Origin of the sequence: Kitasatospora saccharophila (genome assembly GCF_039529925.1) — a bacterium.
Classification (GTDB): domain Bacteria; phylum Actinomycetota; class Actinomycetes; order Streptomycetales; family Streptomycetaceae; genus Kitasatospora; species Kitasatospora saccharophila.
In genome coordinates, this window is record NZ_BAAANS010000021.1 from 1 (window position 1) to 115,343 (window position 115,343).

The 115,343-nt window shown below is 73.4% G+C and carries 83 protein-coding genes, 2 pseudogenes and 2 riboswitches (1 of these 87 running past the window's edge); of the genes and pseudogenes, 32 read left to right on the forward strand and 53 right to left on the reverse strand.

Translation table 11 applies throughout. From position 1 onward, the window contains the following. A pseudogene (locus ABD345_RS16850) lies at nucleotides 1-97 on the forward strand (ATP-binding protein); the annotation flags it as partial. 90 nt (nucleotides 98-187) lie between these two features. Here the strand turns inward: ABD345_RS16850 and cimA are convergent. From cimA to ABD345_RS16915, 13 genes are all read right to left on the reverse strand, one after another. Beyond that, nucleotides 188-1,792, reverse strand: a complete 1,605-nt coding sequence (cimA, locus tag ABD345_RS16855; RefSeq protein ID WP_344552974.1) for a citramalate synthase — start codon at nucleotides 1,790-1,792, stop codon at nucleotides 188-190. A gap of 333 nt (nucleotides 1,793-2,125) precedes the next feature. Further along, the gene (locus tag ABD345_RS16860; protein WP_344552976.1) at nucleotides 2,126-2,692 is read right to left on the reverse strand and encodes a Uma2 family endonuclease; all 567 of its coding nucleotides are present in this window, start codon (nucleotides 2,690-2,692) and stop codon (nucleotides 2,126-2,128) included. Between the two features lie 99 nt (nucleotides 2,693-2,791). Then, nucleotides 2,792-3,904, reverse strand: coding sequence for a branched-chain amino acid aminotransferase (locus ABD345_RS16865; RefSeq protein WP_344552977.1), 1,113 nt, complete (start codon nucleotides 3,902-3,904; stop codon nucleotides 2,792-2,794). Between the two features lie 172 nt (nucleotides 3,905-4,076). Beyond that, complete coding sequence (locus ABD345_RS16870) at nucleotides 4,077-5,114, reverse strand: 3-isopropylmalate dehydrogenase (RefSeq protein ID WP_344552978.1); 1,038 nt, start codon at nucleotides 5,112-5,114, stop codon at nucleotides 4,077-4,079. Between the two features lie 62 nt (nucleotides 5,115-5,176). Next, the gene (locus ABD345_RS16875; protein ID WP_344552979.1) at nucleotides 5,177-5,746 is read right to left on the reverse strand and encodes a Uma2 family endonuclease; all 570 of its coding nucleotides are present in this window, start codon (nucleotides 5,744-5,746) and stop codon (nucleotides 5,177-5,179) included. A 40-nt stretch (nucleotides 5,747-5,786) separates the two neighbouring features. Next, nucleotides 5,787-8,909, reverse strand: a complete 3,123-nt coding sequence (locus ABD345_RS16880; protein WP_344552980.1) for a S8 family serine peptidase — start codon at nucleotides 8,907-8,909, stop codon at nucleotides 5,787-5,789. A gap of 95 nt (nucleotides 8,910-9,004) precedes the next feature. Further along, complete coding sequence (locus ABD345_RS16885; RefSeq protein ID WP_344552981.1) at nucleotides 9,005-9,175, reverse strand: hypothetical protein; 171 nt, start codon at nucleotides 9,173-9,175, stop codon at nucleotides 9,005-9,007. A 278-nt stretch (nucleotides 9,176-9,453) separates the two neighbouring features. After that, nucleotides 9,454-11,040, reverse strand: coding sequence for a phosphoglycerate dehydrogenase (gene serA, locus ABD345_RS16890; protein ID WP_344553078.1), 1,587 nt, complete (start codon nucleotides 11,038-11,040; stop codon nucleotides 9,454-9,456). A gap of 221 nt (nucleotides 11,041-11,261) precedes the next feature. Beyond that, complete coding sequence (gene ilvC, locus ABD345_RS16895; protein ID WP_014138197.1) at nucleotides 11,262-12,260, reverse strand: ketol-acid reductoisomerase; 999 nt, start codon at nucleotides 12,258-12,260, stop codon at nucleotides 11,262-11,264. Nucleotides 12,261-12,413: 153 nt separating this feature from the next. Then, entirely contained in the window at nucleotides 12,414-12,938 is a 525-nt protein-coding gene (gene ilvN, locus ABD345_RS16900; RefSeq protein WP_344553079.1) for an acetolactate synthase small subunit, read from the reverse strand. A gap of 31 nt (nucleotides 12,939-12,969) precedes the next feature. Beyond that, nucleotides 12,970-14,820, reverse strand: a complete 1,851-nt coding sequence (locus ABD345_RS16905; RefSeq protein WP_344552983.1) for an acetolactate synthase large subunit — start codon at nucleotides 14,818-14,820, stop codon at nucleotides 12,970-12,972. 274 nt (nucleotides 14,821-15,094) lie between these two features. Then, entirely contained in the window at nucleotides 15,095-18,112 is a 3,018-nt protein-coding gene (locus ABD345_RS16910; RefSeq protein ID WP_344552984.1) for a putative bifunctional diguanylate cyclase/phosphodiesterase, read from the reverse strand. Nucleotides 18,113-18,332: 220 nt separating this feature from the next. Beyond that, on the reverse strand, nucleotides 18,333-18,974 hold the full coding sequence (locus ABD345_RS16915; protein WP_344552985.1) for a TetR/AcrR family transcriptional regulator C-terminal domain-containing protein: 642 nt from the start codon (nucleotides 18,972-18,974) through the stop codon (nucleotides 18,333-18,335). A gap of 148 nt (nucleotides 18,975-19,122) precedes the next feature. Between ABD345_RS16915 and ABD345_RS16920 the strand changes: the two genes are divergently transcribed. Further along, nucleotides 19,123-20,613: a DHA2 family efflux MFS transporter permease subunit gene (locus tag ABD345_RS16920; protein ID WP_344552986.1), complete on the forward strand. Its 1,491-nt coding sequence runs from the start codon at nucleotides 19,123-19,125 to the stop codon at nucleotides 20,611-20,613. A 120-nt stretch (nucleotides 20,614-20,733) separates the two neighbouring features. Here ABD345_RS16920 and ABD345_RS16925 read toward each other — a convergent pair whose 3' ends face one another. From ABD345_RS16925 to ABD345_RS16995, 15 genes and pseudogenes are all read right to left on the reverse strand, one after another. Further along, on the reverse strand, nucleotides 20,734-23,757 hold the full coding sequence (locus ABD345_RS16925; protein ID WP_344552987.1) for a helix-turn-helix transcriptional regulator: 3,024 nt from the start codon (nucleotides 23,755-23,757) through the stop codon (nucleotides 20,734-20,736). Between the two features lie 74 nt (nucleotides 23,758-23,831). Next, nucleotides 23,832-24,035 (reverse strand): hypothetical protein, encoded by a 204-nt coding sequence (locus tag ABD345_RS16930; protein WP_344552988.1) that lies wholly within the window; start codon nucleotides 24,033-24,035, stop codon nucleotides 23,832-23,834. Nucleotides 24,036-24,260: 225 nt separating this feature from the next. Beyond that, nucleotides 24,261-25,763, reverse strand: coding sequence for an Asp-tRNA(Asn)/Glu-tRNA(Gln) amidotransferase subunit GatB (gene gatB / locus ABD345_RS16935; RefSeq protein WP_344552989.1), 1,503 nt, complete (start codon nucleotides 25,761-25,763; stop codon nucleotides 24,261-24,263). A 26-nt stretch (nucleotides 25,764-25,789) separates the two neighbouring features. Continuing rightward, nucleotides 25,790-26,029, reverse strand: coding sequence for a hypothetical protein (locus ABD345_RS16940; RefSeq protein ID WP_176190080.1), 240 nt, complete (start codon nucleotides 26,027-26,029; stop codon nucleotides 25,790-25,792). Next, nucleotides 26,026-27,519 (reverse strand): Asp-tRNA(Asn)/Glu-tRNA(Gln) amidotransferase subunit GatA, encoded by a 1,494-nt coding sequence (gatA, locus tag ABD345_RS16945; RefSeq protein ID WP_344552990.1) that lies wholly within the window; start codon nucleotides 27,517-27,519, stop codon nucleotides 26,026-26,028. Before gatA ends, ABD345_RS16940 begins: the two co-directional genes overlap by 4 nt. A 5-nt stretch (nucleotides 27,520-27,524) precedes the next feature. After that, the gene (gene gatC, locus ABD345_RS16950; protein ID WP_344552991.1) at nucleotides 27,525-27,821 is read right to left on the reverse strand and encodes an Asp-tRNA(Asn)/Glu-tRNA(Gln) amidotransferase subunit GatC; all 297 of its coding nucleotides are present in this window, start codon (nucleotides 27,819-27,821) and stop codon (nucleotides 27,525-27,527) included. A 144-nt stretch (nucleotides 27,822-27,965) separates the two neighbouring features. Next, nucleotides 27,966-29,510, reverse strand: a pseudogene (locus ABD345_RS16955) (putative bifunctional diguanylate cyclase/phosphodiesterase); the annotation flags it as partial. A 364-nt stretch (nucleotides 29,511-29,874) separates the two neighbouring features. Beyond that, the gene (ligA, locus tag ABD345_RS16960) at nucleotides 29,875-32,268 is read right to left on the reverse strand and encodes an NAD-dependent DNA ligase LigA (RefSeq protein WP_344553081.1); all 2,394 of its coding nucleotides are present in this window, start codon (nucleotides 32,266-32,268) and stop codon (nucleotides 29,875-29,877) included. A 30-nt stretch (nucleotides 32,269-32,298) separates the two neighbouring features. Further along, a complete protein-coding gene (locus ABD345_RS16965; RefSeq protein WP_344553082.1) occupies nucleotides 32,299-33,300 on the reverse strand; it encodes a methionine synthase in 1,002 nt (333 codons plus the stop codon). A gap of 70 nt (nucleotides 33,301-33,370) precedes the next feature. Further along, on the reverse strand, nucleotides 33,371-34,060 hold the full coding sequence (locus tag ABD345_RS16970) for an SDR family oxidoreductase (RefSeq protein ID WP_344552993.1): 690 nt from the start codon (nucleotides 34,058-34,060) through the stop codon (nucleotides 33,371-33,373). 11 nt (nucleotides 34,061-34,071) lie between these two features. Beyond that, on the reverse strand, nucleotides 34,072-34,608 hold the full coding sequence (locus tag ABD345_RS16975) for an LOG family protein (RefSeq protein WP_344552994.1): 537 nt from the start codon (nucleotides 34,606-34,608) through the stop codon (nucleotides 34,072-34,074). Between the two features lie 37 nt (nucleotides 34,609-34,645). Next, a complete protein-coding gene (gene mnmA, locus ABD345_RS16980) occupies nucleotides 34,646-35,803 on the reverse strand; it encodes a tRNA 2-thiouridine(34) synthase MnmA (RefSeq protein ID WP_344552995.1) in 1,158 nt (385 codons plus the stop codon). Between the two features lie 80 nt (nucleotides 35,804-35,883). Then, nucleotides 35,884-37,233: an MFS transporter gene (locus ABD345_RS16985; RefSeq protein WP_344553084.1), complete on the reverse strand. Its 1,350-nt coding sequence runs from the start codon at nucleotides 37,231-37,233 to the stop codon at nucleotides 35,884-35,886. Between the two features lie 160 nt (nucleotides 37,234-37,393). Next, nucleotides 37,394-37,885, reverse strand: a complete 492-nt coding sequence (locus ABD345_RS16990; protein WP_344552997.1) for a MarR family winged helix-turn-helix transcriptional regulator — start codon at nucleotides 37,883-37,885, stop codon at nucleotides 37,394-37,396. A gap of 47 nt (nucleotides 37,886-37,932) precedes the next feature. Then, nucleotides 37,933-39,114: a cysteine desulfurase family protein gene (locus ABD345_RS16995; protein WP_344552998.1), complete on the reverse strand. Its 1,182-nt coding sequence runs from the start codon at nucleotides 39,112-39,114 to the stop codon at nucleotides 37,933-37,935. A 103-nt stretch (nucleotides 39,115-39,217) separates the two neighbouring features. Between ABD345_RS16995 and ABD345_RS17000 the strand changes: the two genes are divergently transcribed. Next, entirely contained in the window at nucleotides 39,218-40,039 is an 822-nt protein-coding gene (locus tag ABD345_RS17000; protein WP_344552999.1) for an IclR family transcriptional regulator, read from the forward strand. On the opposite strand, the gene ABD345_RS17005 is transcribed toward ABD345_RS17000, so the two are convergent. The 10 genes from ABD345_RS17005 to ABD345_RS17050 all read right to left on the reverse strand — a co-directional run bounded on the left by ABD345_RS17005 (nucleotide 39,975) and on the right by ABD345_RS17050 (nucleotide 51,074). Next, a complete protein-coding gene (locus ABD345_RS17005) occupies nucleotides 39,975-40,634 on the reverse strand; it encodes a trimeric intracellular cation channel family protein (protein ID WP_344553000.1) in 660 nt (219 codons plus the stop codon). The genes ABD345_RS17000 and ABD345_RS17005 overlap by 65 nt on opposite strands. Nucleotides 40,635-40,679: 45 nt before the next feature. Beyond that, a complete protein-coding gene (locus ABD345_RS17010) occupies nucleotides 40,680-41,459 on the reverse strand; it encodes a ferritin-like domain-containing protein (RefSeq protein WP_344553001.1) in 780 nt (259 codons plus the stop codon). A gap of 150 nt (nucleotides 41,460-41,609) precedes the next feature. Beyond that, complete coding sequence (locus ABD345_RS17015; RefSeq protein WP_344553002.1) at nucleotides 41,610-42,524, reverse strand: DUF6891 domain-containing protein; 915 nt, start codon at nucleotides 42,522-42,524, stop codon at nucleotides 41,610-41,612. 78 nt (nucleotides 42,525-42,602) lie between these two features. After that, on the reverse strand, nucleotides 42,603-43,652 hold the full coding sequence (locus ABD345_RS17020; protein WP_344553003.1) for an ABC transporter ATP-binding protein: 1,050 nt from the start codon (nucleotides 43,650-43,652) through the stop codon (nucleotides 42,603-42,605). A 28-nt stretch (nucleotides 43,653-43,680) separates the two neighbouring features. Next, nucleotides 43,681-44,727 carry an ABC transporter ATP-binding protein gene (locus tag ABD345_RS17025; protein ID WP_344553004.1) on the reverse strand — a complete coding sequence of 349 codons (1,047 nt, stop codon included), beginning with the start codon at nucleotides 44,725-44,727 and terminating at the stop codon, nucleotides 43,681-43,683. After that, a complete protein-coding gene (locus tag ABD345_RS17030; protein ID WP_344553005.1) occupies nucleotides 44,724-45,722 on the reverse strand; it encodes an ABC transporter permease in 999 nt (332 codons plus the stop codon). The genes ABD345_RS17025 and ABD345_RS17030 overlap by 4 nt, the downstream gene beginning before the upstream one ends. A gap of 116 nt (nucleotides 45,723-45,838) precedes the next feature. Further along, nucleotides 45,839-47,611: an ABC transporter substrate-binding protein gene (locus ABD345_RS17035; RefSeq protein WP_344553006.1), complete on the reverse strand. Its 1,773-nt coding sequence runs from the start codon at nucleotides 47,609-47,611 to the stop codon at nucleotides 45,839-45,841. A 28-nt stretch (nucleotides 47,612-47,639) separates the two neighbouring features. Further along, nucleotides 47,640-48,638: an ABC transporter permease gene (locus ABD345_RS17040; protein ID WP_344553008.1), complete on the reverse strand. Its 999-nt coding sequence runs from the start codon at nucleotides 48,636-48,638 to the stop codon at nucleotides 47,640-47,642. A 713-nt stretch (nucleotides 48,639-49,351) separates the two neighbouring features. Next, nucleotides 49,352-50,176: an enhanced serine sensitivity protein SseB C-terminal domain-containing protein gene (locus tag ABD345_RS17045; RefSeq protein WP_344553010.1), complete on the reverse strand. Its 825-nt coding sequence runs from the start codon at nucleotides 50,174-50,176 to the stop codon at nucleotides 49,352-49,354. A 130-nt stretch (nucleotides 50,177-50,306) separates the two neighbouring features. Further along, nucleotides 50,307-51,074, reverse strand: a complete 768-nt coding sequence (locus tag ABD345_RS17050; protein ID WP_344553011.1) for an enhanced serine sensitivity protein SseB — start codon at nucleotides 51,072-51,074, stop codon at nucleotides 50,307-50,309. A 178-nt stretch (nucleotides 51,075-51,252) separates the two neighbouring features. Then, nucleotides 51,253-51,355, forward strand: a riboswitch (glycine riboswitch). Next, nucleotides 51,356-51,463, forward strand: a riboswitch (glycine riboswitch). Between ABD345_RS17050 and gcvT the strand changes: the two genes are divergently transcribed. The 4 genes from gcvT (at nucleotide 51,454) to ABD345_RS17070 (ending at nucleotide 55,923) form a co-directional block, all read left to right on the forward strand. Beyond that, entirely contained in the window at nucleotides 51,454-52,623 is a 1,170-nt protein-coding gene (gene gcvT / locus ABD345_RS17055; protein ID WP_344553013.1) for a glycine cleavage system aminomethyltransferase GcvT, read from the forward strand. Its footprint overlaps the riboswitch before it by 10 nt. A 93-nt stretch (nucleotides 52,624-52,716) precedes the next feature. After that, complete coding sequence (gene gcvH / locus ABD345_RS17060; protein ID WP_344553014.1) at nucleotides 52,717-53,091, forward strand: glycine cleavage system protein GcvH; 375 nt, start codon at nucleotides 52,717-52,719, stop codon at nucleotides 53,089-53,091. 15 nt (nucleotides 53,092-53,106) lie between these two features. Beyond that, on the forward strand, nucleotides 53,107-54,375 hold the full coding sequence (locus ABD345_RS17065; RefSeq protein ID WP_344553016.1) for a serine hydroxymethyltransferase: 1,269 nt from the start codon (nucleotides 53,107-53,109) through the stop codon (nucleotides 54,373-54,375). 162 nt (nucleotides 54,376-54,537) lie between these two features. After that, complete coding sequence (locus ABD345_RS17070) at nucleotides 54,538-55,923, forward strand: L-serine ammonia-lyase (protein ID WP_344553018.1); 1,386 nt, start codon at nucleotides 54,538-54,540, stop codon at nucleotides 55,921-55,923. Between the two features lie 280 nt (nucleotides 55,924-56,203). Here the strand turns inward: ABD345_RS17070 and ABD345_RS17075 are convergent, their stop codons facing one another. The 4 genes from ABD345_RS17075 to ABD345_RS17090 all read right to left on the reverse strand — a co-directional run bounded on the left by ABD345_RS17075 (nucleotide 56,204) and on the right by ABD345_RS17090 (nucleotide 60,877). Beyond that, nucleotides 56,204-56,677: an ATP-binding protein gene (locus tag ABD345_RS17075; RefSeq protein WP_344553019.1), complete on the reverse strand. Its 474-nt coding sequence runs from the start codon at nucleotides 56,675-56,677 to the stop codon at nucleotides 56,204-56,206. A gap of 187 nt (nucleotides 56,678-56,864) precedes the next feature. Next, the gene (locus ABD345_RS17080) at nucleotides 56,865-58,082 is read right to left on the reverse strand and encodes a L,D-transpeptidase (protein ID WP_344553021.1); all 1,218 of its coding nucleotides are present in this window, start codon (nucleotides 58,080-58,082) and stop codon (nucleotides 56,865-56,867) included. Nucleotides 58,083-58,248: 166 nt separating this feature from the next. Further along, nucleotides 58,249-59,511 carry a L,D-transpeptidase gene (locus tag ABD345_RS17085; RefSeq protein WP_344553022.1) on the reverse strand — a complete coding sequence of 421 codons (1,263 nt, stop codon included), beginning with the start codon at nucleotides 59,509-59,511 and terminating at the stop codon, nucleotides 58,249-58,251. Nucleotides 59,512-59,677: 166 nt separating this feature from the next. Further along, complete coding sequence (locus tag ABD345_RS17090; protein ID WP_344553023.1) at nucleotides 59,678-60,877, reverse strand: L,D-transpeptidase; 1,200 nt, start codon at nucleotides 60,875-60,877, stop codon at nucleotides 59,678-59,680. A gap of 214 nt (nucleotides 60,878-61,091) precedes the next feature. On the opposite strand from ABD345_RS17090, the gene glgX reads away from it, so the two are divergent. The 12 genes from glgX to ABD345_RS17150 all read left to right on the forward strand — a co-directional run bounded on the left by glgX (nucleotide 61,092) and on the right by ABD345_RS17150 (nucleotide 82,998). After that, a complete protein-coding gene (glgX, locus tag ABD345_RS17095; protein WP_344553025.1) occupies nucleotides 61,092-63,311 on the forward strand; it encodes a glycogen debranching protein GlgX in 2,220 nt (739 codons plus the stop codon). A gap of 165 nt (nucleotides 63,312-63,476) precedes the next feature. Further along, the gene (locus tag ABD345_RS17100; RefSeq protein WP_344553026.1) at nucleotides 63,477-65,321 is read left to right on the forward strand and encodes an ABC transporter ATP-binding protein; all 1,845 of its coding nucleotides are present in this window, start codon (nucleotides 63,477-63,479) and stop codon (nucleotides 65,319-65,321) included. Further along, a complete protein-coding gene (locus ABD345_RS17105; protein WP_344553027.1) occupies nucleotides 65,318-67,162 on the forward strand; it encodes an ABC transporter ATP-binding protein in 1,845 nt (614 codons plus the stop codon). Before ABD345_RS17100 ends, ABD345_RS17105 begins: the two co-directional genes overlap by 4 nt. Nucleotides 67,163-67,460: 298 nt before the next feature. Next, nucleotides 67,461-68,963 (forward strand): amino acid permease, encoded by a 1,503-nt coding sequence (locus ABD345_RS17110; protein ID WP_344553028.1) that lies wholly within the window; start codon nucleotides 67,461-67,463, stop codon nucleotides 68,961-68,963. Between the two features lie 206 nt (nucleotides 68,964-69,169). Further along, nucleotides 69,170-69,985, forward strand: coding sequence for an urea amidolyase associated protein UAAP1 (locus ABD345_RS17115; protein WP_344553029.1), 816 nt, complete (start codon nucleotides 69,170-69,172; stop codon nucleotides 69,983-69,985). After that, nucleotides 69,982-70,614 carry an urea amidolyase associated protein UAAP2 gene (locus ABD345_RS17120; RefSeq protein WP_344553030.1) on the forward strand — a complete coding sequence of 211 codons (633 nt, stop codon included), beginning with the start codon at nucleotides 69,982-69,984 and terminating at the stop codon, nucleotides 70,612-70,614. Before ABD345_RS17115 ends, ABD345_RS17120 begins: the two co-directional genes overlap by 4 nt. Continuing rightward, nucleotides 70,611-74,183 carry an urea carboxylase gene (gene uca / locus ABD345_RS17125; RefSeq protein ID WP_344553031.1) on the forward strand — a complete coding sequence of 1,191 codons (3,573 nt, stop codon included), beginning with the start codon at nucleotides 70,611-70,613 and terminating at the stop codon, nucleotides 74,181-74,183. The genes ABD345_RS17120 and uca overlap by 4 nt, the downstream gene beginning before the upstream one ends. Further along, entirely contained in the window at nucleotides 74,180-75,835 is a 1,656-nt protein-coding gene (locus ABD345_RS17130; protein ID WP_344553032.1) for an allophanate hydrolase, read from the forward strand. The genes uca and ABD345_RS17130 overlap by 4 nt, the downstream gene beginning before the upstream one ends. A gap of 119 nt (nucleotides 75,836-75,954) precedes the next feature. Next, nucleotides 75,955-77,916: a glycoside hydrolase family 99 protein gene (locus ABD345_RS17135; protein ID WP_344553033.1), complete on the forward strand. Its 1,962-nt coding sequence runs from the start codon at nucleotides 75,955-75,957 to the stop codon at nucleotides 77,914-77,916. Between the two features lie 115 nt (nucleotides 77,917-78,031). Then, on the forward strand, nucleotides 78,032-79,363 hold the full coding sequence (locus tag ABD345_RS17140; protein ID WP_344553034.1) for a hypothetical protein: 1,332 nt from the start codon (nucleotides 78,032-78,034) through the stop codon (nucleotides 79,361-79,363). Between the two features lie 109 nt (nucleotides 79,364-79,472). Next, a complete protein-coding gene (locus ABD345_RS17145) occupies nucleotides 79,473-81,203 on the forward strand; it encodes an ABC transporter transmembrane domain-containing protein (RefSeq protein ID WP_344553035.1) in 1,731 nt (576 codons plus the stop codon). A 49-nt stretch (nucleotides 81,204-81,252) separates the two neighbouring features. Continuing rightward, a complete protein-coding gene (locus tag ABD345_RS17150) occupies nucleotides 81,253-82,998 on the forward strand; it encodes an ABC transporter ATP-binding protein (RefSeq protein WP_344553036.1) in 1,746 nt (581 codons plus the stop codon). 63 nt (nucleotides 82,999-83,061) lie between these two features. Here ABD345_RS17150 and glgP read toward each other — a convergent pair whose 3' ends face one another. Then, a complete protein-coding gene (gene glgP / locus ABD345_RS17155; protein WP_344553038.1) occupies nucleotides 83,062-85,746 on the reverse strand; it encodes an alpha-glucan family phosphorylase in 2,685 nt (894 codons plus the stop codon). A gap of 1,028 nt (nucleotides 85,747-86,774) precedes the next feature. On the opposite strand from glgP, the gene ABD345_RS17160 reads away from it, so the two are divergent. The 7 genes from ABD345_RS17160 (at nucleotide 86,775) to pyk (ending at nucleotide 99,788) form a co-directional block, all read left to right on the forward strand. After that, nucleotides 86,775-88,730: an alpha-1,4-glucan--maltose-1-phosphate maltosyltransferase gene (locus ABD345_RS17160; protein WP_344553086.1), complete on the forward strand. Its 1,956-nt coding sequence runs from the start codon at nucleotides 86,775-86,777 to the stop codon at nucleotides 88,728-88,730. Further along, the gene (gene treS, locus ABD345_RS17165; protein ID WP_344553040.1) at nucleotides 88,727-90,445 is read left to right on the forward strand and encodes a maltose alpha-D-glucosyltransferase; all 1,719 of its coding nucleotides are present in this window, start codon (nucleotides 88,727-88,729) and stop codon (nucleotides 90,443-90,445) included. The genes ABD345_RS17160 and treS overlap by 4 nt, the downstream gene beginning before the upstream one ends. A 269-nt stretch (nucleotides 90,446-90,714) precedes the next feature. Continuing rightward, the gene (locus ABD345_RS17170) at nucleotides 90,715-92,205 is read left to right on the forward strand and encodes a maltokinase N-terminal cap-like domain-containing protein (protein ID WP_344553041.1); all 1,491 of its coding nucleotides are present in this window, start codon (nucleotides 90,715-90,717) and stop codon (nucleotides 92,203-92,205) included. A gap of 134 nt (nucleotides 92,206-92,339) precedes the next feature. Continuing rightward, on the forward strand, nucleotides 92,340-94,778 hold the full coding sequence (gene glgB / locus ABD345_RS17175) for a 1,4-alpha-glucan branching protein GlgB (RefSeq protein WP_344553042.1): 2,439 nt from the start codon (nucleotides 92,340-92,342) through the stop codon (nucleotides 94,776-94,778). A 126-nt stretch (nucleotides 94,779-94,904) separates the two neighbouring features. Then, nucleotides 94,905-97,043, forward strand: a complete 2,139-nt coding sequence (pta, locus tag ABD345_RS17180; protein ID WP_344553087.1) for a phosphate acetyltransferase — start codon at nucleotides 94,905-94,907, stop codon at nucleotides 97,041-97,043. Continuing rightward, entirely contained in the window at nucleotides 97,040-98,245 is a 1,206-nt protein-coding gene (locus tag ABD345_RS17185; protein WP_344553043.1) for an acetate kinase, read from the forward strand. Before pta ends, ABD345_RS17185 begins: the two co-directional genes overlap by 4 nt. A gap of 112 nt (nucleotides 98,246-98,357) precedes the next feature. Beyond that, nucleotides 98,358-99,788 (forward strand): pyruvate kinase, encoded by a 1,431-nt coding sequence (gene pyk, locus ABD345_RS17190; RefSeq protein WP_344553044.1) that lies wholly within the window; start codon nucleotides 98,358-98,360, stop codon nucleotides 99,786-99,788. An 83-nt stretch (nucleotides 99,789-99,871) separates the two neighbouring features. Here pyk and ABD345_RS17195 read toward each other — a convergent pair whose 3' ends face one another. The 4 genes from ABD345_RS17195 to ABD345_RS17210 all read right to left on the reverse strand — a co-directional run bounded on the left by ABD345_RS17195 (nucleotide 99,872) and on the right by ABD345_RS17210 (nucleotide 104,009). Then, nucleotides 99,872-101,092, reverse strand: a complete 1,221-nt coding sequence (locus tag ABD345_RS17195; protein ID WP_344553046.1) for a hypothetical protein — start codon at nucleotides 101,090-101,092, stop codon at nucleotides 99,872-99,874. Next, complete coding sequence (locus ABD345_RS17200; protein ID WP_344553047.1) at nucleotides 101,089-101,670, reverse strand: DUF6114 domain-containing protein; 582 nt, start codon at nucleotides 101,668-101,670, stop codon at nucleotides 101,089-101,091. The genes ABD345_RS17195 and ABD345_RS17200 overlap by 4 nt, the downstream gene beginning before the upstream one ends. Nucleotides 101,671-101,813: 143 nt before the next feature. Continuing rightward, a complete protein-coding gene (locus tag ABD345_RS17205; protein WP_344553048.1) occupies nucleotides 101,814-102,467 on the reverse strand; it encodes a DUF6230 family protein in 654 nt (217 codons plus the stop codon). Nucleotides 102,468-103,022: 555 nt separating this feature from the next. Continuing rightward, nucleotides 103,023-104,009: a tetratricopeptide repeat protein gene (locus tag ABD345_RS17210; RefSeq protein ID WP_344553049.1), complete on the reverse strand. Its 987-nt coding sequence runs from the start codon at nucleotides 104,007-104,009 to the stop codon at nucleotides 103,023-103,025. Nucleotides 104,010-104,359: 350 nt separating this feature from the next. Between ABD345_RS17210 and ABD345_RS17215 the strand changes: the two genes are divergently transcribed. Continuing rightward, complete coding sequence (locus ABD345_RS17215) at nucleotides 104,360-105,088, forward strand: TetR/AcrR family transcriptional regulator (RefSeq protein ID WP_344553050.1); 729 nt, start codon at nucleotides 104,360-104,362, stop codon at nucleotides 105,086-105,088. Between the two features lie 7 nt (nucleotides 105,089-105,095). Here ABD345_RS17215 and ABD345_RS17220 read toward each other — a convergent pair whose 3' ends face one another. From ABD345_RS17220 to ABD345_RS17235, 4 genes are all read right to left on the reverse strand, one after another. Beyond that, nucleotides 105,096-105,968, reverse strand: a complete 873-nt coding sequence (locus tag ABD345_RS17220; RefSeq protein WP_344553052.1) for a sigma-70 family RNA polymerase sigma factor — start codon at nucleotides 105,966-105,968, stop codon at nucleotides 105,096-105,098. A gap of 111 nt (nucleotides 105,969-106,079) precedes the next feature. Further along, the gene (icmA, locus tag ABD345_RS17225) at nucleotides 106,080-107,765 is read right to left on the reverse strand and encodes a coenzyme B12-dependent isobutyryl-CoA mutase large subunit (protein WP_344553053.1); all 1,686 of its coding nucleotides are present in this window, start codon (nucleotides 107,763-107,765) and stop codon (nucleotides 106,080-106,082) included. 224 nt (nucleotides 107,766-107,989) lie between these two features. Continuing rightward, on the reverse strand, nucleotides 107,990-108,322 hold the full coding sequence (locus tag ABD345_RS17230) for a DUF3817 domain-containing protein (protein WP_344553054.1): 333 nt from the start codon (nucleotides 108,320-108,322) through the stop codon (nucleotides 107,990-107,992). Nucleotides 108,323-108,342: 20 nt separating this feature from the next. After that, complete coding sequence (locus ABD345_RS17235; protein WP_344553055.1) at nucleotides 108,343-108,882, reverse strand: MarR family winged helix-turn-helix transcriptional regulator; 540 nt, start codon at nucleotides 108,880-108,882, stop codon at nucleotides 108,343-108,345. Nucleotides 108,883-109,343: 461 nt separating this feature from the next. Here ABD345_RS17235 and ABD345_RS17240 point away from each other — a divergent pair, with 461 nt between their 5' ends. Beyond that, nucleotides 109,344-110,978: a M4 family metallopeptidase gene (locus ABD345_RS17240; protein ID WP_344553056.1), complete on the forward strand. Its 1,635-nt coding sequence runs from the start codon at nucleotides 109,344-109,346 to the stop codon at nucleotides 110,976-110,978. Nucleotides 110,979-111,062: 84 nt separating this feature from the next. Here ABD345_RS17240 and ABD345_RS17245 read toward each other — a convergent pair whose 3' ends face one another. After that, nucleotides 111,063-111,389, reverse strand: a complete 327-nt coding sequence (locus tag ABD345_RS17245; RefSeq protein ID WP_344553057.1) for a DUF3817 domain-containing protein — start codon at nucleotides 111,387-111,389, stop codon at nucleotides 111,063-111,065. A 164-nt stretch (nucleotides 111,390-111,553) separates the two neighbouring features. Between ABD345_RS17245 and ABD345_RS17250 the strand changes: the two genes are divergently transcribed. From ABD345_RS17250 to ABD345_RS17265, 4 genes are all read left to right on the forward strand, one after another. After that, nucleotides 111,554-112,327 carry a DUF2127 domain-containing protein gene (locus ABD345_RS17250; protein WP_344553089.1) on the forward strand — a complete coding sequence of 258 codons (774 nt, stop codon included), beginning with the start codon at nucleotides 111,554-111,556 and terminating at the stop codon, nucleotides 112,325-112,327. Between the two features lie 152 nt (nucleotides 112,328-112,479). Then, complete coding sequence (locus ABD345_RS17255; RefSeq protein WP_344553058.1) at nucleotides 112,480-113,118, forward strand: AIM24 family protein; 639 nt, start codon at nucleotides 112,480-112,482, stop codon at nucleotides 113,116-113,118. Beyond that, a complete protein-coding gene (locus tag ABD345_RS17260; RefSeq protein WP_344553059.1) occupies nucleotides 113,118-113,768 on the forward strand; it encodes an AIM24 family protein in 651 nt (216 codons plus the stop codon). Before ABD345_RS17255 ends, ABD345_RS17260 begins: the two co-directional genes overlap by 1 nt. Nucleotides 113,769-113,959: 191 nt before the next feature. Next, nucleotides 113,960-114,751 carry an AIM24 family protein gene (locus ABD345_RS17265; RefSeq protein ID WP_344553090.1) on the forward strand — a complete coding sequence of 264 codons (792 nt, stop codon included), beginning with the start codon at nucleotides 113,960-113,962 and terminating at the stop codon, nucleotides 114,749-114,751. Between the two features lie 154 nt (nucleotides 114,752-114,905). Here the strand turns inward: ABD345_RS17265 and ABD345_RS17270 are convergent, their stop codons facing one another. After that, a protein-coding gene (locus tag ABD345_RS17270; RefSeq protein WP_344553060.1) for a cytochrome P450 family protein crosses the window boundary here: on the reverse strand, nucleotides 114,906-115,343 show its end. The gene runs 741 nt beyond the window's last position; only the last 438 of its 1,179 coding nucleotides appear in the window; its start codon lies off the right edge, out of view — the gene reads right to left on this strand; it ends in the stop codon at nucleotides 114,906-114,908.

Consider the following 115,343-nt stretch of genomic DNA (forward strand, 5'->3'; position numbering starts at 1 on the left):
GATCCCCATCATCACCCTCGACGCCCGACGCCGGGACAGCGCCAAGAGCGCCCTCATCACCCTCGTCGAACACGCCCTCCTCGCCCGACTGCGGTGACGGGGGCCCCGAAGGGGTAATGAACACGCCAGAAGGGGGCGTGCGGAGCCTTCCGCACGCCCCCTGGGCACTTCCGCGCACCGAGCGCCGTTACGGCTGCTGGTCGGCCCTCAGCAGCCCGTAGGTGTACGCGTCCTCCAGCGCCACCCAGGACGCGGCGATCACGTTGTCCGCGACGCCGACCGTCGACCAGGTCGCGGTGCCGTCGGTGGACTCGATCAGCACCCGGGTCTTCGAGCCGGTGCCGTGCTGGCCCTCCAGGATCCGGACCTTGTAGTCCACCAGCTCCAGCTTGGCCAGCGCCGGGTAGATCGGCTCCAGCGCCGTCCGCAGCGCCTTGTCCAGCGCGTCCACCGGGCCGTTGCCCTCGCCGGTGGCCACCTTGCGCTCGCCCTTCGCCCACAGCTTCACGGTCGCCTCGTTGCCGGCGAAACCGTTCGGCCCCTGCTCGCTGATGGTCCGCCAGGACTCCAGCTCGAAGAACCGCTGCCGCTCGCCGCCGTTCACCTCGTCGCGCAGCAGCAGCTCGAACGAGGCGTCCGCCGCCTCGTAGGTGTACCCGAGGTTCTCCTGCTCCTTCACCCGGGCCACCACCCGGCCCGCCAGGTCGCGGTCGCTGGACAGGTCGTAGCCCAGCTCCTTGCCCTTCAACTCGATCGAGGCCCGGCCGGCCATGTCGGACACCAGCATCCGCATGGTGTTGCCGACCAGCTCCGGGTCGATGTGCTGGTACAGGTCCGGGTCGACCTTGATCGCGGAGGCGTGCAGGCCCGCCTTGTGCGCGAACGCCGAGAAACCCACGTACGGCTGGTGGGTGGACGGCGTCAGGTTCACCACCTCGGCGACGGCGTGCGAGATCCGGGTCATCTCGGCCAGCGCCCCGGCCGGGAGCACCCGGCGGTCGTACTTGAGCTCCAGCGCCGCCGCGACCGGGAACAGGTTGGCGTTGCCGACCCGCTCGCCGTAGCCGTTGGCGGTGCACTGCACGTGGGTGGCCCCGGCGTCCACGGCGGCCAGCGTGTTGGCGACCGCGCAGCCGGTGTCGTCCTGGGCGTGCATGCCGATGCGGGCGCCGGTCTCCGCGAGCACGGTGGCGACGATCTCGCGCACGCCCGAGGGCAGCATGCCGCCGTTGGTGTCGCAGAGCACCACGACGTCCGCGCCCGCCTCGTGCGCGGTGCGCACCACGGCGAGGGCGTACTCCGGGTTGGCCTTGTAGCCGTCGAAGAAGTGCTCGCAGTCGATGAACACCCGGCGGTCCTGGGCGCGCAGGTACTCCACGCTGTCCCGGACCATCTCCAGGTTCTCCTCCAGCGTGGTGCGCAGCGCCAGCTCCACGTGCCGGTCGTGCGACTTGGCCACCAGCGTCACCACCGGCGCGCCGGAGGCCACCAGCGCGGCCAGCTGCGGGTCCTCGGCGGCCTTGCCGCCGGCCCGGCGGGTGGCGCCGAAGGCCACCAGCTGGGCGTTCTTGAACTCCAGCTCGGCCTGGGCCCGGGCGAAGAACTCGGTGTCCCGGGGGTTGGCGCCGGGCCAGCCGCCCTCGATGAAGCCGACCCCGAACTCGTCCAGGTGGCGCGCGATCGCCAGCTTGTCGGCCACCGTGAGGTTGATGCCCTCGCGCTGGGCGCCGTCGCGGAGCGTGGTGTCGAAGACGTGGAAGCCGTCGCTGGGGCGGCTGTTGGCCTCGGTCATGGCCCTGGGTTCTCCGTTCGGTGGAGTTACTGCTGTCTGCCGGGATCGGAATCCGGCTCCACTGTCCAGCATCCCGCGCGCGTCCCCGGTGTCTCCGTCCCCTTGTGGGGGCCCGGTGCCGGTCCGGAGGCAAAACAAAAGACCCCTCGCGGGTGCGAGAGGTCTGCGCGCGGGTCTGGACGCTGGTGGTCGCTCCGCGGTCAGGGTGTTGCCGTGGAAGCGGTCACTGCGGACCGGCGCGCCTGCTGCTAATAATCAGCGAGAGCGAGGACACCCTCGCAGTCTTGCACACGCCCCGCCGGACGGGAGGCCCGTCTCGCCATCCGGAACGGGTCAGGCGAAGAGGTCGCCGGTGTCGAGCTCGAACCCGAACGGCTCGGGCAGCGGCAGGGGCTTCCCCACCAGCACGGTGGCGGTCGCGGTGTAGTCGTCCTTCGCCGGACTGCTGTACAGCACCACCTGGCCTGCTCTCCGGTCCACCAGAAGGTACAGCGGGATCTCCGCCGCGGCGTAGCCCTTGCGCTTGGACTCGCGGTCCTTGACCGGGTTCCCGGAGGTCACCTCGACCACCATCAGCAGCCCGTCGGGCTTGGCCCACGACTCACGGCTCATCATCGCGCCGCGAGCCGAGAACGCGCCGTCCGGGATGTACCGTCCGTTCGGCACGACGACCCCCGTTCCCGGCGCGAAGTCGAGGTCCGCAGCAGCCTGCCGAAAGACCTGCCGGACGATCCGTCCGATCACGGTCTCGTGCTCGCCGTTCGGTGGCGGTGTCACGATGATCTCTCCCTCGATGATCTCGGCCTTGAACCCCTGCGGGGTGTCCAGGGCCAGGAAGGCGTCGAGGAGGTCATCCTCCGGGCTGCGCCAGACGTCGGCGTCGTAGATCTCGGCGGTCATGGTCCCTCCCTCCTATCCGGGTCGTTCAACGAGTGAGCGCTTCCGAGGCTACCGGGCCCGGGCATTCCGCCATGAAATGCCCGGACCCACGGTCCGGCGTCAGGCGATGGTGTGCATCCAGCCGTGGGTGTCGGGGGCCTGGCCGCCCTGGATGGCGAGCAGGGCCTCGCGCAGGCGCAGGGTGACGGGGCCGGGCTCGCCGGTGCCGACGGTCCAGTCGGCGCCGACCGACTTGACCTGGCCGACGGGGGTGATGACGGCGGCGGTGCCGCAGGCGAAGACCTCGGTGATGGTGCCGTCGGCGTTGCCGCGCTTCCACTCGTCGGTGGAGATCCTGCGCTCCTCGGTGCCGTACCCGAGGTCGGCGGCGAGGGCGAGCAGCGAGTCGCGGGTGATGCCGGGGAGCAGCGAGCCGGAGAGTTCGGGGGTGACGACGGTGGCGTCCGCGCCCTCGCCGAGGACGAAGTAGAGGTTCATGCCGCCCATCTCCTCGACCCACTTGTGCTCGGCGGCGTCGAGCCAGACCACCTGGTCGCAGCCCTTGGCGGCGGCCTCGGCCTGGGCGACCAGCGAGGCGGCGTAGTTGCCGGCGCACTTGGCGGCGCCGGTGCCGCCGGGGGCGGCGCGGACGTAGTCCTCGGAGAGCCAGACCGAGACCGGCTTGACGCCGCCGGAGAAGTAGGCGCCGGCCGGCGAGGCGATGATCATGAAGAGGTAGGAGTTGGCGGGGCGCACGCCCAGGCCGACCTCGGTGGCGAACATGAAGGGCCGCAGGTAGAGGCTCTGCTCGGGCTTGCCGGGCACCCAGGCGCGGTCCTGCTGGACCAGCAGTTCGACGGCCTCGACGAAGGTCTCGTCCGGCAGCTCGGGCATCGCCAGGCGGCGGGCGGAGGCCCGGAAGCGGGCCGCGTTGGCCTCGGGGCGGAAGGTCGCGACCGAGCCGTCGGGCTGCCGGTACGCCTTGAGGCCCTCGAAGATCGACTGGCCGTAGTGCAGCGTCATGTTGGCCGGGTCGACCTCCAGCGGCGCGTACGGGACCAGCTGGGCGTCGTGCCAGCCCAGGCCCTCGGTCCAGCGGATGGTCACCATGTGGTCGGTGAAGACCCGGCCGAAGCCGGGATCGGCCAGTCGGGCCTCGCGCTCCTCGTCGGACAGGGGGTGCGCGGAGGGCTTGAGGTCGAACGCTATCGGCGACTGGGTGGGCGTGCTCATGACTTTCTGTCCTTCACCGTGGGGTTGGGCTGGGCCTTCACCGTCGGGCGGGGGGAACGCATGACGGCACGGCCCACTGTCGATACTCGCATCCAGGGGGCCGTGCCGAACAGCCGGGAGGCTGTTGCTCGCTGTGAACCGGCCCAGTGGCCGGAGGGGGTCGTCCGGCCGGTCAGCCGGCTACTCGGGCGGCGAGCGCGTCGCCGACCTCGGAGGTGGAGCGGGCGCCGGAGCGCTCGGTGAGGTCCGCGGCGACCGCGGCCTCGACCGCGGCGGCCTCGGCGGCGTAGCCGAGGTGCTCCAGCAGCATGGCGACCGACAGCACGGTGGCGGTCGGGTCGGCCTTGCCCTGGCCGGCGATGTCCGGGGCGGAGCCGTGCACCGGCTCGAACATCGACGGGAAGTCGCCGCTCGGGTTGATGTTGCCGGACGCGGCCAGGCCGATGCCGCCGGTGACGGCCGCGGCGAGGTCGGTCAGGATGTCGCCGAACAGGTTGTCGGTGACGATCACGTCGAAGCGCTCGGGCTGGGTGACGAAGAAGATCGTCGCCGCGTCGACGTGCAGGTAGTCGGTGGTGACCTCGGGGAACTCCCGGCCGACCTGCTCGAAGATCCGGGTCCACAGGTGGCCGGCGTGCACCAGCACGTTGTTCTTGTGGACGAGGGTGAGCTTCTTGCGCGGGCGGGCCTGGGCGCGGCGGTAGGCGTCGCGGACGACCCGCTCGATGCCGAACGCGGTGTTCAGCGAGACCTCGGTGGCGACCTCCTGCGGGGTGCCGGTGCGCAGCGTGCCGCCGTTGCCGACGTACGGGCCCTCGGTGCCCTCGCGGACCACCACGAAGTCGATGCTCGGCTCGCCGGCCAGCGGCGACTTCACGCCCGGGAGCAGCTTGCCGGGGCGCAGGTTGATGTGGTGGTCGAAGGCGAAGCGGAGCTTGAGCAGCAGCCCGCGCTCCAGCACGCCGGACGGCACGCTCGGGTCGCCGATGGCGCCGAGCAGGATCGCGTCCTGGCCCTTGAGCTCCTCCAGCACCGCGTCGGGGAGGGTCTCCCCGGTGCGGTGGTACAGCCGTGCACCGAGGTCGTACTCGGTGGTCTCCAGCTTGGTGTCGGAGGGCAGGGCGGCGCGGAGCACCTTGAGGCCCTCGGCCACGACCTCCTGGCCGATGCCGTCACCCGGGATCACTGCGAGACGAATGGTGCGAGACATACTCGGACAGTACAACCCGTCCCACGGCCTGGGCACGGACCGTCCACGATCCGGACGAGGTGTCAGGCGAGTTCGACCTCGACCGGGAACGGCACATCGAGCTTGAGGACTCCGTGGTGGATTCCTGCCACCCCGTAGCCCTTGGTCGCCGGGTCCAACTCGTATACGTAGACGACGGGTCGGCCGTTGTCGCTCTCCACCCGCCAGAAGTGTCGGATGCCTGCGGCGGCGTACTTCCGCGGTTTGGTCTCCCGGTCGCGTTCCTCCGACTCCTCCGAGACCACCTCGACCGCCAGCATGACGTCCTCCGGTTCGCAGTACGTCTGCTTCGGACCGGTGACGCCCTGCTGGTTCACGACCATCAGGTCGGGCTCGGGACGATTGCGCCGGTTGAGCTTGACGTTCATCTCCCGCCACACCTCCCACCCGGCCGGAGCAGCGTCCGCCAGCGCTCGTTCAAGGAGCCGGAGCGTACGCATGTGGAACAACGTCTGCGGACTCACGAAGATCAGGCTCCCGTCGATCAACTCCGTGTGCGGCGGGAGGTCCGGCAGCCGGTCCAGGTCGTCGGCCGTGTAGCCGCCGACTGGCGGGCGGAGCCAGTCCGGGTACGGGTCCTGGTCGACGCTCATCAGTGCTCCCATGGTGGGGATTCCGGCCTGTCCGACCAGGCTACCGGGCCCCTTCCCGTCCGGGGTCACCCTTCGGGGTGAGGAGCTGGATTCGGTTGCCGACCGGGTTGAGGTGGTGGATCACCAGGGCGTTCGCGAGCGGGGTGTGCAGCACCTGGCCGGGGTGGACGGGGGTGAGGACGGGGGTGGGCCGGGCGGGGTCGAGCGGGAAGGGGCCGAGGGTGGCGAGGGCGTCGGCGGGGTCGTCGGAGGCGCCGGTCCAGACGGTGTAGCGGGGGTGGGTGAGCGGCGGCAGCGCCGCGAGGCGGACGGGCAGCAGCAGGGTGTCGGAGTCGAGCAGGGCGGTGTCGGTGTCGCCCCAGCGGCCGTTGAGCGGCTGGACGTCGAGTTCGGCGCCGGTGCGGGCGTCCAGGGTGCGGGCGACCAGCACGTCGCTGCCCTTGAGCCGGTCGGCGACCACGGTGGCGTCGGGGGTGCCGTCGCCGTCGGCGTCGATCGAGGCGCGGACGCCCAGCGGGCCGGCAGGGGTGGGGGCGGGGGCCCACAGCACGGCGGCCAGGTAGAGGGTGCCGCGGCCGTCGACGGCGGCGGCCGCGTAGTGCAGGTCGGCGGAGCGCTCGGCGGGGTCGTCGACGCAGATCTCGGCGTCGGGGGCGGGGCAGTCGGGCCAGCGCGGGCCCTCGCCGCCCGGCTGGAGGGCGCTGAGCAGGCCGGGGCGGGGGTTCCCGGAGACCGCGAAGGTGGCGGCGGTGCCGAGTGCGGTGCCGTCGGAGGCGGCGCGCGGGGCGGCGAACAGCGGGACGCGCAGCGGCGGCAGGGTGTCGTCCCCGGGGGTGAGGGTGAGCCGGCCGGAGAGTTCGCCGCGGTAGCTGCGGGGGTGCCCGGCCTGGAGCAGGTCGAGGGTGGGGTCGGGGGCCCGGCCGAGGTCGGGGCCGAGCCGGAGGGTGACGGTGACGGTGGCGCTGCCGTGCGGGGGCAGGTCGACCCGGGCGGGCGAGATCCCGAAGGCGGCGCCGGGCAGCGCGGTGGCCGGCGCGTAGCCGGTGGCGTAGGTCAGCGGGCGGTCCCCGAGGTTGCGGACGGTCACCTCGCGGGTGGCGGTGGCCGCGCCGGTGGCCTCGACCACGCCGAAGGAGACGCCGACCGCGCCCTCGGCCTGCGTCCCGTAGGCGAGCACGGGGGTGCGGACGGCGGCGTCGGCCCGGACCCGGCCGCTGCCGGTGCGTTCGGGGCCGTACACCGGGCCGGTGCGGCCGTCGTGCAGGTAGGTGTCGGTGGCGGTGTCCATCAGCGCGGCCTTGACCTCGGCGGCGTCGTAGCCGGGGTGCGCGGAGCGGACCAGCGCGGCCAGGCCGGACAGGTGCGGGGTGGCCATCGAGGTGCCGTCCTCGCGCATCCCGCCGCTGCCGGTGCCGACCCGGGCGGACCAGATGGTCTCGCCGGGGGCGGCCAGGTCGGGCTTGACCACGCCGTCGACGCCGATGCCGCGGGAGGTGAAGGAGGTGAGGGTGTCGGTGCGCTGCGGCTGGTCCTGCGGGACGGCGCCGTGCAGCGGGTTGCCGGGGGCGGCGAGCCGGACGGTGACCGGGCCGGCGCCGAGCGCCGCCAGCAGCCGCTCGCCGTCGGCGCGGGCCAGGATCGCGGCGGGGATCCGGTCGTCCCCGGCGATCTCGCCGAGGTTGTCGCCGTCGGCGGCGTAGAGCGCGCCGACGGCTCCGGCGTCGGCGGCGTGGTCGGCGCGCGGGGCGGAGCCGCAGGCCCGGTCCGGGTCCTTGGTGGTCCAGCGCAGCACCGCGACCTTGCCGCGCAGCCGGTCGGCGTCGGCGGGCGTGAAGGGCGCGCAGCCGTCCGACTGGTCGGCGGGGACGGCGAGTTCGCCGCCGACCTCGGTGTCGTCCCAGTGGGTGTACTTGCTGCTCCAGTGCGCGGGGACGTTCCCGGCCAGCGCGGCGGGGGCGAGCACGGTGATGCCGTCGGCGTCGCCGTGCGGGTCGACCGAGGCGGCGGCGGTGAGCACCCGGGCGGCGGTGCCGGGGCTGCCGCCGACGCCGTACACGTCGCCCTCGTTGCCGGAGGCGGCGACCACCACGGTGCCCAGCGCGGCGAGCCGGTCGGCGGCCAGCGCGTCGGCGTCGCCGGGGCGGCCGTAGGGGCTGCCGAGCGAGAGGTTGACCACGTCGAGGCGGTCGGCGAGGTCGCCGTCGCCGTTCGGGTCGGCGGCCAGGTCGAGGGCGGCGGCGAGCTGGTCGGTGGAGCCCTCGCAGCCGAACACCTTGATCGCGTAGAGCTGGGCGCCGGGGGCCGCGCCGGGGGCGACCGCGAAACCGGCCGGGTCCAGGCCGGGCCGGTAGGGGCCGCGGTAGGGCTTGCCGTCGGCGGTGACGCCGTACCCGGCGGCGGTGCCGGCCACGTGGGTGCCGTGGCCGTTGGCGGCGCAGTCGAGCGGGTTGTCGTCGGGGTGCGGGTCGGGCTGGGGGTGGGCGGCGGCCGGGTCGGGGTCGTAGTCGTCGCCGACCAGGTCCTTGCCGCCGACCACCTTGGCGTTCGGGAAGAGCCCGGCGGGGGCGGGCTTCGCGCCGTCGACCGCGCGGTAGGCCCCGGGGGTGCCGGGGCCGCCGAAGTCGGCGTGGGTGTAGTCGATGCCGGAGTCGACGATGCCGATCCGGACGCCCTCGCCGGTGTGGCCCTCGGGGCCGTCCCAGACCTGCGGGGCGCCGGTGAGCGGCACCGAGTGACCGTTGGCGCGCCGCTTGAGCGCGACCGGGCGCACCGCGCGGACGCCGGGCAGGCCGGTCAGCCGCGGCAGTTCGGCGGCGGGCAGCCGCAGTGCGAGGCCGCTGACCAGGGTGCGGGTGCGGTAGAGCGGGTGGGCGTCGGGGACGGCGTGCCGCAGGGCGGCGGTGAGCGCGTCCAACGAGCGGTCGGCGACGGCCCGTTGGGTGCTCCCCGCGGTGGCGGCGGCGCGTCGGGTCTGGTCGGGGGTGCGCAGCTGCCGGCGGGCGTCGTCCCGGGCGCGCTGCCAGGCGGTGGCGGCGGGCTCGGTGCCGAGTTCCAGGAACACGGTGGTGCTCGGGCCGTCGGCGGGTCGGTCGTCGGCCAGCGCGGGGGCGGTGGCCGGGGCGAGCAGGGCGAGGGCGGCGAGGAGGCCGAGGGGGGTGCGCACCGCCCCAAGGTAGGAGCCGCCGGCGGGACGGGGGCGGAGGTTCACTCCTTGGGTGACGCTCCGTCACCCGTCCGGCCCAGCGCGGGTGTTGGCGTTCAGTCGCCGATCGGGGCGCTGTTGTCGCGGCGGTCGAGGGCGCGCTGCAGGGCGGCGGCGGTGCGCGGATCGGCCGGCAGGGCGCGGCGGCGGCGCGGGGGCGCGGCGACCGCGGCGGCGGAGGTCGTGGTGGTGGCGGGGGCGGTGGTGCGGTCTGCGACGAACGGCATACCGGGCTCCTTGGTGCGGGGGCGCAGCGGCGCGCGGAAGGGGTGAGGGGTACGCCGAGCAGGGATCGCCTGCCGCACCGCGTACGGGCCGACGGGCCACGCGCCCCGGAGTTGCGGGGGTGGCTCACCGTAGGACTACTCCACGGTACGGCGAAGTGGCCGCGAGGGCAGCAGATTTACTTGGATTTCCTAGTATCTGAGACGGGGTTCACTCCGGGGCATGCGAACGGCCCTTCCGCCTCAAGGTCGGAAGGGCCGTCTGCGGGTGCCGCGGGGCGTCAGCCCAGGTTCACCGAGCGGGCGAACTTGGCGCCGATGGCGGCGGCGATCTCGGCCAGGACCTCCTGGGAGACCTCGCTGTCCACGGTGATCGAGGCCAGCGCGTTGTCGCCGTCCCGGGCGACCTGCATGCCCGCGATGTTGATGCCCGCGTCGCCGAGGATCCGGCCGAGGGTGCCGACCACGCCGGGGCGGTCCTCGTAGTGGAAGAACGCCATGTGGTCGGTGAGCGCCACGTCGACGTCGAAGCCGTCCACCCCGACGATCTTCTGGGTCTGCTTCGGGCCGGACAGGGTGCCGGAGATCGACACCTCGCCGCCGTCGGCCAGGGTGCCCCGGACGGTGATCACGTTGCGGTGCTCGGGCGACTCGCTGGAGGTGGTCAGGCGCACCTCGACACCGCGCTCCTGGGCGAACAGCGGGGCGTTGACGTACGACACCGTCTCGGCCACCACGTCCTCGAACACGCCCTTGAGGGCCGACAGTTCGAGCACCTTCACGTCGTGCTGGGTGATCTCGCCGCGGACCTCGACGTCCAGCCGGACGGCGACCTCGCCGGCCAGCGCGGTGAAGATCCGGCCGAGCTTCTCGGCCAGCGGCAGGCCCGGGCGGACGTCCTCGGCGATCACGCCGCCCTGGACGTTGACCGCGTCCGGCACCAGTTCGCCGGCCAGCGCCAGGCGCACCGACTTGGCGACCGCGATGCCGGCCTTCTCCTGCGCCTCGTCGGTGGAGGCGCCCAGGTGCGGGGTGGCCACCACGTTGTCGAAGGCGAACAGCGGGGAGTCGGTGCACGGCTCCTTGGAGTAGACGTCCAGGCCGGCGCCGGCGACCCGGCCCTGCTGGAGCGCCCGGACCAGCGCCTCCTCGTCGACGATGCCGCCGCGGGCGGCGTTGACGATCCGCACGGTCGGCTTGACCTTGTGCAGCGCCTCGTCGCCGATCAGGCCGATGGTCTCCGGGGTCTTCGGGAGGTGGACGGTGATGAAGTCCGAGACCTCCAGCAGCTCCTCCAGGGAGAGCAGCTTGACGCCCATCTGGGCCGCGCGGGCGGCCTGGATGTAGGGGTCGTACGCGACGATCTTCATGCCGAAGGCGGACATCCGCTGGGCGACCAGCACGCCGATCCGGCCGAGGCCGACCACGCCGAGGGTCTTCTCGCTGAGCTCGACGCCGGTGTACTTGTTGCGCTTCCACTCGCCGCCCTTGAGCGCGGCGTTGGCGGGGGCGATGTTGCGGGCGACCGAGATCAGCAGGCCGCAGGCCAGCTCGGCGGCGGTGACGATGTTGGAGGTCGGCGCGTTGACGACCATCACGCCGGCCTTGGTGGAGGCGGCCACGTCCACGTTGTCCAGGCCGACGCCGGCCCGGGCCACGACCTTGAGCTTCTTGGCGGCGGCCAGCGCCTCGGCGTCCACCTTGGTGGCGGAGCGGATCAGGATGGCGTCGACGTCCGCGATCGCGGTCAGCAGCTCGGCGCGGTCGGCGCCGTTGCAGTGGCGGATCTCGAAGTCGGGGCCCAGCGCGTCGACGGTGGCGGGCGACAGCTCTTCGGCGATCAGTACGACAGCGCTCTTGGGTGTCACAGTGCTCACGACAGTGTGTCCTTAACTGTCCGGTTCACCCCGCCGCGCGGAGGTGGCGCGCACAGGGCGGGGGAAGGTGGCATGTCGCGTAGCTAGACGCACGACGCTGTGGGCCTGACGCGTGGTTCGGAGTCTATCGGCGGGGCGGTGCGGGGACTGCTCCCGTCCGGCGAAATCACCCGGACGGGAGCAGCCTTGTTGTACAACCGGGACGGGGAGGCTCAGGCCTCCTGGTCGACCCAGCTCATCAGCTTGCGCAGCTTCTTGCCGGTGGTCTCCAGCAGGTGCTCGCTGTCCGCGTTCTTGTACTCGTTGTACTTCGGCAGGCCCGCCTTGTACTCGGCGATCCAGGTGTTGGCGAAGGTGCCGTCCTGGATCTCGGCGAGGACCTTCTTCATCTCGGCCTTGGTGTCGGCGGTGATGATGCGGGGGCCGGTCACGTAGTCGCCCCACTCGGCGGTCTCGGAGACCGACCAGCGCATCTTCTCCAGGCCGCCCTCGTACATCAGGTCGACGATCAGCTTGAGCTCGTGCAGGCACTCGAAGTAGGCGATCTCGGGCTGGTAGCCCGCCTCGACCAGGGTCTCGAAGCCGGCCTTCACCAGGGCGGCGGTGCCACCGCAGAGGACGGCCTGCTCACCGAACAGGTCGGTCTCGGTCTCCTCGGTGAAGGTGGTCTTGATGACGCCGGCCTTGGTGCCGCCGATGCCCTTGGCGTAGGACAGCGCCAGGTCGAAGGCCTTGCCGGTGGCGTCCTGCTCGACGGCCACGATGCACGGGACGCCGCGGCCCTCCTGGTACTGGCGGCGCACCAGGTGGCCCGGGCCCTTCGGGGCGACCATGCAGACGTCGACGTCGGCCGGCGGCTGGATGAAGCCGAAGCGGATGTTCAGGCCGTGGCCGAAGAACAGGGCGTCGCCCGCCTTCAGGTTCGGCTCGATGGCGTCCTTGTAGACGTCGGCCTGGATCGGGTCCGGAACCAGGATCATGATGACGTCGGCCTCGGCCGCGGCCTCGGACGGGGTGACCACGCGCAGGCCGGCCTCGGCGGCCGCGGCGCGGGACTTGGAGCCCTCCAGCAGGCCGACGCGGACGTCCACGCCCGAGTCGCGCAGCGACAGCGCGTGGGCGTGGCCCTGGCTGCCGTAGCCGATGACCGCGACCTTGCGGCCCTGGATGATGGACAGGTCGGCGTCGTCTTCGTAGAACAGCTCGGCCACGGGGGCACATCTCCTTGCGTGATGGTGATGCCGGGGTTCCTACCGTAGGCGCACCCGGCGGACTTCGATGGCAGTGCTCAGGTTGTAAGACGGTGGTGCCGCGCGGAGCGCGCCGTCTGAGGGTGGTGGTGGGCGACGGGAGGGCGGCTCGCGTCAGGCGGAACGGTCCAGCGCGCGCAGCGAGCGGTCGGTGATGGAGCGGGCGCCGCGGCCGATCGCGACCATGCCGGACTGCACCAACTCCTTGATGCCGTACGGCTCCAGCATCCGCAGCATGGCCTCCAGCTTGTCGGAGGAGCCGGTGGCCTCGATGGTCACCGCGTCGGGCGACACGTCGACGGTCTTGGCGCGGAACAGCTGGACGATCTCGGTGACCTGGGAGCGGCTCTCCGCGTCGGCCCGGACCTTGACCAGGACCAGCTCGCGCCGGACGGCCTGGGACTGGTCCAGCTCGACGATCTTGATCACGTTGACCAGCTTGTTGAGCTGCTTGGTGACCTGCTCCAGCGGCAGCTCCTCGACGTTGACCACGATGGTCATCCGGGAGATGTCGGGGTGCTCGGTCGGGCCGACCGCGAGCGAGTCGATGTTGAAGCCGCGGCGGGAGAACAGCGCGGCGATCCGGGCGAGCACGCCGGGCTTGTTCTCGACCAGGACGGACAGGGTGTGCTTGGACATGGTGGTCATCGCTTTCGGGTCCGTGGGTCCGTCAGTCCAGGTCGTCGCCGAAGTCGGGGCGCGCGCCCCGGGCGAACTGGATCTCGTCGTTGCTGGTGCCGGCGGCGACCATCGGCCAGACCATCGCGTCCTGGTGGACGATGAAGTCGATGACCACCGGGCGGTCGTTGATCTCCATCGCCTGCTTGATCACGTCGTCCAGGTCCTCGGGGCGCTCGCAGCGCAGGCCGACCGCGCCCATCGCCTCGGAGAGCAGCACGAAGTCCGGGATCCGGGTGCCCTGGGCGGGCGGCTCGACGCCGTCGTGGCCCGGGCCCGAGTGCAGCACGGTGTTGGAGTAGCGCTGGTTGTAGAACAGGGTCTGCCACTGGCGGACCATGCCGAGCGAGCCGTTGTTGATGACCGCGACCTTGATCGGCAGGTTGTTCAGGGTGCAGGTGGTGAGTTCCTGGTTGGTCATCTGGAAGCAGCCGTCGCCGTCGATCGCCCAGACCGGGACGTCCGGCTTGCCGGCCTTGGCGCCCATCGCGGCGGGGACGGCGTAGCCCATCGTCCCGGCGCCGCCCGAGTTCAGCCAGGTGGCCGGCTTCTCGAACTGGATGAACTGGCTGGCCCACATCTGGTGCTGGCCGACGCCCGCGGCGTAGATCGCGTCCGGGCCGACCAGCTGGCCGATCCGCTCGATCACCTGCTGGGGCGACAACTGCCCCTCGGGGGCGGGCTCGTAGCCCAGCGGGTAGGTCTTCTTCCACTCGTTCAGCCGGGTCCACCACTCGGTGTAGTCACCGCGGTGGCCGGCGTCGAACTCGGCCTGGACGGCGACGATCAGGTCGGCCAGCACCTCGCGGGCGTCGCCGACGATCGGGACGTCCGCCGGGCGGTTCTTGCCGATCTCGGCCGGGTCGATGTCGGCGTGCACGACCTTGGCGCTCGGGGCGAAGGAGTCGAGCTTGCCGGTGACCCGGTCGTCGAAGCGGGCGCCCAGGGTGAACAGCAGGTCGGTCTTCTGCAGCGCGGTGACGGCGGGGACGGAGCCGTGCATGCCGGGCATGCCCAGGTGCTGCGGGTGGCTGTCCGGGAAGACGCCGATCGCCATCAGGGTGGTGACCACCGGGGCGCCGGTCAGCTCGGCCAGGATGCGCAGTTCGGCGCCCGCGTTGGCCTTGAGCACGCCGCCGCCGACGTACAGCACTGGGCGCTTGGCGTTCACCAGCAGCTTGGCGGCCTCGCGGATCTGCTTGGCGTGCGGCTTGGTGACCGGGCGGTAGCCCGGCAGGGCGGCCTCGACCGGCCAGCGGAAGACGGTCTGGGCCTGCAGGGCGTCCTTGGCGATGTCGACCAGGACCGGGCCGGGGCGGCCGGTGGCGGCGATGTGGAACGCCTCGGCGATCACCCGGGGGATCTCGGCCGGGTCGGTCACCAGGTAGTTGTGCTTGGTGATCGGCATGGTGATGCCGCAGATGTCCGCCTCCTGGAAGGCGTCCGTGCCGATCGCCTTGGAGGCGACCTGGCCGGTGATCGCGACGATCGGCACCGAGTCCATGTAGGCGTCGGCGATCGGGGTGACCAGGTTGGTGGCGCCGGGGCCGGAGGTGGCCATGCAGACGCCGACCCGGCCGGTGGCCTGCGCGTAGCCGGTCGCGGCGTGGCCGGCGCCCTGCTCGTGGCGGACCAGGATGTGGCGGACCTTGGTGGAGTCCATCAGCGGGTCGTACGCGGGGAGGATCGCACCACCGGGGATGCCGAACACCGTGTCGGCCCCCACGGCTTCGAGCGAGCGGATGAGCGACTGCGCGCCGGTCATGGTCTCGGTGGTCTGGGGACCCGGAGCGTGGGCGGCCGGGTGGTCCCCGCGGCGGGGGGTTGCGGCGTGCTCAGTCATCTGCCTGTCTCTTCTCGGGTTCTGCTCGGGGGGTGTCGGTCCGGGCGGCGAACGGTCCCGGCCGGTTCTCCGGCTCTGCCTCAATCGTCCGGATTTCAGGTGGTCGAGGCCAGTTGTGGTGCGATGGCCCACCAGCATTCGTGCAACAAAAAACCCCTCGTGCCAAGGGCATGCGAGGGGGAGGCGCGTCGGGCTGGGTTCAGCCGACGCGCCCGCCAAGTACGAGAATTCGGGTGGTCATGGCATCGACCTTCCTCCCACGCAGTGGCGAGTGTCAAGCTGGTGGGACCGGCGTCTCACCATGCGGGCCACCGCCCGGACCGCCCACCGCGTGGCGTTGCGGCAGGTCGAGACCGGTGTGCGGCGGGCCGGGGCGGGCGGTGGCGGCCTCGGCCAGACCAGCCGGCCGCGGGTCCGGGGTGCGTGGCGGACGGCGGCCCGGGCCGCCCTGCGGCTGGCGCGGCACCGGGTAGCCGCGGCGCAGCAGCGCGCGGCGCAGCCGCAGTTCGTCCAGCGGCCGGTCGAAGGCGAGTCCCTGGCCGCGCCGGCAGCCGAGCTCCTGCAGGACGGCGACCTGCCGGGGGTGGTCGACGCCGTCGGCGCCGGTGACCAGTCCGAGGTCGCGGCCCAGCCGCAGCGCGTGGCCGGCCAGCGCGCGGGTGAGGGCGGAGTCGGCGAGGTCCTGGACCAGGCTGCGGTCGAGCTTGAGGGCGTCGAACGGCATCCGGACCAGGGCGCCGAGCGAGCCGGCGCCGGCCCCGAACCCGGCGAGCGCGGTGGACACCCCGAGGCGGCGCAGCGCGGCGAGCCGGCGGCCGAGTTCGTCGGCCAGCGCGTCCGGGCCGGTCCGGGCCACCTCGACGACCAGCAGTCCGGGCGGCAGTCCGGTGTCGCGCAGCGCGCCGGCCAGCGTCTCGTAGGTGCCGGGGGCGCAGATCCGTTCGGCGGCGAGCCGGACGGTGACCGGGACGGGCGGGGCGGCGGGGCCGTCGGCGCGGCGGCGGGCGGCGGCGGCGACGGCTTCGGTGAGCAGCCAGCGGGTGAAGCGGGTGGCGGCGTCGCCGGAGTCGGCGGTGCGCAGGAACTCGGCGGGGGTGAGCAGCAGTCCGCCGGCCGAGCGCCAGCGGGCCTGGGCCTCGACGCCGGTGAGCCGGCCGCCGGCGAGTTCGACCACGGGCTGGTGGAGCAGGGTGAAGGCGCCCTCCCGGACGGCGGCCCGCAGCCGTTCCTCCAGTTCGCCGCGGCGGTCGATCTCGGCCCGCATCGCCGGGGTGTAGAGCACCACCCGGCCCTTGCCGCGGGACTTGGCCTGGTACATCGCCAGGTCGGCGTCGCGCAGCAGTTCGTCGGCGGCGGCCCCGGCGGCTTCGGGCCCGGTGGGTTCCGGCCCGGCGGCGGGTACGGCGGCGGGTACGGCGGGTTCGGGCCCGGCGGGTTCAGCGGGGGCGGCGGGGGCGGGTTCGGGCACCGGCGGCGGGGTGTCGGGGCCGAAGGCGATGCCGATGGAGGCGGCGACGCCGAGTTCGGCGCCGCCGATCCAGTACGGCTCGGAGAGCGCGCCGCGGATCCGCTCGGCCAGGTCGCGGACCTGCGGGTGGCCGAGCCGGCCGCGGACCAGGACGGCGAACTCGTCGCCGCCGAACCGGGCCACGGTGTCCTCGCTGCGGACGGCGGCCTGCAGCCGGCGGGCGGCCTGCACCAGCAGTTCGTCGCCGACCTGGTGCCCGGCGGTGTCGTTGACCGCCTTGAAGCCGTCCAGGTCGAGGAAGAGCACGGCGACGGTGGTGCCGGCCGGGCCCTGCGCGGAGAGCGCGGCCCGGACCCGGTGGGCGAAGAGGGCGCGGTTGGGCAGGTCGGTGAGCGGGTCGTGGAACGCGTTGTGCTGCAACTGGGCCTGCAGCCGGACGCGTTCGGTGATGTCCCGGCTGTTGAGGATCAGGCCGTCGCGGTAGGGGTTGACGGTGGACTCGACGTGCAGCCAGTCCCCCTCGCCGGAGCGGATCCGGCACTCGACCCGGGCCGAGGGCTCGCCGTTGCTGAACCGGGCGCCCCTGGTGCGGGCCAGGATCCGGCGGACCTCGGCCAGCACCCGGTCGACGTCCTCGGGGTGGACCAGGTTGAGCAGGTTGCCGCCGACCAGGTCCTCCGGGTCCCGGTTGTAGACCCGCAGCGCGGCGGGGCTGACGTAGGACAGCGCCCCGGACGGCCCGGCGATCATGATGACGTCGCTGGAGCCCTGCACCAGGGAGCGGAAGTGCGCCTCCTTGGTGGCGAGTTCCTGCGCCAGCGAGAGGTTGTCCAGCAGCATCACGCCCTGCCGGACGATCAGCGCCAGGCCCACCGTGCTGGCGGCGGCCAGCATCACCCGGTCCAGCGGACGGCCGCCGAGCGCGTTGTAGAGGATGCCGGCGGTGCAGACCGCGGCGGCCGCGTACGGGGTGAGCGCGCTGAACGTGGACGCCACCCGGCGGCGCGGCGAGCCCTGCGCGGAGGGGTGCTCGCGGGACGGGCGGCGGGCGTGCTGCCAGGGGGCCCAGGCGAGCAGCAGCGAACCGGCGAACCAGCCCGCGTCCAGCAGTTCGCCGGAGTGGTAGTCGCTGTGGAACTGCGGGGTGGTGAACAGCGCGTCGCAGACCACCGTCAGCGCCAGGCCGATCATCGCGGTGTGCACGGCGGCCCGGTTGCCGTCCCGGCCCCGGAAGCGCAGGCCGACCACCAGGCTGACCAGCAGGATGTCCAGCACCGGGTAGCCGAGGGCGAGGGCCAGCTTGAGCGGGTCGTCGCCGTCCCCGGCCGCGACCCGGCCCAGCGCCAGGCTCCAGCTGAGCGTGAACAGCGAGCCGGCCACCAGCCAGCCGTCCAGCAGCAGGCAGAGCCAGCCCGCCGGGGTGTGCGGGCGCTGGGCCAGCACCAGCAGGCCGGTGATGGCCAGCGGGGCGAACAGCAGGAAGGCGTAGTCCGCGTAGGAGTCCTGGGGCAGCGGCTGCCGGAGCACCACCTCGTACCAGCCCCAGGCGCCGTTGCCGAAGGCGACCATGGCCGAGGAGAGGCCGAACAGCAGCCAGGCCGGGCGGGTGTGGCCCCCCACCGCGATGCCGTGCGCCAGACAGGACAGGGCGGCCGCGAGGGCCGCCCCGGCGAGACCGAAGTCCCCCATCACCAGCGCGAGTTCACTCGAACCCCAGCCGACCGCGGCGCCCGCGGCGTACCCGGCGCAGAGCACCGCGAGCAGGACGGCGGTGACCCGGCGGCGCGGGGCTCGGGCAGGCGGCACCGACTCGGTGGAGTTCAATCGACATCTCCCCCTCCGGCCAGCGGCCGTACCGGTCTTCCCGCTTCGGACCCTACACCACTTCCGTCACGCACTGGCACGCACTCTCAACTTAGAGTAATGAACCGCAGGTGGCGCGAAGCGGGTTGGGGCCGGGATCGCCCGTTCGGCTCAGACCGGGACGGGGCGGGACGCGGGGGCGGCGGCGGGGGCGGGCCGGGCCGGGCCGGGCCGGGCCGGGTCAGCGTCCGGCCGCGGCGGCGGACAGCGCGGACATCCCGGCCACCATCAGCTCGGTGCCGTGCCGGAAGTCGGCGTCCGGACTGGGGCGGCCGACCGAGGCGAGCACCTCGCTCAGCACCGGGTACTCGCCGGAGGCGAGGGCCGAGCCGACGCCCTCGGGCGTCGTGCCCTCGGCGGCGAGCGCCAGTGCGGCCTGCTCGTCGAGCACGAAGCCGAGGGTGTAGCCGACCACCACGCCGCCGTTGCGCAGCGCGTCCTGCGGGCTGAAGCCGGCCCGCAGCAGGACGGCGGCGAGCTGGTCCAGCACCTGGAGGGTGCCGCGCACCGGGCGGGCGCCGGCGAAGATCCGGGCGCCGTCGCGGTGGGTGCGCAGCGAGCGGCGCAGCCGCCAGGCCAGGTCGCGCAGCCAGTCCTGCCACGGTTCGTCCGGGGCCGGGGGGCGCAGCGCGGCGAACTCGCCCGCCAGCATCTCCTCGGCCATCAGGTCGAGCAGTTCCTGCTTGTCCTTGATGTGCCAGTACAGCGCGGCGGGCTGGACGCCGAGCACCTTGGCCAGGCGCCGCAGGCTGAGCCCGTCCAGGCCGACCTCTTCCAGCAGGCGCAGGGCGGTGCGCACCACGGTGTCCTGTCGCAGGGCCATCGAGGGTTCCTTCCGGGAGCGGGGACTCACAGGCTAACGCCGTTCAGCTGATTCCGGGCGGCCCGATTTTCCCACACCCGCTTGACCTGGCAGCGCGCGCCGAGCCAAACTGAACACCGTTAAATTGAACACCGTTAAGGAGATGGCGATGGGAAGCACCTCCGCAGGCCCGGCGGTCGCCGGGGCCTCCGACAGCACCGGAGCGGCCGCCGACGACAGCCGGGTCACCCGCGACATCTGGCTGCTGGCAGGGGTGATCGTGGTCGGTGCCTTCATGTCGACGCTGACCACGACGATCGTCAACGTGGCCCTCGGCACCCTGAGCGCCGAGCTGACCGCATCGATGAACGCCGTTCAGTTGGTGGCCACCGGCTACCTGATCGCGCTGGCCGCCGCGATCCCGCTCAGCGGCTGGGCGGCCAAGCGGATCGGGGCCGACCGGCTCTGGCTCGGCGCCCTGGCGGTCTTCACGCTCGGCTCGGCGGCCTGCGCGGCGGCGGGCTCGATCCACCTGCTGATCGGACTGCGACTGCTGCAGGGCCTGGCCGGCGGACTGCTGGTGCCCACCGGGCAGATGATGCTGGCCGCGGCGGCCGGCCCGAAGCGGATGGGCCGGGTGATGAGCATCGTCGGCATCCCGGTCGTGCTGGCTCCCGTCCTCGGCCCCTCGTTGGGCGCGCTGCTGCTGCAGCACCTCGGCTGGCAGTGGCTCTTCCTGGTGAACGTCCCGTTCGGCCTGGTCGGCCTGGTCGCCGGGACCAGGCTGCTGCCGCGCTCCACCCCGCAGGACGCGGGCCGACTCGACGTGCCGGGCACCGTGCTGGTCGCGCTCGGCCTGCCGCTGGTCACCTACGGCGTGGCCGAGATCGCCCACCTGGGCAGCTTCACCGACCCGGCCGGCCTGCTGCCGACCCTCACCGGCGTGCTGCTGCTGGCCCTCTTCGCCCGGCACGAGCTGCGCAGCGCCGACCCGCTGCTCGACCTGCGGCTGTTCAGGAACACCGCGTTCGCCTCCGCCTGCGTCAGCACCTTCTGCCTGGGCGCCGCGCTCTTCGGCGCGCTGATCGTGCTGCCGCTCTACTACCTGCGGGTCCGGCACGAGAGCATCGTCACGGCCGGTCTGCTGATGGCCCCGCAGGGCCTGGGCACCGTGCTGGCGCTGCCGCTCTCCGGCCGGCTGACCGACCGGGTCGGCGGCGGCCCGGTGATCCTGGCCGGCCTCGCGGTCGCCCTGCTGGGCACGGTCCCGCTGGCCGTGGTCGGCAGCGGTGACGACCTCCGGTACCTCTCCGCCGTCCTGGTGCTGCGCGGCTTCGGCATCGGCCTGGCCACCATGCCCGCGATGTCCACCGCGTACTCGGTGATCGAGCGGCAGCAGATCCAGCACGCCACCCCGCTGCTCAACATGCTCCAGCGGGTGGGCGGTTCGTTCGGCACCGCGATCCTCACCGTGCTCTTCCAGGCCCGCGCCACCCGGCTCGGCGCCCCGAGCGCCGCCCACCTGACCGCCGCCTTCGGCTACACCCACTGGTGGGTGGTCGCCGTGACCGCCGTCGCCGCGGTCCCGACCGCGGTCCTCACCCGGGCCCACCGCAAGCACCGCGCCACCACGGCCGCCACGGCCCCCGCCCCCGCGTGAGAGGCGGACGCCCCGCCCCCCGACCCGTCAGACCCCCTCCCCCTCCGGGAACAACCGCAACCGGTGAGCCAGCGCCGCCGCCTCCCCCGGCCGCCGAACCACGCCCCGCCCCCCGACCCGTCAGACCCCCTCCCCCTCCGGGAACAACCGCAGCCGATGGGCCAGCGCCGCCGCCTCCCCCCGGCCGCCGACCGCGAGCTTGGCCAGGATGTTGGAGACGTGCACGCTGGCGGTCTTCGGCGAGATGAAGAGCTGTTCGGCGATCTGCCGGTTGCTGCGGCCGAGGGCGAGCTGGCGCAGGACGTCCCGTTCGCGCGGGGTGAGGCCGAGCCCGTCGCCGGAACCGTTCGCGGGGGCGTCCCGCTGCCCGAGGCCGAGTCGTTCGGCGAGCAGTTCGGCGTCCCGGCGGGTGCTGAGGTCGTCGCGCCGGCGGGCGAGTTCGGCGGCTTCGCGGAGGTGTGCGGCGGCTTCGTCGCGTGCTCCGGCCGCGGCGGCGTCCTCCGCGGCGCGCAGCAGGGCGTGCGAGAGCGGTCCGGGCAGGGCGGCGGCGCGCAGTTCGGTGACGGCGGTGCGCCGGTGTTCGGTGGTGGGTCGGCCGGCGGCGCGGGCGAGTTCGCCGGCGAGCAGGGCGGCCCAGCCGCGTTGGAGGGCGCAGCGGGCGGCGAGTCCTTCGGCGAGGCGGCCGATCCGGGCGAGGGCGGCTTCGCCGTCGGGGGTGCGCGGGTGCTGGTCGGCTTCGGCTTCGGCGGCGTGGGTGAGCAGCGGGAGGAGGTGGCCGTCCTGGCCGGTGAGGGCGGTGCCGTCGAGTGCTTCGGCGAGCCGGGCGCGGGCCTGGTCGGGGCGGCCGCGGCGGACGGCGACCCGGACGCCGAGGGCGGCGGTGGGCAGGACGTGCTGGGGTTGGGCGCCGTTGCCGCCGCTGGCGTGGGCGGCGGCCCAGTGGGTTTCGGCTTCGTCGGTGTCGCCGCGGAGCAGGGCGAGTTCGCCGCGCAGGCGGTCCATGAATTCGCCGTGGGTGTCGGCTTCGGGCTTGTCGTCCCAGTCGGCGAGGACGGCGGCGGCTTCCCGGGTGCGGCCGGCGGCGAGGAGGGCTTCGGCGAGGTTGCCGGTGAGGATGGGGCCGGTGTTGAGCAGGAGTCCGCTGCGGCGGGCGGCGTCGAGGCCGGTGCGGGCGGCGGTGACGGCTTCTTCGGCGCGGCCGTAGGAGAGCAGCAGGCTGGCGAGGTTGTTGAGGCCGCGGGTGTGGACGTCGTCGTTGCCGAGCGGGCGGGCCTGTTCGACGGCTTCGGCGAGCAGGGCGAGGGCGCGTTCGCCGTCGTCGAAGTCGCCGAGGAGTCCGGCGAGGGTGACCCGGGCGTGCACTTCGATGGAGGGGGCGCCGGCCTGCCGGGCGATGTCGGCGGCGCGTTCGGCGGCGGCGACGGCGGCGGGGCCGGGGTTGCGGAGCAGTCCGTGGGCGGCTTCGAGGGCGAGGGCCTCGGCCTGGACGGCGGACGGGCCGAGGTCCTGCACCAGCCGGTGCGCGTACTGGATCTCCTCCAGGCCGCCGCCGCGCTTGAGCTGGTCGAGCATCTTGGCGCGCTGGAGCCGGAACCAGGCGGCGCGCAGCGGGTTGCGGTGCTCGTCGACCAGGCCGAGGGCGCGGCGGGCCAGGCTCTGGCCGCGGTCGCGGTCGCCGGCCCGGCGGGCGGCGTCGACGGCTTCGGCGAGCACGTCGACGAGTTGGAGGCGGTCGCAGCCGTCGTGGTCGCCGTCCGCGCAGCCGCAGGGCGGGTAGGTGTCGGCCCGGTCGTGGGGGCGCGGGGTGGCGGCGAGGGTCTGTTCGGAGACGGCGTCCCAGAGTTCGAGGGCGCGTTCGAGCATCTTGAGCTGTTCGGCGAAGGCGTTGCGGCGGCGGGCGCCCCGGGCGGCGTCGAGGGCGGCGGGCAGGGCGCGGGCGGGCTGGTGGGCGCGGTACCAGTAGTCGGCGAGCCGGGCGGTGCGCTGTTCGGCCCGGACGAGTTCGGGGTCGGCCTCCAGGACGGTGGCGAACCGCCGGTTGATGGCCTGGCGTTCGCCGGGCAGCAGGTCGTCGGAGACGGCTTCGCGGACGAGGGCGTGCCGGAACCGGTAGCCCTCGCCGTCGGTGTCGGGGCGCAGGATGTTGGCGCCGACGGCGGTGCGCAGCCCGGAGATCAGCGCGTCCTCCCCGGCGGGGCCGTGGCCGTGGCCGCTCTCGGCGACGACGGCGGCGAGCAGGGCGTGTTCGATCCGGGAGCCGCCCTCGGCGGCGATCCGGACGATCCGCTGGGTCTCCTCGGGGAGCGCCTCGACCCGGACCAGCAGGATGTCGCGCAGGGATTCGGTGACGCAGGCCAGGCAGCCGTTGCGGTAGGCGGTGGCGAGTTCCTCGACGAAGAACGGGTTGCCCTCGGAGCGGCGGTGGATCCGGTCCACCACGTCCCGTCCGGGGGTCTCGGGGCCGAGGATCCCGGCGAGTTGGGCGGCCACCTCGGGCCGGTCGAGGCGTTCGAGTTCGAGCCGCTGGACGGTGCGCAGCCGTTCGAGTTCGGCCAGGAAGGGGCGCAGCGGGTGGCGGCGGTGCAGGTCGTCGGTGCGGTAGGTGGCGACGATCAGCACCCGGGAGCGGTGCAGGGTGCGGACCAGGTAGGCGAGCAGTTCCCGGGTGGAGCGGTCGGACCAGTGCAGGTCCTCGACGGCGAGGACCAGCGTCCGGCCCTCGGTCAGCCGCTCGAACAGCCGGGCGGTGTGCTCGAACAGCCGGGCCCGGCCGTACTCGTCGTTGCCCTCGCCGTCGGCCTCCCCGAAGTCCGGCAGCAGCCGGGCCAGCCGGCCCTCCAACCCGGCGGCGGCGGCGTCCAGTTCGGGCCCGAGCCGGCGGTGCAGGCGGCGCAGCGCGGCCGACAGCGGCCCGTACGGGAGGCCCTCGGCGCCGACCTCCAGGCAGGCGCCGAGCGCGGTCACCGCCCCGGCCGCCTCGGCCCGCGCCAGGAACTCCTCGACCAGCCGGGTCTTGCCGACCCCGGCCTCCCCGCCGACCAGCACGGCCTGCGGCTCCCCCGCCCCCGCCCGGTCCAGTCCCGCGGTGAGCAGGCCGGTCTCCCGGCCGCGTCCGACGAACACCGGGCTGACTGTCTGCTCCATGTCCGCGAGCATGCCACAGGGCCCGGACCCCGCCGAACGGTTATCCCGAGCGGTGGACGGCCCGGCCCCGCCGGTCATCCCGCGCAGCCCGCCGCGGCCCCCGGACGGCCCTGCTCCGCGACCGGCCCGGTGCGCGGCGCGGCCTCCCGCCGGACCAGCCGCGCCAGCCGCTCGACCAGACCGGTCCGCCCGCCGGCCGCCTCGCGGGCCAGCCGCTCGGCGGCGGCCCGGCTGTGCAGTTCGCGTTCCCGCACCTTGAACAACTCGTACTCGTACACGGTGACTTCCCCTCGTTGCGTGCTGTGTCCAGCCTCCGCCCCCAGGGGGGTGCGCCACATCGGGAGCCTGCCCGATCTCCGCGGGCCACCGGCCGCGAAAACGGCGGTGCCCGCCCCCGGCGGGGGACGGGCACCGTGCTCGGCGGGCCTAAGGAGCCTCCTTAGGCCCCGCCGCACCGCCTTAGGAACCTCAGGCCAGCTTCTCCAGGCTGGGCTCGATGGTCCTTACGCGGCAAGCCGCTCCAGGATCAAATCCTTCACCCTGGCCGCGTCGGCCTGCCCGCGGGTGGTCTTCATGACCGCGCCGACCAGCGCGCCCACCGCCTGCACCTTGCCGTCGCGGATCTTCGCGGCGACGTCCGGGTTGTCGGCGATGGCCTGGTCGACGGCCGCGCCGAGCGCGGAGTCGTCCGAGACGACGGCCAGGCCGCGCTTGGCGACCACGTCGTCCGGCTCGCCCTCGCCCGCGAGGACGCCCTCGATGACCTGGCGGGCCAGCTTGTCGTTGAGCTTGCCCTCGGCGACCAGCGCGCACACCCGGGCCACCTGGGCCGGGGTGATCGGCTGCTCGGACAGCTCGGTGCCGGTCTCGTTGGCGCGCCGCGCCAGCTCGCCCATCCACCACTTGCGGGCCTGGTCGGCGGGGGCGCCGGCCGCGATGGTCTCCGAGATCGGCTCCACCGCACCGGCGTTGAGCACCGACTGCATGTCCTTGTCGGTCAGGCCCCACTCGGCCTGCAGCCGGGCCCGGCGGACCCGGGGCAGCTCGGGCAGCGAGGCCCGCAGTTCCTCGACCCACTCCCGGGCCGGGGCGACCGGCACCAGGTCGGGCTCGGGGAAGTACCGGTAGTCCTCGGCGTTGTCCTTGATCCGGCCGGCCGTGGTGGAGCCGTCCTCCTCGTGGAAGTGCCGGGTCTCCTGGACGATGGTGCCGCCGTCGGTGAGGACGGTGGCGTGCCGCTGGATCTCGAACCGGGCGGCCCGCTCGACGCTGCGCAGCGAGTTGACGTTCTTGGTCTCGCTGCGGGTGCCGAAGGTCTCGGTGCCGTTGGGGCGCAGCGACAGGTTGACGTCGCAGCGCATCTGGCCCTTGTCCATCCGAGCCTCGGAGACGCCCAGCGCCTTGATCAGCTCGCGCAGTTCGGCGACGTACGCCTTGGCGACCTCGGGGGCGCGGTGGCCCGCGCCCTCGATCGGCTTGGTGACGATCTCGATCAGCGGGATGCCGGCCCGGTTGTAGTCCAGCAGCGAGTACTCCGCGCCGTGGATGCGGCCGGTGGCGCCGCCGACGTGGGTGGACTTGCCGGTGTCCTCCTCCATGTGGGCGCGCTCGATCTCCACCCGGAAGACCTCGCCGTCCTCCAGCTGCACGTCGAGGTAGCCGTTGAAGGCGATCGGCTCGTCGTACTGGCTGGTCTGGAAGTTCTTCGGCATGTCCGGGTAGAAGTAGTTCTTCCGGGCGAACCGGCACCACTCGGCGATCTCGCAGTTCAGCGCGAGGCCGATCCGCACCGCCGACTCGACGCCGACCGCGTTGACCACCGGCAGCGACCCGGGCAGCCCCAGGCAGGTCGGGCAGGTCTGCGAGTTCGGCTCCGCGCCCAGCTCGGTCGAGCAGCCGCAGAACATCTTGGTCTTGGTACCCAGCTCGACGTGGACCTCAAGGCCCATCACCGGGTCGTACGAGGCGAGAGCCTCCTCGTAGGAGACCAGGCTCATGACGCTCACAGCGTCCCTTCTTCCATCATGGGTGTTCAGCCGAGCAGGACGTCGTCGTCGCCGAGACGCTTGAGCTCGCGGACGAGGAGTGCGGTGCCGGTGATCAGGGCGGCGACGCCGACCAGGGCGTTGACCAGCTTGAGGGTGTCGTTCTCCTCGCGGGCCTTGCGGACGTCCTTGGCGATGGAGACGGCGCCGAAGGCGCTGGTGCCGATGGACAGCCACAGGCCGGGCTTCGAGTGCTTCCAGCCCTTGGCCTTCTCGATCTTGCTCACAGTGCCGGTGCCTCCTCCAGCAGGGCGTGGCCCCACTTGTCGTTGAGCGCGGCCTCGACGGCGCCGCCCACGCGGTAGAGGCGGTCGTCCGCCATCGCGGGGGCGATGATCTGCAGGCCGACCGGGAGATTGTCCTCCGGGGCGAGCCCGCAGGGCAGCGACATGGCCGCGTTGCCCGCCAGGTTCGAGGGAATGGTGCACAGGTCGGCGAGGTACATCGCCAGCGGGTCGTCTGCCCGCTCGCCGAGCGGGAATGCCGTCGTGGGGGTGGTCGGGGAGACCAGCACGTCCACGCCGGCGAAGGCGGCGTCGAAGTCCCGCGAGATCAGGGTGCGGACCTTCTGCGCCGAGCCGTAGTAGGCGTCGTAGTAGCCGGAGGACAGCGCGTAGGTGCCGAGGATGATGCGGCGCTTGACCTCGGCGCCGAAGCCGGCCTCGCGGGTGAGCGCGGTGACCTGCTCGGCGGAGCGGGTGCCGTCGTCGCCGACCCGCAGGCCGTAGCGCATGGCGTCGAACCGGGCGAGGTTCGAGGACGCCTCGGACGGGGCGATCAGGTAGTACGCGGGCATCGCCAGCGTGAAGGACGGGCAGGAGACCTCGACGACCTCGGCGCCCAGTTCGCGCAGCAGCTCGACGGACTCCTCGAAGCGCTGCATGACGCCGGCCTGGTAGCCCTCGCCGGCGAACTCCTTGACCACGCCGATCCGCATGCCGCGCACGTCGCGCGTCTTCGCGGCGGCGACCACGGCGGGGACCGGCGCGTCGATGGAGGTGGAGTCCAGCGGGTCGTACCCGGCGATGGCCTCGTGCAGCAGCGCCGTGTCGAGCACGGTGCGGGCGCACGGGCCGCCCTGGTCGAGCGAGGAGGAGAAGGCGACCAGGCCGTAGCGGGACACCGAGCCGTAGGTGGGCTTGACGCCGACGGTGCCGGTGACGGCGCCGGGCTGGCGGATCGAGCCGCCGGTGTCGGTGCCGATGGCGAGCGGGGCCTCGAAGGCGGCCAGCGCGGCCGCCGAGCCGCCGCCGGAGCCGCCGGGGATCCGGGTGAGGTCCCACGGGTTGCCGGTGGGGCCGTACGCGGAGTTCTCGGTGGAGGAGCCCATCGCGAACTCGTCCATGTTGGTCTTGCCGAGGATGACGACGTCGGCGTCCTTCAGACGCTTCGTCAGGGTCGCGTCGTACGGCGGGACCCAGCCCTCCAGGATCTTCGACCCGCAGGTGGTCGGCATGCCCCGGGTGGTGAAGACGTCCTTGAGCGCGAGCGGCACGCCCGCGAGCGGGCCCAGCTCGGCGCCGGAGGCGCGCTTGGCGTCGACGGCGCGGGCGGCGGCCAGCGCGCCCTCGTGGTCGACGTGCAGGAAGGCGTTGACCTTCTTGTCGACGGCGTCGATCCGGTCCAGGTGGGCCTGGGCGACCTCGACGGCCGTGACCTCGCCCTTGGCGATGGCGCCGGCCGTCTCGGCCGCCGTGTACTTGATCAGTTCGGTCATCTCGGTCAGTCCTCCCCGAGGATCTGCGGCACGCGGAAACGCTGGTCCTCGCTCGCCGGGGCGCCGGAGAGCGCCTGCTCCGGGGTCAGCGACGGCCGCACCTCGTCCGCCCGCAGCACGTTGGTGAGCGGGAGCGGGTGGGAGGTCGGCGGGACGTCCTGCCCCGCGACCTCGGAAACGCGGGCGACCGCGCCGATGATCACGTCGAGCTGCTCGGCGAAGTGGTCCAACTCCTCCGCCTGCAACTCCAGACGCGACAGCCGGGCGAGGTGGGCGACCTCCTCGCGCGTGATGCCAGGCATGCAGCGATCCTCAAGGGTGAGTTCTGGTGGACCGGGCTGCCCCCTGGGCACACCCGTCCTTTCGGTCCTAAGGGGCCATCCTATGGGCAGACGCGGGAGGGCCGTCCTGGGACGGCTCCCAGGACGGCCCTCCCGCCCGCCCGGTCAGCGCGGCAGCGACTCCACCGGCGGCGCGTCGTTGCGGCGCACCAGCAGCCAGGCGGTGGCCTGGTCGGCGGGCAGCGCCGCGGAGACCAGCCAGCCCTGGACGGCGTCGACGCCCATGTCCTGCAGCCGCTCCCAGGTCTCGTCGTCCTCGACGCCCTCGGCGACCACGGTCAGGCCCAGCGAGTGGGCGAGCTCCACGGAGCAGCGGACCACGGCGGCGTCGTGGTCGTCGGCGACCATCCGGGAGACGAAGGAGCGGTCGATCTTGAGTTCGCCGACCGGGAGGCTGCGCAGCCGCACCAGCGAGGAGTGGCCGGTGCCGAAGTCGTCCAGGGACATCCGGACGCCGTAGCGGCGCAGTTCGGCCAGGGTGTCGGCGGCCCGCCGGCTGTCGTCGAGCAGCAGCCGTTCGGTGATCTCCAGTTGGAGGGCGGCGGCCGGGACCTGGTGCCGGGCGAGGTGTCCGGCGACCCGGGCGGCGAAGCCGGGGTTGAGGACGTCGCGCGGCGAGACGTTGACGGCGACGGGCACCATCAGGCCCTGGTTGCGCCAGCGGGCGATCTGCCCGACGGCGCTCTCCAGCACGTAGTCGGTGAGCCGGGGCATCAACCCGGAGGACTCGGCGAGCGCGATGAACTCGTCCGGCGCCACCCGCCCCTGCCCGGCCCGGTCCCAGCGGACCAGCGCCTCCAGGCCGACGACGGTGCCGTCGAAGGCGACCTTGGGCTGGTAGTGCAACTGGACCTCGTTCATCTCGATGGCCCGCCGCAGGTCGCCGAGCAGGCCGATCCGGTACGGGGTGTCGAGGTCGCGGGCCTCGTCGTAGCGCTCGACGCCGCTGCGGCTGTGCTGGGCGTGGCCCATCGCCACGTCGGCCCGGCGCAGAAGCGATTCTGCATCCTCGGCGTTGGCCGGGTAGGCGCAGACGCCGGCGCTGGCCTCCAGGACGAGCAGCAGGCCGTCCAGCCGGATCGGCGCGGCGAGTTCGGCGATCAGCGCCTTCGCGGTCCGCTCCAGCACCTCGGTGCTGCCCACCCCCGGCAGCAGCACGGCGAACTCGTCGCCGCCCATCCGGGCCACCACCGGGCGCTCGCCGCGCCGCACCGGCGGGGGCAGCGCGGTGCCGTCCTCGTCCTCCCTGGGGTGGCCGGTGCCGGTGCGCAGGGCGCGGTGCAGCCGGCGGGCGATGTGCACCAGCAGCCGGTCGCCGGCGGTGTGGCCGAGGGCGTCGTTGAGGGAGCGGAAGCGGTCCAGGTCGAGCAGGATCAGGCCGACCCCGTGGCCGGGTTCGTCCCGGTGGCCGGGTTCGTCCCGGTGCCTGGCCAGCGCCTCCTGGGTGGCGATCAGCAGGGCCTGCCGGTTGGGCAGGTCGGTGAGCGGGTCGGTGAGCTGGTCGCGCGCCCGGTCGCGGGCGATCCGCCAGGCGGCGACCAGCACCGCCAGGGGAACCGAGAACAGCGGCAGCAGTTCGGGTTCGTACCGGTACACCAGGACGGCCAGCGGGATGAGCGGCGCGGCCCCGGCCAGCAGCACGCCGAGCAGCAGGACCGCCCCTGCCACCCCCTGCGGCGGGCGTGTGGGCGCGCCGCCGGTCGTACGATCCATAAGCCCAGTCCTCCGTCGGGCCCGCCCCCCGGCGGGGCCGCCTCACGGTGAGGCACCCCTCTCCGCAGAGGTGCCGGTGGACGTCAGACGAGGTCGTGTCCCCGGGGCCGCGGTGGAAGACCGTTGCCACACACTCCTGCTGACAGTTCGTAGCGCCCAGGGTAAGCCGGGGTGCCCCACCTGGGCGCACTTTCGGGCCAGCTCTGAGTGCAACGTCATATCCGCGCGTTGTTCAGTGACACAATGCCCGATTTCCTTCTCGAACACCCGACTGACGCGGCATCAGGACGATAACGACGCGTCAGGAAACCTTCTTCTCCGCCCCTTCTCCGACATTTTCCCCCACCTGGTCCGCTTCGTTCGCACCGGACCCGCCGCCCTGCGGAGCCGCCGCCTCCGCTCCCGCGGCGGCGCCCGCCTCCTCCTGCGCGCCCTTTCCGGGCACCTCCGCGGGGGTTTCCGGCGGCTCCAGCCCGAGGTGCGCCCGGGCCGCGTCCGCGCCCCGCTCCAGCAGGACGGCGAAGCCCTCGTCGTCCAGCACCGGGACGCCCAGCTGCAGCGCCTTGTCGTGCTTGGAGCCGGGATTGTCGCCGACCACCACGAAGTGGGTCTTCTTCGACACCGAACCGGTGACCTTGGCGCCGCGCGAGGTCAGCGCCTCCTTGGCGCCGTCCCGGGTGTGCCCGGCGAGGGTGCCGGTGACCACCACGGTCAGGCCCTCCAGCGGGCGCTCGCCCTGCTCCTCGGCGCCCTCCTCGGTGAAGACCACCCCGGCGGCGCGCCACTTCTCCAGCACCTCGCGGTGCCAGTCCTCGGCGTACCACTCCTTGACGGCCCGGGCGATGATCGGGCCGACGCCCTCGACCGCGGCCAGCTCGGTCTCGTCGGCGGCGAACACCCGGTCCAGGTCGCGGAACTCGCGGGTCAGCGCCTGGGCGGCGACCGGGCCGACGTGCCGGATCGACAGGCCGTTCAGGAAGCGCCACAGCGGGCGCTCCTTGGCCTTGGCCAGGTTCTCCAGCAGGACGCCGGTGTTCTTCTTCGGCGCGCCCGCGTTGTTGGCGAAGAAGAACACCTCCTTCTCCCGGCCGGTCCGCTCGTCCGGCTTGGGCATGCCGGTCTTCGGGTCGCGCACCAGCACCTTGATCGGGAGCAGCTGCTCCTCGGTCAGGCCGAAGAGGTCGCCCTCGTCGCGCACCGGCGGCTCGACCGGCGGCAGCGGCTGGGTGAGCGCGGTGGCGGCGACGTAGCCGAGGCCCTCGACGTCGAGGCACTGGCGGCCGCCGAGGAAGGCGATCCGCTCGCGGATCTGGGCCGGGCAGTGCTGGGCGTTGGGGCAGCGCAGGTCGATGTCGCCCTCGGACATCGGGCGCAGCCCGCTGCCGCACTCCGGGCACCGCGCGGGCATCACGAACTCCCGCTCGGCGCCGTCCCGCAGGTCGTAGACCGGGCCGAGGATCTCCGGGATCACGTCACCCGCCTTGCGCAGCACGACGGTGTCGCCGATCAGCACGTCCTTGGCCTTCACCACCTGCTGGTTGTGCAGGGTGGCGTACTGCACCATCGAGCCGGCCACCTTCACCGGCTCGGCCAGCACCGCGTACGGGGTGGCCCGGCCGGTGCGGCCGATGCCGATCTCGATGGCGGCGAGCTTGCCGGTGACCTCCTCCGGCGGGTACTTCCAGGCGATCGCCCAGCGCGGCGACTTGGAGGTGGCGCCGAGCCGGCCCTGCAGGGCGATCTCGTCGACCTTGACCACCACGCCGTCGATCTCGTGCTCGACCGAGTGCCGCTGCTCGCCGAAGTGCTTGACGAACGCCCGCACCTCGTCCAGCGTGCCGACCACCTTGTTGTGCTTGGCGGTGGGCAGGCCCCAGTCGTGCAGCAGTTGGTACGCGTGCGACTGGCAGTCGATGTCGAAGCCCCGCCGGGCGCCGATGCCGTGCACCACCATCCGCAGCGGGCGGGCGGCGGTGACCAGCGGGTCCTTCTGCCGCAGCGACCCGGCGGCGGCGTTGCGCGGGTTCATGAACAGCCGGATCATCGCCCGGGGCCGCTTGCCCTCCTTGGCGCGCTCCTCGTTCTCCTGCCGGCGGCGCTCGTTCTCCGCCGCGAAGGAGGCGTTCAGCGCGTCGAACTCCTCGGTGGGGAAGTAGACCTCGCCGCGGACCTCGACCAGCTCCGGCAGGTCCTCGCCGTGCAGCCGGTGCGGGATCTCGGCGATGGTGCGGACGTTGGGGGTGATGTCCTCGCCGACCCGGCCGTCGCCGCGGGTGGCGGCCTGCACCAGCACGCCGTGCTCGTACGTCAGGTTGACGGCCAGGCCGTCGACCTTCAGCTCGCACAGGTAGTGGTAGTCGATGCCGGACAGCTCGGTGGCGACCCGCTCGGCCCAGGCGGCCAGCTCCTCGTCGTCCATCGCGTTGTCCAGGCTGAGCAGCCGCTCCCGGTGCTCGACCGGGGCGAACAGCACGGTCGGGGCGCCGCCGACCTTCTGGGTGGGCGAGTCGGGCGTCACCAGCGCCGGGTGCGCGGCCTCCAGGGCCTCCAGTTCGCGCATCAGGGCGTCGAACTCGGCGTCGGTGACGACCGGGGCGTCCTGCTCGTAGTACCGGGCGCGGTGCTCCTCGATCTCGGTCGCCAGCTCGGCGTGCCGCGTCCGCACCTCCGCCGGGATCTCCTCCCAGCCCTCCACAGCCGCCACCGTGCCGTCCTCCTCGTCTCGCTACTCCGGGTTGTCCACCAGGCTCCGGGCGGCGCGGACCGCGGTGGCCAGCGCCCGCCGCGCGTACGCCGGGGAGGCCCCCGCCAGCCCGCACGTCGGCGTCACCACCACTCGGCGGCCCAGCAGTTCGGGGGCCAGACCGAGCCTGCGCCACAGCGTCCTGACACCCTGGACACTACCGGCCGGGTCCGACCTTTCGACGTCGGTGGACGGCACCACACCGGCGAGGAGCAGCGTGCCGCCCTCGACCGCCTCGCCCAGGTCGTCGTCGTCGCGCTCGGTCAGCAGGCCGAAGTCCAGGCTGATCCCGGCGGCGCCGGCCCGGCGCAGCAGCGGGATCGGCACCCCGGGCGCGCAACTGTGCACCAGGACGGGCGCGTCCAGGCCGCGGATCAGCTCGCGCAGGGCGTGCTCGGCGAGTTGGCGGTCGACCGCGCGCAGCCGCTGGAAGCCGCTGGCGGTCTTCACCGACCCGGCGAGGACGGCGGGCAGCAGCGGCTCGTCGAGCTGCAGGACGACGGTGGCGCCGGGGACCCGGCGGCGGACGTCGGCGAGGTGGCGGCGCAGGCCCTCGGTGAGCGAGCCGGCGATGTCCCGGCAGGCGCCGGGGTCGCTGAGCGCCTTCTCGCCGTGCCGCAGTTCGATCGAGCCGGCCAGCGTCCACGGCCCGACGGCCTGCACCTTGAGCGGGCCCGCGTAGCCCTGGGTGTGCTCCTCCAGGGCGTCGAGGTCCTCGCCGAGCCAGGACACCGCCCGCTTGGTGTCCCGCCCGGGGTGGTCGGTGAAGCGCCAGCCGCTGGGCTCGGTCTGCACGAACAGCTCGGTCAGCAGTCCGGCGCCGCGCCCGATCATGTCGGCGCCCGGCCCGCGCCCGGGCAGTTCGGGCAGGTGCGGCAGCTGCTCCAGCTCGGCCATCACGCCGCGGGCCATGTCCCGGGCGTCACCGCCGGGCATCGACCCGACTCCGGTCGCCGCACCGGACAGCTCCGCGAAAACGTCCACGTCAGTCACGGGGAGAGCCTACGAGGCGCGCGGGGGGCGCGGGAAACGACCCGCGCCCCCGGCGTCCCGGCTACCTGCCGGGCCGGACGGTGATCTCGGTGATCTCGGCGTCCCTGGGCAGGTCGATCGCGGTGAGGACGGCGGTGGCCACCGACTCCGGCGCGATCCAGCGCTCCGGGTCGTACGGCTGGCCCTCCTGCTGGTGCACCTTGGCCTGCATCGGGGTGGCCGTCCGCCCCGGGTAGACGCTGGTCACCCGGACGCCGTTGGCGTGCTCCTCCTGCCGCAGCGCGTCGGCCAGCGCGCGCACCGCGAACTTGCTGGCCGCGTACGAGCCCCAGGTCGGGTCGGCGCGCAGCCCGGCGCCGGAGTTGACGAACACCACGTGGCCGCGGGCCAGCCGCAGCGAGGGCAGCAGCAGCCGGGTGAGCTCGGCGGGCGCGACCGCGTTGACGTTGAGCTGGTGCTGCCACGCCTTGACCGGGGTCTCGGCGACCGTGCCGAGTTCGACCACCCCGGCGACGTGCAGCAGCGAGTCGAGTTCGACCGGCAGCGCCTGGTGCCCGAAGGCCCAGGACAGCTTGGCCGGGTCGTCCAGGTCGCCGACCAGGGTCCTCGCGGCGGGGTAGCACTCGCGCAGCTGGGCGGCCCGGCGCGCGTCGCGGACGAGCAGCCAGAGCTCCTCGCCGCGGGCGGTGAGCTTGTCGGCGACGACGGCGCCGATGCCGGAGCCGGCACCGGTGATCAGGTGGACACCCAAGACGGTCTTCCTTACTGGGGCTGGTGTGCGGACAGGTGGGCGAGCGCCTCGGCCGGGGTCCGCGCGAAGGCCACCAGCTCGGCGAGCGGACGGGGCAGGAAGCCCTCGGCGTCCATCCGCTCCAGCTGGAGGCGCAGGCCGGTGTAGAAGCCCTCGCTGTCCAGGACCACCACCGGCTTGTCGTGCAGGCCGTGCTTCTTCAGCTCCAGCACCTCGGTGATCTCGTCCAGCGTGCCGATCCCGCCGACCAGCACCACCAGCGCGTCCCCGTGGGCCAGCAGCTCGGCCTTCCGGGTCGGCAGGTCCGGCATGGTCACCAGCTCGTCCGCGCCCTCGTACGCCTTGTGGCGCAGGAACTCCACCGAGATCCCGACCAGCCGCCCGCCGGCGGCCTTGACCCCGTCGGCGAGCTCGCCCATCAGTCCGGCGTGCGAGCCGCCCCACACCAGGGTGTGCCCGGCCTCGCCGAGCAGGCGGGCGAACTCGGCCGCCGGGGCGGTGTACTTGGCGTCGAGGGAGTTGGCGGAGCAGAAGACCGTGATGTTCATAGTGCTCCCAGTCCTACCACCGCCCGGGGCGCCCGGGTCAAACCGTTTGCGGACCGCCCGGGCTCGCCGCGACGGCCCGCTCGGTGCTCGCGATGGTCGCCGAGCCGACCACCCGGGTGCCGTCGTACAGCACCACGGCCTGGCCGGGGGCGATGCCGCGGGCCGGGGCGTCGAGCCGGACGCGCAGTTCGTCCCCGTCCAGCACCGCGGTGACCGGCACCTCCTCGCCGTGGGCGCGCAGCTGGGCGGTGTAGCGGCCCTCGCCCGCGGCGGGGGTGCCACACCAGCGGGGGCGGATCGCGGTCAGGGCGTGCACGTCGAGCCCTTCGACCGGGCCGACGGTGACGGTGTTGTTCACCGGGGAGATGTCGAGCACGTAGCGGGGCTTGCCGTCGGCGGCGGGGCGGCCGAGCCGCAGGCCCTTGCGCTGGCCGATGGTGAAGCCGTACGCGCCGTCGTGCTCGCCGAGCTTGGTGCCGTCGGTGTCGAGGATGTCGCCGGGGGCGGTGCCGAGGCGCTCGGCCAGGAAGCCCTGGGTGTCGCCGTCGGTGATGAAGCAGATGTCGTGGCTGTCGGGCTTCTTGGCGACGGCCAGGCCGCGCCGCTCGGCCTCCGCGCGGATGACGTCCTTGGTGGTGTCGCCGAGCGGGAACAGCGAGTGGGCTAGCTGTTCGGCGTCGAGCACGCCGAGGACGTAGGACTGGTCCTTGGCGGCGTCGACGGCGCGGTGCAGTTCGCGGGTGCCGTCGGCGTGGTCGACGATCCGGGCGTAGTGGCCGGTGCAGACGGCGTCGAAGCCGAGCGCGATCGCCTTGTCGAGCAGCGCGGCGAACTTGATCTTCTCGTTGCAGCGCAGGCACGGGTTGGGGGTGCGCCCGGCGGCGTACTCGGCCACGAAGTCGTCGATCACGTCCTCGCGGAAGCGCTCGGCCAGGTCCCAGACGTAGAACGGGATGCCGATCACGTCGGCGGCGCGGCGGGCGTCCCGGGAGTCCTCCAGGGTGCAGCAGCCGCGGGCTCCGGTGCGGAAGGACTGCGGGTTGCTGGCGAGCGCCAGGTGGACGCCGGTCACCTCGTGGCCGGCCTCGACGGCCCGGGCGGCGGCGACGGCGGAGTCGACGCCGCCGGACATCGCGGCGAGCACGCGCAGACGGCCGGTGGACGGGGTGGTCGGGGCGCCGGGGAAGTCAGTCATGGTGCCTCAAGCGTAACGGGGGCCCGTCGGGCGTCGGGGACGCGGCCGGGCCCCGGGGGCGGGCGGATCGGGCGGGCGGATCAGCCGTGCACCAGGACGGGCGGTTCGGCGTCGGCGGCCTCGGCGGCCCCCCGGTGCCGGGGCAGGGCGAGGGCCAGCAGGAACGCGGCGAGCAGCAGGGCGGCGCCGGTGCCGAAGGCGAGGTGGAAGCCGCCGGTGCCGCGGCCGGCGGCCAGCGCGGTGAGGACGGCGACGCCGAGCGCGGCGCCGACCTGCTGGGTGGTGTTGAGCAGGCCGGAGAGCAGTCCGGCGTCCTCGGGGCGGGCGTCGGCCATGCCGAGGGCGGTGAGGGCGGTGGCGGCCAGGCCGAACCCGGCGGAGCTGAGCATGGTGGGCAGCACGTCGGCGGCGTAGTTCAGCTGCCCGGCCGGGAGCCGGGTGAGCAGGGCGATGCCGACGGTGAGCAGGGCCAGGCCGAGCAGCAGGGTGCGGCGTTCGCCGAACCGGGCGATGGCGCGGGCGGCGAGCAGCAGCGAGACGGTGCCGATGGTGAGGGCGGCGGGCAGCATGGCCAGGCCGGTGGCCAGCGCGCCGTAGTGCTGGACCTGCTGGAGGTACAGGGCGAGCAGGATCTGGAAGCCGAACAGGGCTGCCAGCATGAGCAGTTGGACCAGGTTGGCGAGCGCGGTGGTGCGCCGGGCGAGGATCCGCGGCGGCAGCAGCGGGGTGGCGGTGCGGCGCTGCCGGAGCAGGAACGCGGCGAGCAGGACGAGCGCGGCGGCGCCGGTGGCCAGGGTGCGGGCGGAGGTCCAGCCGGCCGGGCCGCCCTCGACGATGGTGTAGACGCCGAGCATGAGGCCGCCGGTGACCAGGGCGGCGCCGGGGGCGTCGGCGCCCGCCTTCAGGCCGGGGCCGCGGTCGTCGGCCAGCAGGCGGGCCCCGGCGAGCAGGGCGGCGGCGCCGATCGGCAGGTTGATGAAGAAGATCCAGTGCCAGCCGAGGCCCTCGGTGAGGACGCCGCCGAGCACCTGGCCGAGCGAGGCGCCGACCGCGCCGGTGAAGCCGAAGGCGCCGAACGCCTTGGCCCGCTCGGCGGGGTCGGGGAACAGCGCGACCACCATGCCGAGGCCGACGGCGGAGGCCATCGCGCCGCCGGCGCCCTGCAGGAAGCGGGCGGCGATCAGCGTCCCGGCGTTGACGGCGAGGCCGCAGAGCACGGAGGCGACGGTGAAGGCGGCGATCCCGGCGAGGTAGACCCGGCGGCGGCCGAGCAGGTCGCCGAGGCGTCCGGCGAGCAGCAGCAGTCCGCCGAAGGCGACCACGTAGGCGTCCACCACCCAGGCCAGTCCGGCCGCTCCGATGTGCAGGTCGGCCTGGATGGCGGGCAGCGCGACGGTGGTGATGGACCCGTCGAGGATCACCATCAGCATTCCGGCGCACACCACCGCGAGGGCCAGCCAGCGGGTGCGTGACGGGTTCTCGGACACGGTTCTCTCCCTCCCCGGGGATGCGCGGACGCGCTCTCCCGACAAGAGAGACCGTAGCAGATAGTTTTGTAATAGACGATCTAAAGCGGGACGGTCCGCGGAGCTACCCCTGCCGGGCCCGCCGCGGCTTGCGCACCACGCCGCCCTCGCCGACCATCGGGAACTCCGCCGCCTGCTGCAGCCGGTCCAGCGCGTCCACGAACACCTGCCGCTCCCCCGCCGACAGCTCGCCCAGCGCCTCGCCGTGCACCCGGTCGACGATCACCTCGCCGCGCCGCACCAGCTCGGCGCCCGCGGGCGTGACCCGGATGACCTTCACCCGCCGGTCGGTCGCGGAGGCGTGGCGCTCGGCCAGGCCGTCCCGCTCCAGTTCGTCGGCGGTGACCACCATGGTGGTCTTGTCCAGCCCGGCGATCGCGGCCAGCTGCGACTGGGTGCGCTCGGCCTCCAGGGCGTGCAGCAGCACGCAGTGCTTGCGCGGGGAACTGTCGATCTCGGCCAGCGCCAGCGACAGCCGGGTGTTCATCGCGTGCGCGGCCTGGACCAGCATCCCGGTCAGGTCGCGGACGGTGCGCTCGGGCAGGGGTGCGTTCATGCCCCCAGAATACGTCCGGAAGCAGAAGGTTCCGTGCGGAACCTGTCTCAGCGGGCCGCCCGCACCAGCCCGGCCCGGCGGGCCCGCTCCACGGCGCCGGGCAGCGCGGCGGCCAGCGCCGCCACGTCGGCGGCGGTGGAGGTGTGGCCGAGCGAGAAGCGCAGCGAGGCCCGGGCCAGCTCGGGGTCGACGCCCATCGCCAGCAGCACGTGGCTGGGCTGCGGGACGCCCGCCGAGCAGGCCGAGCCGGTGGAGCACTCGACGCCCGCCGCGTCCAGCAGCATCAGCAGCGCGTCGCCCTCGCAGCCGGGGAAGGAGAAGTGCGCGTTGGCGGGCAGCCGCCCGTCCGCGCCCGGGTCGCCGTTGAGCACCGCGTCCGGCGCGGCCGAGCCGACCACGGCCAGCAGTTCGTCGCGCAGCGCGCCGACCGCGCCCGCGTACCCGGGCTGCCGTTCGACGGCCAGCGCGGCGGCCACCGCGAAGCCGGCCGCGCCCGGCACGTCCAGCGTGCCGGAGCGCGCGTCGCGCTCCTGGCCGCCGCCGTGCAGCAGCGGGACGGGCTTGGCGGAGCGGGCCAGCAGCAGCGCGCCGACCCCGTACGGGCCGCCGACCTTGTGGCCGGTGACGGTCAGCGCGGTCAGCCCGGAGTCGGCGAAGGAGACCGGCACCTGGCCGAGCGCCTGCACCGCGTCGGAGTGCATCGGCACGTCGAACTCGGCGGCGACGGCCGCGAGTTCGCGGATCGGCTGGACGGTGCCGACCTCGTTGTTGGCCCACATCACGGTGACCAGCGCGACCGTCCCCGGATCCCGCTCGATCGCCTCCCGGAGCGCCTCGGGGTGCACCCGGCCGAGCCCGTCCACCGGCAGGTACTCGACCTCGGCGCCCTCGTGCTCGGCCAGCCAGTGCACCCCGTCCAGCACCGCGTGGTGCTCGACCGGGCTGCTCAGCACCCGGCGGCGGGCCGGGTCGGCGTCGTGCCGGGCCCAGTACAGGCCCTTGACCGCCAGGTTGTCGGACTCGGTGCCGCCGCCGGTGAGCACGATCTCGCTGGGGCGGGCGCCCAGCGACTCGCCGAGCGACTCCCGGGACTCCTCGACCACTCTGCGGGCCCGCCGGCCGGCGGCGTGCAGCGAGGAGGCGTTGCCGACGACGCCGAACTGCGCCGTCATCGCGGCGACCGACTCGGGCAGCATCGGGGTGGTGGCGGCGTGGTCGAGGTATGCCATAGCGGGAACCAGTGTAGGCGGCGGAAGAGTCACGATTTGGCCATTGCACCCTCTGCAACGCGCCGTTAGCCTTCCGGCCACGCCGATGTGAGAGGGAGGGGCCGTGTCCCAGACGGTCGACCGCGCGCTGACCATCCTGGCGTCGCTCGGCGAGGGCCCGGCGTCGCTGGAGCAGGCCGCCGCGAAGATCGGGGTGCACAAGTCCACCGCGCTGCGGTTGCTGCGCACCCTGCAGGAGCACGGCTTCGTCCACCGGCAGTCCGACCAGCGCTACCGGCTCGGCGGGCGGCTGTTCGCGCTCGCCCACCAGGCGCTGGAGGGCATCGACATCCGGCAGGTGGCCGCCCCGTACCTGGCGGTGCTGAACGAGCGCTACGGGCACACCGTGCACCTGTCCGTGCTGGAGGAGGACGAGGTGCTGTACCTCGACAAGGTCGAGGCCAAGTACCCGGACCACGGCCGCAGCTGGCTCGGCGAGGCCAGCCGGATCGGCAAGCGCGCCCCCGCGGTGGCCACCGCGGCGGGCAAGGTGCTGCTGGCGGACCTGCCCGCCGACAGGCTCGCCGCCTTCCTGGAGGGGGCCGACTTCCCGGCCCGCACCCCGCAGTCGATCCGCGGCCCGGAGGAGTTCCGGGCCGAGCTGACCGAGGTGCGCCGCCGCGGCTGGGCGGTGGACCAGGCCGAGTACCAGGAGTCGGTGAACTGCATCGCCGCCCCGATCGCCGGCACCGAGGGCACCGCCATCGCCGCCTGCTCGATCTCCGCCCCGGTCCGGATCGCCTCGGTGACCGAGCTGAGCAAGCTGCTGCCGGAACTGCTCTGCACGGTCGAGGCGATCTCGCTGGCGTACGGCGGCTCCCCTACTCCTCGCTGGTGCGAGAACCGTTGCGGTGCCAAGCACGAGGTGCGCGCCAGCCGTACTTGAGCGCCAGCATCCGCATCGCGAACGCGACCACGGCGGCCAGCGAGGCGTTCAACGGGGTCAGCTGCCCGATGCCGATCAGCACCGCCACCACGGCCGAGCCGACCAGCGCCGGGACGGCGTATATCTCGCGGTCCCAGCGCAGCAGCGAGGGCGGCTCCATCGCCAGCAGGTCGCGGATCACGCCGCCGCCCGCCGCGGTCAGCATGCCGCAGGCCACCGAGGGGACGGCGCCCAGCCCGTAGGTGTGCGCCTTGATCGTGCCGGTGACGCAGAACAGGCCCAGGCCCGCCGCGTCCAGCACCATCACCGCCCGGGTGATCCGCTCCACCTCGGGGTGCAGGAAGAACACCACCACCCCGGCCACCAGCGGGGTCGGGAAGTACCCGAAGTTGGTGAACGCGGCCACCGGCAGCGCCCCGATCACCAGGTCCCGCAGCACGCCGCCGCCCAGCGCGGTGGCCTCGGCCAGCACGCAGATCCCGAAGATGTCCATGTTCTTCCGGACCGCCATCAGCCCGCCGGACAGCGCGAACACGAAGATGCCGACCAGGTCGAGGACCTGCTGGACGTTGTGCGGGAAGATCTCGGAGGTCACCTGGTCAGTGTGCACACCGGCCTCCCGCGGCCGGCCGCCGGGCGGTCAGGCGAACTGCTCGTGCGGCGCGGGCCCGCCCAGCGCGTTCAGCCGGGCCGGCATCTTCAGCGTGGTCATCCGCCGCCAGCCGCCCGCCCGCTCGTACGCGTACACCGCGTGGATGCCCGCCGCCAGCGCCGCCGACTTCGCCCCCGACCAGCGCAGCAGCTCCCCCAGGTGCGCCATCACGGCCAGGCTGACGTCCCGGTACGTGCGGATCTCCGCCCGGGCGGTGGCCTGCAGGGTCTCCAGGATCGCCCGGCCGTGCCCGTGGTACGCCAGCCGCAGCAGCTCCTCGTGGCAGAACGCCAGGTGGTTGTCCTCGTCGTTGGAGATCATCCGCACCGCCCGCCCCAGCTCCGGGTGGTCGCCGAAGACCTTCTTCAGCATCAGCATCTGCTCGGCGGCCCGCTGCTCGGTCACCCGGCTGTGCGCCAGGTACGTGATCACGTCCCGCTCGGTCAGCGGCTCGTCCCGGCGCAGCCGGGCGTGCGCCAGGCCGATGCCCTGCCGCTCCAGGATCATCGTGTAGTCGGTGTCGTCCGGGACGTCCCGCTCCCGCAGGCCGCGCTTGTGCATCAGCGCCTTGAAGATCCGGCCGTGCTTGTCCTCGTCCGCCCCGTGCCGGGCCACCTTCGGCGCCAGCACCTCGTCCGGCACCAGCCGGGCGATCCGGCCGTTCTCCCAGCCGCCCTGGTCCTCGCCCTTCGCGGCGATCGAGCAGAACAGCCGGAACGCCTGGTCGTCGTCGTGGATCTCCTGGAACAGACTGCGGGCCGACAGCATGGTGACCTACCCTCGCGCGGGAGCCGGGACGTTCCGCTCCAGTCAAGGCACCGCCCCCGCCCCCGGCAACAGCTCGGCCGCGGGGCTGCGCCGTACGAAGGACAGCCTGACCTTGCGGGGGCGCGGCGGCCGCGGGAGCGGGGCGCGGCCCTAGCCGACCAGGCGGCGGCGCCAGTCCAGGCCGGTCACCCGGATCGCGTCGTCCGGCCCCCCGTTCCAGACGGCCGTCAGGCCCGCCCCGGTCAGCGCCGCGACGACCTCCCGGCCGACGGCGGCGGTGGTCTCCGCCGAACCGTCGAAGCCGCCGTACTGCAGCCACAGGTCGCCGCCGCGGGCCGCGCCGCCGGTGCTCTGGGAGTGGAAGAAGACGAAGCCGCGGGCGCCCGGCGCCGCCTGCGCCCCGATCTCGGCGTAGCCGCAGCCGCCGCAGCAGGTGAAGTCCTCCCGGGCGGTGATCCCGGCCGCGTCCAGCGCCGCGAACGCCCGGGCCAGCCGCTCCGGGTCGGTCTCGCCGGCCCAGCCGCGCTGCTCGGCGACCCGCTCCAGCCACATCCGCTCGGCCAGCTGCCGGGCCTGCTCCTTGCCGACCGGCCGGTGCTCCCCGTCCACCAGGCACTCCTCGGCGACCTCGGCCGCCTGCGCGAGCGTCGCGTACCCGCCCACCAGCAGCGTGCGCACCTCGGTGACCAGGAGCTCCTCGTCCTCCTCCGGCAGCTCCAGCGGGGCGGGCTCCGGGTCGGGCCCGAAGTCGATCCGCTCCCACTCCTCCCCCGCCGCCCAGTCCGCGTCCTCCCGGGCCCAGCCGACCAGCAGCTCGGCGACCCGCTCCAAGGCGCCCACCCGCGCCCCGAAGTGCCGCGACCGCGCGCCGTCCCGGTACTCGACCGTCCAGGCCCCGTCCTCCGGGCACGCCTGCGCGTAGGTGTCCGGCAGGTCGGGGACCCGCTGGAGCACCAGGAAGGAGCCCTTCCACTGCCCCATGTCCCGTACCGCGTCCCGGAGTTCGTCCTCCGAGACCCGCACCCCGACCCGCCCCGACCTGTCCTGCACCGCGATCTCCAGCATGCGGCCCAGCCTGTCACCCGCCACCGTCACCCGTGCTCCGGGCGGGACGGGGCGGGGCGGGCCGCGCGGACGGGAGCGCTACTCGGCGGCGTTCTCCGGGAAGTGGCAGGCCACCTGGTGCCCGGTGCCGGTGGTGGCGAGCGGGGGTTCCTGGGCGGCGCAGACGTCCTGGGCCTTCCAGCAGCGGGTGCGGAAGCGGCAGCCGGACGGCGGGTTGAGCGGGGAGGGGACGTCGCCGGTGAGCAGGATGCGTTCGCGGCGCTCCTTGCGGCGCGGGTCGGGGACGGGCACCGCGGACATCAGGGCGTTGGTGTAGGGGTGCATCGGCCGGGTGTAGAGGGCGTCCCGGTCGGCGATCTCGACCACCTTGCCGAGGTACATGACGGCGACCCGGTCGGAGACGTGCCGGACCACCGAGAGGTCGTGCGCGATGATCAGGTAGGTGAGGCCGAGCTCCTTCTGCAGGTCGTCCAGCAGGTTGACCACCTGGGCCTGGATGGAGACGTCCAGCGCGGAGACCGGTTCGTCGGCCACGATCATCTTGGGGCGCAGCGCCAGGGCGCGGGCGATGCCGATGCGCTGGCGCTGGCCGCCGGAGAACTCGTGCGGGTAGCGGTTGTAGTGCTCGGGGCTGAGTCCGCACAGTTCCAGCAGGTCCTGGACGGCCCGCTTGACGCCGTGTTCGGTGGCGACCTTCTGGAGCCGGAAGGGGGCGCCGACGATGGTGCCGATGGTGTGCCGGGGGTTCAGCGAGGAGTACGGGTCCTGGAAGATCATCTGGATGTCGCGCCGGAACGGCCGCATCGCCGCGGTGCCCAGGTGGGTGATGTCGGTGCCCTCGAACTCGACGCGGCCGCCGGTGGGTTCGTCGAGCCGGGTGACCAGGCGTCCCATGGTGGACTTGCCGCAGCCGGACTCGCCGACCACTCCGAGGGTCTCGCCGGCGTTGACCGCGAAGTCGATGCCGTCGACCGCCCGCACCGCGCCGACCTGGCGCTTCAGCAGTCCCTTGGTGACCGGGAAGTGCCGGGTCAGTCCGGTGACCCTCAGCAGGGGTTCGCGGTCGGGTCCGGGCGCCTGCGCGGGCACCTTCGCGAGCTGCGGCACCGCCGCCTGGCTGTCCGTCATGACTGCTCTCCAAGTGGGTGGTACGTGCTCACAGCCGGGGCGCGATCTCTTCGGTGAAGATCCGGTGGCGTTCGGCGATCGGCAGGTGGCAGGCGGCGTGGTGCCGAGGTGCGGCCTCGACGAGCGCGGGCACCTCGGTGGTGGAGCGGCCGCCGGTGAGCTCGGCGTACGGGCAGCGCGGGTGGAAGGCGCAGCCGGACGGCACGTTGATCAGGCTCGGCGGGGTGCCCTTGACCGGGATCAGCCGGTCCTGGAGCTCCCGGTCGAGGCGGGGCATCGAGCCGAGCAGGCCCCAGGTGTAGGGGTGCTCGGGGGATTCGAAGATGGTGGCGGCGGGGCCGCGCTCGACGGGCTTGCCGCCGTACATGACCAGGATGTCGTCGGCGAGTTCGGCGACCACGCCCAGGTCGTGGGTGATGATGACGACCGCCGAGCCGAACTCCTTCTGCAGGTCGCGGATCAGGTCGAGGATCTGCGCCTGGACGGTGACGTCGAGGGCGGTGGTCGGCTCGTCGGCGATCAGCAGCGCGGGGTCGTTGACCAGCGCCATCGCGATCATGGCGCGCTGGCGCATGCCGCCGGAGAACTCGTGCGGGTAGTTGTCGACCCGCCTGTCGGGCTGCGGGATGCCGACCCGGTCGAGCATCTCGACGGCGCGCTTGCGGGCGTCCTTCTTGGAGGCGCCGGGGTGGTGGGCCCGGTAGCCCTCGACGATCTGGGCGCCGACCGTGTAGTAGGGGTGCATCGCGGTCAGCGGGTCCTGGAAGATCATCGCCATCTTCTGGCCGCGCAGCCTGCGCACCCGGTCGGGGTCGGCGGCGACCAGGTCCTCGCCGTCCAGCCAGATCTCGCCGCTGATCCGCGGGGCGCCGCGCTTGGTGCCGGTGCGGTGCAGGCCCATGATCGACAGCGAGGTGACGGACTTCCCGGAGCCGGACTCGCCGACGATGCCGAGCGTCCTGCCGCGTTCCAGGTCGAAGCTCAGCCCGTTGACGGACTTGACCAGCCCGTCGTCGGTGGGGAAGTGCACCTTCAGGTCGCGCACGGAGAGGAAAGGCTTCTCGGTGTTGCTCATGTCAGCCTCACCCGGGGGTCGACGACGGCGTACAGCAGGTCAACCACGAGGTTGGCCATGACGATGAAGAACGCGGCGAACAGGGTGGCGCCCATGATCACCGGGAGGTCGCTGGACTGGATCGAGGTGACCGCCTCGTAGCCGAGCCCGCGCAGGTTGAAGGTGTACTCGGTGAGCACGGCGCCGCCGAGCAGACCGCCGAGGTCCATGCCGAAGATGGTCAGGATCGGCGTCAGGGTGGAGCGCATGGCGTGCTTGCCGATGACCACGGGCTCCCTGAGGCCCTTGGCCCGGGCGGTGCGGATGTAGTCCTCGCCGAGCACGTCCAGCAGGGTGGCGCGGCTGAGCCGGGCGTAGGTGGCGGCGAACAGGAACGCCAGCGTCACCCAGGGCAGGACCAGCCCCTGGAACCACGACACCGGGTCGTCCGTGAAGTTCACGTAGTCGCTGGGGAACCAGCCGAGTTGGCTGACGAACAGCGCCAGCGCGACCAGGCCGGTGAAGTAGATCGGCAGCGAGACGCCGGCCAGCGCGACACCCATGGTGAGGCGGTCCAGCGCGGTGCCGCGGCGCAGCGCGGAGACGACGCCGGTGGCGGTGCCGAAGACCAGCCAGATGAGCGAGGCGCCGACGGCGAGCGAGATGTCGACGCCGACCCGGCTGAGCAGCAGCGGCCAGACCGCCTGCTCGGTCTTGAACGAGTAGCCCAGGCAGGGGGCCGCGCAGTGGGTCATGTCGACGCCGGCGTTGTAGTCGCGGCCGACGAACACCCCGCGCAGGAAGAGCCAGAACTGTTCGATGATCGACTTGTCGAGGCCCATCTTGTGACGGATGCCCTCGATCGCCGCCGGGTCCGCGATCTTGCCCACGTAGAGCATCGCGGGGTCGGTCCCGGTCAGTTTCGGCACCATGAAGAAGATGCCGAAGGTCACCGCGGCGATCACCAACAGCATGAAGGCGACGTTGAACAGCCGCCTGACGAGATACACGAGCACTGCGGTCGACCCTGCCGCGGACCGACCGGGCGCCCCGGTGGGGGCGACCCGGCCGGCCCGGGCAGGGCCTTCACCTGCCCTTCGGACTAGCGGTGAGAACTAAGGGGCGGGTCAGGTCACTTGCCGTCGGAGACGCCGAGCGCCTGGAAGTCCACCTCGCCGAAGGCGTCGGTGATGTAGACGTTGGTCAGGCGCGGGTTGCGCCAGTTCAGGGCCTTGTCGGCGACGATCGGCAGGTAGTAGGCGCCGTCGACCACCTTGTGGTTGATCTTCTTGTAGAGGTCGGCGGCCTTGGCCGGGTCGCTCTCCTGGGCGGCCTGGTCGAACCAGCCGTTGATCTCCGGGTCGTTGATCTCGGAGTAGTTGTTGTTGCCGTTCTGGGCGATGAACCGGCCGTCGACCAGCGGCTGCAGGTAGCCGGAGCCGGTCGGGTAGTCGGCGCCCCAGCCCATCACGATCAGGCCGTAGCCCTTGGACTTGACCACGTCGGGCGCGCCGATCACCGAGGAGATCAGCTTGCCGTCGTACTGGTCGACGGTGACGGTGATGCCGACCGCCTTGAGCGCGGTCTGCAGGGCCACCGCGGAGTTGACCTCCTTGGCCTTGTTGCCGCGCACCGCGATGGTGGTGTTGAAGCCCTCCGGGTGGCCGCAGGCGGCCAGCTCCTCCTTGGCCTTGGCCACGTTCGGCTTGCCCTTGGTCAGGCCGAACGGGTCGTAGTCGTCGGAGCCGAGGATGTTCGGGGGCAGCATCGAGCCGTACACCGAGCCGGCCACCGAGCCGCCGCGGGCGGTCTGCAGGGCGGTGGTGTCGGCCGCGTAGAGGACCGCGTTGCGGCAGTGGACGTTGTCGAACGGGGCGACCGACGGGGCGATCGAGACGTACCGGATGAAGCCGTTGTACGGGTCGTCGGTGTTGGCCTTGAGCGACGGGTCCTGCAGCACCTTGACCTGGGCGGCCTGCGACAGGCCGGTCTGCCCCCAGTCGAGGTCGGCGGTGTTGGCCAGCAGGCGGGAGTCCATGTCGTCGGCGTTGGTGGTGATGGTCAGCTTGACGACGTCCGGCAGCGCCTTGCGGAACGGGTCGGAGGCCGGGTCCCAGTTCTCGTTGCGGACCAGCTCGTAGCCCTTGCCCGGCTCGACCGTCTTGAACTTGTACGGGCCGGAGGAGACCGGCTTGTCGCCGTACTTGGTGCCGGTGTCGCCCTTCTGCGGGACGGGGGCGGCGGAGCCCATCGCCAGCAGGTACGGGAAGGTCGAGTTCGGCTTGGCCAGGGTGAAGACGATGGTGGTGTCGTCCGGGGTCTGCACCGACTTGAGGCCGAGCTTGTCCGGGTCGCTGTCGGTGTAGGGGCCCTTGTAGCCCTGGCCCTGGTCCAGCTCGTTGATCAGGTAGGTCGGGCCGCCGGAGACCACGTCCTGGGCGAAGATCCGCTCGATGCCGTACTTGATGTCCTTCGAGGTGATGACCGAGCCGTCCTCGAACTTCAGGCCGGGCTTCAGCTTGAAGGTGTAGGTCTTGCCGTCGGCGGAGATCTCGGGCTTGGCGGCGGCCAGGTCGGGCACCAGCTCCAGGCCCGCCTTGCCGGGCTTGCCGTCGTAGGCCAGCAGGGTGCGGGTGTAGAAGCGCTCGTAGTTCCACACCGAGGCGTAGTACGCGCGACCGGGGTCGAGCGAGTCGACGTCGGTGCTGCTCCACAGGTTGAGGGTGCCGCCCTTCTTCTCGGACGGGTTCACCACCTTGTCGACGGCGGCGTTGAAGCCCGCAGCACCGCCCTTCTTGGCACCGGCGTTGTCGCCTCCGGAGCTGCCCTTGCCGCCGCAGGCCGCGGTGGTGAGGGCGAGGGCCGCCACCAGGGCGGCCGCGGCGAGCGTCCTGTTTCGCTTCATGGGTCGGGGAACCTCCAGAGTTGCGGGCTCAGTTGCCCTTGGGGTCGAGAGCGTCACGCAAGCCGTCACCGAAGAGGTTGAAGGCGAGCACGGTGATGAAGATGGCGAGACCGGGGATCACCATGTACATGGGATCGGCCTGGTAGATCTTGACCGCGTCCGAGAGCATCTGCCCCCAGGACGGGGTGGGCGGCCGGACGCCGGCCCCGAGGAAGCTGAGCGCCGCCTCGTTCAGGATGTTGGTGGGGATGATCAGGGTCGCGTAGACCAGGATCGGCGCCACCAGGTTGGGCAGCAGTTCGCGGAACAGGATGTGGGCGCGGCCGGCGCCGAGGCTGCGGGCGGCGTCCACGAACTCCCGTTCGCGCAGCGACATGGCCTGGCCGCGGACGATGCGTCCGATGTAGGGCCAGCCGAAGAAGCCGATCACCACGGCCAGGACGGCGACGCGCAGCCACTTGTCCGGGATGCCGAAGGCGGAGGTGGGCATCACCGAGACCAGCGCGATGCTGAACAGCAGCTGCGGGAAGGCCAGCAGGACGTCCATGATCCGGCTGATCACCGAGTCGACCCAGCCGCCGAAGTAGCCGGCCATGACGCCCATCACCACGCCGATGGTGACCGACAGCACGGCCGCGCCGAGCGCCACCAGCAGCGAGATCTGCGCGCCGTAGAGGACCCGGGAGAACACGTCGCGGCCGAACGGGGTGTCGACGCCCAGCAGGAACTCGCTGCTGATGCCGCCGAACGCGCCCTTGGGGATCTGCAGGTCCGGGTCGATCTGGTCCGGGTGCGGCTCGTCGACCGGGTGCCCGAACAGTGCGGTGAGCACCGGGGCGAGGACCGCCGCCAGCACCAGCAGGACCACGACGGCGCCGCCGGCCAGCGCGACCTTGTCGCGCTTGAGCCGGCTCCAGGCGATGCGCCCCGGCGAGCGGCCTTCGATCTGCTTGGCCGGAGCCGGAGTTGACGCAGCGTCGGGCTGCTCGCCGGCCGCCGGGCCGGAGGTGTCGATGGGTGTGGTCATGAGTCGTTCCGTCCCCCTCGCCGGCGGTGGCCGGTCTACGGAGTCGCGTGCGGTGCGGAGTTGCCTGGGGCAGGTGCGGTGGTGCCGGCGTGCCGTGCTGCGGGTGTGCGGGTGCCCCGGACACCGCCGGGCCGTGGTGGGCCGACGGTGCCGTGCGCGGGGGGCGGTGCTGCGGACTGCGGTGCGTGCTGCGGTGCGGTGCGGTGCGTGAAGAGCAGGCGGTGCGTGGTGAGCAGGCAGTGCGTGGTGAGCAGGCAGTGCGTGGTGAGCAGGCAGTGCGTGGTGCGGGTGGTGCGGACGACACGAACGGGTGGAGCCGGGACAGCAGGCTTGCCGGGTGCCCGTGCGGGGCGGTGCCCCGGGCGGTTCTGGTGCCGGCGGTGGCGCGCCCGCCTCCGGTCGAAGGCGCCGCGCTCCGCATTGCGCAGCACTCTCCGTCATGGGGAGCGTCGGGCGGAAGACCTCGATCACGAAGGATGCCTAACTGTGATCTGTTGGCATGCAAGATCGTCCGGGTCGCATATCGCTCTTCACACAGCTGTTACGTGTCCGTCAAGAGGAGCACTGGCGGTACCCCGCCACTGACGGGAAAACGCCAGGTGGCACAAGGGGTTTCGCGCGTAGATCATGAGCTGGCAAAAGCTGGCAAAAAACCCCCGCCGACCGGAGAAAAGACCGGGGCGGGGGTTTTCGGGTAGAGCGTCAGGGTAGGTTCAACGGCCCGGGTAGCCCGGCCAGGGGGCCTGCGGCCACCCCTGGGTGGGCCCGGCCGGCGGTTGCGCTGCGTAACCGAAGCCGGTCGGGTGGGCCTGCGCAGGGCCCTGCCGGTCGAAGAACGGGCGGGCGTTGGCCCACATCCACATCGCCACCGGGTCGAACTCGTCGGCCATCATCACGGTGGACACGCCGGGCCCCTCGGGCGCCTGCGCGGCGGCCCGCTGCACCAGCGCCCGGGCCGCCTCCACGGCCGGCGGCGAGGTGTCGTACAGGTCGAGCCCGATCGCCAAGTACGCCTCGCCCAGCACGGGTTGGACCCAGGCCCGGCGCAGCGAGCGCAACGGCCGCACCTCGCCCGCCTGTTGCTCCAGCACGGCGAAGAACTGCGCGGCCAGGCCCGGGGGTTCGGAGATCCGCAGCGGCCCGGCGGGCATCCGGTCCAGGCCGAGCGCGATCCGCCGCAGGTCGGCCCAGGGCACGCCGACGCCGCCGCCGGGGCGGTGCGGGTCGAGCCACAGGCCCCAGCGCGACCGGTACAGCGAGGCGGCGATCTCCGGCCCGGAGACCACCTCGTGGGCCCGCGTCCAGCCGCTGGCCGCGAGCTGGGCCGGGGAGGTCGCGCAGGGCGCGTAGCCGTGGCCGCCGATGTCCATGTTCCCGTACTGGGCGTCCGGACTGCCGGGGCTGCCGTGCCACAGCAGCATCCAGACCTGCCCGCCGGCCAGGGCGCGCAGCAGGCCCTCGTACGCCTCCCAGCGCTCCGGTGCGACCGCTGCGAGGGCGTGCTCGACCGCCCCCGGGTCGCCGGCTGCTCCCGTCACGTCGCCGCCCTACTCTCTCGTCCGCTCGCCACCGTGCTCCGGTGTGCCGGGGCAACCCTATGGGGCGCACCCGACGGTCGTCATGCCGCCGTACCGCGCGCGGCCGACCGGGCCGGCGGACCGGCAGCGGTCACGGACGCACGTAGAAGGGCTGTACCCGCCCCAGCAGCCAGTCCACCACCGGATCCGCGACCAGGTCGAGCAGCACCAGGTGGACGCCCCAGCTCGGCGGCGCGGTTCCGAGCGCCCGGCCGAGCGCGGTGTTCACCTCGGCCGGGTCGGCGGGGGCCGCCGGGTCCAGCTGCACGCCGACGTACAGCAGGGTCGGCTCGCCCTCCACCCGGGCCAGCGCCCGACGGGCCGTCAACACGCCCGGCAGGCCCATGAGTTCGCCGGTCGCGGCGGCCAGGAAGGCGAACGGCTCCTGGTGCGGCTCGGGCTCCTTGAGCGCCACCCGGGCACCCTCGGTGACGCCCTGCGCCTCCCACTCCTCGCCGCGCGGCCCGCGCCGCAGCTCGCCCACGCCCTCCGGCGGCACCGGGATGCCCACCGGCGCCTCCGGGTTGACCGCGATGCCGATGCCCAGCGGCAGCCCGCGGGCGAACTCCCACATCGGGGCGATCGCGAACGGGATGCCCGGGCAGTGCCGGAGGTACTGCTCCTGCGAGGAGTACACCGGCACGTAGGGGGCGCCGGCCAGCTCCAGCGTCGGCAGGTCCAGCGCCTCGGCGTCCGGCGCGGTGCCGGACGGCAGCGGGATCCACACCTGGCTGCGGGCCAGCACCTCGATCACCCGGGGCGTCGCCCCGGGGTCGCCGAGCGCGGCCGTCAGCACCCGCTCCAGCTCGTTGGCCGGCCAGGCCCCGCCCTCCGGCACCCCACCCAGCGGGAACCCCATGTCGCCCCTCCACGTCAGCAGTTGCGATCAGGTTAGCGGCGCGCGGGGGCGCACCGGTGCGGCGGCCCGGCGCACCGGCGCGGTGCCCGGGTGCGCCGGTGATCGGACCCCTCTCCCGCGCGCGGCCCCGGGCGTGCCATGATGGGCCCGCTCGAAGTCAAACTTCATACCGGCCGCTCGAACCCGCGCGGGAGAGCCGGAACGGCCCGCTGGGCCGCGACCGGCGCCGAAGGAGCAAGTCCTCCCCGGAATCTCTCAGGCACCCCTACCGCCCGGGCGAGGCAGATCTGGAAAGTGGACACGGCCGCGCCGTGCGCCCACCCACGGTGCAAGCCGCCATCCTGTTGGAAGGCGGTGAAGCTCTCAGGTTCGACGACAGATGGGGAGATTCGCCCCAGCCTGCCCGTTTCCAGATCCCGGGAGTCCTGTCGTGTCCCTCCGCCTGACCGCGCTCGACGCGCTGCACCGCTCGCTCGGCGCCACCATGACCGACTTCGCCGGCTGGGACATGCCGCTGCGCTACGGCAGCGAGCGCGAGGAGCACCTCGCCGTCCGCACCCGGGCGGGCCTGTTCGACCTCTCGCACATGGGCGAGATCACCGTCTCCGGCCCGCAGGCCGGCGAGCTGCTGGACCACGCCCTGGTCGGCTTCATCTCCGCGCTCGGCGTGCTGCGCGCCCGCTACACGATGATCTGCCGCGAGGACGGCGGCATCCTGGACGACCTGATCGTCTACCGCACCGCCGAGGACGAGTACCTGGTGGTCGCCAACGCCTCCAACGCCCAGGTGGTGCTGGACGCGCTGACCGAGCGCGCGGCCGGCTTCGACGCCACCGTCCGCGACGACCGGGACGCCTACGCGCTGCTCGCCGTCCAGGGCCCGGAGGCGAACGGCATCCTGGCCAAGCTGACCGACGCCGACCTGCCCGGCCTCAAGTACTACGCCCTGCTGCCGGCCACCGTGGCCGACCGCCGGGTCTGGCTGGCCCGCACCGGCTACACCGGCGAGGACGGCTTCGAGGTGTTCTGCGCCCCCGCCGACGCCGCGCACCTGTGGACGGCGCTGACCGAGGCCGGCACCGCCGAGGGCCTGGTCCCGTGCGGCCTGTCCTGCCGCGACACGCTGCGCCTGGAGGCGGGCATGCCGCTGTACGGGCACGAGCTGTCCACCGACCTGACCCCGTTCGACGCCGGCCTGGGCCGGGTGGTGCGCTTCGACAAGACCACCAACGGCGGCGCCTTCGTCGGCCGCAAGGCCCTGGAGGAGGCCGCCGCCGCGGCCGAGAGCGCCCCCCCGCGCAAGCTGGTCGGCCTGGTCTCCGAGGGCAAGCGCGTCCCGCGCGCCGAGTACGCGGTGGTGGACGCCGAGGGCGCCGCGATCGGCCGGATCACCTCCGGCGCGCCGTCCCCGACCCTGGGCAAGCCGATCGCCATCGCGTACGTGGACGCCGCGCACGCCGAGCCGGGCACCGCCGTCGCGGTGGACGTCCGGGGCAGGGCCGAGCCGGTCGAGGTCGTCGCCCTGCCGTTCTACAAGCGCGCCCGCTGACCCCGCGCCGCTGACCCCTGGAAGTCCTCTTCCGGTTCGTCCGCACAGCGGACGGCCGCGCCCTCCCCTCCCGCGATCCTGGAGAATGACGCCATGAGCAACCCCACGCACCTGCAGTACACCAAGGAGCACGAGTGGCTGACCGCCGCCGTGGACGGGGTGTCGACGGTCGGCATCACCGCGCACGCGGCCGACGCCCTCGGCGACATCGTCTACGTCCAGCTCCCGGCGGTGGGTGACACCGTCACCGCGGGTGAGACCTGTGGCGAGCTTGAGTCCACCAAGTCGGTCAGCGACCTCTACTCCCCCGCCACCGGCGAGGTCACCGAGGTCAACCAGGCCGTCATCGACGAGCCGGCCCTGGTCAACTCGGAGCCCTTCGCGGGCGGTTGGCTGTTCAAGGTCCGGGTCGAGGCGACCGACGAGCTGCTCGACGCCGACGGCTACACCGCCTTCACCGGCGCCTGACCGGGAGACCCCCTCATGACGGTCCTCAACCAGTCCCTCCACGCGCTCGACCCGGAGATCGCCGCCGCGGTCGACGCCGAGCTGCACCGCCAGCAGACCACCCTGGAAATGATCGCCTCCGAGAACTTCGCCCCGGTGGCGGTCATGGAGGCCCAGGGCTCGGTGCTCACCAACAAGTACGCCGAGGGCTACCCCGGCCGCCGCTACTACGGCGGCTGCGAGCACGTCGACGTGGTCGAGCAGATCGCCATCGACCGGATCAAGGAGCTGTTCGGCGCCGAGCACGCCAACGTGCAGCCGCACTCCGGCGCGCAGGCGAACGCCGCGGCGATGTTCGCGCTGATCCAGCCGGGCGACACCATCCTGGGCCTGAACCTGGCCCACGGCGGTCACCTGACCCACGGCATGAAGATCAACTTCTCCGGCAAGCTCTACAACGTGGTGGCCTACCACGTGGACGAGAAGACCGGCCAGGTCGACATGGCCGAGGTCGAGCGCCTCGCCAAGGAGCACCAGCCCAAGCTGATCATCGCCGGCTGGTCCGCCTACCCCCGCCAGTTGGACTTCGCCGAGTTCCGCCGGGTCGCGGACGAGGTCGGCGCCCTGCTGATGGTCGACATGGCGCACTTCGCCGGCCTGGTCGCCGCCGGTCTGCACCCCTCCCCGGTGCCGTACGCGGACGTGGTCACCACCACCACCCACAAGACCCTGGGCGGCCCGCGCGGCGGCGTCATCCTCTCCAAGGCCGAGCACGCCAAGAAGATCAACTCCGCGGTCTTCCCCGGCCAGCAGGGCGGCCCGCTGGAGCACGTGATCGCCGCCAAGGCCGTCGCGTTCAAGGTCGCGGCCTCCGAGGGCTTCAAGGAGCGCCAGCAGCGCACCCTGGAGGGCGCGAAGATCCTCGCCGAGCGCCTGCTCCAGGACGACGTGGCCGCCTCCGGCGCCTCCGTGCTGTCCGGCGGCACCGACGTGCACCTGGTGCTGGTCGACCTGCGCAACAGCGAGCTCAACGGCCAGGACGCCGAGGACCGCCTGCACGAGGTCGGCATCACGGTCAACCGCAACGCCGTCCCGAACGACCCGCGTCCGCCGATGGTCACCTCCGGCCTGCGCATCGGCACCCCGGCGCTGGCCACCCGCGGCTTCGGCGCCGAGGACTTCCGCGAGGTCGCCGACGTCATCGCCGAGGCCCTGCTGCCGGGCTTCGACGAGGCCAAGGCCGAGGCCCTCAAGGCCCGGGTGACCGCGCTGGCCGCCAAGCACCCGCTCTACCCGGAGCTGTAAGCAGGACCCCGCTCGTCCGGCCGCCCGACCGGCGGCCCACCCGAGCTTTCCCGGGGCACCGCGCACACTGGAAGACGTGCGCGCGGTGCCCCGTTCCATGCCGCGCCCCGTTCACGAGACGGGACCCAGCACCACCACGAGACCGGACAAGGACGTCACCCCGTGGCCATCAGCGTCTTCGACCTCTTCTCCATCGGCATCGGCCCCTCCTCCTCGCACACCGTGGGCCCGATGCGCGCGGCCCGGATGTTCGCCCGCCGCCTCGACTCCGAGGGCCTGCTGGAGCGGGTCGCCACCGTCCGGGCCGAGCTGTACGGCTCGCTCGGCGCCACCGGGCACGGCCACGGCACCCCCAAGGCCGTCCTGCTCGGCCTGGAGAACCACTCCCCGCGCACGGTCGACGTCGACCGCGCCGACCTCGACGTCGAACGGATCCGCGCCGAGAAGCGGCTCAGCCTGCTCGGCCGCCGCGAGATCCCCTTCGACCCCGACCACGACCTGGTCCTGCACCGCCGCAAGGCCCTCCCGTACCACGCCAACGGCATGGCCCTGTGGGCGTACGACGCCTCCGGCGAGACGCTGCTGGAGAAGACCTACTACTCGGTCGGCGGCGGCTTCGTGGTCGACGAGGACGCCCTCGGCGAGGCCCGGATCAAGCCCGACGACACCGTGCTGCGGCACCCGTTCCGGACCGGCGGGGAACTGCTCCGGCTGACCCGGGAGACCGGCCTGTCCATCTCCGGCCTGATGCTGGAAAACGAGAAGGCCTGGCGCACCGAGGCGGAGATCCGGGCCGGGCTGCTGGAGATCTGGGCCGTCATGAAGGAGTGCGTGGCGGCCGGCATGTCCCGCGAGGGCATCCTCCCGGGCGGCCTCAAGGTCCGCCGCCGGGCCGCGAGCGCGGCCCGCGCGCTGCGCGCCGAGGGCATCGGCCCGGGCAACGCGATGGAGTGGGTCACCCTCTACGCGATGGCCGTCAACGAGGAGAACGCCTCCGGCCGCCGGGTGGTCACCGCCCCCACCAACGGCGCGGCGGGCATCATCCCGGCGGTCCTGCACTACTACCTGAACTTCATCGTTCCGGGCGCGGCCCCCGAATGGGAGAAAGAAGACGGCATCGTCCGCTTCCTGCTGGCGGCGGGCGCGATCGGCATGCTCTTCAAGGAGAACGCCTCGATCTCGGGCGCCGAGGTCGGCTGCCAGGGCGAGGTCGGCTCCGCCTGCTCGATGGCCGCGGGCGGCCTCGCCGAGGTCCTCGGCGGCAGCCCCGAGCAGGTCGAGAACGCCGCCGAGATCGGCATCGAGCACAACCTCGGCCTCACCTGCGACCCGGTCGGCGGTCTGGTCCAGATCCCCTGCATCGAGCGCAACGGCATGGCCTCGGTGAAGGCCGTCACGGCGGCCCGGATGGCCCTGCGCGGCGACGGCCGGCACCACGTCTCGCTCGACAAGGCGATCAAGACCATGAAGGAGACCGGGGCCGACATGAAGGTGAAGTACAAGGAGACCTCGCGCGGCGGCCTCGCGGTCAACGTCATCGAGTGCTGAACCGCCGCTGAACGCCCCCGGAAACGGTACGGGGCCCCTGTCCGCGGTGGTTTCGCGGTCCGGGGCCCCCTGCGTCCTCCGGTGGCCAAGGGGGTGCGTGCCGCCGGGTGGGAAGTGCCGGGTTGTGCTGCCCGACTTGCATGACTATCGCACGCTGTGTGCGGGCGGACAAAATCGAAACCAAGGCGTGTGCTTGAGTTCACCTTCGGATGCCAGGCGGCCATACACGGAGGCGATCCAAGGCCGGCTCAAGGGCGATCCAGGGGCGGTCCGGGGCGGTTCAGCCGCCGGTGGCGGCCCGTTCGCGGATCTTCATCTCGAACCAGACGCCCTTGCCGCGCGGCAGCAGGTCCGCGCCCCAGCGGTCGGCGATCGACTCCACCAGGCGCAGGCCGTGGCCGTTCTGGTAGCCGACCTCGGTGGCCTGGATCAGGCAGGGCAGGGCGCGCGAGGAGTCCCGCACCTCGATCCGGAGCCACCCGGGGCGGCGGGTCACCTTCAGTCCGATCATCCGACCGCCGGTGTGCCGGACGGCGTTGGCCACCAGTTCACCCGTGAGCAACTCCACCGCCTCCAGGAGCTGGTGGAGTTTCCAGGTCCGTAAGACCGAGAGCACCAGCCGCCTGGCCACCCCGGCCGACTGCGGGCGGGAGGGCAGCCGCACCTCCTCCGCGGCGTCGGGATCGCTGAGCACGCCGAAGAAGAGGTGCTCCATCTCCTCCGGCGTCAGCCGCTCCAGATCGGCCAGCACCACGCCGGCGCCGAACCCTGACGGTTCGTCACCACGCGTGCCGGCAGGTGGAAGTGATGACCGCTCCGCTTCGCCCCATGCCGCCATGCGCCCCATCATTGCGGAACGCGAGCAAGTGCGTACGGACAATGAGCAAACGATCACTATTCATTTGGCATATGCCGTCAGCAACCGAACGGACGCCCGAGCGTCACCACTGCCCCCAGGGGAGGTTCCAACCGCCCAGTCCGTTGTCCGCGGAGACCACCGGACCCTTGGAGTTGACCACCTTGAACACGTCCCCGACCAGGCTGGAGTCGTAGAGCTTGCCCGCCGGGGTGCTCGGGCTGCCGGCCGTGGTGTCGGTCACGCCGATGCAGCCGTGGCTGGCGTTGGAGCGGCCGATCGCGCTCCCGCTCCACGAATTGCCGTGCACGTAGGTGCCGCTGTCCGTCAACCTCATGGCGTGCGGAACCACCAGGTCGTACTCGTCGCCGGAACCCTCCTTGGTGACGCCGGCCGAGGTCATCCGGGTGGTGCCCTCCTTGGCCTCCACCACCATGACGCCGTTCCAGGTGTCGTACCCGGCCTTGCCGGCGGTGAACGCGACGCTGTCGACCTGCTGGCCGTCCCGGACCACCGCCATCTTGTGGGTGGCGACGTCGACGGTGGAGATCTGCGAGCGGCCGATGGTGAACGGCTCGTCCTTGTCCACGTCGCCGTACACGCCGGGCGCGGTCTCCACGTTCTTCAGCTTGTAGTGGATGGTGACCTTGGTGCCGGGCGTCCAGTAGTTCTCCGGCCGGAAGTCCAGCCGCTTCTCGTTGAACCAGTGGCCCTTGACCACGGTGCCGTCGGACGCCTCGAAGGTGATGCCGGCCAGCACCGCGTCCTTGTTCTTCACCGCCCGCTTGAAGGACACCGAGACGATCATGCCGACGCCGTACTCCCCGTTGTCGGCGATGTTGTCGCCGGTGCCGGCCTCCTTGTCGGGGGTGAGCGTGGTGAAGGTGGAGCGCGCGTTGACGACCACGCCCTTGGCGTCCTGGGCCAGCGCGTCGACGGTGTAGGCGGTGCTGACCGCCAGGCCGGCCTTCGGCGTCCAGCCGGTGCCGTCGGAGCTGAGGTCGCCCGGCACCTCGATGCCGTCCGGGCCGGTGACCTTGACCGAGGTGAGCTTGCCGTTGCCGGCCGACACCTTGACCTCGCCGGCCGGCTTCACGCCGGTGGCGCCGTTGGCGGGCTCGATCGCGATGGTCGCGGCCGACACCGCGGGGGTCGGGTCGGCGGAGGCCGCGCCGGAGCCGGCGACCGGGCTCTTGGGACTGTCCGCCTTGGCCGGGCTGGTACTGCAGCCGGCCGTCGTGACCATCAGCACCAGGGCGCCCGCGAGCGCCCCCACCGCGTAACCCCCGCGCTTCGCCTTCACGTTCCGCACTCCCCACGCACCTGCCCGTCGGATGACGGGTCTTTCGGTTGATATGACGGACCGGGGGACGGAAACGTTGCGGGGGAAGTGTCCCGGTACGGTCACGAACGGCCGACGGCCCGGCGGTCGGGTGACCACCGGGCCGTCACGGCTCGCGCGCGGGGTGCTACCACTTGCTCCACGGGACGGTCCAGCCGCTCAGGCCGTTGTCCGCGTCGACGGTCTTGCCCTTGGAGTTCTTGATCTTCACCACGTCCCCGATCATCGAGGACTTGAAGAACTTCCCGCCGTTGGAGGTGTCGCTGCCGCCCTTGGCGTCGGCCAGGCCGACGCAGCCGTGGCTGGCGTTGGTCTTGCCGAAGGCGCTGCTCCAGTAGTTGCCGTGCACGTAGGTGCCGCTGCGGGTCAGGCGCATCGCGTGCGGCACGTCCTGGACGTCGTACTCGGCGCCCTTCACGTTGGCGACGGTGGCCGAGTTCATCCGGGTGACCACCTCCTTGGAGTAGATCACCATGGTGCCGTTCCAGGACGGGTTGTCGTCGTTGCCCGCCGTGATCGGGAGGGTCTCGGTCTTGCCGCCGCCGTGGTCCACCGTCATGGTGTGGGCCGCCGCGTCCACCGTCGAGACCTGGTAGCGGCCGATGCCGAACGGCTCGTCCTTGTCGACGTCGCCGTACACGCCGGGGGCCACCTCGACGTTCTTCAGCCGGTACTTGACCGTCACCTTGCTGTTCGGCGTCCAGAAGTCCTCGGGCCGGAAGTCCACCCGCTTGTCGCCGAACCAGTGGCCCTTGGCGGTCTTGCCGTCGGAGCTGGTGACGGTGATGCCCGCCAGCACCGCGTCCTTGTTCTTGATCGGCTTGGCGAAGGTCACCGAGACGATCATGCCGACGCCGTAGGTGCCGTTGTCGGCGATGTTGTCGCTGGTGCCGGCCGTCTTCGCCGGGGTCAGCGTGGTGAAGGTGCTGGTCGAGGCGGAGACCAGGCCCTCGGCGTCGACCGCCTGGGCGGAGACGGTGTAGCTGGTGCCGACGGTCAGCTGGCCGCTGGGCTTCCAGCTCAGGCCGTCGCCGGAGACCTTGCCGTCGACCGCCTTGCCGTTCTTGTCGGTCACCGTGACGGTGGTGAGCTTGCCGCCGGCCACCGCCACCTGCAGGCCGTCCTTGGGCTGCACGTCGGTCGCGCCGTCGGCGGGCGTGACGGTCAGCCGGGCCGCCGAGGTCTTCGGGGCCGTGTCGGCCGGGGCCGAGGCCGAACTCCCGCCGCCGGCCGTGGCCTTGGCGTCCGCGGAGCCGTTGCTCCCGCCGTTGTCGTCGTTGCAGGCCGCGGTGCCCAGCAGCAGCGCCCCGCCCACCAGCAGGGCCGCCGCGGACCGCCTGGCCCGGCGTCCGCGCCCCGCCACCGCTCCGGTCGTACGAACCGTCTCCACCCCGCTGCTCCCCTCCCGGTATTCCCGGCGACTATCACGTGCTGGCGCCCGGACCCGGTTCCACCGGATCGGGCGCGCCCGGCCTCCGGTTCCGGTCCGGGCCCGGGCGCGCGGTCAGGATAACCGGCCCGTCCGGGTGAAAGTTCGGCGGGAGCGGGGTGCCGGTTCAGTGAACCGCCCCGCCCGCCCTCCAGCGCGCCCAGTCGAGGTTCCAGTCGGAGAGGCCGTTGTCGGGGGCGACCCGCTCGCCGCGGGACCCGCGCACCTCCACCACGTCGCCGACCGCGGTGTGCCGGTAGAGCCAGCCGGCCGGGGAGTCGTCCGAACCGCCCTTGGCGTCGGGCAGGCCGATGCAGCCGTGGCTGGTGTTGGCGGCGCCGAAGACCGCGGGGTCGGTCCAGTAGTTGCCGTGCACGAAGGTGCCGGAGGCGGTCAGCCGCAGCGCGTGCGGGACGTCCTTGATGTCGTACTCGTCGCCGAGCCCGACCGTCCGCGAGTTCATCCGGGTCACCTCGAAGCGCTCGGAGACCACCATGGTGCCGAGGTAGGTGGAGTGCTCGGGGCCGCCGCCGCTGACCGGCAGGGTGCGCAGCACCCGGCCGTCCCGGCGGACGGTCATGGTGTGGGCGTCCAGGTCGACGGCGGCGACCAGTGAGCGGCCGACGGTGAAGTGCACGTCCTTGTCCTGGGTGCCGAGGTAGCCGGGGGCGCCCTCGACGTCCTTGAGCCGCAGCAGCAGGGTGACCCGGGTGCCGGACGGCCAGTACTCCCGGGGCCGGAAGTCGAGCCGCTGGTCGCCGAACCAGTGCGGGGCGATCTCCAGCGGCGGGTCGGAGACCACCGCGACGGCCCGCTCGACCGCGGCCCGGTCGGCGATCGGGTGCGAGAAGCGCAGCGAGACGGGCATCCCGACGCCGACGGTGGAGCCGTCCTCGGGGGTGAAGAAGCCGACGAAGGTGTGCTCGGGGGCGACGGTGGTGAAGCCGGCGTGCTGGACGGCGCGCAGGCCCCCGGCGTCCTCGGCGACCGCGTCCAGGGTGTAGGCGGTGGCGGTGGCGAGCCGGTGGTCGGCCGTCCAGGCGGTGCGGTCGGCGCTGAGCGTGCCGGGGACGGGCGCGCCCCGGTCGTCGGCCAGCCGGACGGTCAGCAGCCTGCCCCCGGCGGCCTCGACCCGGACCGGGGCGTCCACCGGGACGTCCTGCGCGCCGTCGCCGGGCCGCAGCGCGAGCTGGGCCCGGGAGACCGGCGGGGCCGCGTCGCCGCCCGCCCGCCCGTCCCCGCCGCCCCCGCCGGAGCAGCCGGCCAGCAGCGCCAGGGCGGCCGCCGTCGCCGCCCGCCGTGCCCAGAGCCGTCCCGCGGCGCGCATGCCGTCCTCCCGTTTTCGTCCGCTACCACCCGATAACGGACACAACGAGCGATTCCGCCCCTCGGACACGGCCGAATGGTTTCCGCACCCGGCTGCACTGGGCACATGATCGATCACGGTGCGTCACTCATCCCGACCTGGGGTGACGAGGGCCGTCGGACAGGGAACAACCGGAAGAACGGGGACGGGCCCCCGGATTGCTGGGAGGGTCGCCATGACGGCGTGGCAGGAGCTGGGTACGGGCACGGACGGCCGGACGCGCCCGGCCGTCCGGTGGAACGGCTCGGCGCCCCGGCCCGGCGGCGCCGAGCCGTGGCCGGGCGGCTGGCAACCGCTGGGCGCCCGGTTCCGCACCGGTCCGGAGGGCGGCCGGGGCACCAACTTCGCGCTCTGGGCGCCGCAGGCCGAGGCGGTCGACCTCTGCCTGTTCGACGAGCGCGGCCGGGAGAGCCGGCACCGGCTGACCGAGCAGACGTACCAGACCTGGCACGGCTACCTGCCGGGCGTGCTGCCCGGCACCCGCTACGGCTTCCGGGTGCACGGCCGGTGGGACCCGTGGACCGGCGCCCGGCACAATCCCGCCAAACTGCTGCTCGACCCGTACGCCCGGGCGGTCGACGGCGCCTACACCGCCCACGACGCGACCTGCGGGGCCGTCCGCAACTGGCCCGAGCGGGACGTCGCGGACACCGTCCGGGACGACCGGGACTCCGCGCCGCACGTGCCCAAGGCCGTGGTGGTGCACGACGACGACGACTGGTACGACGACCAGCGGCCGAAGACCCCGTGGGCCGAGACGGTGCTGTACGAGCTGCACGTGCGCGGCTTCACCATGCGCCACCCGGACGTCCCGCCCGAGCTGCGCGGCACCTACGCGGGCCTGGCGCACCCGGCGGCGATCGCGCACCTGACCCGGCTCGGGGTGACGGCGGTGGAGCTGCTGCCGGTGCACCACCACGTCAGCGAGGACCACCTGCAGGCCCGCGGCCTGGTGAACTACTGGGGCTACAACACGCTCGGCTACTTCGCCCCGCACGCCGGCTACTCGGCGAGCGGCAGCCGGGGCCAGCAGGTCGGCGAGTTCAAGCGGATGGTGCGGGCGCTGCACGCCGCGGGCATCGAGGTGATCCTCGACGTGGTCTACAACCACACCGCCGAGCAGGGCGTGATGGGCCCGACGCTGTCCTTCCGCGGCATCGACAACACGGGCTACTACCGGCCGGACCGCTCCCGCCGCGGCTACGCCGACTACACCGGCTGCGGCAACACGCTGGACACCCGCCGCCCGCCGGTGATCCGGCTGATCACCGACTCGCTGCGGTACTGGGTCGCCGAGATGGGCGTGGACGGCTTCCGGTTCGACCTGGCCGCCGCGCTGGCCCGCGGCGGGGACGGCGTGGAGATGGAGCACCCGTTCCTGGCCGCCGTCTCGCAGGACCCGCTGCTCAGCCGGGTCAAGCTGATCGCCGAGCCGTGGGACGTCGGCCCGGGCGGCTACCAGGTCGGCGGCTTCCCGCCGCTGTGGGGCGAGTGGAACGACCACTACCGGGACACCGTCCGGGACTTCTGGCGCGGCGCCCGGCCGGACGTCCGGGAGCTGGCGACCCGGCTCTCCGGCTCCTCCGACCTGTACCAGCGCGGCGGGCGCCGCCCGTACGCCTCGGTCAACTTCGTCACCGCGCACGACGGCTTCACGCTCCGCGACCTGGTCAGCTACGACCGCAAGCACAACGGCGCCAACGGCGAGGACAACCGGGACGGCACCGACGACAACCGGTCCTGGAACCACGGCGTCGAGGGCGACAGCGACGACCCGGCGGTCCGCTCGCTGCGGGTGCGCCAGCTGCGCAACCTGCTGACCACGCTGCTGCTCTCCAGCGGGGTGCCGATGCTCACCGCGGGCGACGAGATGGGGCGCACCCAGGGCGGCAACAACAACGCGTACTGCCAGGACAACGAGACGAGCTGGCTGGACTGGTCGCTGCTGGACGACCCGGACTGGCGCTCGCTGGCCGAGCTGACCGCCCGGCTGGTGCACCTGCGCCGGGCCCACCCGGTGCTGCGGCAGCGGGCGTTCTTCTCCGGCCGCCCGGCCGGGCCGGACGGGCAGCGGGACCTGACCTGGCTGACCCCGGCGGGCCGGGAGATGACGGACGCGGACTGGTTCTCGCCGGGGCAGGCGCTGGCGATGCGGCTGTCCGGCAGCGCGATCTCCGAGCGCGACCAGCGCGGCCGCGAGGTGCGGGACGCCGACTTCCTGCTGCTGCTGAACGCCGCCGCCGAGCCGCGGCACTTCACCCTGCCCGTCCCGCACGTCCCGGTGCTGGACACCGCGCTGGCCGGCGCGCCGGACCCGGTGCCGGTCGCCGAGGTGCTGCTGACCGGCCGTTCGGCGGTGCTGCTGACGGCGCCCGCCGCGCCCCGGCCGGCCTGAGCCCGGGCCGGCCTGAGCCCGGGCCGGCCTGAGCCCGGGGCCGGCGCGCGGGATCCAGGTGTCCGCGCACCCCCGCGCCGCGCCGCGTCGGCCTTGGCCGGTTCCCGATGACAGGGGCAAAAAACCGGATGAGAAATGTCGGCGGCACCGCTTACCCTCTCGGCGATGGCCGAGAACCAGCTCCCCGCTCCGCCCACCCCCGCGGATTCGAACGCCCCGTCAACAGACGGCGCACCAGGTTCACCCGGACCGGCACCCCGGTCCGCGGTGCGCTCGCTGCTGCGCCTGTGGCCCTACGCCCGCGAGGCCCGCTGGCGGATCTTCGGCGCGATGGCCGCCGCCGGGCTCGCCTCGCTCAGCGTGCTGGCCGTCCCGATCGTGCTGCGCCGGATCGTCGACGGCCCGGTCGCCCACCGCGACCTGTCCGGCCTGTGGCCGCTGGCCGGCGTCCTGCTGCTGCTCGGCGTCGCCGAGGCCGTCCTGTTCGGCGTCCGCCGGGTGATCGTGGCCCGCCCGCTCGCCAGGGTCGAGACCAGGCTGCGCGGCGAGCTGTTCGCCAAGCTGCAGCGGCTGCCGATCTCCTTCCACGACCGCTGGCCCTCCGGCCAGTTGCTCTCCCGGGCCACCTCGGACCTGTTCGTGCTGCGGCTGTTCCTGGCCTTCCCGCTGGTCTTCCTGGTCGTCAACTCCACGGTCTTCCTGACCGGCACCGCGCTGATGTTCGCGCTGGACTGGCGGCTCGCCCTGCTCACCGTGCTCCCGGCGATCCCGCTGATGCTCTTCACCCGCCGCTTCGAGGCCGGGTACTCGACCGCCTCCCGGCTCGCCCAGGACCAGAACGGGGACCTGGCCACCGTGGTCGAGGAGTCGGTGCTCGGCATCCGGATCCTCAAGGCGTTCGGCCGGCACCGCACCATGGCCGAGGAGTTCCGCGACCGCAGCGCCGCCCTGCGCGGGACCGAGCTGCGCAAGGCCGGCCTGCTGGGCGACCTGTGGGCGGTCATCGTCGGCCTGCCCGAGCTGGCCCTCGGCGCCGCGCTGGCCACCGGCGCCGTCCTGGTCGCCCACGACGAGCTCTCGGTCGGCACCCTGGTCGCCTTCCTGTCCACCGCGATGGCGCTGCGCTGGCCGGTCGAGTCGATCGGCTGGCTGCTCGGCTTCTCCGCCGAGGCCGCCAGCGCCGCCAACCGCTACTTCGAGGTGATGGACGAGCCGGAGCCGGCCGATCCCCCCTCCGGCACCGCCCCGACGGACGACCGCGGCATCCGCTTCACCGGCGTCCGCTTCCGCTACCCCGACGCCCCGGCCGGCTCCCCCGACCTGCTGGCCGGCGTCGACCTGCACGTGCGCCCCGGCGAGACGCTCGCCCTGGTCGGCGCCACCGGCAGCGGCAAGACCACCCTCACCGCGCTGCTCCCCCGGCTGTACGAGCCCACCGCCGGGTCGATCACCCTGGACGGCACCGACGTCCGCGACCTGAGCCGCGCCGAGCTGCGCCGCCGGGTCGCCGTCGCCTTCGAGGAACCCACCCTGTTCTCCGCCACCGTCCGGGAGAACGTCCTGATGGGCGCCCCCGGCGCCACCCCCGAGCAGGTCGCCGCCGCCCTGGCCACCGCGCAGGCCGGCTTCGTCGACAGGCTCCCCGCGGGCCTGGACACCGAGGTCGGCGAGCAGGGCCTCAGCCTGTCCGGCGGGCAGCGCCAGCGGCTCGCGCTGGCCCGCGCCGTGGTCGGCGAACCCCGCTTCCTGGTCCTGGACGACCCGCTCTCCGCGCTCGACGTGCACACCGAGGCGCTGGTCGAGCGCGCCCTGCGGGAGGTCCTGGCCGACACCACCGCCCTGGTCGTCGCGCACCGCCCGTCCACGGTGCTGCTCGCCGACCGGGTCGCGCTGCTCGCCGACGGCCGGATCGCCGCCGTCGGCACCCACCAGGAGCTGCTGCGCTCCTGCCCCGCCTACCGGGCCCTGATGTCCGGCGAGCCCGAGCTGGAAGGGGCGCTGGCCCGATGACCACCGCCGTCGCCGCACCCGTCGCCGCGGAGGACGACCTCCTCCCCCCGGCCGCCGACGACCAGGACATCCCCGTCCCGCCCGGTGCCCCGCGCGCCCTGCTCCGCTCGCTGCTCGCCCCGCACCGCCGCCGGATCGCCGTCGCCGTGCTGGCCGTCCTGCTCCAGCAGGCCGCGCTGCAGACCGGCCCGCTGCTGGTCGCCTACGCCATCGACCGGGGCGTGCCCGCGCTGCGCGGGCACGACTGGGGCCCGCTGGTCGCCGTCACCGCCGCCTACCTCGGCTGCGCGCTGGCCGCCACCCTGCTGCAGCGGGCGTTCATCCGCTCCGCCGCCCGGATCAACCAGGACGTCCTGCTGGACCTGCGCGGCCGGATCTTCCGGCACGCCCAGCGGCTCGGCCTCGACTTCCACGAGCGCTACACCTCCGGCCGGATCATCTCCCGCGCCACGGGGGACGTCGACACCCTGCGCGAACTGCTCTCCGAGGGCCTGCAGGAACTCCTGATGGTCTGCCTGTCGGTCGGCTACATCACGGTCGTCCTGGTGGTCGTCGACTGGCGCCTGGGCCTGGCCGCGCTGGCCTCCTTCCTGCCGATGTACCTGGTCATCCGGTCCTTCCGGCGCCGCTCCCAGCGGGTCTACCGCCGCTCGCGCACCGTCAGCGCCGGGCTGATCGTCCGCTTCACCGAGACCATGAACGGCATCCGCCCGGTGCAGGCGTTCCGCCGCGAGGCCGCCAACGACGAGGCGTTCGGCGCCGTCAACGCGCAGTCCGCCACCGCCACCGCGGACGGCCTGCTGGAGATGGCCCGGTACGTCTTCCTGTCCCGGCTGACCGCCAACGTCTGGGTCACCGGCGTGGTGGTGCTCGGCGCCTTCCTGGTCACCGACGGCAGCCTCGAACTCGGCGTGCTGACCGCCTTCGTGCTCTACCTGCGCCGGCTGTACGACCCGATCGACCAGCTGGCGATGTTCCTCAACAGCTACCAGTCCGCCGCCGCCGCGCTGGAGAAGATCTCCGGCCTGCTCGCCCACGAGCCGTCCGTGCCCGAGCCCGCCCGGCCCGCCGAACTGCCCGCCGCACCGGCCGGCGCGGGCGGCAAGGGCCGCGAGGTCGCCTTCCGGGCCGCCGCGTTCGGCTACGCCGGCGGCAAGCAGGTCCTCCCCCCGTTCGACCTGCGGCTGCCCGCCGGGCGGACCACCGCCGTGGTCGGCGCCACCGGCGCGGGCAAGTCGACGCTGGCCAAGCTGCTGGCCCGGTTCTACGACCCCACCGCCGGCGCCGTCACCCTCGACGGCGTCGACCTGCGCGAGCTGTCCACCGCCGACCTGCGGGCGAACGTGGTGATGGTGACCCAGGAGTCCTTCCTGTTCTCCGGCACGGTCGCCGAGAACATCGCGGTCGGCAAGCCCGACGCCACCCGCGCCGAGATCGAGGCCGCCGCCCGGGCGATCGGCGCCCACGCCTTCATCGCCGCCCTCCCCGACGGCTACGACACCGACGTGCGCAAGCGCGGCGGCCGCATCTCGGCCGGCCAGCGCCAACTGGTCGCCTTCGCCCGCGCCCTGCTCGCCGACCCCGCCGTCCTGATCCTCGACGAGGCCACCTCCTCGCTCGACGTCCCCGGCGAGCAGGCCGTCCAGCACGCCATGCGGACGGTCCTGGCCGGCCGCACCGCCGTGATCATCGCCCACCGCCTCTCCACCGTCGAGATCGCCGACCGCGTCCTCGTCATGGACCAGGGCCGCATCGTCGAGGACGGCACCCCCGCCGCCCTGATCGCCGACGAGGGCCGCTTCGCCACCCTCCACCGGACCTGGAAGGACAGCCTGGTCTGAACCGCCAGGGGCTCGGGAGAGCGAAATCAGGGGCTCGGGGAACGGCGAGGCCCGGTCTGCTGACGGTTCACTGCCGGAGCGCGCATCGGCTTCGGGTTCTGTTCACTACACGCAGCAGCACCGACCTTCGATGGGCTCCGGCCGCCAGCAGCACGGACTCGCCGTTCCCCGAGCCCCTGGCGGGGCCTTCCGGTGAGGAGAAGGCAACTCCCGGGCAACTCCCGGGCAACACCCGGGAATCCGCAGCGCCCTAATTTCTGTCAACCGACAGAAATCGCCTGCGGAAGGCCGGTGCCCCATGACCACCAGCACGACGTCCGCACCCCCGGCCGCCGCCCGGGGCGCGGCCGACTACCCCCAGCAGTTGCACCGCACCATCGGCCGGTTCGGATCGTTCGCGGCCGGCTTCTCCTTCATCTCGGTCCTCACCACGGTCTTCCAGCTGTTCGCCTTCGGCTACGGCGCGGCCGGCCCCGCCTTCGTCTGGACCTGGCCCGTCGTGCTGCTCGGCCAGCTGCTGGTGGCCGCGTGCTTCGCCGAACTCGCGGCCCGCCACCCGTTCTCGGGCGCGATCTACCAGTGGGCGAGCCGGATGGCGGGCCCGGTGTACGGGTGGTTCACCGGCTGGCTGATGGTGCTGGGCCAGGTCGTGGTGGTGGCCGCGGCGGCCCTCGCGCTGCAGGTGGTGCTGCCCGCCCTGTGGTCCGGCTTCCAACTACTGGGCGGCGACCCGTCCCCGACCACGGCGAGCGGCGCGGCGAACGCCGTCCTGCTCGGTGCGGCGCTGATCGCGCTGACCACCTTCCTGAACTCCGTGGACAACCGGGTGCTGACGCTGGTCAACGGCGTCGGGGTGAGCGCGGAGATCCTGGGCATCGCGCTGATCGTGGTCGCCCTGTTCAGCCACGCCGAGCAGTCGCCGGGGGCGCTCCTGCACACCGCGCCGGACGGCGGTGGCGGCGGTGGCGGCGGGTGGGCGCTGCTGGTGGGGGCGTTCACCGCGGCGTACGTGATGATCGGCTTCGACAGTGCCGGTGAGCTCTCCGAGGAGACCCTGGCCCCGCGCCGGACCGCGCCCCGGACCATCCTGACCGCGCTGGCGGCCGCGGGGCTGAGCGGCGGGCTGCTGCTGCTCGGCGGGGTGCTGGCGGCGCCGAGCCTGACCGACGGGCGGCTGGCGGCCGAGGGGCTGCCGTACGTGCTGACCAGCCGGCTGGGCGACGGCCTGGGGCGGGTGCTGCTCGCGGACGTCGCGGTCGCGGTGTGCGTCGGCACCCTGGCGATGCAGACGGCGGGCGCCCGGATGGTGTTCTCGATGGCCCGCGACGGCGCGCTGCCGGGCTCGCGCCGGCTGGCCGCGGTCGCCCCGGGCAGCGGGACGCCGCGCTGGGCGGCGCTCGCGGTGGGCGTCCCGGCGGTCGGCTTCCTGCTGCTCAACCTGGCGGCCCCGGCGGCGTTCGTGGCGCTCTCCTCGACCTGCGTGGCCCTGGTGTACGCGGCGTACGCGCTGGTGGTGGGCGCGGTGCTGGTCCGCCGCCTGCGCGGCCTGCCGCTCGGCGAGGGCGCGCCCGCGACGGACGAGACCGGCCGCCCGCTGTTCTCGCTGGGCCGCTGGGGCCTGCCGGTGAACGCGGCGGCCCTGCTGTACGGGGTGGCGATGACGGTGGACCTGGCCTGGCCGCGCGCCGCCGTCTACGACCCGGAGGGCGGCCACTGGTACCTGCGCTGGTTCGCCCTGCTGACCTTCGCCGCCGCCCTCGCCCTCGGCGCGGCCTACCGCCTGCGCCGCCGACGCCGCTGAGCTCCGCCCCTCCCACGGCCGCCCGCACCCCGGGCGGCCGCCGCACGTCCGCCCCCGTCCCGGCCGCCTCCGCCCCGCCGTGCCGCGCCGCGCCGTGCCGCGCCGTGCCGTGCCGTGCCCCGCCCCGCCGCGCCGTGAGGGGACGGTAACTCCCGCGTCACGCCGGGGCAATGACGCCGAATCCGCCCCTCCCTAATTTCTGTCGCATGACAGAAACCCCCCGTGCCGAGGGCGGACCCGGCACCGCCACCACCACGGCCGCCCGCGCCCACGCCAGGTCCCAGGCGGGCACGGTCGTGGACTGCATGCCGCAACTGCCGCCACCGGACGGCACGTTGTGGTCGGAGACCGTCGCGGGCGGCGGTTACACCCAGCTCTCGCTCCCGGCGGGCGCGCACGTCGCGCTCACCGACCGGGACGGCGACGCCTGCGCGCACCTGGTGCTGTTCGTGACCGGCCGCCCCTGGGAGCGGCTGAACCCGGCGGACACCGTGAAGGTGCAGTGGAACGCCTACCTGGCGACGGGCAGTCAGCTGCTCTCGGACCAGGGCCGGGTGCTGGCCACCCTGGTCGAGGACACCTCCGGCCGGCACGACGCCCTCGCGGGGGCGTCGACCGCGGCCCGCAACCGCGCCCGCTACGGGGACGGTTCGGCGCACGGCCCGTCCCCGGCGGGCCGCGAGCTGCTGGTGCTGGCCGCGGCCAAGCAGGGCCTGGCGCCGCGCGACCTGCCCGCCCCGGTCTCGTTCTTCCGCGGCGTCACGGTGGACCCGGACGGTTCGCTGCGCCCCGCCGGTTCGGCCGGCCCGGGGGCCCGGGTGGTGCTGCGGCTGGAGCAGCACGCCACCCTGCTGCTGGCCAACACCGCCCACCCGCTGGATCCGCGTCCGGCCTGGCACTGCACCCCGCTGCGAGTCACCGCCACCCCGGGCGCCGTGACCGGCCCCGGCGACCCGCACTGGGACGCCACGCCCGAGCGCCACCGCGCCCACCTCAACACCGCCGCCCTGGGGGCCCGATGAACGTCACCCTGCTGGAGAGCACCGTCCTGGACGAGGTCGTCCCGGCCCGCGCCGCCTGGTCCGCCGTGGTCCGCGCGGGCCAGTGGCTGACCGTCACCGACCTGCACGGCAACCAGGCCGTCGACTGCCTGCTGTACGACGCGCACGACACCGCGGTGCGCTACAGCGCCGCCGACACCCTGCAGGCGTCCGGCAGCGTCTTCGTGACGGCCGGCACGGTGCTGATGTCGAACGAGCACACGCCGCTGATGACCGTGGTCGAGGACGACTGCGGGCGGCACGACACGATCGCGGGCGCCTGCTCGAAGGAGTCGAACACGCTGCGCTACGGCCACCACACCGGGTCGCAGCACGCCTGCGTGGAGAACTTCCTGGCCGAGGGGGCCCGGCACGGGCTGGGCAAGCGGGACCTGGTGTCGAACATCAACTGGTACATGAACGTGCCGGTGGAGGCGGACGGCACCCTGGGCATCGTGGACGGGCTCTCCGCGCCGGGCCTGCGGGTGGTGCTGCGGGCGGAGCGGGACGTGCTGGTGCTGGTGTCGAACTGCCCGCAGGTGAACAACCCCTGCAACGGCTTCGACCCGACGCCGGTCCGGATGACGGTCACCGAGGGCGGCCCGCGATGAGCTTCGACACCCTGCTGGTCGCCAACCGGGGCGAGATCGCGGCCCGGATCATCCGCACCGCGCGCCGGATCGGCCTGTCCACCGTCGCGGTGTTCTCCGACCCGGACCGCTCGGCCCCGCACGTGCGGTCGGCCGACCGGGCGGTGCGGCTGGGCCCGGCCGCCGCGAAGGACAGCTACCTGCGGGCGGACGCGGTACTGGCCGCCGCGCTGGAGTGCGGCGCGGGCGCGGTCCACCCGGGGTACGGGTTCCTGTCGGAGGACGCGGCGTTCGCCCGCCGGGTGGAGGCGGCGGGCCTGGCGTTCGTCGGCCCGACCCCGGCCCAGCTGGAGGTGTTCGGCGCCAAGCACACCGCGCGGGCGGCGGCCGAGGCGGCGGGGGTGCCGCTGCTGCCGGGCACCGGGCTGCTGGCGGACCTGCCCGCGGCGCTGGCGGCGGCCGAGGCGGTGGGCTACCCGGTGATGCTGAAGGCCACCGGCGGGGGCGGCGGCATCGGCATGCGGGCCTGCCGGGACGCGGCGCAGCTGGCCGACGCCTGGGAGGGCGTGCAGCGGGTGGCGGCGGCGAACTTCGCCACCGCGGGGGTGTTCCTGGAGCGGCTGGTGGAGCGGGCCCGGCACGTGGAGGTGCAGGTGTTCGGCGACGGCGCCGGCCGGGTGGTGACCCTGGGCGACCGGGACTGCTCGCTGCAGCGCCGCCACCAGAAGGTGCTGGAGGAGGCCCCGGCGCCCGGCCTGCCCGACCGGGTCCGTCGCGAACTGGCCGATTCGGCGAGGCAGTTGTGCGCCTCGGTGGACTACCGCTCGGCGGGCACGGTGGAGTACGTGTACGACGCGGTCCGCGAGGAGGCGTACTTCCTGGAGGTCAACACCCGGCTGCAGGTGGAGCACCCGGTCACCGAGGCGGTGTACGGGGTCGACCTGGTCGAGTGGATGCTGCGCCTGGCCCGGGGCGAGCGCGCGGTGGTGCGCGAGGTCGGTGCGCCGCGCGGGCACGCGGTGGAGGCCCGGGTGTACGCCGAGGACCCGTCGCGGGACCACCGGCCGAGCGCGGGCCTGCTGACCGAGGTGGTCTTCCCGGACGGTGTCCGGGTGGACACCTGGGTGGAGACCGGCACCGAGGTGACCACCGCGTACGACCCGATGCTGGCGAAGGTGATCGCGCACGGCGCGGACCGGGCCGACGCGCTGGAGCGGCTCACGAAGGCCCTGGCGGACACCCGGATCCACGGCATCGAGACCAACCTGGGCCTGCTGCGGGCGATCCCGGCGGTGGCGGAGGTGGTGGCGGCCGGGCACCACACCGGGACGCTGGCGCACGTGGCGGACCCGACGCCGCGGATCGAGGTGGTCCGGGCGGGCACCCAGACCACCGTGCAGGACTGGCCGGGCCGCACCGGCTACTGGCACGTCGGGGTGCCGCCGTGCGGGCCGATGGACGACCTGTCGTTCCGGCTCGGCAACCGGGCGCTGGGCAACCCGGAGGGCGCGCCCGGCCTGGAGTGCACGCTGCTCGGCCCGGCGCTGCGGTTCACCGCCCCGACCTGGGTGTGCGTGACGGGCGCCCCGACGGCGGTGACGGTGGACGGCGCGCCGGTGCCGCAGTGGGAGCCGGTGCTCGTCCCGGCGGGCGGGCTGCTGGACGTGCCGGCCCCGGCCGGTCCGGGGCTGCGCTGCTACCTGCTGGTGGCGGGCGGCCTGGACGCCCCGGCGTTCCTGGGCAGCGCGGCGACGTTCACGCTGGGCGGCTTCGGCGGCCACGGCGGCCGGGCGCTGCGCCCCGGGGACGTGCTGCACGGCGGCACCGGCCCGCTCGGCCCGGGCGCGGGGCCGGTCGCCGACCGGCCGGAGTTCACCTCGTCCTGGCTGCTGCCCGCGGTCGAAGGACCGCACGCCGCACCGGAGTTCTTCACCGAGCGGGACATGGCCGAGTTCTACGCCGCCGACTGGTCGGTGCACTTCAACAGCGCCCGCACCGGGGTGCGCCTGGTCGGCCCGAAGCCCGCCTGGGCGCGCCGGGACGGCGGCGAGGCGGGCCTGCACCCGTCGAACATCCACGACACCCCGTACGCGGTGGGCGCGGTCGACTACACCGGCGACATGCCGGTGCTGCTGGGGCCGGACGGGCCGTCGCTGGGCGGGTTCGTCTGCCCGGCGACGGTGGTCTCCGGGCAGCGCTGGAAGCTGGGGCAGCTGCGCCCGGGCGACACCGTCCGCTTCGTGCCGGTGACCACCGGCGACGCGGCGGAGCTGCGCCGGGCCCCGGCCGCCGTGCCGTCGGCCTCGCGCCCGGCGGTGCTGGACGGCGGCGTGCTGGACCGCCTGCCCGAGGGCCCGGGCCGCCCGTCGGTGACGTACCGGCGCAGCGGGGACGACAACCTGCTGGTCGAGTACGGGCCGATGCAGCTGGACCTGGCGCTGCGGATGCGGGTGCACGCGCTGGCGGAACTGGTCGCCGACCGGCGCCCGGCGGGCGTGGTCGACCTGACGCCGGGCATCCGCTCGCTCCAGGTGCACGTGGATCCGGACGTCCTCCCGGTGGCCGAACTCCTGTCACTAGTCCGCGAGTTGGAGCAGCAACTGCCGCCCGCCGAGCAGCTGGTGGTGCCCAGCCGGACGGTGCACCTGCCGCTGTCCTGGGACGATCCGGCGACCCGGGAGGCGATCGAGCGGTACATGGCGGGGGTGCGCGACGACGCGCCGTGGTGCCCGTGGAACATCGAGTTCATCCGCCGGATCAACGGCCTGGCCTCGGTGGACGAGGTGTACCGGACGGTGTTCGACGCCGAGTACCTGGTGCTGGGCCTGGGCGACGTCTACCTGGGCGCGCCGGTGGCGACCCCGCTGGACCCGCGGCACCGGCTGGTCACCACCAAGTACAACCCGGCCCGGACCTGGACGGCGGAGAACTCGGTCGGCATCGGCGGCGCCTACCTGTGCGTGTACGGCATGGAGGGCCCGGGCGGCTACCAGTTCGTCGGGCGGACGGTGCAGATGTGGTCGGGCTGGCAGCAGCGCGGCCCGTTCACGCCGGGCGCGCCCTGGCTGCTGCGGTTCTTCGACCGGATCCGCTGGTACCCGGTGTCGGCCGAGGAGCTGCTGGAGCTGCGCGCCGACATGGCCGCGGGCCGGTTCGAACCGCGGATCGAGGACGGCGAGTTCGCGCTCGCCGAGCACCTGCGCTTCCTGGCCGACCAGGCCGGTCCGATCGAGGAGTTCCGGGCGGTGCAGGCGGCGGCGTTCGAGGCGGAGCGGCGGGCCTGGGAGGAGTCCGGCGAGTTCGACCGGGCCGACCTGGCGGCCGCCGCGGAGCCCGCCGCGCCGCGCGCGGTGGTGGTGCCGCCGGGCGGCGGCGTGGTGGAGGCCGAGTTCACCGCCTGCGTGTGGAAGGTGGACGTGGCCCCGGGCGAACGGGTGCGCAAGGGACAGCGGTTGCTGGCACTGGAGGCGATGAAGATGGAGTCCGCGGTGGTCTCGGACCGGGACGGCGTGGTCGCCGAGCTGCTGGTCGGCTCGGGCGACCAGGTGCGGGCGGGCAGCCCGCTGGTGGTGCTGGGGGCCCCGGCGTGAGCGCGGTCGAGCGGGTGCGCCGGGCGTACGCGCGGATCGCCGCGGTCGACCGGCCGGAGGTGTGGATCGACCTGCGGCCCGAGGCGGAGGCGGCGGCCGAGGCGGCCGGGGTGGACGCCCGGGTGGCGGCGGGCGAGCGGCTGCCGCTGGCGGGCACGGTGTGCGCGGTGAAGGGCAACATCGACGTGGCGGGCCTGCCGACCACGGCGGGCTGCCCCTCGTACGCCTACCGGCCGGAGCGGGACGCCCCGGCGGTGGCCCGGCTGCGGGCGGCGGGCGCGGTGGTGCTGGGCACCACCAACCTGGACCAGTTCGCCACCGGCCTGGTCGGCACCCGCAGCCCGTACGGCGCGGTCCGCAACGCGGTCGACCCGGGCCGGATCTCGGGCGGCTCCAGTTCGGGTTCGGCGGTGGCGGTGGCGCTGGGCCTGGTGGACCTGGCGCTGGGCACCGACACGGCGGGCTCGGGCCGGGTCCCGGCGGCGCTGAACGGCGTGGTGGGCCTGAAGCCGACCCCGGGCCTGGTGCCGACCGACGGCGTGGTCCCGGCCTGCGCAAGCCTGGACTGCGTCTCGGTGTTCGCCCGCACGGTCGACGAGGCCGAGGCCGTGCTGCGGCTGCTCGCCGACCCGGCCCCGGCCGCCCCGGGCCGCCGGCCGGGCCCGTGGCGGGTCGCCGTCCCGGCGGCCGACCGGCTGGGCGTCCTGGCGGACGGCTGGGCGGCGGCGAACGCGGCGGCGGCCGGCCGGCTGGCGGCGGCGGGCGCCGAGCTGCGGGACGCGGACCTGGCGCCGTTCGACGCGGCGGCGGCGCTGCTGTACGGGGGCGCGTTCGTCGCCGAGCGGTACGCCGCGGTGGGCGCGTTCACGGACGCGGCGGCCGGGCGGGGCGATCCGGGGCTGGATCCGGTGGTGGCGGGCATCGTCCGGGCCGCCGGGCGAGTGCCCGCACACCGGCTGTTCGCCGACCGGGTCGAGCTGGAGCGGCTGCGGGCCGCCGCGTTGGCCGAACTCGGCGACGCGGACGCCCTGTTGCTGCCGACCACCACCTGGCACCCGACCTTCGCCGAGGTCGCCGCCGACCCGGTGGGCGCCAACACCCGGCTGGGCCGGTTCACCAACTCGGCGAACCTGCTGGGCCTGTGCGCGGTCGCCGTCCCGGCGGGTACGGTCGGCGGCCTGCCGTTCGGCGTGATGCTGGTCGGCCCGGCCCGCACCGAGGAGCGGCTGGCCGCGCTGGCCCGGCTGCTGACCGCGCCGCCGGTGCGGCTGGCGGTGTTCGGCGCGCACCTGACCGGGCAGCCGCTGAACGGTCAACTGGCCGCGCTGGGCGGCCGGTTCGTCGCCGAGGTGCGCACCGCGCCGGAGTACCGGATGTACGCGCTGGACACCCTCCCGCCCAAGCCGGGCCTGGTCCGGGTGGCGGAGGGCGGCGCGAGCCTGCCGGGCGAGCTGTGGGAGCTGCCGGCGGCCGGCCTGGGCGCGCTGCTGGGCGCGCTGCCGCCCCCGATGGTGCTCGGCCCGGTCCGACTGGCGGACGGCTCGGGGGCGCCGGGCTTCCTCTGCGAACCGGCCGCGCTGGCGGGCGCGGTGGACGTCACCGCGGCCGGCGGCTGGGCCGCCCACCTCGCCAGTCGAACTCTTTCAGTCTAGGTATCCAATTTTTGCAATACCTGTCGAATATATTGCCGCCCGATGTCAACGCCGTTACGCTCCCGGGTCGTCGGGTCGCGGACCTGACAAGACGTCGTCAACCGGGCGGAGGCAGCGGCATGGTGGTATCGCGACGGGTTTTCCTGCAGGCGGCAGCGGCGGCGGGCGTGGTCGGGGCGGTGGGGCTGGGCGAGGGCCTGGCCGCGGCCCCGGCCCGCGCCGCCAGCCCCGCGGGCGACGTGGTCGGCAAGGTGACGGTCGGCTACCAGGGCTGGTTCGCCTGCCCGGGCGACGGCGCCCCGATCAACGGCTGGTGGCACTGGGCGCAGAACTGGGGCCAGGCGCCCTCGAACACCAACAAGTCCATCGTCGCCTGGCCGGACGTCCGCGAGTACCCGAAGACGTACGCCACGGCCTTCGCGAACCTGAACAACGGCCAACAGGCGTCGCTGTTCTCGTCCTACGACCAGTCCACGGTCGACGTCCAGTTCCGCTGGATGAAGCAGTACGGCATCGACGCCGCCGCCCTGCAGCGCTTCAACCCGACCGGCGGCGAGGGCCCGACCCGGGACGCGATGGCGGGCAGGGTGCGCAGCGCGGCGGAGTCCCAGGGCGTGAAGTTCTACATCATGTACGACGTCTCGGACTGGACCACCATGCAGTCGGACATCAAGGCCGACTGGACGAACAAGATGAGCGCGCACACCGCCTCGCCCGCGTACGCCCGGCAGAACGGGAAGCCGGTGGTGTGCATCTGGGGCTTCGGCTTCAACGACAACCAGCGCCCGTTCACCCCCACCCAGTGCCTGGACGTCCTCAACTGGTTCAAGGCGCAGGGCTGTTACGTGATCGGCGGGGTACCGACCTGGTGGCGCACCGGCGACCGGGACTCCCGGGCCGGCTTCTCCGACGTCTACCACGCCTTCGACATGCTCTCGCCCTGGCTGGTGGGCCGGATCGGCAGCGCGGCCGACGCCGACAACTTCTACAACGTGGCGACCGTCCCGGACCTGGCGGAGTGCAACGCGCACGGCATCGACTACCAGCCGTGCGTGCTGCCCGGCGGGGTCGGCGACCGGCAGCGGGCGCACGGCGACTTCATGTGGCGGCAGTTCTACAACATGGCCCGGGCCGGGGTGGCCTCCGCGTACATCTCGATGTTCGACGAGTACAACGAGGGCAACCAGATCGCCAAGACCGCCGAGTCCCAGAGCTGGGTGCCCGCCGGGTCCGGGTTCCTGGCGCTGGACGAGGACGGCACCGCCTGCTCCTCCGACTACTACCTGCGGCTCACCGGCGACGGCGGCCGGATGCTCAAGGGGCAGCTGCCGGTGACGGCCGCCCGCCCGACCCAGCCGTTCCCGACCGCACCGGACACCACCGCCCCGACCGCGCCGGGCGGCCTGCGGGTGACCGGCCAGAGCGACACCACGGTCTCGCTGGCCTGGAACGCCGCCACCGACAACGTGGCCGTCACCGGCTACCGGGTGCTGCTCGGCGACGCGGTCGCGGCCACCACCACCGGCACCGCGCTCACCGTCACCGGCCTGGCCCCCTCGACCGCGTACGGCTTCACCGTCCGGGCCCTGGACGCGGCGGGCAACGTCTCCCCCGCCTCCGGCCAGGTCACCGCGACCACCTCCGCCGCCACCGTCCCCACCGGCAACCTGGCGCTGCACCGCCCCACCGCGGAGAGCGGCCACACCCAGGGCTACGGCTCCGGCAACGCGGTCGACGGCGACCCGAACAGCTACTGGGAGAGCGTCAACAACGCCTTCCCGCAGTGGCTGCAGACCGACCTCGGCGCCACCCTCCCGGTGCGCCGGATCGTCCTCTCCGTCCCCCCGGCCGCCGCCTGGGCCACCCGCACCCAGACCGTGGAGGTGCAGGGCAGCACCGACGGAACAACCTTCACCCGCCTGCTCGCCCCCGCCGGCCGCGTCTTCGACCCGGCCACCGGCAACAGCGCCACCCTCACCCTCCCGGCCGGCACCAGCGCCCGCCACCTGCGCCTGGTGTTCACCGCCAACACCGGCTGGCCGGCCGGCCAGGTCGCCGAACTCCAGGTCTACGCCTCGTAGTCCGGCGCCGGAGCCCGGCGCGGAACAATTCCGTTCGACCGATCGGTCGTATCCGTTACGCTCCCCGGAGCCCGGGCCGGCAGCACGCCGGCCCGGGCCTTCCGGAGGGGAATCCATGACGCACACCCCGGCCCGGCGCCTGCGCGCCGGCCTGACGGCGGCCTCCGCCGTCGCCCTGACCCTGCTCGTCCCCGGCACCGCGGGGGCCGCCACCGGCACCCCGCTCACGCCGACCGACCTGCTGAACGGCGGCCGCCCCTGCGCCACCGACCCGGCCGACCCGGCCGTGCTGCACGACAGCCCCTACGGCGGCTTCTCGGTCTCGGGCACCACGCACCACAGCGACCCGTCGGTGTGGCAGCTGGACGAGGAGTTCGCGTACTGGCCGACCGCCGACCCGGCGCAGGTCGGCACCGTCGTCCGCCACGGCGCCCGACCGGGCTCGTCCACCACCACCTACCTGCCGACCCTCCCCGACGGTCAGGGCTACACCTGGCAGGCCCGCACCGTCGACCCGGCCACCGGCGCGGCCTCCGACTGGTCGGCCCCCTGCCACCTGACGGCCGACAACACCGCCCCGGCCACCAAGCCCACCGTCACCTCCTCCAACTACCCGGAGAACCAGTGGACCGCCGGCGGCAGCCCGGTGCGGTTCACCTTCACCGCGAACGGCACGGCCGACGCGGTCGCCTTCCGCTACACCTGGCCGGCCGGCCAGTCGGGCACCGTCCAGGCGGACGCCCCCGGCGGCTCGGCCACCGTCGACCTCGTCCCGCCGGCCGGCACCGAGGGCCCGACCCTGTTCCGGGTCCAGAGCGTGGACCGGGCCGGCAACTCCTCCTCCCCCAGCGACTACCAGCTGCTGATCCTCCGGACCTCGCCGACCGTCACCAAGACCTCCCACTCCCCGATGTTCGGCAAGCCCGCCACCTTCCGGCTCACCCCGGACCCGGGCGTGCAGGCCGCCTCCCCGGTGGTCAGCTACACGGTGACCAACACGACGACGTACGAGACGACCACCGTCCCGGCCGCCCCGGACGGCACCGCCGAGCTCACCCTGGTCCTGAAGAGTCCCCGGGGCGACAGCCTGGAGGTCACCTCCACCAGCGCCAACGGCTGGACGAGCAGCCTGGCCCGCTGGTCGGAGGGGATCGACACCACCCCGACGGTCACCTCCGCGGAGTACCCGGCGGAGAGCTACGGCGGCGCGGCCGGCGCCCCCGGCACGTTCCACTTCGCCCCGAAGATCAAGGGCGCCCAGATCACGAGCTACACCTACCGCTTCGGCTGGTCCGCGGAGTGGACCACCGTCCCGGCCGGTCCGCACGGCGAGGCCGACATCAGCTGGACCCCGCCGGCCGGCGACTGGTACGTGCTGGAGTCCTACGCGACCACCAAGGACGGCATCGAGCTCAGCCACGGCGAGTACTACTTCGCCGTCAACTGACGTCCCGCGGGCCCCGGCACCGGCCGGGGCCCGCCCCGTCCGCCCGCCCCCTCCCCGCCGGCCCCGAATTCGTTCGAGCCGCCCCGGAGCCCGCCGATACGCTCCCCGCGTGAACGATCCGACGGCCGGCGACCCCGGCGAACCAGACGTCCGCGGTCCGCTCCGCTTCCTGTGCTGGCTGGCCACCAGCCAGCTCCGCCGCTCCCTGGCCGGCACCTTCTTCGGCACCGCCTGGATGCTCGGCCTGACCGTCCAGCCCTACCTGCTCTCCCGCGCCGTCGACGACGGGCTGCGCACCGGCCGCACCGCCGTCGTCCTGGGCTGGGCCGCCGCGATGCTCGGCTTCGGCCTGCTCTCCGCGGCGCTCGCCTGGTTCCGGCACCGCACCATGACGCTGGTCCGCCTCGACGCCACCTTCCGCACCGTCAACGTGGTGCTGCGGCACAGCACCCGGCTGGGCGCGGCGCTGCCCCGGCAGGCGACCGCGGGCGAGGTGGTCACCATCGGCGTCTCCGACGTGATCCGGATGTCCCTGGCGCTGACCTTCGTCGGCCCCGGCGTCGGCGCGGTGGTCTGCTACCTGGCGGTCGCCGTGCTGCTGCTGGCGCTCTCCCCGCTGCTGGCCCTGACCGTCCTGCTCGGCCTGCCGCTGCTCGGCCTGGCGATGCGCCCGCTGTTCGCCCGCCAGCGCGCCGCCGAGAACCGCTACCGCGACCGCCAGGCCCGGCTGACCGCCCGCTTCGAGGACCTGGCCGGCGGGCTGCGGGTGCTGAACGGCCTCGGCGGCAAGGACGTGTACGCGGGCCGCTACCGGGACGACTCCCGCCTGCTGCGCGCCGAGGGCTACCGGGTCGGCGCCGTCACCAGCTGGATCCAGGCCCTCGGCACCGGCCTGCCCGTCCTGCTGCTGGCCGCCGTCACCTGGATCGGCGCCCGCCTCGCCGTCTCCGGCCAGTTGACGCCCGGCCAGCTCGCCGCGGCCTTCGGGTACGCGGCCGTGCTGGTCTCCCCGGTCTACTTCCTGCTGGAGATCGGCCAGGACGTCGCCCGCGCCCTGGTGAGCGCGCGCCGGGTGGTCGACTTCCTCTCGCTCTCCCCCGACCCCGACCTCGGCACCGCCGAACCGACCTCCGGCCGGGCCGAGTTGGCCGATCCCGAGTCCGGCATCCGGCTGGCCCCCGGCACCCTCACCGTGCTGGCCTGCGCCCGCCCGGCCGACAGCGCCGCCGTCGCCGAACGCCTCGCCCGGTTCGACGCCGCCGGCGCCGAGTGGGGCGGCACCCCGCTCACCGACCTGCCGCTGACCGCCGTCCGCGACCGGATCACCCTGGCCGAGAACGAGGCCGCCCTGTTCGCCGGCACCCTGCGCGAGACCGTCCGCGGCCGCACCGGGGCCGACGACGCCGCCCTGCTCGCCGCGATCGAAGCCGCTGCCGCCCGCGACGTCCACGACGCCCTGCCCGGCGGCCTGGACGCCCCGATCGCCGCCGACGGCCGCAACCTCTCCGGCGGCCAGCGCCAACGCCTGCGCCTGGCCCGGGCGTTGACCGCCGACCCGGAGGTCCTGCTGGCCGTCGAACCCACCTCCGCGGTCGACGCCCACACCGAGGCCGCGATGGTCGCCGGCCTGCGCACCGCCCGCGCCGGCCGCACCACCCTGCTCACCAGCACCTCCCCCCTGCTGCTCGACCGCGCCGACACCGTGCACTACCTGATCGACGGCGAGGTCGCCGCCACCGGCACCCACCGCGAGCTGCTCCGCACCCGCCCCGACTACCGCGCCCTGGTCGCCCGCGACGCCGACTCCCCCGCTGACTCCCGTGCCGAGGAGGCCAGTTGACCAGGACACCGACCCCGGCCGCCCCCGACTTCCCCGCCCAGGAGGAGAGTTGAGCACCCTCCCGATCGCCACCACCCGCCAGGTCCGGCGGGCCGCCGTCGCCCTGGTCCGGGCCGACGGCCGCGCCTTCGCCACCGTCCTCGCGCTCAACGTCGCGGCCGCCCTGCTCGGCCTGGCCGGGCCCTGGCTGCTCGGCCGGATCATCGACCGGGTCGCCACCGGGGCCACCACCGGCGACGTCGACCGGCTCGGCCTGCTGCTGCTCTGCTGCGCCGCCGTCCAGATCCTGGCCGCCCGCCAGGCCCGCTACCTGGCGCACCGGTTCGGCGAGCGCTCCGCCGCGAAGGTCCGCGAGCAGCTGCTGGACCGGGTCCTCGCGCTGCCCGCCGCCACCGCCGAACGCGCCGGCACCGGCGACCTCACCGCCCGCGGCACCGCCGACTCCACCGCCGTCGGCGAGACGCTCCGGGACGCCGCCCCCGAGCTGCTCGTCTCCGGCGCACAGGTGCTGTTCATCCTCGGCGCGATCCTCACCGTCAGCCCGCTGCTGGGCGCCTGCGGGCTCCTCACCGTCCTGGGCATCGCCCTCGGCTCCCGCTGGTACCTGCGGCGCTCCCGCCCCGCCTACCTCGCCGACCGGGCCGCGACCGCCGGGCTCGCCGAGGTGCTCTCCGCCACCGCGAACGGCGCCCGCACCGTCGACGCCCTGGGCCTGGGCGGGCAGCGCCTGGCCGCCGGCCGCGAAGCCGTCGCCACCACCCACCGGGCCCGGCTGCGCACCCTGTACCTGCGGCTGCGCTACTTCGCGGTCATCAACGTCTCGTACACCCTCTCGGGCGTGCTGGTCCTCCCGCTCGGCGCCGTCCTGGTCGCCCACCACACCGTCACCCTCGGCGCGGCCGTCGCCACCTCGCTGTACCTGCAGCGCGTCGTGGACCCGCTCGACAGCATCGTCGTCCTGCTCGAATCCCTGCAGAGCAGCACCGCCGCGTACGCCCGGGTCGAGGGGCTGGCCCCCGGGCCCGCGTCCGTCCCGGCGCAGGCCGGCGGCCCGGCCCCCGCGCACGAGCCCGCCGACGACCGGATCCGGGTCGCCGGGGTCCGGTACGCCTACCCGGACGGGCCCGACGTCCTGCACGGCCTCGACCTGGACCTGAGGCCGGGCGAGCGGCTGGCCGTGGTCGGCCCCTCCGGCTCCGGCAAGACCACCCTCGGCCGCCTGCTGGCGGGCGTCGAGCGGCCCCGCACCGGCAGCGTCACCGTCGGCGGCGTCCCGCTCGCCGGCCTCCCGCCGGAGCGGCTGCGCCGCCAGGTCGTCCTGGTCACCCAGGAGCACCACGTCTTCCTCGGCACCCTGCGGGACAACCTGCGGATCGCCGCCCCCGGCGCGGACGACGCCGCGCTGACCGCCGCCCTCGACGCGGTCGGCTGGCAGCACGACCTCCCGGACGGCCTGGACACCGAGCTGGGCCCGGCCGCGACCCGCCTGGACGGGGCCCGGGCGCAGCAGCTCGCCCTGGCCCGGGTCATCCTGGCCGACCCGCACACCCTGGTCCTCGACGAGGCGACCGCGCTGCTCGACCCGGCCACCGCCCGCCACACCGAGCGGGCGCTGGCCGCCGCCCTCACCGGCCGCACCGTCATCGCCATCGCCCACCGCCTGCACACCGCGCACGACGCCGACCGGGTGGCCGTCCTCGCCCACGGCCGGCTGACCGCCCTGGGCCCCCACCGGGAGCTGCTGGCCGCCGGGGGCCCGTACGCCGACCTCTGGCACACCTGGCGCACGGCCTGACGGCACGACGACGGCGGGGGTGCCGGGGCCCGCGGGCCCCGGCACCCCCGCCGGGCCGGACGGCTACCTGAGCACGCCCGCGTCCATCCCGCCGGTCTCGGCGGGCGCCGCCAGCAGTCCCAGCTCGGCCACCGAGGCGAGCCGCGGGTGGGTGGGCAGGATCCGGACGGTGTAGCCGAACGGGCCGGTGCGGGAGAGTTCGAGGTGGCCCTCGTAGCGGATCCGGCCGTCGAGGTCGGTGCCGCCGCCCGCGGGCTTGAGGGCGAGCGTGGCGGCCTCGGAGATCCGGTCGCTCTCGTCGACCCGTCCGGCGACCACCTGGACCTCGACGTCCTCGGGCCGGAGCGGGCCGAGGTTGACCCGGACCCGCAGCGCGAGCGTCGCGCCGAGCTCCTGGGCCTCGCCCGCCCCGTCCGCCTCGACGTGCTCGACCCGCACCGCGGGCCACGCCTCCCGGACGCCGGCCTTCCAGCCCGCCAGCTCCTTCGCCGGCGCGTAGTCGCCGGCCGGGCCCGCCAGCCGCCGCTCGGCCGCGGCCGCCGGGGCGTACAGCCGCTCGACGTACTCGCGGACCATCCGCCCGGCCAGCACCTTGGGGCCGAGCGTGACCAGGGTGTGCCGGACCATGGAGATCCACCGGTGCGGGAGCCCGTCCGCGCCCCGGTCGTAGAACCGGGCGGCGACCTGGTGCTCGATCAGGTCGTAGAGCGCGGCGGCCTCGATGTCGTCGCGGTGCTCGGCCTCCCGGCTCTCCGGGTCGACCACGCCCTCGCCGGTGCCGCCGTCGGCGGTGGGGATGGCCCAGCCGTTCTGGCCGTCGTACCACTCGTCCCACCACCCGTCGAGGATGGACAGGTTGAGGCAGCCGTTCAGCGCGGCCTTCATCCCGGAGGTGCCGCAGGCCTCCAGCGGGCGCAGCGGGTTGTTCAGCCAGACGTCGCAGCCGGGGTACAGCGTCTTGGCCATCGCCATGTCGTAGTCCGGCAGGAAGACGATCCGGTGCCGCACCGCCGGGTCGTCGGCGAACGCGACCAGCTGCTGGATCAGCCGCTTGCCGCCGTCGTCGGCCGGGTGCGCCTTGCCCGCGATGACGATCTGCACCGGCCGCTCGGGGTCGAGCAGCAGCCTGCGCAGCCGGGCCGGGTCGCGCAGCATCAGGGTGAGCCGCTTGTACGAGGGGACCCGGCGGGCGAAGCCGATGGTCAGCACGTCGGGGTCGAGGACGTTCTCGGTCCAGCCCAACTCGGCTTCCCCGGCGCCGCGTTGGCGCCAGGAGGCGCGCAGCCGACCGCGGGCCTCGTCGACCAGTTGGGCGCGCAGCGAGCGGCGCAGCTCCCAGACCTCGGCGTTGCCGATCCGCTCCAGGCCGGTCCACTGCTCGGCGGTGCCGACGGCCATCGCGGCCTCGGCGCGCTCCTGGCCGATCTCGGTGGCGCCGAGCCGGACGACGGCGGGGTCGATCCAGGTGGGGGCGTGCACGCCGTTGGTGATCGAGGTGATCGGGACCTCGGGCGCGTCGAACCCGGGCCACAGGCCGCGGAACATCTCCCGGCTGACGGCGCCGTGCAGGGTGGAGACGCCGTTGGCGCGCTGGGCGAGCCGCAGGCCCATCGCGGCCATGTTGAACAGCCGGGGGTCGCCGCCCTCCCAGCTCTCGGCGCCGAGCGCGAGCACCTGCTCGACCGGGACGCCGGGGAGCGCGGCGTCGCCGCCGAAGTGCCGGCCGACCAGGGCGCGGTCGAAGCGGTCGATGCCGGCCGGCACCGGGGTGTGGGTGGTGAACACGGTGCCGGCCCGGACCGCCTCCAGGGCGTCGGCGAAGCCGAGTCCGGGGTGGGCGGTGACGAGTTCGCCGATCCGCTCCAGGCCGAGGAAGCCGGCGTGGCCCTCGTTGGTGTGGAAGACCTCGGGCGCGGGGTGGCCGGTGAGCCGGCAGTAGGTGCGGACGGCGCGGACGCCGCCGATGCCCAGCAGTATTTCCTGCATCAGCCGGTGCTCGCTGCCGCCGCCGTAGAGCCGGTCGGTGACGTCGCGTTCGGCGGGGCCGTTGGCCTCGACGTCGGAGTCGAGCAGCAGCAGCGGGACCCGGCCGACCTGGGCGCGCCAGACCTGGGCGGCCAGGGTGCGGCCGCCGGGCAGCGCGAGGTCGATCCGGCAGGGGGTGCCGTCCTCCTCGCGCAGCAGGGTGACGGCGAGCGCGTCGGGGTCGAGCAGGGGGTAGCGCTCCTGCTGCCAGCCGTCCCGGTCGAGGGACTGCCGGAAGTAGCCGTGCCGGTAGAACAGGCCGACGCCGATGATCGGGACGCCGAGGTCGGAGGCGGCCTTGAGGTGGTCGCCGGCCAGGATGCCGAGTCCGCCGGAGTACTGCGGCAGCGCGGCGGCGATGCCGTACTCGGGGGAGAAGTAGGCGATGGCGGCGGGCAGGTCGCCGTCGGCCCCGGCGGGGTCGCCCGCGCCCTGGTACCAGCGCGGGCCGGTGAGGTAGTCGCGCAGTTCGTCGGACAGGTCGCCGAGGCGGCGCAGGAAGCGCCGGTCCGCGGCGAGCGCGGCGAGTCTGGCCGCCGGGACCTCGCCGAGCAGTCGGACCGGGTCCTCTCCGACGGCGGCCCACACGTCCGGGTCGACGGAGCGCAGCAGCTCCCTCGTCTCGGGGTGCCAGGACCAGCGGAGGTTCAGCGCGAGCTCGTGCAGTGGCTGCAGTTGTTCGGGCAGGACGGTGCGGACGGTGAACCTGCGGATTGCCTTCACGTGAGGGAGCGTAGCCCCGGGCGTACGCCTGAGGGGGCGTCAACTGGCGGGCGGCACACCCGTTCGGAGCAGTGTTGAGATCGTTCCGGGCGCGTGGTGGCAAATACCGGCGCGCAGGGGGCGCACGCTGGGAAAAGAAGCGCCGTCGGGTGTGAACTTCTGGGGACGGAGGTGTTTCGGGTGTCTGTTTCACCGTTGCATACCGGCTGAAACCGCGCGCCTACCCACACGTAGCCCTTGCCGGTGGTGCGAGGATGCAACAAGGTCGTGAGTGCCGCTGGTGCGCGATCGGGTGGTCGCCCCCTGCTGCCTCGGCTGCTGCATGTCTTGTTCGACGAACCCTCACTTTCCTTAGCCCATTCGGCCCCAGTCGCCGCCTCTTCGCGTGTCCTTGTTCCCTGTCCGGTCGTTTTCCGGTGGGTTGGGTCACGAGGGGGGCGTGCACCGAGCGGCGCGCGCCGGGACACGTGCGTCCGGCTCGGCGCGCCACCGCGTGGCCGCGACCGGTGGGCGGGGTTGCCGGGGCCGTCGGCACGGGCAGGCTCCGGCCGCACGTCCTTCCTCACCCCAGCAGTCCCCCCGGTACTCCCTCGGCGCCGCTGCCGCGGGAGCTGCCGCCGATCTCGGGCAGGAGCATTGGCATGCACGGCGACACGCGGGACCAGTCCACGGTGCCGACGGACGACGCACCCGACACCCCGTCAGCCCCGGTCCTCCCGGCGGACGCCCCGTCCGCCGGCGAGCCCCCGGTACCGGCCCCGCGCGCGGGCGCGGCCCGCCGGAAGGCCGCCGAACCGGCCGTGAAGCGCGCCGCGGGCACCCCCCGCAAGGCCGCCGCGAAACGGACCACCACCGTCAGGTCCAGCGCGGCGTCCGACGGCGCGGCCGCCGCGAAACCGGCCCGCACCCCCGCCCGGAAGACCACCGCGGCACCCACCGACCCCGCGGGCTCCGCCGAGCCCGCCGCGCGTCCGGCCGCCAAGCGCGCCGCCACCCGTCCCACCCGCAAGACGACAGAGAGCGACACCGTGATCGGCCGCATCCCCGTGCTTGACGTGACCCCGCTCGTCGACGCCGGCCGGCGTCCGGCCAAGGCCGTGGAGGGGGAGCGCTTCCTGGTCTCGGCCACGGTGTTCCGCGAGGGGCACGACGCGGTCGGCGCCAACGTGGTGCTGCGCGACCCGCGCGGCCGCTCCGGCCCGTGGACGCCGATGCGCGAGCTGTCCGAGGGCAGCGACCGCTGGGGCGCGTACGTCACGCCGACCGCGCCGGGCCGCTGGTCGTACCTGGTGGAGGCGTGGTCGGACCCGGTGGCGACCTGGAGGAAGCACGCGGCGGTGAAGCTCCCGGCCGGGATCGACACCGCGCTGGTGCTGGAGGAGGGCGCCCAGCTGCTGGAGCGCGCCGCCGCCGGGGTGCCGAAGAAGGACGGCCGGGCCCAGGTGCTCGCGGCGGTGGACGCGCTGCGCGACTCCGGCCTGCCGCCGCTGAGCCGCTACGCGGCGGCGCTGGACCCGGAGGTGACGGCGCTGCTGGCCCGCCACCCGCTGCGCGAGCTGGTCTCGGCGACCCGCCCGCAGCCGCTCCAGGTGGACCGCAAGCGGGCGCTGTTCGGCTCCTGGTACGAGTTCTTCCCGCGCTCGGAGGGCGCGGTGGTCGACCCGTCGGGCGTCGAGCCGCCGGTGTCGGGCACCTTCCGGACGGCCGCCGAGCGGCTGCCGGCGGTGGCCGCGATGGGCTTCGACGTGGTGTACCTGCCGCCGGTCCACCCGATCGGCCGGGCCCACCGCAAGGGCCCCGGCAACACCCTGGCGGCCGGTCCGCGGGACGTCGGCTCGCCGTGGGCGATCGGCTCCCCGGAGGGCGGCCACGACGCCGTCCACCCGGACCTGGGCACCATCGAGGACTTCGACCACTTCGTCGCCGAGGCCGCCGCGCTGGGCCTGGAGATCGCCCTCGACTTCGCGCTGCAGTGCTCGCCGGACCACCCGTGGGTGCACAAGCACCCGGAGTGGTTCAGCCACCGCGCGGACGGCACCATCGCGTACGCCGAGAACCCCCCGAAGAAGTACCAGGACATCTACCCGGTCAACTTCGACCAGGACTTCGACGGGATCGTCCGCGAGACGGTGCGGATCCTGCGCTTCTGGATGGGCCACGGGGTGCGGATCTTCCGGGTCGACAACCCGCACACCAAGCCGGTGGTCTTCTGGGAGAAGGTGCTCGCGGACATCGCCCGCACCGACCCGGACGTGCTGTTCCTGGCCGAGGCGTTCACCCGCCCGGCGATGATGCACACCCTGGGCAAGGTGGGCTTCCACCAGTCCTACACGTACTTCACCTGGCGCGACACCAAGGCCGAGCTGACCGAGTACCTGACCGAGCTGACCGGCGAGGCGGCCGCCTACATGCGGCCGAACTTCTTCGCCAACACGCCGGACATCCTGCCCGAGTACCTGCAGCACGGCGGTCCGGCCGCGTTCGCGGTGCGCGCCGTGCTGGCGGCGACGCTCTCGCCGACCTACGGGGTGTACGCGGGCTTCGAGCTGTTCGAGAACGAGGCGGCGGCGCCCGGCTCGGAGGAGTACCTGCACTCGGAGAAGTACGAGCTGCGCCCGCGCGACTGGTCCCGGCAGGACTCGCTCGCGCCGCTGCTGACCGCCCTGAACCGGCTGCGCCGCCGCCACCCCGCGCTGCAGCAGCTGCGGGACCTGCGCTTCCACCCCGTCGACAACGAGCGGATCCTCGCGTTCTCCAAGACCGCCGTCACCGAGGACGGGCTGGAGGACCACGTGATCTGCGTCGTGAACCTGGACCCGCACCACGCCCAGGAGGCCACCGTGACGCTCGACGCGCCGGGGCCGCTGACGGTGCACGACGAGCTGACCGGCGCCACCTACGCCTGGGGCCGTCACAACTACGTCCGGCTCGATCCCTCTTCCGGGCCGGCCCACCTCCTCACGGTTCGGAGGAACCCGCAGTGACAGTCAACGAGCCCGTCCCCGACACCTTCGCCGACACCCCCGCCCGGGACCGCGACCCCGAGTGGTTCAAACGCGCGGTCTTCTACGAAGTGCTGGTGCGCTCGTTCCAGGACAGCAACGGCGACGGCGTCGGTGACCTCAAGGGGCTCACCTCGCGGCTCGACTACCTCCAGTGGCTGGGGGTGGACTGCCTCTGGCTGCCCCCGTTCATGAACTCCCCGCTGCGGGACGGCGGTTACGACGTCTCGGACTACCAGTCGGTGCTCCCGGAGTTCGGCAACCTGGCCGACTTCGTGGAGTTCGTCGACGCGGCGCACCTGCGCGGCATGCGGGTGATCATCGACTTCGTGGTGAACCACACCAGCGACCAGCACGCGTGGTTCCAGGCGTCCCGCAACGACCCGGACGGGCCGTACGGCGACTTCTACATGTGGGCCGACGACGACAAGCAGTACCCGGACGCCCGGATCATCTTCGTCGACACCGAGTCCTCGAACTGGACGTTCGACCCGGTCCGCAAGCAGTACTACTGGCACCGCTTCTTCAGCCACCAGCCGGACCTGAACTACGACAACCCGCAGGTGCAGGAGGAGGTGATGGCCGCGCTGAAGTTCTGGCTGGACCTCGGCATCGACGGCTTCCGCCTCGACGCGGTGCCCTACCTGTACGCCCGCGAGGGCACCAACTGCGAGAACCTGCCGGAGACCCACGACTTCCTGCGGCGGGTCCGCAAGGAGATCGACGCCAACTACCCGGACACCGTGCTGCTGGCCGAGGCCAACCAGTGGCCGGAGGACGTGGTCGACTACTTCGGCGACTTCGGCTCCGGCGGCGACGAGTGCCACATGGCGTTCCACTTCCCGGTGATGCCGCGGATCTTCATGGCGGTCCGCCGGGAGTCCCGCTACCCGGTCTCCGAGATCCTGGCGAAGACCCCGGAGATCCCCTCGGGCTGCCAGTGGGGCATCTTCCTGCGCAACCACGACGAGCTGACCCTGGAGATGGTCACCGACGAGGAGCGCGACTACATGTACGCGGAGTACGCGAAGGACCCGCGGATGCGGGCCAACGTGGGCATCCGCCGCCGGCTGTCGCCGCTGCTGGAGAACGACCGCAACCAGGTCGAGCTGTTCACCGCGCTGCTGCTCTCGCTGCCCGGTTCGCCGGTGCTGTACTACGGCGACGAGATCGGCATGGGCGACAACATCTGGCTGGGCGACCGGGACGGCGTCCGCACCCCGATGCAGTGGACGCCGGACCGCAATGCGGGTTTCTCGTCCGCCGACCCGGGCAGGCTCAGTCTGCCGCCCATCATGGATCCGGTGTACGGCTTTCAGGTGACCAACGTCGAGGCGCAGCAGAGCAGTTCGAGTTCGCTGCTGCACTGGACGCGTCGCATGATCGAGATCCGGAAGCTCAATCCGGCGTTCGGCCTCGGCAGCTACACCGAGCTGCCCTCCAGCAATCCCGCGGTACTGGCCTTCGTGCGCGAGTACGAGGGCGACCTGGTCATGTGCGTGAACAACTTCTCGCGGTTCGCGCAGCCGACCGAACTGGACCTGCGGCAGTACGGGGGGCGGTACCCGGTCGAGCTGATCGGCGGCGTGCGCTTCCCCGCCATCGGCGAGTGGCCGTACCTGCTGACGCTGGCCGGTCACGGGTTCTACTGGTTCCAGCTGCGCCAGGACCGGACGAAGCCGTCCGGGTCCCGGTAGCAGCCGGATCGCCGCAGCACGTCCACGAAGTAACGATCCCTCAGGCCCCGAACGGGACGTCACCCTCCGCGGGCGCGCGGAATGCCTCGCGCGCCCCCGGGGGTCTTCGCACCACCGCGTACGGAGAACAGCCCAACGGCCACCCACACGAAGGCGTGACACCGAGCAGCTGCTCGCGTGCCGTCGCCGCCGCGCCGCCGAAATCCGGAAGACTGCTGGGCCCGGCCACGATTCGTCGGGCAGCCGCCCGCTTCCGGGGAAAGGGAGTCATGTCCGAACCCTCCCGTTCTCAAGCCCACGTGCACCGTGAGCCCTCCGACGCCGCCACCGGACCGGTGGGCACGCGCGCACCGGGGGTCCGGAGAACCGCCGCCGGAGTCAGCGAGCTGGTCCAGGCGGCGCTGCCGCTGATCGCCGAGTGGCTGCCCACCCAGCGCTGGTACGCCGGCAAGGGCCGGCCGATCGCCGCGCTCACCCCGGTGGTCGGCACCCCGCTGCAGGTCGGCGACCCGGCCCTGCTGCACCTGCTGCTGCGGGTCGAGCACGGCGGCGCCACCGCCGGGCCGGGGGACGTCTACCAGCTGCTGCTGGGCATCCGCTCGGAGCAGCCCGCCTCGGTCGGCCCGATGGCGGTGCTGGGCCGGCTGACGGGCGGCACCTACGACGGGGCGACGCTCTACGACGCGGTGCACGACCCGGAGCTGACCGGCCGGCTGCTGGAGCACCTGGCCACCGGCGACCGGTTCGGCTCGCTGTCGTTCCGCCGCACCCCGGGCCCCGGCCTGCCGGGCAACCTGCCGGGGCGGGCGTGCACCGCCGAGCAGTCCAACTCCTCGGTGATCTACGACACCGAGTTCATCCTGAAGCTGTTCCGCCGGATCAGCCCGGGCACCAACCCCGACCTGGAACTCTCGCTGGCGCTGTCCCGGGCCGGGTCGACCCGCATCCCCCGGGTCGCCGCCTGGTTCGAGTGCCGGCTGGAGCGCTCCGAGCCCGCCACCCTGGGCCTGCTGCAGCGCTACCTGGCGGACGCCGAGGACGGCTGGGAGCTGGCCCTCGACCAGGTCGCCCGGCTCAAGGGCGACCCCTCGCCCGGCAACTTCGCGATCGAGGCGCACCGGCTCGGCCGGGCCACCGCCGAGGTGCACCGGGTGCTGGCCCGCTCGATGCCCACCGCCCGGCTGGACCGGGCCCGGATCGCCGAGCTGGCCGGCGCGATGGCCGACCGGCTGGACTCCGCGGTCACCGCCGTGCCCGGCCTGATGCGCTACCGCCCGGCGCTGCGCGCCGCGTTCCAGCAGCTCACCGAGGCCCACCTGGACGGGCTGCCGGTCCAGCGGATCCACGGCGACCTGCACCTGGGCCAGGCGATGCGCACCCCGCAGGGCTGGGTGCTGCTGGACTTCGAGGGCGAGCCCGCCAAGCCGCTGGCCGAGCGCCGCCTCCCGCAGCCCGCGCTGCGGGACGTCGCGGCGATGCTCCGGTCCTTCGACTACGCGGCCGCCCACCTGCTGGCCGGCGCCCCCGGCCAGGACCCGGAGCTCGCCCTGCTCGCCTCCGCCTGGGCCGCCCGCAACCGGGCCGCGTACTGCGCCGGCTACACCGCGGGCGGCGGCGTCGACCCGGCCGGGACGCCGGAGCTGATGCGCGCCCTGGAGATCGACAAGGCGGTGTACGAGGTGGTCTACGAGGCCCGGCACCGGCCGAGCTGGCTGCCGATCCCGCTGGCCGCGATCAACCGGCTGGCCGACACCGTCTGACCCGTGCCCGGCCGCCCACCGGGCGGCCGGGCACGGCGCCCTCCCCCGCAGGTCCGCACCCCCCTTCCCCGCACCGCAGTCGACCACGACTCCCGCGTCCCCGCGCAAGGCACCCGATCCTGGAGGATTCCGCCGTGACCCCGCTCGGTCCGCTCGACCCGTCCGCCGACCGCCAACCGGCCGTCCCGGCCACGTTCCGCAGCGGTCCGCGCAGCGGGGCCGCCACCGGGCGGCCCGCCGCGAAGGCCCCCTCGAAGCCGACGGCGAAGGCTCCTGCCAAGGCGCCCGCCAAGCCCGCGGCGAAGGCGCCCGCGAAGGCTCCGGCGAAGGCCGCCCGGGCGGGTGCGGCGGCGCGGCCGCAGACCGGCGGGGGCGCGCTGCGGCTGCCCGAGGCGCCGCTGCCGCCGGCCGAGGTGGAGCGGCTGGTCTCCGGGGCGCACCACGACCCGCACGCGCTGCTGGGCGCGCACGAGCTGCCCGCGGGCACCGCGATCCGGGTGCTGCGGCCGTTCGCGGAGCGGGTGGTGGTGGAGACCGAGCTGGGCCCGGCCGAGCTGACGCACCAGCAGGACGGCCTGTTCACCGGCCTGCTGACCGGGCAGAGCTTCCCGCGCTACACCCTGCGGGTGACGTACCCGGGCGGCGAGCCGCTCGTCCAGCAGGACGGCTACCGGTTCGCCCCGACGCTGGGCGAGCTGGACCTGCACCTGATCCGGGAGGGCCGGCACGAGCAGCTCTGGCAGGCGCTGGGCTCGCACGTGCGCACGGTGGACGGGGTGACCGGCACCGCGTTCGCGGTCTGGGCGCCGAACGCGGTGGGCGTGCGGGTGATCGGCTCGTTCAACCACTGGGACGGCACCGCGCACCCGATGCGCTCGCTGGGCTCCTCGGGCGTGTGGGAGGTGTTCCTGCCGGACGTCGGCGAGGGCGACCGCTACAAGTACCAGATCCTCACCCGGCACGGGCAGCGGCTGGAGAAGGCCGACCCGCTGGCCCGGGCCGCCCAGTGCCCGCCGGACACCGCCTCGGTGGTGACCGTCTCCCGGCACGCGTGGCAGGACGCCGAGTGGATGGAGCGGCGCGCCCGCACCGTGCACCACCGCGCCCCGCTGTCGGTCTACGAGCTGCACCTGGCGTCCTGGCGCCCGGAGCTGACCACGTACCGCGAGATCGCCGAGGTGCTGCCCGGGTACCTGGCCGAACTCGGCTTCACCCACGTCGAGTTCATGCCGGTGATGGAGCACCCGTTCGGCGGCTCCTGGGGCTACCAGGTCTCCGGCTTCTACGCCCCGACGGCCCGGCTCGGCACCCCCGACGACTTCCGCTTCCTGGTCGACACCCTGCACCGGCACGGCATCGGCGTGCTGGTCGACTGGGTGCCCGCGCACTTCCCGAAGGACGACTTCGCGCTGGCCCGGTTCGACGGCGAGCCGCTGTACGAGCCGGCCGACCCGCTGCGCGCCGAGCACCCGGACTGGGGGACGCTGGAGTTCGACTACGGCCGCACCGAGGTGCGCAACTTCCTGGTCGCCAACGCGGTGTACTGGTGCGAGGAGTTCCACGTCGACGGCCTGCGGGTGGACGCGGTCGCCTCGATGCTCTACCTCGACTACTCCCGCGAGGGCGGCGCCTGGACGCCCAACCAGTACGGCGGCCGGGAGAACCTGGACGCGGCCTCCTTCCTGCAGGAGATGAACGCCACCGTCTACCGGCGCTGCCCGGGCGTGCTGACGGTGGCCGAGGAGTCCACCGCCTGGGACGGGGTGACCCGGCCGACCGACAGCGGCGGCCTGGGCTTCGGCCTGAAGTGGAACATGGGCTGGATGCACGACTCGCTGGTGTACATCGCCAAGGAGCCGGTGCACCGCAAGTACCACCACAACGAGATGACCTTCTCGATGGTGTACGCCTACTCGGAGAACTACATCCTGCCGATCTCGCACGACGAGGTGGTGCACGGCAAGCAGGCGCTGGTCTCCAAGATGCCCGGCGACTGGTGGCAGCAGCGCGCCAACCACCGCGCCTACCTGGGCTTCATGTGGGCCCACCCGGGCAAGCAACTGCTGTTCATGGGGCAGGAGTTCGCCCAGGGCGCGGAGTGGGACCACGAGCACGGCCCGCAGTGGTGGGTGCTGGACGAGGGCTGGTCCGCGCACGCCGACCACCGCGGCGTGCAGCGCCTGGTCGGCGACCTGAACCACGTCTACCGGGACACCCCGGCGCTGTACGAGCAGGACACCGTCCCGGCCGGGTTCGCCTGGCTGGACGGCGGCGCGGCCGAGGACAACGTGCTGTCCTTCGTCCGGTTCGCGGCGGACGGCAGCCCGCTGGTCGCGGTCTGCAACTTCTCCCCCGTGGTGCGGCACGGCTTCCGGGTCGGCCTGCCCCGGCTGGAGGGGGCCGAGCAGCTGTGGGAGGAGGCGCTCAACACCGACGCCGAGCGGTACGGCGGCAGCGGGGTGGCCAACTCCAGCCCGGTGAAGTCCGAGGCGGAGGAGTGGAACGCCCAGCCGCGCTCGGCGGAGCTGGTGCTGCCCCCGCTGGCCACCGTCTGGCTCCGACCGGTCCGCTGAGCCCCGACCGCGGCTGCCGCCGACCCGTGCGGCGGTAGCCGCGGTGCCGCGAGCGAGTTCCCCGTGTTGTACGACGGTATGGTCGGTGTGACCGATGCCTGGGACGACCGGACGGAGAGCTCCACCGTGGCGCGCAGCGTGTACGTGACCGGGATCGACCGGGGGGACGGTCGGCAGGCCGTGGAGCTCGGGGTCATGGAACTGCTCACCCGTCAGGTGGACCGGGTGGGCGTCTTCCGCCCGCTGGTGCACGCGGCGGACGGGGACGGGGCGGGCAGCGACCACGTGGTGGAGCTGCTGCGCGGCAGGTACCGGCTGGACCTGCCGGTCTCGGAGCTGTACGGGCTGACGTACGACGAGGCGGCGGCGCTGCAGGCGGCCAGCGGGCAGGACGAGCTGGTCTCGGCGCTGGTGGAGCGCTTCCACCAGCTGGAGCGGCGCTGCCAGGCGGTGCTGGTGCTGGGCACCGACTTCTCGGAGACCAACATCCCGGACGAGCTGGCCTTCAACGCCCGGCTGGCGAACGAGTTCGGGGCGGGCGTGCTGCCGGTGGTCGGCGGCCGGCACGAGGACCCGCAGGCGGTGGTCGCGGAGGTGCGCAACGCGCACCGGGCGTACCGGGACCTGGGGTGCTCGATCCTGGCGATGGTGGCCAACCGGGTCCGCCCGGGGGCCAAGCAGCAGGTGCAGCGGACGCTGACCGAGAAGCTGCCGGTGCCGGTGTACGTGATCCCGGAGGAGCCCGCGCTGGCCGCGCCGACGGTGGCGCAGCTGGTGGAGGCGACCGGCGCGACGGTGCTGCTGGGCGACGCGGCGGGGCTCTCCCGGGACGTGCGCACCTTCGTGTTCGGCGGGGCGATGCTGCCGACCTTCCTGAACGCGCTGACCGAGGGGGCGCTGGTGGTGACCCCGGGCGACCGGGCGGACCTGGTGATCGGGGCGCTGGCCGCGCACGCGGCGAGCTCCCCGCCGATCGCCGGCGTGCTGCTGACGCTCGGTCAGCACCCGGGCCCGAACGTGATGGCGCTGGCCTCCCGGCTGGCCCCGGGCACGCCGGTGGCGGAGGTGGCCGAGGGCTCCTGGCTGACCGCGGCCGCGCTCACCCACCTGGAGGGCCGGATCGGGCCGAACAGCCCGCGGAAGGCCGAGATCGCCCTGGGCCTGTTCGAACTGCACGTGGACACCGTGGAGTTGACCAGCCGGATCGAGCTGAGCCGGTCCGAGCGGGTGACCCCGATGATGTTCGAGCACGCGCTGCTGGAGCGGGCCCGGGCGGACCGCCGGCACATCGTGCTGCCGGAGGGCACCGAGGACCGGGTGCTGCGGGCCGCCGAGGTGCTGCTGCGCCGCAACATCTGCGACCTGACCCTGCTCGGCGACCCGGACGCCGTGCACCGCAGGCTCGCCGCGCTGGGCATCGAGTTCCCGCAGGCCGGGGACGCGGGCGCGCAGGTCCGGATCGTCGACCCGGCGGCCAGCCCGCTGCGCCAGCGCTTCGCCGAGCTGTACGCGAAGGCCCGGGCACACAAGGGCATGACGGTGGAGCGGGCGCTGGACGTGGTCACCGACGTCTCGTACTTCGGCACCCTGATGGTGCAGGAGGGCATCGCGGACGGCATGGTCTCGGGCGCGGTGCACTCGACCGCGGCGACCATCCGCCCGGCCTTCGAGGTGATCAAGACCTCGCCGGGGGCGGCGATCGTCTCCTCGGTGTTCTTCATGTGCCTGGCCGACCGGGTGCTGGTGTACGGCGACTGCGCGGTCAACCCGGACCCGGACGCCCGGCAGCTGGCCGACATCGCGATCCAGTCGGCGGAGACCGCGGCCCAGTTCGGCGTGGAGCCGCGGGTGGCGATGCTGTCGTACTCGACCGGCGCCTCGGGCTCGGGCGCGGACGTGGACAAGGTCCGCAAGGCCACCGAGCTGGTCCGCGAGCTGCGCCCGGACCTGCTGGTGGAGGGCCCGATCCAGTACGACGCGGCGGTGGACGCGCGGGTCGCGGCGACCAAGCTGCCCGGCTCGGAGGTGGCCGGGCGGGCCACCGTGCTGATCTTCCCGGACCTGAACACCGGCAACAACACGTACAAGGCGGTGCAGCGCTCGGCCGGGGCGATCGCGGTCGGGCCGGTGCTGCAGGGCCTGAACAAGCCGGTGAACGACCTGTCCCGGGGCGCGCTGGTGGAGGACATCGTGAGCACCGTGGCGATCACCGCGATCCAGTCCCAGCCCGTCGTCGAGACCCCCGCCGCAGGAGGCGCGCAGTGACCACCGGTACCCGTGTCCTGGTGCTGAACGCCGGGTCGTCCTCGGTGAAGTACCAGCTGATCGACATGCTGGACGGCGCGAAGCTGGCCGCCGGCCTGGTGGAGCGGATCGGCGAGGAGCACGGCCGGCTGCTGCACCTGCCGCTGACCGGGGAGCCGCGCGAGACGCTGCGCCGCTTCGGCGGGCACGACGCGGCGCTGGAGGCGGTCGCCGAGGAGCTGGCGAAGGACCTGATGGGCCTGGACTCGCCGGAGCTGGCGGCGATCGGCCACCGGGTGGTGCACGGCGGGCTGCGCTTCACCCGGCCGACGCTGGTCACCGACGCGGTGCTGGCCGAGATCCGCCGGCTGATCCCGGTCGCGCCGCTGCACAACCCGGCGAACATCACCGGCATCGAGGTGGCCCGGAGGCTGCGCCCGGACCTGCCGCAGGTCGCGGTGTTCGACACCGCGTTCCACGCCACGCTGCCGGAGCACGCGGCCCGCTACGCGATCGACCGGAAGACCGCCGACGAGCACCGGGTGCGCCGCTACGGCTTCCACGGCACCTCGCACCAGTACGTCTCCCGGGCCACCGCCCGGCTGCTCGGCCGGGACCCGGCGGAGCTGAACGTGATCGTGCTGCACCTGGGCAACGGCGCCTCGGCCTCGGCGGTGGCGGGCGGGGTGTGCGTGGAGACCTCGATGGGCCTGACCCCGCTGGAGGGCCTGGTGATGGGCACCCGTTCGGGCGACGCGGACCCGGGCCTGGTGTTCCACCTGCACCGGGTGGGCGGGATGAGCATCGACCAGATCGACGACCTGCTGAACCGGCGCAGCGGCCTGCTGGGCCTGTGCGGGGACAACGACATGCGCGAGGTGGTGCGCCGGGCCCAGGAGGGCGAGGAGGACGCCAAGCTGGCCTTCGACTCGTACGTGCACCGGATCCGGCGCTACCTGGGCGGCTACTACGCGGTGCTGGGCCGGGTGGACGCGGTGGCGTTCACCGCGGGCGTCGGGGAGAACTCCGCCGAGGTGCGGGCCGCGGTCTGTGCCAATCTGGAGGAGCTGGGCATTTCGGTCGATCCGGAACTGAACGCGGTGCGCTCCCGGGACGCGCGGACGGTCTCGCCGTCCTACTCGCGGGTCACCGTCGCCGTGGTGCCGACCGACGAGGAGCTGGAGATCGCCCAGCAGACGTTCGCGCTGGTCCGTGAGGTGTAGGCCCGGCGCGGGATGACTACCCGTCAGTATCCCACCCCTCGGAATGTTCGTTGGCGATATCTGACGATTCGAGCTGAATGCACCGATAACACGAACGGATAGACTGACGGATATGCGCCGAGCGAAAATTGTCTGCACCCTGGGTCCCGCGACGGACTCCTACGAACAGCTGAAGGCCATCGTCGAAGCGGGCATGAACGTCGCCCGCCTCAACATGAGCCACGGCTCCCACGCCGAGCACGAGGACCGGTACCGCCGCGTCCGCCAGGTCTCGGAGGACACCGGCCGCACCATCGGTGTGCTGGCCGACCTGCAGGGCCCCAAGATCCGTCTGGCGACCTTCGCCAACGGCCCGGTGACCGTTGACAACGGCGACACGTTCACCATCACCACCGAGGACGTCCCCGGTGACCAGCACATCTGCGGCACCACCTACAAGGGCCTGCCCGGCGACGTGAAGCCCGGCGACCCGATCCTGATCAACGACGGCGTCATCGCCCTGGAGGTCGTCAGCGTCGACGGCCCGCGGGTGAAGACCGTGGTGGTCGAGGGCGGTGTGCTCTCCAACAACAAGGGCATCAACCTGCCCGGCGCGGCGGTCAACGTCCCCGCGCTGTCCGAGAAGGACAAGGACGACCTGCGCTTCGCCCTGCAGCTGGGCGTCGACATGGTCGCGCTGTCCTTCGTCCGCAACGCCGCGGACATCGACGACGTGCACAAGGTCATGGACGAGGTCGGCATTCGTGTGCCGGTCATCGCCAAGATCGAGAAGCCGCAGGCCGTCGAGGCGATGGAGGAGATCGTCCTCGCCTTCGACGCGATCATGGTGGCCCGCGGCGACCTCGCGGTCGAGTACCCGCTGGAGAAGGTGCCGCTGGTCCAGAAGCAGCTGGTCACCCTGGCCCGCCGCAACGCCAAGCCGGTCATCGTCGCCACCCAGATGATGGAGTCGATGATCCACGCCTCGCGCCCCACCCGCGCCGAGGTCTCCGACGTCGCCAACGCCATCCTGGACGGCACGGACGCGGTCATGCTGTCCGCCGAGTCGAGCGTCGGCAAGTACCCGGTCGAGACCGTCAAGACCATGAGCCGGATCGCCGAGAAGGCCGAGGAGGAACTGCTCTCGCAGGGCCTCCAGCCGCTCAACCCGGGCCGCAAGCCGCGCACCCAGGGCGGCTCGGTCGCCCGTGCCGCGTGCGAGCTGGGCGACTTCCTCGACGGCAAGGCGCTGGTCGCGTTCACCAAGTCCGGTGACACCGCCCGCCGCCTGTCCCGCTACCGCTCGCCGATCCCGGTGATCGCCTTCACCCCGGACGTCGCCACCCGCAACCAGCTCTCGCTGAGCTGGGGCGTCGAGGCGTACGTCTCGGAGCAGGTGGCCACCACCGACGAGATGGTCGAGCAGGTCGACCGCGAGCTGCTCAAGATGGGCCGCCTCAGCGAGGGCGACACCGTGATCGTCACGGCCGGCGTGCCGGTCGGCATCCCGGGCACCACCAACATGGTGCAGGTGCACCACCTGGGCACCCGCTCGGAGGACTGAGCACCCCCGCACCGACGCCCGAACGCCGCAGGGGCGGGACCCGAGGACCGGGTCCCGCCCCTGCGGCGTTCCGTGGCGGCCGGTCAGCCGTCGTACGGCTCCTTGTCGTTGAACAGCCGCATGCCGGGGATGGCCAGGTCGCCGCCGAACTGGCCCGCCTGCACCGCCTTGGCGTTCGTCAGGGTCAGGTCCAGCGGGATCGGCACCGCCCCCAGCAGGTCCCACAGCCACTTCGGCAGGGTGTCCGGGGTGAGCGTGATAGTACCCAGGTCGATCGGGACCGGCAGGCCGTAGACCGCCGCCAGGTTGCCCGACAGGCTCTCCACGTACATGGTGACCGGGCCGTTGCGCATGGTGGAGGTCGACCCCTGACGGCTCTTCACGTGGAAGGTCAGGCCGGGGATCTGGATGGTCGACATGTCCAGGTTCTCGATGTCGACGCTGTCGGTGGTGAACTTCAGCACCCGCTTGGTGCCGCTCGCCGTGGTGACGTCGTAGACGCCGTTGAACACCGAGCCGTGCAGCGCCAGCCGGGTCGAGTGCAGCACCCAGTTCTGGTCCGGCACCACGTGGCCCGCCGGGGCCGCCTTCGCGGCCAGGCCCTCGGTGCTCACCAGGCAGTTCGGGTCCGCCGAGGCGGAGGCGGAGGGCGACGGGGACGGGTCGGCGGCGGCCTCGGACGCGCTGCTCTTCGGCGCGGGGCTGCCGGACGACGGCTGAGCGGGCTGCCCGGCGGTCGGGGGCGTCGCGGCCGGGGGCGTCGCGGCGGGGGCGGGCGTGGCCGCGGGGGCCGGTGCGGTGCCGGCCGGCCGCTCGCTCGGGGACGGCGTCGGGGTCGGGGTCGGAGAGGGCGTCGGCGTGGGCGTCGGGGAGGGCGAGGCGCTCGCCCCCGGGTGGAGCAGGTTGTTCCACCAGTCCTCGATCGACCCGGCCTGCGTCACCGTGCTGCCGGCCGCCGCGCCCGCCTTCGGCACGGTGTAGACGGCGGAGCTCACCGCGGGCACCGCGGCGGCGCTGCCCGCGGGGGGCCGGCCGACGGCCGCGGCCCGGGACACCGAGGAGTCCGGCGCCACCTTGATCTGGCCCTTCGGGACGGGCGTCTCCTTCAGCACGGTGTCCGGGGCGCAGTTCCCGCTCTGCGGGTCGGCGGCCACCGCCAGCGTCGGCGCGTAGGCCGCGCCGACCAGCAGCGCGGTCGGCACGGCGGCGATCGCCAGCGCCCGCCCGCGCAGGCGCGCGCGCACCCCCTCGCGGGGCACCGCGTGCCGGGGGCCGGGGACGGCGGGGCGGTCGGCGTCGGTCACCGCTGCTCCTCCTCGGCGGCGGGAGCCTGCGGGGCGTCGGCCTGCGGGGCGTCGGCCGGGGCGGCGCCGTACTCCAGCGGCTGTTCGGCGGTGCTCTGCGCGGGCAGCTGGGCGGTCGGCGCGTCCTCGCGGTCGCCGTCGGCCTCGCTCCCGGCGACCTCCGCGGCGGCCGGCAGCGGCGCCCAGGAGACCAGCAGGCCGCCGCCGAGCAGGCCGAACAGCAGGCCCAGGCCGAGGCCGCCGAAGTTGGAGAGCGGGAGCGAGACCAGGGCCAGGACGCTGGTCGCCACTCCGCAGAAGACCCGCACCATCGGCTGGAACCAGGCGGTCAGGGCCAGCGCGATCAGCATCAGACCGATGATCAGCGACCCGGCCCCGGCGGTGGTGGACAGCGCGATCGTGAAACCGGCCAGGCTGATGTTGCCGTACGGGAGGTACAGGATCGGGACGCTGGCGGCGAGTCCGAACACCCCGCCCCAGAACGGACGGGTGCGCCGCCAGGCGCGGAACCCCCGCCAGGTGCGGCCGACCAGACCGGCCGGACCCACGGGCCCGGCCTCGACGGTTGCGCTGGACATGGTGCGACTCCTCGATGGTGGGTCCGAGGGAAGGGTGAACGGAGGGCCCCGGGCGTGCCGGGGTGCGGTCCGAGGGGGCGGCGGCCGCCCCCTCGGACCACCGGTCCGCGCGCGGGCCCGGCGGGCGGGCCCTCAGGCGCGGATCAGTAGCACTCGTAGGTCTTGCCGTTTTCCTGGTGGTTGAGGCTCAGGTGCAGGCCGGGGAGCTTGAAGGTGCCCGCCGAGGTCGCCCACGCGGTCTGCTGGACCTTGCTCAGGTGGGCCGTCTCGGCGGTCTGCGAGAAGCCGTAGGCGCCGCTCGGCAGCCCCGGCTTGCTGTTGCGCAGGTCGTCCAAGGCGCTGCCGGTCAGCGTGTTGGCGTCCTGGCCGATGTTGATGTTCGTGAACTCGGCGTCCGCGTCCAGCTGGTTCAGGTCGATCAGCAGGTTCTCCGCGTAGACCTGCTTGGCCTCCTCGGTGCTGTCACCGGCCTTGAGCACCAGGGTCCACTTGCCGAGCACCGGGCCGAGGTCGGTGACCACCGACTGGCACAGGCCCTTCAGGTGGGCGGTGTCGAAGGCCGAGATGGCCACCGGGTGCTTGGTCCCGTTCGACTCGGCGTCGACCGCGCCGAACTGCGAGAAGCGGTCGCCCCGCAGGTCGTCGACGGTGACCTTGAACTGCTGGCCGGAGATCGAGAACGAGGCGGCCAACACGGAGTTGGCCATCGAGACGCCGATCGCGGCGGTGGCCGCGAGGCTGGGCACCATCACCAGGGCGAAGCGCTTCCAGCGGGTCTTGCCATAGGTCTGGGACATGTGAGTCCTCCTTCTAGGACGTACATCTCCGGCCGGTCCGGTGCGTCCCGCACGTGGTCCGGCCCGGGATGGGAGAGAGCTACGTCCTCGGTAGCGGAGAGCGCCCGCGGCCGTGGGGACGGCAGCGGCGATCACCCCCGAGCGACAACCGTGCGGCCGCGCGGGCCGCGCGGCCGTCGTGAGGCCAGGAACCGCCGCGTGGGATCTGCGGTTACCCCCCTGCCCTCACCCGGTGGGGACCCCTCGTCGCCGAGGGACCGGGCGTCGCCGATCGTTCTCCAATCCAGGGCCGAGCACAAGAGGTCCGTTACTGACGGGTAATCCAACAGTGGCCAGGGGCGATCATGGAATCGAAGGCGACGCGACGGAGAGTGACCAAAATCGCATGTTCGCCTGATTTTCACCCGCGGAAACACCAACGAAACACCCCTCCGCCATCACATTCGGTGATAGCGGAGGGGTGATGTCAAGATTTGGTAAACGCAGCCCGAAGGCACTCGAAAGTCGTCAAATCGCCGCCGACACCGCAGGTCACCCGAGGTGTCACCGGGTGCCTCAGAACAGCACCCGGGCCAGGGCCTGCCGGGCCGCCACGGTGCGCGGGTCCTCCGGACCGATCACCTCGAACAGCTCCAGCAACCGCAGCCGGGCCGCGTCCCGGTCGTCCCCGAACGTCCGGGCGACGGTGTCGACCAGGCGGCCGAAGGCGTCCTCCACGTGCCCGCCGACCAGGTCCAGGTCGGCCGCCCTCAGCTGGGCCGGCACGTCCTTCGGGTCGGCCGCCGCCTCGGTGCGCACCTGCTGCGGGTCGAGCCGCTCCACCCGCTGCAGCAGCTGGGCCTGGGCCAGGCCGAGCTTGGCCTCGACGTGCCCGGGCCGGTCGCTCAGCACGTTCTGGTACGCCCGCACCGCGCCGGCCAGGTCGCCCCGGTCCAGCGCGTCGTGCGCCGCCTCCAGCGCGGGGTCGGCCGGCACCCGCGGCTCGGCCGCCGCGTCCTCGCCGCCGCCGACGCCGCCCCGGCCGCCGACGATGCCGAAGCGCTGCTCGGCCACCGCGATCAGCTGGTCCAGGACCTTGCGGACGTTCGCCTCGCTCTCGGCGCCCTGGAACAGCGGCACCAGCTGGCCCGCCACCACCGCCATCACGGCCGGGATCCCCTGGATCCCGAACTGCTGGGCGATCAGCTGGTTGGCGTCCACGTCGATCTTGGCGAGCACGATCCGGCCCGCGTACTCCTCGGCGAGGCGCTCCAGCACCGGACTGAGCTGCTTGCACGGGCCGCACCACTCGGCCCAGAAGTCCACCACCACCGGGACCTCGGCCGAGCGCTGGACCACCTCGGCCTCGAAGGTCCCCTCGGTGACGTCCAGCACCAGGGGGTAGTCCGCGAACGCCGGGACCTCGCCCGCCGCCGCCTGCCGGGCCCGTTCGGCCCGGGTCTGCTCCGCCTTCTGGGCGGCCTCTCCGGCCGCCTTCACCGCGGCGAGGTCCACCGCGCCGCGCAGGGCGGAGCTGTTGAGACGCGAATTCCGTGACTGCATGGCTCTATCCTCCCCCGCCGGAGCCGGTGCCGGGCGCCATCCGCCCGGAAAAACCGGAGCGAGCCGCCCGCCTCCCCGGCGGGGGCCCACCCGTTGCCTCGAACCGTTCGACGCCGGTCCCCACCGGTGTCGGGCGCCCGTCCGATCCCAGAGGACGGGGCGCGATTGGTCGTCGTTCTTTCGCTACTGGTCGTAGCGTATCTGCCTCCCGGGCTCCCCCCGCAAGCCCCCCGCCCCCTCCGGGAGCGTGAGCTGCCCCACTTTCCGGCACCGGGCGGCTGTCGGGCGGGCCGCCCGGTCGCTACCGTGGGACCTCGAAGTTACTTCCGAGTAAACAGTCTGGAGGCGAGGTGGCCCCCACCCCCCGGCAGCCCGCCGAGCACCCGGACCCGCCGGTCGCGACCACCACCGCGGCCGCGACCGTCCCGGAGCCGACCGCAGCCGCAGCCGCCCCGGTCGGGCCGGTCGGCCCGGTCGGCCGCGGCAAGGGGCGGCCCCGCAGCGCCGCCGCCGACCAGGCGATCCTGGACGCCACCCGCGAGGCGCTCGCCGACCTCGGCTGGGGCGGCCTGACCATGGGCGACGTCGCCCAGCGGGCCGGCGTCGCCAAGACCACGCTGTACCGGCGCTGGCCCTCCAAGAGCGAGCTCGTCGTCGACGCCATCGCCAGCCTCTTCGACCAGCTGGAGTGCGCCGACCGCGGCAGCCTGCAGGCCGACATCGAGGCGGTGGTCGCCCGCTTCGCCGAACTGCTCACCCTGCCCGAGACCCAGGCCGCGCTGCTCGCCCTGTTCGCCGAGGGCTCCCGCGACCCGCAGCTGCGCCGGCGGATCCGGGAGCGGATCGTCGAGCCGCAGAAGGTGCTGGTCGAGTTCGGCCGGGCCAACGCCCAGGCCCGCGGCGAGATGGACCCCGACCGCGACCGGGCCGCCGCCGACGAGGAGGTCGGGATCATCTTCGACGTCATCGCCGGCACCGTCGAGCACCGGCTGCTGGTGAGCGGCGAACCCGTCACCGCGGACTGGATCCGCCGCTTCACCACGCTGCTGCTGGGCCCCTTCCCGGGGCTGCTGCGCTGAGCCGTCCTCAGCTCGGCAGCGGCAGCACGGCCAGCCGGTCCGGGTCGGTCAGCACGTCGATCCGCGCGACCCGGCCGTCCACCACGGTGAACGACATCACCGAGACCGGCTTGCCGTCGACCACCGTCAGCGTGCCGTAGGTGCCGTTGACCAGCACCAGGCGCGCGAACGGCGCCAGGTGCCGGAAGCCCTGCGCCGACGACGCGATCACCGTGCCGCCGCGGATCACCTTGCTGAGCGCCGCCATGGCCGTCCCGCCGTCCGCCCGCAGCACCGCGTCCGGGGCGAGCACCGCCACCAGGCCCTCGAAGTCGCCCTCCCGGGAGGCCGCCAGGAACGCCTCCACCACGGCCCGCTGCGCCGCCGGGTCGCGGTCCGGCTCGGGCGCCCGCTCCTTGACCCGCTTGCGGGCCCGGCTGACCGACTGCCGCACCGCCGCCGGGGACTTGTCCAGCAGCGGCGCGATGTCCTCCAGCGGCACCGCGAACAGGTCGTGCAGCACGAACGCCAGCCGCTCGGACGGGCCCAGCGTGCCCAGCACCACCTGCAGCGCCAGCCCCACCCGGTCGCCGAGCAGCGCCGCCGCCTCCGGGTCGTCCCGCTCCGGCGCGGTCAGCACCGGGTCCGGCACCGCGGTGTCCAGCTCCTCCTCGCGCCGCCGCTCCCGGCTGCGCAGCTCGTTCAGGCACACCCGGGAGGCGACGGTGGTGAGCCAGCCGCCGAGGTTGTCCACCTCCTCGGCGTGCCGGTCCAGCCGCAGCCAGGTCTCCTGCACCGCGTCCTCGGCCGCGCCGAACGACCCGAGCATCCGGTAGGCCACCGCCCGCAGCCTCGGCCGGTGCGTCTCGAACCGCTCGGCGAGCAGCGCTCCCCCACCCATTCGTCCGTGTCCCTTCGTCCCGTCCCGTTCCGGTCCTCGCGCTTCGAGTATCGGTGTACGGAGGAGCGCCTGTCCGCCGGACTCGAACCGTTCTCGACCGGGGGGCCGGGGTCAGAAGGCGGCGTTCTCCCGGTAGGTGCCCCACTCCTCGCGCAGGGCGTGGCAGATCTCGCCGAGGGTGGCCTCGGCCCGGACGGCGCGCAGCATCGGCTCGATCATGTTGGTGCCCTCGCGGGCGGCGGTGAGCATGGCGTCGAGGCCGGCCCGGACGGCGGCCTCGTCGCGGTGCGACTTGCGCGCGCGCAGGGCGCGGACCTGCTCGCGCTCGACCTCGTGGCTGACCCGGAGGATCTCCAGTTCGGGGGTGACGCTGCGGGGGTGGCAGTTGACGCCGACCACCCGCTTGTCGCCCTTCTCGACGCCCTGCTGGTAGCGGAACGCGGCCTCGGCGATCTCGCCGGTGAACCAGCCCTCCTCGATGCCGCGCAGGATGCCGGCGGTCATCGGGCCGATCGGGTGCTCGGCGCTGCCCTTGTCCAGGATCCGCCGGAAGATCTCCTCGACCTGGGCCTCGATCCGGTCGGTGAGCGCCTCGACGTACCAGGAGCCGCCGAGCGGGTCGGCGACGTTGGTGACGCCGGTCTCCTCCATGATCACCTGCTGGGTGCGCAGGGCGATCTCGGCGGCCTGCTCGCTGGGGAGGGCGAGGGTCTCGTCCAGGGCGTTGGTGTGCAGCGAGTTGGTGCCGCCGAGGACGGCGGAGAGCGCCTCGACGGCGGTGCGGACCACGTTGTTGTACGGCTGCTGGGCGGTCAGCGAGACGCCCGCGGTCTGGGTGTGGAAGCGCAGCCACTGCGCCTTCTCGGTCTTCGCGCCGAAGTGGTCGCGCATCCAGCGGGCCCAGATCCGGCGGGCGGCGCGGAACTTGGCGATCTCCTCGAAGAAGTCGAGGTGGGCGTCGAAGAAGAAGGACAGGCCGGGGGCGAACACGTCCACGTCCAGGCCGCGGGAGAGGCCGAGTTCGACGTAGGCCAGGCCGTCGGCGAGGGTGTAGGCGAGCTCCTGGGCGGCCGTGGCCCCGGCCTCCCGGATGTGGTAGCCGGAGACCGAGAGCGGCTTGTAGGCGGGGATGCCGGCGGCGCAGTGCTCCATCAGGTCGCCGATCAGGCGCAGGTGCGGCTCGGGGGCGAAGAGCCACTCCTTCTGCGCGATGTACTCCTTGAAGATGTCGGTCTGCAGGGTGCCGTTCAGGACGGCCGGGTCGACGCCCTGGCGCTCGGCGGCCACCAGGTACATGCAGAAGACCGGGACGGCCGGGCCGCTGATCGTCATCGAGGTGGTGACCTCGCCGAGCGGGATGCCGCGGAACAGCACCTCCATGTCGGCGGCGGAGTCGATCGCGACGCCGCAGTGGCCGACCTCGCCGAGCGAGCGGTCGTCGTCGGAGTCGTAGCCCATCAGGGTCGGCATGTCGAAGGCGACCGAGAGGCCGCCGCCGCCCGCCTCCAGGATCATCCGGTAGCGCTCGTTGGTCTGCTCGGCGTTGCCGAAGCCGGCGAACTGGCGGATGGTCCAGGCCCGGCCGCGGTAGCCGGTGGGGTGCAGGCCGCGGGTGTAGGGGTACTCGCCGGGCCAGCCGATCCGCTCGAAGCCCTCGACGTCCTGGCCGGGCGGGGGCCCGTAGACGGGTTCGACGGTGTCACCGCTGAGGGTGGTGAAGTCCGCCTCGCGCTTGCGCGCCCCGTCGTACCGCTGCTGCCAGCGCTGCCGCCCGGCCTCGATCTGCTCGGCGTCCATCGGCTCCGACTCCCGCTCCGTGCGGCCGCCCCTCGTGGGCGCGGCAGAACTACTTGGATGTCCTACCAATTTACTCGGACGTCCTAGTACCTGTCGACGGTCCGCCCTCCGAACGCGCGGCGGCCGGCCCCTGAACGCGCGGGGCCGGCCCCGGACGCGCGAAGGGCGCCCCCCGGACGTGCGGGGGGCGCCCCGGCAGAGCGCTGGTGCGGGCGCGGGCGCGGTCAGGCGGCGACCGGCTCCGGCGCGGTGATCAGCGGCGCGACCTCGCGGCTGACCCGGCGCTCGACGAAGAACACGGCGGTGGGGATGGTGCCGGCCAGCAGGGTCCAGGCGAGCTTGCCCATCGGCCACTTGGCCTTGGTGCCCAGGTCGAAGGCGAACGCCAGGTAGACCACGTACAGCCAGCCGTGCGCGATGCCGACCGCGCTGGTGAAGCCCGACGCGCCCGAGACGTCGAAGACGTACTTGGCGATCACCCCGAGGGTGAGCAGGATCAGGAGCACACCGGTGAGGTAGGCCATGGCGCGGTAGCGGGTCAGCACACTCTGCTTCATACGGACGAGGGTAACCGCCCCTACGCGCCGTCCGGGCCGGGCCCCTCCTCGGCGGGGGCCTCGAAGTCGCCGGCCGCGATCCGCAGCGGGCGCAGCAGGTCGAAGACCTCGGCGCAGGCGTCGGCGTCGTAGCCGTCCAGGCCGAACTCGACGGCGACCAGGTCGCGGGTGGCCCGTTCGACGGCCTGGCGGCCGCGGTCGGTGATGGCGGCCAGCACGCCGCGGCCGTCGAGCGGGTTGGGGCGGCGGGTGACCAGGCCGGCCCGTTCCAGGCGGTCGACGGTGTTGGTGACGCTGGTGGGGTGGACCATCAGGCGCTCGCCGATCTTGGAGAGCGGGAGTTCGCCGGAGCGGCTGAAGGTGAGCAGCACCAGGGCCTCGTAGCGGGCGAAGGTGAGGCCGTGGGGCTTGACCACCGCGTCGACCCGGGCGAGCAGGATCTGGTGGGCGCGCATCACCGAGGTGATCGCCGCCATCGACGGCACCTTGCCCCAGCGCTGGGTCCAGAGTTCGTCGGCGCGGGCGATCGGGTCGAAGTCGAGGGCGAGGGGCTTGGGCACGCCACCACCGTACCCGCGGGCACGGGCGGGGGTAGCAGGTGTCCACGATGGTGAACAACCCGCCCCCCTTGGCGGGATCACGCCAAACAGACGAGCAGGCCCGACAACCGGCCCTTTACCGTGCATATTCCGGCAATATTCAGTGATTTCACCGGAGTTGGGCCTACCCGCAGACCGCGCGGCATGGTTCGCGGCGAAACCTCCGATTTCCCGGACCGCCCCCGACGGGGCCGCTGGCGAGAGTTTGCCAATAGTTGCCGAACCGCTGTTCCCGGCCGCCGCCGCCTCGTCATGCTTCTGGCCAGCCCCGTTCGACACCGCCGGACCACCCCGCCGGCCGCTGTCGCCTGACCGCACGGAGCTGCACGTCAGCACCCGTTCCGCCCCAGCAGGCACTGACCCCGGTGCCCCGGAGCGAGGTGCGACCGCGCACACGCGGTTGATCCGGAAGGAACCCGTACGTGAAGCGAAAGCTCGCAGTCGGCGCCGTCCTCTCTGCCTCGGCCCTGCTGGCCGGCGCGATCCAGGTGAGCGCCGGAACGGCGTACGCCGCCCCCGGCCCGGCCTCCCTCGGCCGGGCCGACCAGCTGGCCCTGGCCGCCACCCAGGCACCCGCCGCCGCCAAGGCGCTGGGCCTGGGCGCCCAGGAGAAGCTGGTCGTCAAGGACGCCGTCGTCGACGCCGACGGCACCCGCCACTTCCGGTACGAGCGCACCTACGGCGGGCTGCCGGTGCTCGGCGGCGACCTGGTCGTGCACCAGGCCGCCAACGGCAAGGTGAAGTCCACCGACAAGGCCGTGTCCGGCAGCCTGGCCCCCGCCTCGCTGAGCCCGAAGCTGACGGCCGGCCAGGCCGCCGCGAAGGCGACCGGCGCGGTGCAGGCCACCGTCGGCGTCGCGAAGGACGCCGACGAGGCCGCCCTCGCCTCGGTCTCCGGCGCCGGCGGCAACGCCCAGCTGGTGATCTGGGCCGCCGACGGCGCCCCGCGGCTGGCCTACCGGACCACCGTGGAGGGCGTCCGGGCGGACGGCACCCCCAGCCGGCAGCTGCTGGTCACCGACGCGGACAGCGGCGCGGTGCTCTCCGTCCACGAGCAGGTGCAGACCTCCAACGCGACCGGCACCGGCAACGGCGTGTTCGTCGGCAGCGTCTCGCTGACCACCAACTACACCGGCACCGCCTACCAGTTGAAGGACGCCACCCGCGGCGGCCAGTACACCACCACGCTGGCCAACAAGACCTCCGGCAAGGGCACCCTCTACTCCAAGACCACCAACTCCTGGGGCAGCGGCGCCGCCTCCAACGGCGAGTCGGCGGCCGTCGACGCCCAGTACGGCGCGGCCGTCACCTGGGACTTCTACAAGAACACCTTCGGCCGCAGCGGCATCCGCGGCGACGGCGTCGGCGCGTACAGCCGGGTGCACTACGGCAGCAACTACGTCAACGCGTTCTGGGACGACAGCTGCTTCTGCATGACCTACGGCGACGGCGCCTCCAACACCCACCCGCTGACCGAGCTCGACGTCTCCGGCCACGAGATGAGCCACGGTGTGACCTCCAACACCGCGGGCCTGAACTACTCGGGCGAGTCCGGCGGCCTGAACGAGGCCACCAGCGACATCTTCGGCACCCTGGTCGAGTTCTACGCCAACCTGCCGAAGGACAACCCGGACTACCTGATCGGCGAGCTGATCGACATCAACGGCAACGGCACGCCGCTGCGCTACATGGACAAGCCGTCCAAGGACGGCGCGTCCGCCGACTACTGGTCCTCCACGGTCGGCAACAAGGACGTCCACTACTCCTCGGGCGTCGCCAACCACTTCTTCTACCTGCTGGCCGAGGGCAGCGGCGCCAAGACGGTCAACGGCGTCAGCTACAACTCGCCCACCTACAACGGCGCGGCCGTGACCGGCATCGGCCGGGCCAAGGCCGCCCAGGTCTGGTACCGGGCGCTGACCGTCTACATGACCTCCACCACCAACTACAAGGCCGCCCGCACGGCGACCCTGAACGCGGCGAAGGACCTGTACGGCTCCGGCTCGACCGAGTACAACGCGGTCGCGGCGGCGTGGACCGGGGTGAACGTCAGCTGACGCCCACCGGGTAGCCGAGAAAGCCCGCGGCGGCCGGGCCTCCCACGAAGAGGCCCGGCCGCCGCGCACCACGTTCCGGACGGGTCAGGCGGCGGCCGCCGGCACCGGGGCGTCCAGCTCGCCGCGCTCCTCCTTGGCGAGCATCCGCTCGGCGAAGAAGCCGCCGGTCGGCAGCACCGACAGCACGAACAGCACCAGGCCGCGCTTCGGCTCCCAGCGGCGGGCCTGGTACGCCTGCACCAGGAACACCAGGTAGAGGACGAACAGCACGCCGTGCACCGTGCCCATCACCGGCACGCCGTTGAAGCTGGTGGTGCGCTTCAGCACCGAGCAGATCAGCAGCAGGATGAAGGACAGCCCCTCGGGGCCGGAGACCAGGCGCAGACGGTGGACGGCGGCGACGCTCTTCACGGGATTCCTCACGGGGCACGGCGGACGGCTTCGCTTGTGAAGGGATGCACAAGCCGGGACCATTATCACCGACCCGACACCGGCGCCGACCGGGGACCCCCTATCCTGCTGTGCTGCGCGCTCCGAGCGTCGGACCGCGCGGACCCACGGGGGGACACCACATGCTGAAGCGGGACTGGGACCGCCACACCTGCGCCAAGCGCGGCCACATCACCTACGCGCCCGACGAACCCGACCTGCGCGGCCGCCTGCACGCCGCCACCGCGGTCGGCACCGTCTGGCGCTGCCTGCGCTGCGGGGACTTCGCGCTCGGCGAGCCGCACGGCTCCGGCCCGGCCCAGGACGCGCCGCTGGTGCCCCGCGGCAAGGCCCTGCGCGACCTGTTCATCCTGCGCTTCCTGGCCGTCGAGCGGCTGCTGCGCGGCCTGCTGATCGTGATCGTCGCCTGGGGCGTGTGGAAGTTCTCCAACAGCAAGGACGCGGTGCGCCGGATCTTCGACGAGAACCTGACCGTCTTCAAGCCGGTCACCGACCACTTCCACTTCGACCTGGAGCACTCGCCGATCGTCGACACCGTCCGCAAGACCTTCGACTACAAGCACTCCACCCTGGTCTACGTGGCGGTCGCGCTGCTGCTGTACGCGCTGATCGAGATCGTCGAGGCGTTCGGCCTGTGGTGGGGCCACCGCTGGGCCGAGTACCTGACCGTGGTCGCCACCGCCGCCTTCCTGCCGCTGGAGGGCTACGAGCTCACCGAGCACGTCAGCGCGCTGAAGATCTGCACGCTGCTGCTGAACGTCGCCGCGGTGCTCTGGATCATGCTCTCCAAGCGGCTGTTCGGCCTGCGCGGCGGCCGCGCCGCGTTCGAGGCCGAGCGGCACTCGGCCTCGTTCCTTGAGGTGGAGGCCTCGGCGGGGGCGCTGCCGCAGCCGGCCTGACGCTCCGTCCACGATCACTCCGTCCACGATCGGGCGGGATGTCCCGTTATGCCCGACTGACGGTATGTCCGATGTACGGGTTTCGTACCGAACCGGTACCAGCCCGCCCCGGCCCCCTCCCCACCGGCGGAGGGGGCCGCTACATTCCGGACGTGGCACAGTTCCGACTCCAGGGGTCCAGAGTCCTCGCCGTCGATCTCGCCGGGGACACCGTCAAGGCACGCAACGGCTCGATGGTCGCCTACACCGGACAGATGGGCTTCAAGAAGCTCACCGGCGGCGGCGACGGCCTGCGCGGCATGGTCACCCGCCGGCTCACCGGCGAGCGCATGGAGGTCATGGAGGTGAAGGGGCAGGGCACCTGCTACTTCGCCGACCAGGCCACCGAGATCAACCTCGTCCGACTGAACGGCGAGACGCTGTTCGTCGAATCCGACAACCTGCTCTGCACCGAGGCGTCGCTGCGCACCGGCACCTCCTTCACCGGCCTGAACGGGATGGCGAGCGGCAACGGCCTGTTCACCACCAAGGTCGAGGGCCAGGGCTGGGCGGCGGTCACCTCCAACGGCCCGGCGGTGATCCTCCGGGTCGCCCAGGGGCTGCCGCTGCGGGTCGACCCCGGCGCGTACATCGCGCACACCGGCAACCTGCACCGGGCGCTCAAGTCCGGCGCGGGCTGGTCCACGCTGATCGGCGAGGGCGGCGGCGAGGCCATGCAGGTCGAGTTCACCGGCGAGGGCCTGGTCTACGTCCAGCCCTCCGAGCGCGTCACGCTGGGGGGCGAGGTCTGATGGGGTTCACCCGGATCAACGGGAAGATGGTCTCCGCCCAGGTGGTGCCCGGGCAGCGGATCCTCTCCCAGCGCGGCGCGATGCTCGGCTACACCGGCGAGGTCAGCTTCCAGCCCAACCTGATGGGCGGCCAGGGCGGCGTGATGTCGATGATCGGCCGCCGGGTCGCCAACGAGGACACCCCGCTGATGACCGTCGAGGGCCACGGCACCGTGATGTTCGGCCACGGCGGCCACCACGTGCACGTGGTCGACCTGGTCGGCGACACCCTCTACGTGGAGGCCGACCGGCTGCTCGCCTTCGAGGGCAGCCTCCAGCAGTCCACCATGTTCATGGGCCAGCAGGGCGGCCTGATGGGCGTGGTCCGCGGCCAGGTCACCGGCCAGGGCCTGTTCACCACCAAGCTCACCGGCAAGGGCGCGGTCGCCGTGATGGCCCACGGCGGCGTGATCGAACTGCCGATCTTCCCCGGCCAGCCCGTCCACGTCGACCCGCAGGCGTACGTCGCCCACCGGGGCGAGGTCACCAACAAGCTCTCCACCGCCCTCGGCTGGCGCGACATGGTCGGCCGCGGCTCCGGCGAGGCGTTCCAGCTCGAACTGTCCGGGCAGGGCACGGTGTACGTCCAGGCCAGCGAGGTGAAGCTCTGATGTCCTACCCCCCGCAGAACCCCTACGGCCAGCAGCCGTACGGCCAGCAGCCCCCGCCGTACCCGCCGCAGGGTCCCCCGCCCGGGTACTCCCAGCAGCAGTACGAGCAGTCCCACCAGGCCACCCAGGCCGGGATGCACGTCCCGCCGCCGCCCTACCAGGCGCCCCCCGCCGGGCAGTTCGGCGCACCGGTGTTCCAGCCGCCCGGCGGCGACGGCCCGCGGATCTGGGACGTCGCCACCCTGCCGGCCGACGACAACGTCAACCCGTACTGCTTCTCGGTCGACCTGAACGGCGCGTACTACCTGCAGAAGGGCAAGATGATCGCCTACTACGGCGAGATGCGCTTCTCCGGGATCGGCCGCGGCGTGCTCGACCGGGTGCTGGAGCAGAACTTCAACTCCCCGCTGCACGCCTCCGACTGGGTGGTCGCCGAGGGGCGCGGCAAGCTGCTGCTGGCCGACCGGGCGTACGACCTCAACTCGTACGACCTTCAGGACGGCAACCTGACGGTGCGCTCGGGGAACCTGCTGGCCTTCGAACCCTCGCTGCGGCTCAAGCAGTCGATCATCCCGGGCTTCCTGACCCTGATCGGCACCGGCAAGTTCGTCGCCGCCTCCAACGGGCCGGTGCACTTCGTCGAACCGCCGATCCGGGTCGACCCGCAGGCCCTGGTCGGCTGGGCGGACTGCCCCGCGCCCTGCCACCACTACGACCACGGCTACCTGCACGGCGTCCTCGGCGGCCTCCGGCACCTGACCGGGATCGGCGGCGCGAGCGGCGAGGAGCACCAGTTCGAGTTCATCGGGGCCGGCCAGGTGCTGATGCAGTCCTCCGAGAAGCTGCTGGCCGAACGCTCCGTCGGCGTCGTCGCGGCCGAGGCCGGCGTCCCGGGCGCGGGCGTCCCGCACCAGCAGCAGCACGGCGGCGGCATGACGGGGCTGGGCAACCTGGGCGACCTCGGACGCCGCTTCGGGCTGTAGGGAGCGGCCGAACCAGGGGCGCGGGGAACTGCGCGGCCGAGCGAGCACGCACCGCGGGATCGCGATGCGGGACAGTGACTTGCACTATCTCGCGATCTTGCTGACGTGCGACTCCGCTGCGCGCAGTTCCCCGCGCCCCTGGCTTCGCTCATTCCTACAGGGGCGTGAATTCGACCGGGAGGGCGGTCAGGGCGCGGTGGATCGGGCCCGGGCGCCACAGGACGTCCGCGGTGGGGACGGCCAGGCGGAGGTCGGTGAGGCGGCTGATCAGGTACTCGATGGCGGTGACGGCCATCAGGACGGCGGGCTGGCGGGCCGGGCAGCGGTGCGGGCCGGCCCCCCAGGCGAGGTGGGCGTAGGAGCCGCCGAGGGACTCGCTCTCGGCGGGGGTGAGCGCGGCCTGGGCGTTGGCGGAGGCGTAGGAGACCAGGACGGGCTGCTCGGGGGTGAGCGCGGTGCCGTGGAAGACGATCTCGTGCCGGGGGTAGTGCGGGGAGAAGTTGGACAGCGGAGGGTCGTTCCAGAGCACCTCGTTGACCGCGTCGTGGGCGGTCATCGCGCCGCTGTGCAGCGAGCCGGCGTAGCGGTCGTC

Bases quoted from the DNA above. Each gene is read 5' to 3' on its own strand.
- ABD345_RS17205 (WP_344553048.1), bottom strand. From the start codon at position 102,467: ATGTCCCAGACCTATGGCAAGACCCGCTGGAAGCGCTTCGCCCTGGTG.
- ABD345_RS17110 (WP_344553028.1), top strand. From the start codon at position 67,461: ATGACCACCAGCACGACGTCCGCACCCCCGGCCGCCGCCCGGGGCGCG.
- ABD345_RS17090 (WP_344553023.1), bottom strand. From the start codon at position 60,877: ATGCGCGCCGCGGGACGGCTCTGGGCACGGCGGGCGGCGACGGCGGCC.
- pyk (WP_344553044.1), top strand. From the start codon at position 98,358: ATGCGCCGAGCGAAAATTGTCTGCACCCTGGGTCCCGCGACGGACTCC.
- gatC (WP_344552991.1), bottom strand. From the start codon at position 27,821: ATGCCTGGCATCACGCGCGAGGAGGTCGCCCACCTCGCCCGGCTGTCG.
- ABD345_RS16990 (WP_344552997.1), bottom strand. From the start codon at position 37,885: ATGAACGCACCCCTGCCCGAGCGCACCGTCCGCGACCTGACCGGGATG.
- gcvT (WP_344553013.1), top strand. From the start codon at position 51,454: ATGGGGAGATTCGCCCCAGCCTGCCCGTTTCCAGATCCCGGGAGTCCT.
- ABD345_RS16985 (WP_344553084.1), bottom strand. From the start codon at position 37,233: ATGCTGATGGTGATCCTCGACGGGTCCATCACCACCGTCGCGCTGCCC.
- mnmA (WP_344552995.1), bottom strand. From the start codon at position 35,803: ATGACTGACTTCCCCGGCGCCCCGACCACCCCGTCCACCGGCCGTCTG.
- ABD345_RS17025 (WP_344553004.1), bottom strand. From the start codon at position 44,727: ATGAGCAACACCGAGAAGCCTTTCCTCTCCGTGCGCGACCTGAAGGTG.
- ABD345_RS16920 (WP_344552986.1), top strand. From the start codon at position 19,123: ATGGGAAGCACCTCCGCAGGCCCGGCGGTCGCCGGGGCCTCCGACAGC.
- ABD345_RS16925 (WP_344552987.1), bottom strand. From the start codon at position 23,757: ATGGAGCAGACAGTCAGCCCGGTGTTCGTCGGACGCGGCCGGGAGACC.
- ABD345_RS17120 (WP_344553030.1), top strand. From the start codon at position 69,982: ATGAACGTCACCCTGCTGGAGAGCACCGTCCTGGACGAGGTCGTCCCG.
- ABD345_RS17015 (WP_344553002.1), bottom strand. From the start codon at position 42,524: ATGCTGGAGATCGCGGTGCAGGACAGGTCGGGGCGGGTCGGGGTGCGG.
- ABD345_RS17260 (WP_344553059.1), top strand. From the start codon at position 113,118: ATGGGGTTCACCCGGATCAACGGGAAGATGGTCTCCGCCCAGGTGGTG.
- ABD345_RS17230 (WP_344553054.1), bottom strand. From the start codon at position 108,322: ATGAAGCAGAGTGTGCTGACCCGCTACCGCGCCATGGCCTACCTCACC.
- ABD345_RS16865 (WP_344552977.1), bottom strand. From the start codon at position 3,904: ATGAGCACGCCCACCCAGTCGCCGATAGCGTTCGACCTCAAGCCCTCC.
- ABD345_RS16975 (WP_344552994.1), bottom strand. From the start codon at position 34,608: ATGAACATCACGGTCTTCTGCTCCGCCAACTCCCTCGACGCCAAGTAC.
- ABD345_RS17020 (WP_344553003.1), bottom strand. From the start codon at position 43,652: ATGACGGACAGCCAGGCGGCGGTGCCGCAGCTCGCGAAGGTGCCCGCG.
- ABD345_RS16860 (WP_344552976.1), bottom strand. From the start codon at position 2,692: ATGACCGCCGAGATCTACGACGCCGACGTCTGGCGCAGCCCGGAGGAT.
- gatA (WP_344552990.1), bottom strand. From the start codon at position 27,519: ATGACCGAACTGATCAAGTACACGGCGGCCGAGACGGCCGGCGCCATC.
- ABD345_RS17040 (WP_344553008.1), bottom strand. From the start codon at position 48,638: ATGACCACACCCATCGACACCTCCGGCCCGGCGGCCGGCGAGCAGCCC.
- ilvN (WP_344553079.1), bottom strand. From the start codon at position 12,938: ATGTCCAAGCACACCCTGTCCGTCCTGGTCGAGAACAAGCCCGGCGTG.
- ABD345_RS17115 (WP_344553029.1), top strand. From the start codon at position 69,170: ATGACAGAAACCCCCCGTGCCGAGGGCGGACCCGGCACCGCCACCACC.
- ABD345_RS16915 (WP_344552985.1), bottom strand. From the start codon at position 18,974: ATGGCCCTGCGACAGGACACCGTGGTGCGCACCGCCCTGCGCCTGCTG.
- ABD345_RS16875 (WP_344552979.1), bottom strand. From the start codon at position 5,746: ATGAGCGTCGACCAGGACCCGTACCCGGACTGGCTCCGCCCGCCAGTC.
- ABD345_RS17140 (WP_344553034.1), top strand. From the start codon at position 78,032: ATGACGCACACCCCGGCCCGGCGCCTGCGCGCCGGCCTGACGGCGGCC.
- ABD345_RS16870 (WP_344552978.1), bottom strand. From the start codon at position 5,114: ATGTCTCGCACCATTCGTCTCGCAGTGATCCCGGGTGACGGCATCGGC.
- ABD345_RS16885 (WP_344552981.1), bottom strand. From the start codon at position 9,175: ATGCCGTTCGTCGCAGACCGCACCACCGCCCCCGCCACCACCACGACC.
- gcvH (WP_344553014.1), top strand. From the start codon at position 52,717: ATGAGCAACCCCACGCACCTGCAGTACACCAAGGAGCACGAGTGGCTG.
- uca (WP_344553031.1), top strand. From the start codon at position 70,611: ATGAGCTTCGACACCCTGCTGGTCGCCAACCGGGGCGAGATCGCGGCC.
- ABD345_RS16905 (WP_344552983.1), bottom strand. From the start codon at position 14,820: ATGACTGAGCACGCCGCAACCCCCCGCCGCGGGGACCACCCGGCCGCC.
- ABD345_RS17220 (WP_344553052.1), bottom strand. From the start codon at position 105,968: ATGGGTGGGGGAGCGCTGCTCGCCGAGCGGTTCGAGACGCACCGGCCG.
- ABD345_RS17170 (WP_344553041.1), top strand. From the start codon at position 90,715: ATGTCCGAACCCTCCCGTTCTCAAGCCCACGTGCACCGTGAGCCCTCC.
- ABD345_RS16995 (WP_344552998.1), bottom strand. From the start codon at position 39,114: ATGGCATACCTCGACCACGCCGCCACCACCCCGATGCTGCCCGAGTCG.
- ABD345_RS17105 (WP_344553027.1), top strand. From the start codon at position 65,318: ATGACCACCGCCGTCGCCGCACCCGTCGCCGCGGAGGACGACCTCCTC.
- ABD345_RS17050 (WP_344553011.1), bottom strand. From the start codon at position 51,074: ATGGGGTTCCCGCTGGGTGGGGTGCCGGAGGGCGGGGCCTGGCCGGCC.
- ABD345_RS17135 (WP_344553033.1), top strand. From the start codon at position 75,955: ATGGTGGTATCGCGACGGGTTTTCCTGCAGGCGGCAGCGGCGGCGGGC.
- ABD345_RS17010 (WP_344553001.1), bottom strand. From the start codon at position 41,459: ATGCTGTCGGCCCGCAGTCTGTTCCAGGAGATCCACGACGACGACCAG.
- icmA (WP_344553053.1), bottom strand. From the start codon at position 107,765: ATGGACGCCGAGCAGATCGAGGCCGGGCGGCAGCGCTGGCAGCAGCGG.
- ABD345_RS17065 (WP_344553016.1), top strand. From the start codon at position 53,107: ATGACGGTCCTCAACCAGTCCCTCCACGCGCTCGACCCGGAGATCGCC.
- ABD345_RS17210 (WP_344553049.1), bottom strand. From the start codon at position 104,009: ATGCAGTCACGGAATTCGCGTCTCAACAGCTCCGCCCTGCGCGGCGCG.
- cimA (WP_344552974.1), bottom strand. From the start codon at position 1,792: ATGACCGAGGCCAACAGCCGCCCCAGCGACGGCTTCCACGTCTTCGAC.
- ABD345_RS17200 (WP_344553047.1), bottom strand. From the start codon at position 101,670: ATGTCCAGCGCAACCGTCGAGGCCGGGCCCGTGGGTCCGGCCGGTCTG.
- ABD345_RS17100 (WP_344553026.1), top strand. From the start codon at position 63,477: ATGGCCGAGAACCAGCTCCCCGCTCCGCCCACCCCCGCGGATTCGAAC.
- ABD345_RS17035 (WP_344553006.1), bottom strand. From the start codon at position 47,611: ATGAAGCGAAACAGGACGCTCGCCGCGGCCGCCCTGGTGGCGGCCCTC.
- glgX (WP_344553025.1), top strand. From the start codon at position 61,092: ATGACGGCGTGGCAGGAGCTGGGTACGGGCACGGACGGCCGGACGCGC.